The organism is Bacteroidota bacterium (assembly GCA_016715945.1).
In the GTDB taxonomy this organism is placed as follows: Bacteria; Bacteroidota; Bacteroidia; order Bacteroidales; family F082; genus JALNZU01.
Window position 1 is genome coordinate 1,730,142 of record JADJXJ010000001.1, and the last position, 115,343, is coordinate 1,845,484.

The 115,343-nt window shown below is 52.0% G+C and carries 86 protein-coding genes and 1 tRNA gene (1 of these 87 only partly in view); 45 read left to right on the forward strand and 42 right to left on the reverse strand.

Going from position 1 to position 115,343, the window contains the following annotated elements; translation table 11 throughout:
• Positions 1-50 precede the first annotated feature (50 nt).
• Together IPM52_06665 and IPM52_06670 are read left to right on the forward strand one after the other, a co-directional pair.
• Positions 51-770, forward strand: coding sequence for a queuosine precursor transporter (locus IPM52_06665; GenBank protein MBK9291290.1), 720 nt, complete (start codon positions 51-53; stop codon positions 768-770).
• A gap of 150 nt (positions 771-920) precedes the next feature.
• Positions 921-1,727: an alpha/beta fold hydrolase gene (locus tag IPM52_06670; protein ID MBK9291291.1), complete on the forward strand. Its 807-nt coding sequence runs from the start codon at positions 921-923 to the stop codon at positions 1,725-1,727.
• 34 nt (positions 1,728-1,761) lie between these two features.
• Here the strand turns inward: IPM52_06670 and IPM52_06675 are convergent, their stop codons facing one another.
• Positions 1,762-4,179, reverse strand: coding sequence for a Smr/MutS family protein (locus IPM52_06675; protein ID MBK9291292.1), 2,418 nt, complete (start codon positions 4,177-4,179; stop codon positions 1,762-1,764).
• A 141-nt stretch (positions 4,180-4,320) separates the two neighbouring features.
• On the opposite strand from IPM52_06675, the gene IPM52_06680 reads away from it, so the two are divergent.
• The 3 genes from IPM52_06680 to rlmH are packed head-to-tail and all read left to right on the forward strand — an operon-like array spanning position 4,321 to position 8,097.
• Positions 4,321-5,079 (forward strand): copper homeostasis protein CutC, encoded by a 759-nt coding sequence (locus IPM52_06680; protein MBK9291293.1) that lies wholly within the window; start codon positions 4,321-4,323, stop codon positions 5,077-5,079.
• Entirely contained in the window at positions 5,080-7,617 is a 2,538-nt protein-coding gene (locus IPM52_06685; protein ID MBK9291294.1) for a glycoside hydrolase family 2 protein, read from the forward strand. It begins immediately after the preceding gene.
• 6 nt (positions 7,618-7,623) lie between these two features.
• Entirely contained in the window at positions 7,624-8,097 is a 474-nt protein-coding gene (rlmH, locus tag IPM52_06690) for a 23S rRNA (pseudouridine(1915)-N(3))-methyltransferase RlmH (protein ID MBK9291295.1), read from the forward strand.
• A 22-nt stretch (positions 8,098-8,119) separates the two neighbouring features.
• Here the strand turns inward: rlmH and IPM52_06695 are convergent, their stop codons facing one another.
• A complete protein-coding gene (locus IPM52_06695; protein MBK9291296.1) occupies positions 8,120-10,321 on the reverse strand; it encodes a T9SS type A sorting domain-containing protein in 2,202 nt (733 codons plus the stop codon).
• Positions 10,322-10,500: 179 nt separating this feature from the next.
• Here IPM52_06695 and IPM52_06700 point away from each other — a divergent pair, with 179 nt between their 5' ends.
• Positions 10,501-11,904 (forward strand): MBL fold metallo-hydrolase, encoded by a 1,404-nt coding sequence (locus IPM52_06700; protein MBK9291297.1) that lies wholly within the window; start codon positions 10,501-10,503, stop codon positions 11,902-11,904.
• Between the two features lie 7 nt (positions 11,905-11,911).
• Here the strand turns inward: IPM52_06700 and IPM52_06705 are convergent, their stop codons facing one another.
• Genes IPM52_06705 through ruvX form a run of 3 tightly spaced genes read right to left on the reverse strand, consistent with a single transcriptional unit; the run spans position 11,912 to position 13,457 of the window.
• Complete coding sequence (locus IPM52_06705; protein MBK9291298.1) at positions 11,912-12,439, reverse strand: hypothetical protein; 528 nt, start codon at positions 12,437-12,439, stop codon at positions 11,912-11,914.
• An 11-nt stretch (positions 12,440-12,450) separates the two neighbouring features.
• On the reverse strand, positions 12,451-13,026 hold the full coding sequence (gene def, locus IPM52_06710) for a peptide deformylase (GenBank protein MBK9291299.1): 576 nt from the start codon (positions 13,024-13,026) through the stop codon (positions 12,451-12,453).
• An 8-nt stretch (positions 13,027-13,034) separates the two neighbouring features.
• On the reverse strand, positions 13,035-13,457 hold the full coding sequence (ruvX, locus tag IPM52_06715; GenBank protein MBK9291300.1) for a Holliday junction resolvase RuvX: 423 nt from the start codon (positions 13,455-13,457) through the stop codon (positions 13,035-13,037).
• Positions 13,458-13,580: 123 nt separating this feature from the next.
• Here ruvX and IPM52_06720 point away from each other — a divergent pair, with 123 nt between their 5' ends.
• Positions 13,581-14,396: a 2,3,4,5-tetrahydropyridine-2,6-dicarboxylate N-succinyltransferase gene (locus IPM52_06720; protein MBK9291301.1), complete on the forward strand. Its 816-nt coding sequence runs from the start codon at positions 13,581-13,583 to the stop codon at positions 14,394-14,396.
• Positions 14,397-14,490: 94 nt separating this feature from the next.
• Positions 14,491-17,700 carry a CotH kinase family protein gene (locus IPM52_06725; GenBank protein MBK9291302.1) on the forward strand — a complete coding sequence of 1,070 codons (3,210 nt, stop codon included), beginning with the start codon at positions 14,491-14,493 and terminating at the stop codon, positions 17,698-17,700.
• A gap of 101 nt (positions 17,701-17,801) precedes the next feature.
• On the opposite strand, the gene IPM52_06730 is transcribed toward IPM52_06725, so the two are convergent.
• Positions 17,802-18,467, reverse strand: a complete 666-nt coding sequence (locus IPM52_06730; protein MBK9291303.1) for a SagB/ThcOx family dehydrogenase — start codon at positions 18,465-18,467, stop codon at positions 17,802-17,804.
• Between the two features lie 190 nt (positions 18,468-18,657).
• On the opposite strand from IPM52_06730, the gene IPM52_06735 reads away from it, so the two are divergent.
• From IPM52_06735 to IPM52_06750, 4 genes are all read left to right on the forward strand, one after another.
• Positions 18,658-19,662 (forward strand): glycosyltransferase family 9 protein, encoded by a 1,005-nt coding sequence (locus IPM52_06735; protein MBK9291304.1) that lies wholly within the window; start codon positions 18,658-18,660, stop codon positions 19,660-19,662.
• Complete coding sequence (locus IPM52_06740; GenBank protein MBK9291305.1) at positions 19,659-20,231, forward strand: threonylcarbamoyl-AMP synthase; 573 nt, start codon at positions 19,659-19,661, stop codon at positions 20,229-20,231. The genes IPM52_06735 and IPM52_06740 overlap by 4 nt, the downstream gene beginning before the upstream one ends.
• 170 nt (positions 20,232-20,401) lie before the next feature.
• Entirely contained in the window at positions 20,402-22,444 is a 2,043-nt protein-coding gene (locus IPM52_06745; GenBank protein ID MBK9291306.1) for a 2-oxoisovalerate dehydrogenase, read from the forward strand.
• Positions 22,445-22,618: 174 nt separating this feature from the next.
• Positions 22,619-24,220, forward strand: a complete 1,602-nt coding sequence (locus tag IPM52_06750) for a S41 family peptidase (protein ID MBK9291307.1) — start codon at positions 22,619-22,621, stop codon at positions 24,218-24,220.
• Between the two features lie 4 nt (positions 24,221-24,224).
• Here the strand turns inward: IPM52_06750 and IPM52_06755 are convergent, their stop codons facing one another.
• From IPM52_06755 to IPM52_06765, 3 genes are read right to left on the reverse strand one after another with little or no spacing between them, the layout of a single operon-like run.
• Positions 24,225-25,130, reverse strand: a complete 906-nt coding sequence (locus IPM52_06755) for a PorP/SprF family type IX secretion system membrane protein (GenBank protein MBK9291308.1) — start codon at positions 25,128-25,130, stop codon at positions 24,225-24,227.
• Positions 25,127-27,616, reverse strand: a complete 2,490-nt coding sequence (locus tag IPM52_06760) for an OmpA family protein (GenBank protein MBK9291309.1) — start codon at positions 27,614-27,616, stop codon at positions 25,127-25,129. The genes IPM52_06755 and IPM52_06760 overlap by 4 nt, the downstream gene beginning before the upstream one ends.
• Positions 27,613-34,344, reverse strand: coding sequence for a gliding motility-associated C-terminal domain-containing protein (locus tag IPM52_06765; protein MBK9291310.1), 6,732 nt, complete (start codon positions 34,342-34,344; stop codon positions 27,613-27,615). Before IPM52_06765 ends, IPM52_06760 begins: the two co-directional genes overlap by 4 nt.
• A 484-nt stretch (positions 34,345-34,828) precedes the next feature.
• On the opposite strand from IPM52_06765, the gene IPM52_06770 reads away from it, so the two are divergent.
• Positions 34,829-35,815 carry a dihydroorotate dehydrogenase-like protein gene (locus IPM52_06770; protein MBK9291311.1) on the forward strand — a complete coding sequence of 329 codons (987 nt, stop codon included), beginning with the start codon at positions 34,829-34,831 and terminating at the stop codon, positions 35,813-35,815.
• A 10-nt stretch (positions 35,816-35,825) separates the two neighbouring features.
• On the opposite strand, the gene IPM52_06775 is transcribed toward IPM52_06770, so the two are convergent.
• A complete protein-coding gene (locus tag IPM52_06775; protein MBK9291312.1) occupies positions 35,826-36,572 on the reverse strand; it encodes a hypothetical protein in 747 nt (248 codons plus the stop codon).
• Between the two features lie 4 nt (positions 36,573-36,576).
• Complete coding sequence (locus IPM52_06780; protein MBK9291313.1) at positions 36,577-37,656, reverse strand: alkene reductase; 1,080 nt, start codon at positions 37,654-37,656, stop codon at positions 36,577-36,579.
• A gap of 105 nt (positions 37,657-37,761) precedes the next feature.
• Between IPM52_06780 and IPM52_06785 the strand changes: the two genes are divergently transcribed.
• The 6 genes from IPM52_06785 (at position 37,762) to IPM52_06810 (ending at position 51,485) form a co-directional block, all read left to right on the forward strand.
• Positions 37,762-38,916: a homogentisate 1,2-dioxygenase gene (locus IPM52_06785; protein ID MBK9291314.1), complete on the forward strand. Its 1,155-nt coding sequence runs from the start codon at positions 37,762-37,764 to the stop codon at positions 38,914-38,916.
• A gap of 25 nt (positions 38,917-38,941) precedes the next feature.
• Positions 38,942-40,039, forward strand: coding sequence for a 4-hydroxyphenylpyruvate dioxygenase (hppD, locus tag IPM52_06790; GenBank protein MBK9291315.1), 1,098 nt, complete (start codon positions 38,942-38,944; stop codon positions 40,037-40,039).
• A 10-nt stretch (positions 40,040-40,049) separates the two neighbouring features.
• Positions 40,050-41,312 (forward strand): fumarylacetoacetase, encoded by a 1,263-nt coding sequence (fahA, locus tag IPM52_06795; protein ID MBK9291316.1) that lies wholly within the window; start codon positions 40,050-40,052, stop codon positions 41,310-41,312.
• Complete coding sequence (locus IPM52_06800) at positions 41,309-42,190, forward strand: flavin reductase family protein (GenBank protein ID MBK9291317.1); 882 nt, start codon at positions 41,309-41,311, stop codon at positions 42,188-42,190. Before fahA ends, IPM52_06800 begins: the two co-directional genes overlap by 4 nt.
• Positions 42,191-42,421: 231 nt before the next feature.
• Positions 42,422-46,981, forward strand: a complete 4,560-nt coding sequence (locus IPM52_06805; protein MBK9291318.1) for a T9SS type A sorting domain-containing protein — start codon at positions 42,422-42,424, stop codon at positions 46,979-46,981.
• A 79-nt stretch (positions 46,982-47,060) separates the two neighbouring features.
• Positions 47,061-51,485 (forward strand): T9SS type A sorting domain-containing protein, encoded by a 4,425-nt coding sequence (locus tag IPM52_06810; GenBank protein MBK9291319.1) that lies wholly within the window; start codon positions 47,061-47,063, stop codon positions 51,483-51,485.
• Positions 51,486-51,533: 48 nt separating this feature from the next.
• Here IPM52_06810 and IPM52_06815 read toward each other — a convergent pair whose 3' ends face one another.
• Entirely contained in the window at positions 51,534-53,264 is a 1,731-nt protein-coding gene (locus IPM52_06815; protein ID MBK9291320.1) for an aromatic amino acid hydroxylase, read from the reverse strand.
• 132 nt (positions 53,265-53,396) lie between these two features.
• Positions 53,397-54,044 (reverse strand): protein-L-isoaspartate(D-aspartate) O-methyltransferase, encoded by a 648-nt coding sequence (locus IPM52_06820; protein MBK9291321.1) that lies wholly within the window; start codon positions 54,042-54,044, stop codon positions 53,397-53,399.
• 107 nt (positions 54,045-54,151) lie between these two features.
• On the opposite strand from IPM52_06820, the gene IPM52_06825 reads away from it, so the two are divergent.
• From IPM52_06825 to IPM52_06835, 3 genes are all read left to right on the forward strand, one after another.
• Positions 54,152-55,138, forward strand: a complete 987-nt coding sequence (locus tag IPM52_06825; protein MBK9291322.1) for a Gfo/Idh/MocA family oxidoreductase — start codon at positions 54,152-54,154, stop codon at positions 55,136-55,138.
• 74 nt (positions 55,139-55,212) lie between these two features.
• The gene (locus IPM52_06830; GenBank protein ID MBK9291323.1) at positions 55,213-56,118 is read left to right on the forward strand and encodes a hypothetical protein; all 906 of its coding nucleotides are present in this window, start codon (positions 55,213-55,215) and stop codon (positions 56,116-56,118) included.
• Entirely contained in the window at positions 56,115-57,530 is a 1,416-nt protein-coding gene (locus tag IPM52_06835; protein ID MBK9291324.1) for a sugar transferase, read from the forward strand. Before IPM52_06830 ends, IPM52_06835 begins: the two co-directional genes overlap by 4 nt.
• Position 57,531: 1 nt before the next feature.
• On the opposite strand, the gene IPM52_06840 is transcribed toward IPM52_06835, so the two are convergent.
• The 8 genes from IPM52_06840 to IPM52_06875 all read right to left on the reverse strand — a co-directional run bounded on the left by IPM52_06840 (position 57,532) and on the right by IPM52_06875 (position 68,129).
• Positions 57,532-58,161, reverse strand: a complete 630-nt coding sequence (locus tag IPM52_06840; protein MBK9291325.1) for a DUF4294 domain-containing protein — start codon at positions 58,159-58,161, stop codon at positions 57,532-57,534.
• 39 nt (positions 58,162-58,200) lie between these two features.
• The gene (gene clpX, locus IPM52_06845) at positions 58,201-59,430 is read right to left on the reverse strand and encodes an ATP-dependent Clp protease ATP-binding subunit ClpX (protein ID MBK9291326.1); all 1,230 of its coding nucleotides are present in this window, start codon (positions 59,428-59,430) and stop codon (positions 58,201-58,203) included.
• A gap of 5 nt (positions 59,431-59,435) precedes the next feature.
• Positions 59,436-60,107, reverse strand: a complete 672-nt coding sequence (gene clpP / locus IPM52_06850; GenBank protein ID MBK9291327.1) for an ATP-dependent Clp endopeptidase proteolytic subunit ClpP — start codon at positions 60,105-60,107, stop codon at positions 59,436-59,438.
• A gap of 7 nt (positions 60,108-60,114) precedes the next feature.
• The gene (locus IPM52_06855; GenBank protein MBK9291328.1) at positions 60,115-61,485 is read right to left on the reverse strand and encodes a hypothetical protein; all 1,371 of its coding nucleotides are present in this window, start codon (positions 61,483-61,485) and stop codon (positions 60,115-60,117) included.
• Between the two features lie 47 nt (positions 61,486-61,532).
• Positions 61,533-61,614 (reverse strand) — tRNA-Leu (locus IPM52_06860).
• A gap of 142 nt (positions 61,615-61,756) precedes the next feature.
• Entirely contained in the window at positions 61,757-63,607 is a 1,851-nt protein-coding gene (locus IPM52_06865; protein MBK9291329.1) for a SusF/SusE family outer membrane protein, read from the reverse strand.
• Positions 63,608-63,661: 54 nt separating this feature from the next.
• Entirely contained in the window at positions 63,662-65,155 is a 1,494-nt protein-coding gene (locus IPM52_06870; protein MBK9291330.1) for a RagB/SusD family nutrient uptake outer membrane protein, read from the reverse strand.
• A 13-nt stretch (positions 65,156-65,168) separates the two neighbouring features.
• Positions 65,169-68,129 carry a SusC/RagA family TonB-linked outer membrane protein gene (locus tag IPM52_06875; GenBank protein ID MBK9291331.1) on the reverse strand — a complete coding sequence of 987 codons (2,961 nt, stop codon included), beginning with the start codon at positions 68,127-68,129 and terminating at the stop codon, positions 65,169-65,171.
• Positions 68,130-68,411: 282 nt separating this feature from the next.
• On the opposite strand from IPM52_06875, the gene IPM52_06880 reads away from it, so the two are divergent.
• Entirely contained in the window at positions 68,412-69,425 is a 1,014-nt protein-coding gene (locus IPM52_06880; GenBank protein ID MBK9291332.1) for a LacI family DNA-binding transcriptional regulator, read from the forward strand.
• Here the strand turns inward: IPM52_06880 and IPM52_06885 are convergent.
• The 8 genes from IPM52_06885 to tgt all read right to left on the reverse strand — a co-directional run bounded on the left by IPM52_06885 (position 69,422) and on the right by tgt (position 76,996).
• Positions 69,422-69,772: an MGMT family protein gene (locus tag IPM52_06885; GenBank protein ID MBK9291333.1), complete on the reverse strand. Its 351-nt coding sequence runs from the start codon at positions 69,770-69,772 to the stop codon at positions 69,422-69,424. The genes IPM52_06880 and IPM52_06885 overlap by 4 nt on opposite strands.
• A complete protein-coding gene (trmB, locus tag IPM52_06890; protein ID MBK9291334.1) occupies positions 69,756-70,442 on the reverse strand; it encodes a tRNA (guanosine(46)-N7)-methyltransferase TrmB in 687 nt (228 codons plus the stop codon). Before trmB ends, IPM52_06885 begins: the two co-directional genes overlap by 17 nt.
• 21 nt (positions 70,443-70,463) lie before the next feature.
• The gene (locus IPM52_06895; GenBank protein ID MBK9291335.1) at positions 70,464-71,765 is read right to left on the reverse strand and encodes an SPOR domain-containing protein; all 1,302 of its coding nucleotides are present in this window, start codon (positions 71,763-71,765) and stop codon (positions 70,464-70,466) included.
• Positions 71,766-71,850: 85 nt separating this feature from the next.
• Entirely contained in the window at positions 71,851-72,588 is a 738-nt protein-coding gene (gene kdsB, locus IPM52_06900) for a 3-deoxy-manno-octulosonate cytidylyltransferase (GenBank protein MBK9291336.1), read from the reverse strand.
• 6 nt (positions 72,589-72,594) lie between these two features.
• Complete coding sequence (locus tag IPM52_06905) at positions 72,595-73,212, reverse strand: deoxynucleoside kinase (GenBank protein ID MBK9291337.1); 618 nt, start codon at positions 73,210-73,212, stop codon at positions 72,595-72,597.
• Positions 73,213-73,232: 20 nt separating this feature from the next.
• The gene (locus IPM52_06910; GenBank protein ID MBK9291338.1) at positions 73,233-74,768 is read right to left on the reverse strand and encodes a GH3 auxin-responsive promoter family protein; all 1,536 of its coding nucleotides are present in this window, start codon (positions 74,766-74,768) and stop codon (positions 73,233-73,235) included.
• Between the two features lie 16 nt (positions 74,769-74,784).
• The gene (locus IPM52_06915; GenBank protein MBK9291339.1) at positions 74,785-75,861 is read right to left on the reverse strand and encodes an LptF/LptG family permease; all 1,077 of its coding nucleotides are present in this window, start codon (positions 75,859-75,861) and stop codon (positions 74,785-74,787) included.
• 4 nt (positions 75,862-75,865) lie between these two features.
• A complete protein-coding gene (gene tgt / locus IPM52_06920) occupies positions 75,866-76,996 on the reverse strand; it encodes a tRNA guanosine(34) transglycosylase Tgt (protein ID MBK9291340.1) in 1,131 nt (376 codons plus the stop codon).
• A gap of 72 nt (positions 76,997-77,068) precedes the next feature.
• On the opposite strand from tgt, the gene IPM52_06925 reads away from it, so the two are divergent.
• From IPM52_06925 to IPM52_06950, 6 genes are all read left to right on the forward strand, one after another.
• The gene (locus IPM52_06925; GenBank protein MBK9291341.1) at positions 77,069-78,205 is read left to right on the forward strand and encodes a glycosyltransferase; all 1,137 of its coding nucleotides are present in this window, start codon (positions 77,069-77,071) and stop codon (positions 78,203-78,205) included.
• Positions 78,196-78,798 (forward strand): sigma-70 family RNA polymerase sigma factor, encoded by a 603-nt coding sequence (locus tag IPM52_06930; protein ID MBK9291342.1) that lies wholly within the window; start codon positions 78,196-78,198, stop codon positions 78,796-78,798. The genes IPM52_06925 and IPM52_06930 overlap by 10 nt, the downstream gene beginning before the upstream one ends.
• A gap of 91 nt (positions 78,799-78,889) precedes the next feature.
• The gene (locus IPM52_06935) at positions 78,890-80,902 is read left to right on the forward strand and encodes a urocanate hydratase (protein ID MBK9291343.1); all 2,013 of its coding nucleotides are present in this window, start codon (positions 78,890-78,892) and stop codon (positions 80,900-80,902) included.
• 88 nt (positions 80,903-80,990) lie between these two features.
• Positions 80,991-81,728: a T9SS type A sorting domain-containing protein gene (locus IPM52_06940; GenBank protein ID MBK9291344.1), complete on the forward strand. Its 738-nt coding sequence runs from the start codon at positions 80,991-80,993 to the stop codon at positions 81,726-81,728.
• Positions 81,729-81,941: 213 nt separating this feature from the next.
• Positions 81,942-83,489, forward strand: a complete 1,548-nt coding sequence (locus tag IPM52_06945; GenBank protein ID MBK9291345.1) for an acyl-CoA carboxylase subunit beta — start codon at positions 81,942-81,944, stop codon at positions 83,487-83,489.
• A 116-nt stretch (positions 83,490-83,605) separates the two neighbouring features.
• On the forward strand, positions 83,606-83,920 hold the full coding sequence (locus tag IPM52_06950; GenBank protein ID MBK9291346.1) for an acetyl-CoA carboxylase biotin carboxyl carrier protein subunit: 315 nt from the start codon (positions 83,606-83,608) through the stop codon (positions 83,918-83,920).
• Here the strand turns inward: IPM52_06950 and IPM52_06955 are convergent.
• From IPM52_06955 to IPM52_06965, 3 genes are read right to left on the reverse strand one after another with little or no spacing between them, the layout of a single operon-like run.
• Positions 83,881-84,504, reverse strand: coding sequence for a YihA family ribosome biogenesis GTP-binding protein (locus tag IPM52_06955; protein MBK9291347.1), 624 nt, complete (start codon positions 84,502-84,504; stop codon positions 83,881-83,883). The genes IPM52_06950 and IPM52_06955 overlap by 40 nt on opposite strands.
• Positions 84,501-85,460 (reverse strand): GNAT family N-acetyltransferase, encoded by a 960-nt coding sequence (locus tag IPM52_06960; GenBank protein MBK9291348.1) that lies wholly within the window; start codon positions 85,458-85,460, stop codon positions 84,501-84,503. The genes IPM52_06955 and IPM52_06960 overlap by 4 nt, the downstream gene beginning before the upstream one ends.
• A 10-nt stretch (positions 85,461-85,470) precedes the next feature.
• Positions 85,471-86,358, reverse strand: coding sequence for a glycerol acyltransferase (locus IPM52_06965; GenBank protein ID MBK9291349.1), 888 nt, complete (start codon positions 86,356-86,358; stop codon positions 85,471-85,473).
• A 321-nt stretch (positions 86,359-86,679) separates the two neighbouring features.
• Here IPM52_06965 and IPM52_06970 point away from each other — a divergent pair, with 321 nt between their 5' ends.
• From IPM52_06970 to IPM52_07035, 14 genes are all read left to right on the forward strand, one after another.
• Complete coding sequence (locus tag IPM52_06970; protein MBK9291350.1) at positions 86,680-87,132, forward strand: division/cell wall cluster transcriptional repressor MraZ; 453 nt, start codon at positions 86,680-86,682, stop codon at positions 87,130-87,132.
• Positions 87,133-87,146: 14 nt separating this feature from the next.
• Positions 87,147-88,037, forward strand: coding sequence for a 16S rRNA (cytosine(1402)-N(4))-methyltransferase RsmH (rsmH, locus tag IPM52_06975; GenBank protein MBK9291351.1), 891 nt, complete (start codon positions 87,147-87,149; stop codon positions 88,035-88,037).
• Entirely contained in the window at positions 88,034-88,423 is a 390-nt protein-coding gene (locus IPM52_06980; GenBank protein MBK9291352.1) for a hypothetical protein, read from the forward strand. Before rsmH ends, IPM52_06980 begins: the two co-directional genes overlap by 4 nt.
• Positions 88,420-90,552 carry a penicillin-binding protein 2 gene (locus tag IPM52_06985; GenBank protein ID MBK9291353.1) on the forward strand — a complete coding sequence of 711 codons (2,133 nt, stop codon included), beginning with the start codon at positions 88,420-88,422 and terminating at the stop codon, positions 90,550-90,552. The genes IPM52_06980 and IPM52_06985 overlap by 4 nt, the downstream gene beginning before the upstream one ends.
• A 5-nt stretch (positions 90,553-90,557) precedes the next feature.
• A complete protein-coding gene (locus IPM52_06990) occupies positions 90,558-92,012 on the forward strand; it encodes a UDP-N-acetylmuramoyl-L-alanyl-D-glutamate--2,6-diaminopimelate ligase (protein ID MBK9291354.1) in 1,455 nt (484 codons plus the stop codon).
• Positions 92,013-92,016: 4 nt separating this feature from the next.
• Entirely contained in the window at positions 92,017-93,255 is a 1,239-nt protein-coding gene (locus IPM52_06995) for a phospho-N-acetylmuramoyl-pentapeptide-transferase (GenBank protein MBK9291355.1), read from the forward strand.
• Positions 93,256-93,257: 2 nt separating this feature from the next.
• Complete coding sequence (murD, locus tag IPM52_07000; GenBank protein ID MBK9291356.1) at positions 93,258-94,613, forward strand: UDP-N-acetylmuramoyl-L-alanine--D-glutamate ligase; 1,356 nt, start codon at positions 93,258-93,260, stop codon at positions 94,611-94,613.
• Between the two features lie 12 nt (positions 94,614-94,625).
• Entirely contained in the window at positions 94,626-95,822 is a 1,197-nt protein-coding gene (locus IPM52_07005; protein ID MBK9291357.1) for an FtsW/RodA/SpoVE family cell cycle protein, read from the forward strand.
• Positions 95,791-96,897 carry an undecaprenyldiphospho-muramoylpentapeptide beta-N-acetylglucosaminyltransferase gene (gene murG / locus IPM52_07010; protein MBK9291358.1) on the forward strand — a complete coding sequence of 369 codons (1,107 nt, stop codon included), beginning with the start codon at positions 95,791-95,793 and terminating at the stop codon, positions 96,895-96,897. Before IPM52_07005 ends, murG begins: the two co-directional genes overlap by 32 nt.
• Positions 96,897-98,243, forward strand: a complete 1,347-nt coding sequence (locus IPM52_07015) for a UDP-N-acetylmuramate--L-alanine ligase (protein ID MBK9291359.1) — start codon at positions 96,897-96,899, stop codon at positions 98,241-98,243. The genes murG and IPM52_07015 overlap by 1 nt, the downstream gene beginning before the upstream one ends.
• Entirely contained in the window at positions 98,240-99,040 is an 801-nt protein-coding gene (locus IPM52_07020; GenBank protein MBK9291360.1) for a hypothetical protein, read from the forward strand. Before IPM52_07015 ends, IPM52_07020 begins: the two co-directional genes overlap by 4 nt.
• Entirely contained in the window at positions 99,037-100,350 is a 1,314-nt protein-coding gene (ftsA, locus tag IPM52_07025; GenBank protein ID MBK9291361.1) for a cell division protein FtsA, read from the forward strand. The genes IPM52_07020 and ftsA overlap by 4 nt, the downstream gene beginning before the upstream one ends.
• Before the next feature lie 98 nt (positions 100,351-100,448).
• Entirely contained in the window at positions 100,449-102,101 is a 1,653-nt protein-coding gene (gene ftsZ / locus IPM52_07030) for a cell division protein FtsZ (protein ID MBK9291362.1), read from the forward strand.
• Positions 102,102-102,114: 13 nt separating this feature from the next.
• Entirely contained in the window at positions 102,115-102,567 is a 453-nt protein-coding gene (locus IPM52_07035; GenBank protein MBK9291363.1) for a GatB/YqeY domain-containing protein, read from the forward strand.
• Positions 102,568-102,743: 176 nt separating this feature from the next.
• On the opposite strand, the gene IPM52_07040 is transcribed toward IPM52_07035, so the two are convergent.
• From IPM52_07040 to IPM52_07070, 7 genes are all read right to left on the reverse strand, one after another.
• Positions 102,744-103,574, reverse strand: coding sequence for an elongation factor Ts (locus IPM52_07040; GenBank protein MBK9291364.1), 831 nt, complete (start codon positions 103,572-103,574; stop codon positions 102,744-102,746).
• A 17-nt stretch (positions 103,575-103,591) separates the two neighbouring features.
• On the reverse strand, positions 103,592-104,434 hold the full coding sequence (rpsB, locus tag IPM52_07045) for a 30S ribosomal protein S2 (GenBank protein ID MBK9291365.1): 843 nt from the start codon (positions 104,432-104,434) through the stop codon (positions 103,592-103,594).
• A gap of 104 nt (positions 104,435-104,538) precedes the next feature.
• Positions 104,539-104,925 (reverse strand): 30S ribosomal protein S9, encoded by a 387-nt coding sequence (rpsI, locus tag IPM52_07050; GenBank protein MBK9291366.1) that lies wholly within the window; start codon positions 104,923-104,925, stop codon positions 104,539-104,541.
• Between the two features lie 15 nt (positions 104,926-104,940).
• Entirely contained in the window at positions 104,941-105,384 is a 444-nt protein-coding gene (rplM, locus tag IPM52_07055; protein ID MBK9291367.1) for a 50S ribosomal protein L13, read from the reverse strand.
• Positions 105,385-105,551: 167 nt separating this feature from the next.
• Positions 105,552-106,067 (reverse strand): hypothetical protein, encoded by a 516-nt coding sequence (locus tag IPM52_07060; protein MBK9291368.1) that lies wholly within the window; start codon positions 106,065-106,067, stop codon positions 105,552-105,554.
• On the reverse strand, positions 106,057-107,634 hold the full coding sequence (locus IPM52_07065) for a hypothetical protein (GenBank protein MBK9291369.1): 1,578 nt from the start codon (positions 107,632-107,634) through the stop codon (positions 106,057-106,059). Before IPM52_07065 ends, IPM52_07060 begins: the two co-directional genes overlap by 11 nt.
• A gap of 92 nt (positions 107,635-107,726) precedes the next feature.
• On the reverse strand, positions 107,727-109,607 hold the full coding sequence (locus IPM52_07070) for an aldehyde ferredoxin oxidoreductase (GenBank protein MBK9291370.1): 1,881 nt from the start codon (positions 109,605-109,607) through the stop codon (positions 107,727-107,729).
• 232 nt (positions 109,608-109,839) lie between these two features.
• Here IPM52_07070 and arsB point away from each other — a divergent pair, with 232 nt between their 5' ends.
• Both arsB and IPM52_07080 read left to right on the forward strand, forming a co-directional pair.
• The gene (gene arsB, locus IPM52_07075; GenBank protein ID MBK9291371.1) at positions 109,840-110,877 is read left to right on the forward strand and encodes an ACR3 family arsenite efflux transporter; all 1,038 of its coding nucleotides are present in this window, start codon (positions 109,840-109,842) and stop codon (positions 110,875-110,877) included.
• The gene (locus tag IPM52_07080) at positions 110,870-111,496 is read left to right on the forward strand and encodes a protein-tyrosine-phosphatase (GenBank protein ID MBK9291372.1); all 627 of its coding nucleotides are present in this window, start codon (positions 110,870-110,872) and stop codon (positions 111,494-111,496) included. Before arsB ends, IPM52_07080 begins: the two co-directional genes overlap by 8 nt.
• Positions 111,497-111,501: 5 nt before the next feature.
• Here the strand turns inward: IPM52_07080 and IPM52_07085 are convergent, their stop codons facing one another.
• The 3 genes from IPM52_07085 to IPM52_07095 all read right to left on the reverse strand — a co-directional run.
• Positions 111,502-112,257: a response regulator transcription factor gene (locus tag IPM52_07085; protein ID MBK9291373.1), complete on the reverse strand. Its 756-nt coding sequence runs from the start codon at positions 112,255-112,257 to the stop codon at positions 111,502-111,504.
• On the reverse strand, positions 112,254-113,297 hold the full coding sequence (locus tag IPM52_07090) for a histidine kinase (protein MBK9291374.1): 1,044 nt from the start codon (positions 113,295-113,297) through the stop codon (positions 112,254-112,256). Before IPM52_07090 ends, IPM52_07085 begins: the two co-directional genes overlap by 4 nt.
• A gap of 109 nt (positions 113,298-113,406) precedes the next feature.
• A protein-coding gene (locus tag IPM52_07095; GenBank protein MBK9291375.1) for a TonB-dependent receptor crosses the window boundary here: on the reverse strand, positions 113,407-115,343 show its 3' portion. It continues 442 nt past the right edge of the window; 1,937 of the gene's 2,379 nt are visible here — the last part of the coding sequence; the start codon falls outside the window, past its right edge — the gene reads right to left on this strand; the stop codon is at positions 113,407-113,409.

The following is a 115,343-nucleotide window of genomic DNA, read 5'->3' on the forward strand; positions in this document are numbered from 1 at the left end:
CCTCCTGAACCAAGGCGTGCGGGAGGTGTTTTATGGCTTATTTCTTGAAGATGCCTCACCAATCCCCTACCCAACTAAGCCCCTGGCTGCGCGGCCGTGCCGAAATGCTGTACCTCATCCTCGGCGCGCTGTTCATTACTGCCCTGGTAACCAGCAACCTGATCTTCCAGAAATTTTTCTTCTGGAATCCAATGGGCCTGTTCAGGTTCGAGCTGAGTGTGGGCATCATCGCCTATCCGGTCACATTTCTTGTTACCGATATTGTCTCGGAAGTCTATGGCCGGCGCAGGGCGAATTTCCTGGTCATTGCCGGTATTTTTGCTTCGGCATTTGCTTTGTTCATCGTCATCGTTTCCACCCTGGCGCCTGCTACCGAATGGTCGCCATTGAGCGATGCGGAGTTCAAAAAGGCTTTTGGTTTTACCTTTCTTGCCGTGGCCGCCTCGCTGGCCGCCTACCTTGCCGCACAATTCATTGATGTGCAGGTATTTCATTTCTGGAAAAAAGTGACCAAAGGCAGGCACCTCTGGCTGCGCAACAACCTGAGCACGTTCACAAGCCAGTTTGTGGATACCTTCACCGTGCTGTTTCTGCTTTGCTCCTTTGGTGTGATCGACTGGGAGCTTTTTCCGAAACTGTTGGGCAACGGTTTCCTCTTCAAGGCTTTGGTCGCCCTCTTCGACACCCCGTTTGCTTACCTCGGCGTGTATGGCCTGCGGAGGTTCTTTGGCCTCAAAGGACACGGTGCCGAACTGAATCTGGATGATTGAACCCCGGAAACGATGTGCCGACAGCCCTTAACTTTCGCCTAATCAGCCAAATATGCTGATTTCATTCTGTGTGCGCAGCCCTAACCAGAAAATCAGGGAAGTAAAGTCTGACGGGCATTTGCCTAACTTTGCAGCCCAAAATCGTATGGAATGAAACTGTTCTTCCGTCGCTACGGAGACACTGGCGCACAACCACTTATCATTCTGCATGGCCTGTTCGGGCTGTCGGACAACTGGGTAACCTTTGGACGGCGCATAGCCGACGAAGGCTTCGATGTGGTGATTCCCGACCAGCGCAACCATGGCAACTCCCCGCACAGCGACACCTTTAACTATATCGCGCTCACCGAAGACCTCGACGAGCTGATCGAAGATCTGGGTTTTGAGCAGCCCGCTCTTCTAGGGCACAGCATGGGCGGCAAGGTAAGTATGCGCTATGCCATGGAGCGGCCTGAGAAGGTGAAAAAACTACTGGTGGCCGACATCAGTCCGCGCTCCTACGGGCACCGGCCTCAACATGCCGCCATCATCGAAGCAATGCTAGCAGTTGATTTCGAAATGGTTAAGTCGAGATCGGAAGTTGAAGCCATGCTCGGCACTAATATCAACGACCTGCGCATCCGCCAGTTTATAATGAAAAACCTGCATTGGCTCGACAAAGACCGCCTGGCCTGGAAAATGAACCTCGAAGGCATCCGCAGCAACCTGCATCAGATGTTCGACACGGTGGAAACCGACCTGGAGTTTCTCAAGCCAACCCTGTTTATTCGCGGGGGCAATTCCGACTACATCCTGCCCTCCGACTATCCACTTATCCGCAAAAACTTCCCCTTTGCCGAGATCATCACCATCGAGGGCGCTTCGCACTGGGTGCATGCCGAAGCTCCGGAGCAATTTTATCTGCTTGCTTCAGGTTTTCTCACCGGCAAACCCGACTGGTACAACGAACCGCTCTGAGGTTTTGAATCAATGCAGAATTAAAGCTTCAGGATTACCTCAACCTAACTCTGGTGATGCCGTGCCCGCCTGTTTCCAAGGTAGCATCGGCAAAGGAGGCTACGTGGGGCATTTTGCTAAGCTTTTCCCTGATCACCCTGCGCAGGATGCCGTTTCCCTTGCCATGAAGTACACTTACCTCCTTGATGCTGAGCAACATGGCTTCGTCGAGGTATTTCTCAACCATCTCCAGCGCTTCCTCGGCGCGTTTGCCGCGCACATCGATGGTGAGGTTGAACGAGGCTGCTTTTTCGTTGATGTCGTCGGCCACCACCTGGCTGGAGCGCATGCGTCGCGGCTGAGCCAGTTTGCGGGCTTCGCGGCGCGAGAGCGGGCTTAGCTTGTCGGGCGAAGTGCGCAGCTTGATGCCACCAAAAGCCACCACAGCAGTATCCTCGTCAATCTGAATCAGCTCGCCGGTCACATCCATCTCTTCAATCCGCACCATATCACCGGCTTTCAGATCCGAAAGGGCAGGCACCTGCTCGTCATGAGCAATATTGATTGACCCGGTTTTTTCCGCTGTTTCCTGCTCAATTACCGGCTTGAAAGCCTGAAGCTGCTCGCGTAGTTGTTTGGTTCTCTCCTTTTCGGCCTGGCTTTCGCGGATCTCCCTGATGGTTTGCTCAATTTTCCTGTTGGCCTTGTCAATCAGTTCACGGGCCTCGCGGCTTGCCTCGGTGAGCATGGCCTTTTTGCGGTCTTCGAGCTGCCGCAACAAGCGTTTGTATTTGGTAATCACTTCGTTAAGCATCTCATCGGCCATGCGAAGCTCTTTCTCCTTTTGTGCAATGGCCAGCTTGTCGGCTTCGAGCTGCTGCAGCTGCTGCTCAAAATCGAGCTGGCTGTGGCCGGTGATGGAGGCTGCGTGGCTGATGATAGCTTCGGGCAATCCTGTTTTGGCTGCAATCTCAAAGGCAAACGAGCTTCCCGGTTTGCCGGTCTGCAACACAAACAAAGGCTGCATGTGCTTGTTGTCGAACAGCATGGCTCCGTTGAGCATACCCTCTTCATGGTCGGCCAGCAGTTTGAGGTTGGCATAGTGGGTGGTAACCAGACCAAAAGCTTTTTTTCTATTCAACGCGCTGAGTACAGCTTCGGCAATGGCACCCCCGGCTTGTGGCTCGGTGCCTGTGCCCAGTTCGTCGATAAAAAAGATGCTTTGCTCGTCGGCATGGTCCAGAAAAGTCTTCATATGCCGCAGGTGCGAGCTGTAGGTGCTCAGGTCGTTTTCGAGCGACTGCTCGTCGCCAATGTCGATAAACATCTTTTGGAAGATACCACATTGCGAGTCGCGATGCATGGGCACAGGCAGACCGCATTGCAGCATGTATTGCAGCAGGGCTGTGGTTTTCAGGCAAACCGACTTGCCTCCCGCATTGGGGCCTGATATCACCAGGATGCGGTGCTGTTCGTCGAGTTCCAGATCGAGCGGCACGGCCTGGCGTCCTTGTTCTTTGAGGCTGAGCTGCAACAGTGGATGAACAGCCTGGCGCCATCGGATGAGCGGTGGGGCCTGCACCTGGGGAATGGTTCCCTGAATGTGGTGCATCAGCCTGGTTTTGGCGTGAACTAGATCGAGCTCACCCAGAAACTGCCAGATCTGATGCATCATGGGCAGCTCGGGCCGAAGCAACTGGGTAAAGGCAGACAGGATGCGATGGATCTCGCGCCTTTCGGCATACTCCAGTTCGCGGATCTCGTTGTTGGTATCAAAAACCTCGGTCGGCTCGATGAAAACGGTTTGACCTGTGGCTGAGGCATCGTGCACAAAGCCTTTGATTTTTCTTTTGTCGGCAGCTCTTACGGGTATGACCATCCGGCCATTGCGGATGGTGATTTCGGCATCGCTGTCGGTATAGCCCGATTGCTTGGCTTCGCCCAGCAACTGCCTGATTTTCCGCTCCATAGCCCCTTGTTTGCGGCGGATGTCGGCCCTGATCTCGGCAAGCGCAGGCGAGGCATGGTCGGGAATATCGCCACGGTCGTCCATCAGCCGGCTGAGTTCGGCTACCAGTTTTGGATTAATGTAGAGATGGGCAACCATAGCGCGCAGCAGCGGATAAGCCGCTGATTGGTCGGATTGCAGGAACTTTACGGCTTCGCGGGCCTGCATCAGTCCCAGCCTCAGGGCAAACATGGCCTCAAGCTCAATCACAGTGCCCTCCGGCCTGAGTCGGTGAAATTCAGGCCGCACATCCAGGTAATCCTTCACCGAAAATGGCAACCCGGCCTGCATCAGGCGGTTGAGCTCTTCCACCCGGCCGAGGTGCATTAGAATATCTTCCAGACCGGTCATGAAACCCAGCGCATCGGCCAGCTCCAATCCCATATTGCTGACGCAGTGGCTGCGAAGCATCCGCCGGATGTGCACAAAACCGGATTTTTCCTCAAAGGTATCGGGGTATATCACTGAGTTGAATTAGGCTGCAAAGGTAATCAGCCTTCACGACATGGAAGCCTGATCCATCCTATGAACAACCCGACTGCTCCAGCCTGTGATATTATTTCCATCTAAAGCTTAACTTCGCCAGAACTATCTATAACAATCACGATGTATCTGCTCGAGATATGTGCCGACGGGCTTGCCAATGCATTGCTGGCCTCGAAGCATGGCGCCCATCGCATCGAATTGTGCGAAAATCTTGAATCCGGCGGATTGACGCCATCTTTTGGCACCCTCAGCCTTGCCGCAAACAGCCTCGATGTGCCGGTGCATGTGCTTATCCGTCCGCGACGCGGCAACTACACCTACGACAGTTTGGAAAAGCAAATCATCCTGAACGACATTGCCCGGGTTGTCAGGCTTGGCTTTCAGGGTGTTGTGGTGGGCGCACTGAGGGCCGACGGCACCCTGGACGAGCATGCCATGAAACTTTTTGTGGAGGCCGCCGATGGCCTGAACATCACCTTTCACAGGGCCTTGGATGTGTGCAAGGAACCTGAAAAGACCATCGAACAATTAATCAGGCTGGGGGTCGAAAGGGTGCTCACTTCTGGCGGCGCATCTTCTGCCATGCACGGAATGGAAAACCTCACCCGTTGGCAACAGCTGTTGGGTGACCAGATCAAAATCATGGCCGGAGGAGGCATACGTGCATCCAACGCCGCCCACATCATCCGGCAAAGCGGTGTCAGCGAAATCCATATGTCGGCAAAAATGGTGGTCAGCAGCCCGGTTGGCACCAACAGCCCTTTGGCTGTGGCTTCGGCTGATGAGTGGTGGCAGTATGCACTTGACATCGAAGAAGTGGCAGCAACCAGACACCTGCTGGATGAACTGAACAACTATACGCTCAATAAAAAATTGTAAATGAGAACCTTAACCTTATACACCATCGGGTTCATCACAGCTTTGACCCTCAGCTTTGCAGGTTGCAAAAGCGCAGATGCTCCCGTAGAGCTGCCTCTGAATGATGGATGGAAACTCACACTTCGGGACGGAAGAATGATAGATGTGGCCGTGCCAGGACTGGTGCACACCGACCTGCACGCAGCCAGACTGATCCCCGACCCCTTTTATGGTTTCAACGAAGATTCGCTTCAATGGATAGGAACCAAAGAATGGACCTATACACTTGATTTTGAGGTTGATAATTCCATTCTTGCCTACACGAACGTGCAGCTTGTGTTCGAAGGGCTGGACACCTATGCCCGTGTAAGCCTCAACGGCAGAGAAGTGTTGAATGCCGACAATATGTTCAGGCTGTGGGAAATAGATGTAAAAAAACATCTGCGGCCCGGAGCCAACCGGCTTGAGGTAAGGTTTTTCCCACCCGACAGCATTAGTTTGGCCAAGGCCAGCGCCTATAACATACAACTCCCTGAGCATCGCGCATTTACCAGAAAGGCTCCGTTTCAGGCTGGTTGGGACTGGGGACCGGTGTTTCACACCATGGGAATCTGGAAGCCGGTATATCTGGCAGCCTGGAACCATGCCCGCATGAAGTATCCTGCCATACTCACCCAGGATGCCGACAGCCTGAAGGCCGGACTTGTTGCTGCAGCCACAATTGTCTCGGGCAATGACGGCCATGGCTACCTGCGCCTGCGCATGAACGACAAAGAAATTCTAAACCAGAAGGTTACACTCAGCAAGGGCACCAATCAACTCAGCATACCCTTTCAGATTGCCCATCCTGAACTTTGGTGGCCCAATGGGATCGGCAAGGCCAACCTCAGCCGTTTTGACTTCGAGTTTACCGACCAGGCAGGCAATAAAATCAGCCAAACCGTCATCAGCGGTATTCGAAAAGCAGTACTGATACGCGAAGCCGACAGCATAGGCGAGAGCTTTCTGTTTCGGATCAACGGAAAAGACATTTTTGTCAAAGGCGCCAACTATATCCCTGAAGATCATTTTGTTACCCGCATGTCCCGGGAACGTACACGTAAGCTCTTGAGCGATGCTTCAGCTGTGGGCATGAACATGATCCGGGTTTGGGGAGGCGGCATTTATCCCAACAACGAGTTCTTTGCCATGTGCGACAGCCTGGGTTTGATGGTGTGGCAGGATTTCATGTTTGCCTGCACCATGTATCCCTGGGACACCGCCTTTGTCGGTAATGTACGCCACGAAGCTGCACATCAGGTGCAGAGGCTGCGGGGTCATCCATCGCTGGTGCTCTGGTGCGGCAACAACGAGGTGAGCGAAGGTTTCCACAACTGGGGCTGGCAAAAGAGTCTGAGCTGGACAGCCGGCGACAGCATAGAGATCTGGCAAGGGTATCTCGCTGTGTTTGAGACACTTTTACCAGAAATTGTAAATCAACATGACCCCTTCACCCCCTATTGGCCGAGCTCGCCATCGCTGGGATGGGGACGCAGCGAATCGTACAAACGCGGCGATGTGCATTACTGGGGTGTATGGTGGGGCGAAGAACCCTTCGAGGCTTACAGACAGAAAGTCGGCAGGTTTCACTCCGAATATGGCTTTCAGGCCATGCCGCCTATCGAAAGTGTGCGGCAGTTCCTGCCCGAAAACGAACGTTTTGTGGGCTCGGCTGGCTTCGAAGCCCATCAGAAACATCCCAGAGGCACGCGGCTGATCAACGACTATATGAAACGCTATTTCCCTGTGCCCAAAAACCTTGAGGATTACATCTACACCAGCCAGCTCACACAATCCTATGGAATTGGCATGGCCATCGAAACCCATCGCATTCACAAGCCACGCAACATGGGCACACTCTTCTGGCAACTCAACGACAGCTGGCCCGTCACCAGCTGGTCGTCCATCGACTACTACGGACGTTGGAAAGCCCTGCACTATCACCTGCAAACCTTTTACCACCCGACCCAGGTGTTTTTCTCCCGGGATCGCGACACGCTCAGTTTGTTTGTGGTGCACGACGGGCTGTATAAACCAGGCCTGCAACTGCATGTTGACATACTGAACACGAAAGGTCAGAAACTTTTCAGCGATATCGTGAGCTTCACGGCCGATTCCGCTTCATCGCAAAACGTGTGCCGGCTTTCCCTCAGTAAAGTCAAAAGCCTGGGAGAACTTTCGGAACTGGTTGTGCAGGGAAGCTTGTTCAACAATAACACACTGATATCCAAAAACAATCATTTTCTTGTACCACCAAAAATGCTCAGGCTTCACCCCAGGCCAGTCGAATTGCATGTGCGCGACAGCGCAGATGTGGTTGTGGTTGGCCTGCAATCTGATGTTTTCCACTATGCAGTTCAGTTGCAGAGCAACGATGAGGATGGCCGCTTTTCGGACAACTTTTTTCACCTGATGCCGGGAACGAAAAAGACAGTCATATTCCATCCCTCAGGAAAGGTGCACAACGGAATACTGAGCTTCAGCTACCGGTCGCTCAACCGGATTATTTCAAACAACTAATTGTATATGAAGACCTTACTTCTACTCATCGGCAAAACCGACGAACCCTGGCTCAATCAGGGGATGGAAGCTTATGCCGGCCGCATCCGGAAATACTTTCCTTTTGAAGTCAAAATTATTCCCGATATCAAAAACCGGAAAAACCTGAGCGAGGAGGAACAAAAACGACAGGAAGCCCAGCTTTTGCTGCAGCAGCTGCAAGCGGGCGACGAACTGGTGCTACTCGACGAAAATGGCCAGCAGCTGCGATCGCGCGAGTTTGCTGCATTGATTGCAAAGATTCAGCTTCAATCAGCCAAACGGCTGGTTTTTGTGGTCGGCGGTCCTTATGGATTTGCCCGTGAGCTCTACGAAAAAGCCAACTTCAAACTCTCGCTGTCGCTTATGACCTTCCCCCACCAGCTCGTCAGACTGATCTTTCTCGAGCAGCTCTACCGCGCATGCACCATCATGCGCAACGAGCCTTACCACCACGATTGAAAAATTAATTGCGGCAGAGGCCTCAGCGTATCACTATTGTCCTGGTCAGAACCTGCCCATCAATAACCAATCGCAAAACATAAGTTCCTCCCGGCAATCCTTTCACTGACAAGCAATTGCTGCTGGCATCAGGCACCCTTTCGGCAATCAGGTTTCCTTTCAGGTCGAGCAGCCCGGCTTTCGCAACACGACTATTAAGTCCTTGAATACAAATGGTTTCAATGGCCGGATTGGGAAATATCGTCAGCAGGCTTGCAAGCTCTGAATTGCCGGTGAGCACCATCGAAACCGGAACTATGAGCGGCGACTGATCGTCGATGGTGATTGTTCCTTCCACCAAAAAGTACATAGGATGTGCGACGCTATAGCTGTAGGTGCCGAAAGGCAAACCGGCCACAACCGCTATACCCAGCTCGTTTGTTAACACAGCTGGCTGTCCATTCACGGCCACCAGCGCCCCCTGGAGCGGAAGTCCTCCATCACCGGTAACTTCAAACGTAACGTCCAGCAAAACAGGCATCATGACCACATCCACATTTACAGCAGCATCCACAACGGTTACAGTACCGTAATACGTGATGTAGCCATATCTGGTTAACGAAAACCCATAGGTGCCGGGCAACACATTTTCAACCACATACACCCCGGCCGGGTAGGTATTTCCGTCGAATTGGAGCACCGCGTCGGGGATAGGCTGCCCATCCTGACCAGTCACATTGAAGCTCACTGTATAGCTATTGGGCTCGATAAGCACGGTCACGGTGTAGGCTGCAATGTCGCCATGAGGCGTCAGAACTTCGAATACGACAGGTGCGCTGAAATCGTACAGTTCACCTCCGGGAGGATTGGTCAGTGTGCCGAAGGGGATGCCAATCTGTGGAACAAGGTTCAGTGGCGAGCCCTCGGGCAGGACCACTTCTATAGTTTTGGCCGATTGGTCTATCGTCCCGAAATAGTCCGAACCCAGGGCAGGGTTATCGGCCTGTAAAAAGGCGAACGATTCGATTACCGGATGCAGCTCCATGAGAGGCAGATAAGTTACCAGACCCAGCGAAGCCTGATCGGGTTGATGGAAGATAAAGTCCTCGGCCTGAGCCGGATCGTTGGTGCCCCAATAGTTCCCAATGGCCTGCACCGGAAGTGCGGTATTGTTGTACAGGGCATAGGTCTGACCCTCGTTGCCATTGCCGTAGATCACATTACCTCCGGGCGAAAGCGCCGTGCCAATCACCGGATTGGCTTGCCCCTGAATGGTGATGCCCCAAAGGTTTCCTCTGATCAGGTTGCGCCTGATGATGGCTGTGTTGCCGCTGCCGGAGGCCTGAAAGTTGATTCCACTTCCTCCTGAGGCCGGAAGCCCTTGTATGTTGTTGTCAATAAAATAGTTATCTTCGATAATGCTGCTGATGTTATTGCCAATCTGGGCATAACCGTAACGGTTGTTTACCACAAAATTGTCGCGCACCACTACTTTGGCGCTGCCCGAACCCAGCAGGTTGCTGATGCCAATGCCACCGGCCATGGTGTAGAAACCTTCGATATAGTTGCCCACAATGTAGATGGTGTCGGCAGCGCCGGGGCCAATGTTGATCTGGGGCCGGTTGGAGTTGTCGGTGGTGTTGCGGATCATCACGTTGTACATGATTTGAGGCGAGCCTGTCACGTTTGCGCCCGAGTTGATGGCCGAGCGGGCATTCTCCTCAAACACGCAGTAGCGAATCACCGGACTGCAGCTGCTGTAGGTGATGGCACCCGACACATTGGACGAACCATTGCGCCTGAACGTACAATATTCGAACACAGCCCCCGAGCTGATGAGCTGGATGCCGCCACCGTAACTCACCACGGTATTACGAAACAGGTTGCCCTGAGAATTGTCGAACCTGAATCCACGGAAATTGGTGGCGCTGGTTGTGGTGTCCTGAGCCGTAAATACCACCTTGCCCTGCGCAGGATCGCTCTTGATGGTGCCGCTCACTTCGATGCGGATATTCTGCGCTACCCTGAAAACAACAGGATTTCCGATTTTTAAAGTATCGGTGGCTGAGATGGTCAGGGTATTGTTGATAAAGTAAGTGTTTCCAATCTGTGTAACCACCCCGCCCGACATGGCCACGAGATCAGCCGGAGTGAGGATGAGGTTGGCCCCAGGAGTGGCATATTGGGCAATGGAACTATTGAAAATCAATGCAGTAAAGACAAAAAACAGTAATAGTCTTTTCATTTCGTCTAAAGCTTGAGGTGATACATTCTTTACCTGAAAGGATAAAACTGAATCTTGTACAAAGGTAAGCCGAATGCAGGCCGGTGTGGGTCAGATTTTGCAGGTGCCGGAAAAAAGTCGGATTGCATGGGCCTGAGGGCAATATATCAGCTAACTTTGATAGGGTAAAACCTGAACCGATGAAAATCACATTTCTGGGTGCAGCCCGTGAAGTAACCGGCAGCAAGCACCTGATCGAAACCCGCCACGGCAAGCGTATCCTGCTGGATTGTGGCTTATATCAGGGTAAAGGCCTCGAAACCGATGCCCTGAACCGCGACCCCGGTGTGGACCCTGCCACCATCGATCACATCATCCTCACCCACGCCCATATTGACCATTCCGGCCTTATCCCCTACTTTTACAAAAACGGTTTCCGTGGCTCTGTCATCTGCACCCATGCCACACGCGACCTGTGCAGCATCATGTTGCCCGACAGCGCGCACATCCAGGAACAGGATATCTATTGGTTCAACAAAAAGCGGGCACGCCAGGGGCTACGACCTGTGCCACCCCTTTACACCCAGAACGATGCCCGCCAATGCCTCGAGCTGTTTATCAGCACGGCATACAACCGCAAGTTTTATATCGACAACAACATCCGGGTGAAGTTTACCAACAGCGGCCATATGCTTGGCAGCGCCGTGGCTACCATCGAGATTGATGAATACGGCAGCATGACCCGCATTGGCTATACCGGCGACATTGGCCGGCCGGGCAACTACCTCCTGCAATCGCCCCATCCCTTTCCGCATTGCGACATCCTCATCACCGAAAGCACCTATGGCGACCGCCTGCACGAAGAACGCGACATCGCCGAAAAAAGGCTGCTCGAAGTGGTTGAGCACACCTGCAACAACAAAAAGGGCAAACTCATCATCCCCTCTTTTGCCATCGGCCGCGCTCAGGAAATCGTCTTTCTGCTCAACAACTTCCACAACCAGGGATTGTTGCCCAAAATCCCCGTGTTTGTCGACAGTCCGCTGGCCCTCAATGCCACCAATATTTTTCGGATGCACCTCGATGAGATGAACAGCCATGTGGCCGAAGTGCTCGAATCCGACCCCGACCCCTTTGGTTTCAACACCCTGCACTATGTGAACAATGTGGAAGAATCGAAACAGCTCAACAGCCTCGAAGGACCGGCCATCATCATCTCGGCTTCAGGCATGGCCGAAGCTGGGCGCGTTAAACATCACCTGGCCAACAACATCGACAATCCGCGAAACAGCATCCTTTTCGTAGGCTATTGTGCGCCAAGCACTTTGGGCGCACGCATTCAGCAAAAACCCGACGAAATATCCATCTTTGGCATGCCACACAAGCTCAGGGCCGAAATTTACAGCATTGACGCCTTCAGTGGTCATGCCGACTATCGCGAAATGGGCGAGTATCTCGAATGTCAGGACAGGGAGCGGCTTCAACGCATTTTTCTGGTGCATGGCGAAGCACAAGCTGCAGCACACTACGCCCAATGGCTTGAAGGACTGAACTTCAGGCAGATAACTGTGCCTGCAAAAGGAGATTCGGTCGAACCGGTCTGAAACTTGTTCAGTTGCTGTTCAGCTCAAATTCCCGGATGAGTTCCTCCGGACTTTTGCCAAGATTGCGGATGGCTGCTTCGGCCTCCCCGGCGAATTCATGAGTGGGATACAGCTCAATAAATTGCGAATAAAAGTGCCGTGCCGAGGCAGTGTCGTCGAGGCGCGTGTCGTAAACAAAAGCCTTGAGGAACAGACTCATAGCAGCTTTCTCATGTTCAGGATATCGGGCCATGAGCCGGTCGAGCAACCAGATGGTGCGGCCGGGATCGGCAAAATACATGCTCAGGTCGGCAGCCTTGAAGAGGTATTCCGGCGAACGCCCGTCGTTTGGCAGCGAGTCGGCATAGCGCACGTAAAGATCCATCAGCATGCGGGCGGTATCCTGGCTATACACCCCATCTTCAGTAAACAATGCTGCCTCGAGCTCAGCAATCTTGTCGCCCGTGCCGGCCTGTTTTTGCCCCGACCGTCCGCAGGACATCGTTACCGAAATAAACATCAACACAAGAATCGCTAAACTGATCCGACTTCTCATAACTCTGAATATTAACGCTTTACACTTTTATACCTGCCGGGAAAGATCATTCGGTAATCCACATCCACCCGGCCTTCGGATATATCTTTGAGCTTATTGCGGAGCAGCATTTTGCGCATCGGACTGAGCCTGTCCACATACAACACCCCGTCGATATGGTCATATTCGTGCTGGATCACCCTGGCAATGAATCCCGCATAGGTCTCGGTGTGGGGCACAAAGTTTTCGTCCACATAGGTAATGGTGATTTCAGGCTTGCGGCTCACTTCTTCGCTTAGTCCCGGAATGCTCAGGCAGCCCTCGCTCATGCGTACTTCTTCCCCATTTTCGCTGGTGATGTGCGCATTGATAAAAACTTTTTTAAAATCCTTAAGTTCAGGATATTCGTCGGCATACGGGCTGGCATCAATCACAAACAGGCGGATGGATTTGTTCACCTGGGGCGCAGCAAGGCCCAGCCCGTGCGCTGCGTACATGGTTTCCCACATATCGCTGATCAGCTGTTGCAATCCGGGATAATCGGGTTGGATGTCCAGTGCCACTTTCTTCAGGGTGGGATGTCCGTATGCTACAATGGGTAAAATCATGATGGGGTTCAACTTTGGTTTTTGCTGTGCTCGAGGTAGCTCTGTAGAATAAGCGTGGCCGAAATGGTATCCACCAGCGCCTTATCCTGCCTTTTCTTTTTGCCAAGGCCGGCATCTATCATCGTCTGGAATGCCATGCGCGAGGTGAAACGCTCGTCGTATCTGACCACCGGGATATCCGGAAAAGCCTGCCTGAGGCGCCTGGCAAAAGGCTCCGTAAAGCGCGAGGCATCCGACGGCCGGTTCATCATATCGCGTGGTTCGCCCACCACAAAGAGGTCAACCTGTTCGGTGGCAAGATAGTCTTTCACAAATTGAATGACTTCATTGCTGGGCACGGTGGCCAGGCCACTGGCAATGATGCGCAGAGGATCGGTTACGGCTATACCCGTACGTTTTTGACCGAAATCGATGGCCATGATGCGTCCCATTGCGTGAATCTGGTTTTCAGGCCACAAAATTAGCAAGATTAGCAATGCAAGCTTGATGTGGATCAAAGGCTTATACCGCAGGATGAAGTAACTTTGCGCACAGCAAAGCCCGGAATTATGGACTTGATCCATCTGAAGAGAATCATCGAACAGGCCTGGGACAACCGGAGCCTGTTGCAGCAGGAAGAAGTTAAAACAGCTATCAATCAGACTATTGCACTTATCGACAGTGGAAATCTCCGCGTAGCCGAACCCGATGGCGAGGGCTGGAAGGTGAACGAATGGGTGAAAAAAGCTGTCATCCTTTACTTTCCTGTGCGCCAGATGGAGACCATTGAGGTTGGCCCGTTCGAGTTTCACGACAAGATACCGCTGAAAAGGAATTTTGCTGCCCAGGGCGTACGTGTGGTGCCCCATGCCATAGCCCGCTACGGAAGTTTTCTCGAAAAAGGCGTCATCATGATGCCCTCGTATGTGAACATTGGGGCCTGGGTGGGCAGCGGCACCATGGTGGATACCTGGGCCACGGTAGGTTCCTGCGCACAGATTGGGCGCAATGTGCACCTGAGTGGCGGGGTAGGCATTGGCGGGGTGCTCGAACCCGTGCAGGCTGCTCCCGTGATCATCGAAGACGACTGTTTCATCGGGTCGCGCTGCATCGTGGTCGAAGGCGTTCGCGTGGGACGCGAAGCCGTGCTGGGCGCCAATGTGGTGCTCACCCAAAGCACCCGAATCATTGACGTCAGCCAGGAGCAGCCGGTCGAATACAAAGGCTATGTGCCCGAACGCTCGGTGGTGATCCCCGGCGCGGTCACAAAAAAATTTCCTGCCGGAGAATTCCAGGTAGCCTGCGCACTCATCATCGGCAAACGCAAACAAAGCACCGACCTTAAAACCTCGCTCAACGACGCCCTGCGCGACTACAACCTGAGCGTCTGATCGAATCCCCTAATTCAAATCGCTCTGCAACCTTTAAGGGCATATCAGCTTCTTGTTATTTAATTGTTAAATTTGAAGTGACAATTCAGCTGAGATGCCAGTATTCAAAGGTGCGTCGACCCTTTGTCCGGGAAAGCTATTCATCGTTCTGCTTTGTCTGGTAATAACCCTGAAAGCTGAACGGCTGCAAGGGCAGGTGCTGATCAACGAGATGATGGCCTCCAATGCGTCCACACTGGCCGATGAAGACGGGGATTATCCTGACTGGATAGAGCTTTACAACAGCAGCTCAGAGCCTTTCCCACTCCAGGGATTTGGGATGAGCGACAATCCTTCCAACCCTTTCAAATGGACTTTTCCGCAGGCCATTTTGCCACCCAACGGATATCTGGTGGTGTTCGCTTCGGGTAAAAACCGCACCTCGCCTTTTGGACCACTACATACCAACTTCAGCATCAGCGCCCAGGGCGAAACTTTGCTGCTCACCTCTCCCGATGGCATTCGCATGGATTTGTTGCCTCCGGTAACCCTTGCAGCCGACATATCGTTTGGCCGCCTGCCCGGCACCCCCGACAGTCTGCGTTATTTTGAAACAGCTACCCCTGGCGGACCCAACAACACCCCCGCTTTTCTGGGTTACCTCGTAGCGCCGCACATCAGCTTTACCCCCTTGTCCGACAGCACCTTCCACCTCGAAATCACCCTCACCGATCCACAGGCAGCCATCTACTACACTACCAATGGTGCTGCGCCCGACATCAACGCCCCGCAATACCAAAACCCACTTGTGCTGAGCTTTCCTCAATCGGAAAGCCTGATGTACATCCGCACCAATCCACCGGAAACCGACACCCTGGGCTTCGGCTGGAAAAGTCCGGAAGCCATTTTTCCGAAGGCAATTGTCGTTCGCGCCAAAGCATACCGCGAGGGCTTCATCAGTTCGCCCGTAAACACCCGCACCTACACCAACCGCAGCTGGGACTTCCCTTTGGTTTCGATAGCCACCGATGCACAGCATTTATTTTCCGATTCCACCGGCATTTATGTTCCCGGCATCATATATCAGCAAAACGGCTACGGACCCGACATGTATGGCTATCCGAATGCCAATTATTTTCAGGAAGGCCCGGAATGGGAACGCCCGGCCAATGTGGAATTTATTTTCCCCGGCAAACCAGGTTTGAGCCAGCCTGCCGGAATGCGTATTCACGGCGAGCGCACCCGCGCCCTGCCGATGAAATCGATCCGGTTGTATTCCCGAAGCGAATACGGCCCATCCACTTTCGATGCCGATATTTTCGACAACGGCAAGACCAACTACAAAAGGTTGATACTGCGCAACAGCGGTCAGGACTTTTTCATTTACACCACCATGCTGCGCGATGCAGCCATCCAGCGCATCAACGAAGGGCTGAATTTCGGGCGGCAAGCCTGCAAGCCTGCCATCGTTTTCATCAATGGCGAATTCTGGGGTTTGCATAACATCCGCGAGCGCCAGGATAAATACTACCTGCAGATGCACTATGGCATCAATCCCGACAATATCGACCTGCTCGAACAATACTGGGCCGAAGTGGATGAGGGTGATAACCTGTTCTATTGGGAAACCTTTGATTACCTGACGGCAAATTCTCCGCAATTGCCCGAAGTTTACGACTCGGTCAGCAAGCGCATCGATATCGAAAGCTTCATTGACTACCAGATTGCCAACATCTTTGCCAACAACACCGACTGGCCGGGCAACAATATCCGCATATGGCGCAGCCGGAATCCTTTCGATCCCTCAGCCCCGTATGGTCACGATGGCCGGCTGCGCTGGCTTATGTACGACACCGATTTTGGTTTTGGGCTGTTCGGTGGTGCAGAAGCTGCGACTTTCAACACCCTGGCTTTTGCGACAAACGAAACTGACACCAGCTATGCCAATCCGCCGGATGCCACATTGTTTCTCAGGCGTCTGCTCGAGAACGAAGTTTTTCGCACGAGGTTTATCAACCGCTATGCCGACTTGTTAAACAGCTGGTACAAGCCCCACCGCACTGCAGGCATCCTGGCGCAGATGGCCGGAAACATTGCTCCGTTCATGCCCCTGCACATCCAGCGCTGGGGCTATCCGCAGGATCTGGCGCAATGGCACGACAACCTCCTGCTGATGCACGATTTTGCCGCCCAACGACCGGCCTATGCGTGGCAGCATCTGCGCGAAAAGTTCGATCTGGGACAGGATGCCGAGATAGTGCTGGATGTAAACGACCCCCAGATGGGCTGGATTCGCATCAACACCCTGCCTTTGCTTGGCGATACGCCCGGCTTGGATGATGCGCCTTATCCCTGGAGCGGCATGTATTTCGAAGGGGTGCCTGTCGCGCTAAAAGCCATTCCTTACGATGGTTACACCTTTGTGGGATGGGAAGGTTTGCCGGAACTGGCCGATTCGGTGGTCTATGTGCCGGTTGCCGGCACGCAGTGCATCAAAGCCCTCTTCGCTCCTGAACAATCCGAACCCCGGCAAATCATCCACTACTGGCATTTCAACCAATTGGCATCCGGACAGCTCGGGCAAATTACCTCCGACTACTCCGCCGTTGGCAGCGCTTCCATCAGCTACGCAGGTACCGGTGCAGGGTATATGGACAGGGTGTCTGATGGCACCACGTTGAACGGACAACAGGGCGCGGTTCCCGGCTACGCGCTGAGGGTGCGAAATCCGTCAAACAACCGACTTCTTGTATTTACCTTCAGCACAACAGGTTATACCGATCTCAGGCTGAGCTATGCCGTCCGCCGCACACCCAATGGCCAGCAAAGCCAACAGCTCTTCTACCGCACCTCGCCTGATGGATCATGGAACAGCCTCGGGGCACCCCGACAGATAAAAGAGGATTATCAACTCGCGGAATACGTGCTCGACAGCCTGAGCGAGCTTAACAACCGGCCGGAAGTTCAGCTGGCAATAGGGTTTCCCGGCCCTGAGGCCGCCGGCAACGAAGGCAACAACCGGTTTGACAATGTGCTGATCGAAGGACGATTAATAACACTTGCAAAGCCGGATAAAAAGATGAGTGCCGGTGTTTTTCCAAACCCGGTGCATCGGAGTGATGGCCATATCAACATCCGACTCGAAAAAAACTATCCACTGAATATCAGGCTTCTGGATTTGCAAGGCAGAATTGTGCTTGATCAAAAATTTGAAGCAACAAACAATGTGCGTCTGAAGTTGCCCGATGGCCTTTCGGGAATCTACCTGCTAAGGCTTGAAAGCGGTCAGGAAAGCAGTACTTTGCGTTTAGTTGTAGTTAATTGAAATGCAACCTGTTATGCTGGCCCGGCCTGTCGGTAACTAAAGCGCTGGATGGTTTCCGCATTTCGCAGGTTTCACGCGCAAAACAACAAGAAAAATCACCATCAATCGGACACCCCTGCCACCGGAATATTGAGCAACAATATTTGATCTTCTGTTAGTTGCAATATTTTCTGAAGATTTTCCTTCTCCATCCATGAGCGCGGGCGGCAAGCGAGTTTTTCGGATGCGCAAAACAACAAAACATTCTGCGCAACCATTCCGGCATCCAGGGCTGCCCATTCCAACCGCTGATCGCGTTCGCCCATCCGGAAGCGGCTGATATCCGACACCAGCAACAGAAATACAGGGGCTGCAGCAAAGTCGGCCTGGCTGCCGGCCACAAGCAAGCGGTGATCACCTTCAGCAACAAGCCGTATCTGATGTTCCTTTGGTTCGTACAACCAAACTCCCTGATCATCTGCCAGATAAATATCAACATCCTGTGCATTCAGGGCCGATGGCGCAGTTCGCCGCTCTGATTCGGGCCTGTTGATGCCATTGGCAGCCCAGAGGAGGGCCGAAACCACTTCGCTTCGCAGTGTTGCGGACTCAAACTGCCGGGCCGACATGCGCTTTTCGAAAACCTCCTTCATCCTCATATTGTGGGTGAAACCTTCAGCAGGCTCTGCAAGCCGCTTCACTTCCTGTGCTTCGAGCGAATATAGTACTGAAGCACAACACAATGCGATAAAAGCTTTACTGCAAAACACCATCAACTTCCTTTTCATTTGTCAGGCTTTTTGCTATAAAGCTAATCAAAAAAACACCAGGGAAAGTGACCACAATCGTGAAGCGCATTTCAGATCGTCAGCCACTGAAACTGATATTTTAAAAATACTGAAGCAAAAAACTTCCTTCAATTAGGCTGCTTTCACAGTATCGTGTCAGGATGCTGATTACTTTTGTTGTGCGCATCCTATGCCATCCGAACCAAGCAAAATACTCATCATCCAAACCGCCTCGATTGGCGACGTGGTGCTTTCGACTGCCTTGGCCGAAAGCCTCCATCGTCATTATCCACAGGCACAATTGCACTATCTGGTCAGGAAGGGTTACGAAAGTCTTTTTGCAGGCCATCCACTTGTGAGCAAAATATGGACCTGGGACAAGACCCGGCGAAAATACCGCTCGCTACTCAGATTGGCACTGGAAATCAGAAAAATGCGATATGACCTCGTTGTCAATGTACAACGTTTTTTCAGTAGCGGACTGCTTACCGTACTTAGCGGAGCAGCAGTTACCTCAGGTTTTTCGAAGAATCCGTTAAGCAGGTTTTTCACCCATGCTGCAGCCCACCACATCGGGCAGGCCTCAGGAGCACCCCACGAAACAGAGCGCAACCACGCGCTGATCGCATTTGTCGAAGGAATCCGTCCTGCCCGGCCTGCTTTGTATCCTACAGCGGATGATTTTGCAGAAATTCAGCCCTACCTGGACAAGCCATTTTTCACCATCTCTCCCGCATCGCTCTGGTTTACAAAGCAATATCCCGAAGAGAAGTGGATAGAGCTGATGGGCAGGCTGCCCGATGATCACAATATTTACCTGTTGGGTTCGAAGGCGGATGAAGCCTTGTGCAGCCGGATTGCCCATGCATCGGGACATCCCCTGGCACAAAATCTGGCCGGCAGACTAAGTTTGCTGCAATCGGCTGCCCTGATGAAACATGCCCGCATGAACTACACCAACGACTCGGCGCCCATGCATCTGGCCGGCGCGGTAAATGCCCCGGTGGCTGCGGTGTTTTGCTCCACCGTGCCCGAATTTGGCTTCGGTCCGCTGTCGGATGTGGCCCACGTAGTGCAGTATAACGGCAAGCTAACCTGCCGGCCCTGCGGACTGCACGGGCACAAAAGCTGTCCTGAAGGACATTTCCGCTGCGCCCGCGATATCAATGTCTCTCAGTTAATTTCGGTGGCATGAATCACTTTCAGGAAGAAGTCGAAAAAGCTGCCAGCGCACTCAAAAAAGGCCTGGTCATTCTCTATCCCACCGATACTATCTGGGGGCTTGGCTGCGATGCCACCAACCGTAAGGCCATCAACAGGCTACTGAAGATCAAGCGACGCAACGACAGCAAAAGCCTGATCACGCTGATCGACGACGTGTCGAACCTGCACAAATATGTCAAAGACGTGCCACCCATAGCTTACGACCTGCTTGAAAATGCGGCCAATCCTTTGAGTATCATTTACCCTGCCGGACAAAACCTGGCCCGCAATGCCCTCGGCTCCGACGGCTCGGTTTGCATCAGGGTAACCAATAGCAGCTTTTGCAAATCGCTGGTTCAGGCTTTCGGAGCTCCCATCGCTTCCACTTCGGCCAACTTTGCAGGTGAACCTACACCACTATATTACAGACAAATCTCTCAGGAACTGATCCGCAGTGTGGACCACGTGGTCAACCTGTATCAGGATGTGATCAGCATGCCCAAAGCCAGCACCATCATCCGCCTGGAGCACGATGGCAATTTCACTATCGTCCGGCCCTGATCGGCCAAAATAATTTCAGGCCAACAAATCAAAGAATCGTTTGTTCCTCCATCAGGTAAAGTTCCGCAACCGCTTGCGGTGCTTCAGTTATTTAGAATTAGTTTAAACTAAGGGATTTTTCACTAATTTTGCCGTCCGAAAAGAGGATCCCCTCCAACAAAGGAAAAAGCATGACACACAAGAAATTTTCGCTCGAGAACACCGACAAGGAAACCCTGAAAAAATGGTACAGCCTGATGACGCTGGGCCGCCAGATTGACGATAAGGCACCCAATTACCTCAAACAGGCCCTTGGCTGGTCGTATCACGCCCCTTATGCAGGTCACGATGGCATTCAGCTGGCAATCGGCCAGGTATTCGACCGCAACCACGACCACCTGTTTCCGTATTACCGCGACATGCTCACCGCCATCTCGGCCGGGCTGACCGCTGAAGAAATCATCCTTAACGGACTATCCAAAGCCACCGACATTGCCAGTGGCGGCCGCCATATGTCGAACCACTTTGCCAAGCCCGAGTGGAACATCCACAATGTTTCGTCGGCCACCGGAAACCATACCCTGCATGCCGTTGGTGTGGCCAGGGGAATGAAAAGGTACGGATCGAAAGGCGTTGCCATCAGCTCGCAGGGCGAATCGTCCACCAGCGAGGGTTATGTGTTCGAAGCAATCAACGGCGCCAGCAACGAAAAACTGCCGGTGATCTTTGTGTTTCAGGACAATGGCTACGGCATCTCGGTGCCCCAGCGCGACCAGAGCGCCAACCGCCGAGCGGCCGCCAATTACTCCGGCATAAAGAACCTGAAAATAATGTATTGCGACGGCAAGAATGTGTTCGACAGCATGAACACCATGTTTGCCGCCAAAGCGCATATCGAAAAATATGGCGAGCCGGTGATCGTACACGCCAACTGTGTGCGCATCCATTCGCATTCCAACTCCGACCGCCACGAGCTTTACCGCGACGACAACGAACGCCACTGCGTGAGGCTGAGCGACCCGCTCGAGCGCTTCCGCATCCAGCTCATCCACTCGGGTAAGTTTACCAAGGAAGAATTGGACGCACTGGACGAGGAAGCCAAAAAAATCATCTCGGCAGCCCACAAAAAAGCCATCATGGCCCCCGATCCCGATCCGGCCAGCATCCACAACTTCGTGTTTGCCGAAGCCTATCAGCCCACAAAATACCCCGATGGCACCCACGATGGCACCAAGGGCACAAAAATGAAGTTTATCCAGGCGCTGAACGAAACGCTCAAGGCCGAGTTCCGGCTGAATCCGGACACTTTTATCTGGGGTCAGGACGTAGCCAACAAAGACAAAGGCGGCATCTTCAACGTGACCAAGGGGATGCAGCAGGAGTTTGGCAAGGAGCGCGTGTTCAATGCCCCCATCGCCGAAGATTTTATCACAGGTACGGCCAACGGCATGAGCCGCTTCAGCGATAAAATCCGCATCGTGATCGAAGGCGCTGAGTTTGCCGACTACTTCTGGCCGGCTATGGAGCAATACCTCGAAACTTCGCACGACTACTGGCGCAGCAACGGTGCCTTTGCACCCAACGTGACCATCAGGCTGGCTTCGGGTGGCTACATCGGGGGCGGACTCTACCACTCCCAGACCATCGAAGGTGCGCTGGTGAGCCTGCCCGGCGTGAGGATAGTTTATCCCTCATTTGCCGACGATGCTGCCGGCCTGCTGCGCACTGCCATGCGCTCCAAAGGCCCGACCCTCTTCCTCGAACCCAAAGCGCTCTACAACGACCCGCTGGCCGAGACCATCGTACCCGACGACTTTGAAGTGCCATTCGGAAAAGCGCGCATTCGCCGCGAAGGCAAACACCTGAGCATCATCACCTACGGCAACACCACACATATGGCCCTTCAGGTGGCCGAGCGCCTGTGGCAGGAACGCAAAGCAGAAGTGGAAGTGATTGACCTGAGGTCGCTTATCCCGCTCGACGAGGAAGCTATTCTGGCCAGCGTAAAGAAAACCTCGCGCGTGCTCGTGGTGCATGAAGACAAAGTGTTCGGTGGCTTTGGCGGCGAAGTTGCATCCATCATCACCGAAAAAGCCTTCCAGTGGCTCGATGCCCCCATCAAGCGTGTGGGATCTACCTTCACCCCGGTCGGCTTCAACAGAATACTCGAAAAAGCCATCCTGCCCAATGCGGAAAAAATCTATGCCGCTGCAGTTGAAACGCTTGATTTTTAATGAGATAATTTTCTTTGCTAAAAACAGCCGGGCAGATAACCCGGCTGTTTTTTTTATTCGGACTTTTTGACCGGTTGGTGCATCCCGGGCAGCCAAAACTGAATAATGCTACATTTGCCAGCCTGGTACAACATTTGTGGAACAACGACTGTTATTATCAAAAATGCTCATATCATGCCCAAAAACTTGATCATCATCATCGCAGCAGCCCTTGTGCTGTGGACCGGCAGCCTCCCTGCCCAGCAAACAAGCCGCTCCGACCCGCGCGAAACCTCACAAAAAATAGCCGCCACCCTATTCTTTATCGAAAATTTCTACCTCGATACGGTGAACACCCCGAAGCTTACTGAGCAGGCCATCATCGGCATGCTCAAGGAGCTCGACCCGCATTCGTCGTATCTATCAAAAAAAGAGGTGGATGCCGCCAACGAACCCCTTGAAGGCAGTTTCGAGGGCATAGGCGTTACTTTTCAGTTGTTCAACGATACCATTCTCATCGTATCTCCTGTGCCGGGCGGGCCGTCCGACAAGCTTGGGATTCAGGCCGGAGACAAGATCATCCGCATCAACGGCGAGGATGCTTTCGGACCGAAGGTGAACAACAATTATGTGATGGAACGCCTCAGGGGCAAGCGTGGCACCACGGTAACAGTGAGCATCCTCAGGCAGGGCCGCAAAGAGCTGATCGACTACACCATCACCCGCGACAAAATACCCATCAACAGCATCGACGCCACCTTTATGCTTCCGGGCAATACAGGTTTTATCAAGCTCAACAGGTTTTCGAAGACCACCATGGAAGAGTTCAGGGCTTCGATGCAGCAGCTCAGGGAGCAGGGCATGGAAAACCTCATCCTCGACCTGCGCAACAATTCCGGCGGCTTTTTGAACACAGCCGTTGAGCTTTCGGACGAATTTTTGCCGGCCGGCAGCCTGGTGGTGTACACCGAGGGACGCAACAGCCCGCGTCAGGATTTCTTTGCCACCGGAACCGGCAGTTTCGAAAAGGGTCGCCTGGTGGTGCTGATCAACGAAGCCTCAGCTTCGGCCAGCGAGATTGTTTCGGGTGCCGTGCAGGACTCCGACCGTGGGCTGGTCATTGGCAGGCGTTCATTCGGCAAAGGGCTTGTCCAGCGCCCGTTTCAGCTTCCTGATGGCTCGGTCATCAGGCTCACCACTGCACGCTACCACACGCCGACCGGACGAAGTATCCAACGTCCGTACAACGACGGCACCGAAAGCTATTTTCGCGACATGCAGGAGCGGGTGCGCAGGGGCGAACATATGCACGCCGACAGCATTCATTTCCCCGATTCGCTGAAATATTACACCCCGGCCGGTCGCCTGGTCTATGGCGGAGGCGGCATCATGCCCGATATCTTTGTGCCTTTCGACTCTACACAATATACAGACTATTACTCCAACCTCATCCGCAGGGGCGTGTTCAACCGGTACACCCTGGAATACACCAACCGCGAGCGCAACCGAATCAAAAAGAACTTCCCCACTTTTGCGCAGTTCAGAAAAGAGTTCGAGGTAAACGAGGTGATGATGAAAGAATTCCTGGCAATGGCCGGCAACGAAAAAGTGGAATGGAACGAAGCCCAGTACAAGCTTTCGGAGAGCCTCATCCGTCAACAAATCAAGGCATTGATAGCCAGAAATATATGGGATATGAACGCTTACTGGGAGATCATCAGCGAAACCGACGAAACGGTGTTGAAAGCGCTTGAGGTATTGCGTTCGGACGGTTTCTTCTCTTACCTGCGCAAATAGGCGCTCAGTTGCCAAAATCCATAAAGCGGGGCGAAAGATAGGCTCCGCTTTTTTTGTCGAACGAAAGCCTGAGCGATACTTCGTGGGTGCCACTGCTTAGCCGGGCCGTAGTTCCGGCAGCGAAGTCGTAGGTGTACGAAATCCGGGCCTTGTCGCTTATCCTCAGCCCGGCAATCAGGATAAGCGCATCCGTGTGCCTCCAGCCCAGCCCGGCCTGGAGCATACCGATTTCAGCAAGGGCCGAAGCCTGGAGAAATGAAACCTTGCCCTGGCGGTGAAACGAAAGCATACTGTGCAAACCCATGTGTCCGGAAGGCCTGAAGAAGTAAGCTGCATAGCCATGGTGATGAATAGCCACCCGCGAAAGCGAGGCATCCCGTGCCGGGGTACTCAGGTGGTTGGCTGCATAGCCAAAATTCAGGTCGCGATGCCGCAGGTGCAGACCAAACTCAAAATCCGGGCGGACGTATTGCTCATCGGGACGAACAAGTGGTTCGTTGTTTTCGAGGAAAACCAGCTGGCTGAAACGGATCACCCGTTGGTAAAAGCCTGCGCCAAGCCCGAAGCTCAGTGTGGAAGCATCGCCCAGCCTGACGCGGTAGGAATATGCCACACTGAACCGCCTGAACGACTCCTTTCCAAAGCCTTGGTTGAACGCAGTCAGCTTGAGCCCCATCTGGTAATCTTCGATGAAATGTTCCAAAGCAAAGAACTGAGCCTCAGGCGCATCCGGGAAGCCTATCCATTGCTGACGCGTGCCCAGACCCAGGTGAATATGGCCGTCGTCGTCAACAATCGCCGGATTGAAATTGTGCACACTCAGGCCATGGCTGCTGAATAGCAAGTCGGTTTGTGCCCGAACGACCAGATGAGCCAGCAAAATAGCAATGGTCAGAATGATGTTCCTCATGGCTTGAATTGTCGTGCTTGTTGCATTGTTACTCTTTTGTTGTCGATGTAAGGCACCACGAAACTGTCGGGAAAACCGGCTGCCCTGATCTGGTTGCGCAAGGCTTCGGCTTCGGGCAAGGTGTAGCGTTCACCGGCCTCGTAGCGGTAAAGCAAGCCGTCTTCTTCTTCAAAGATGCGCAGCCCGGATGCCAGGGCCGCGATGGCAGCAAAATCAACCTCCGGATTGCGCCTGACCGAGGTGATTAGAAACTGTACCCTGTAAACCAGCCTCGTACTTTTGGGCTGCGTCGAAACACGCTGACTTACAGGCACCTGGATGGGCGCATTGAGATCGAGCACCTGAAATGTGGTGCGGCGGTTTTGCTGATGCTCCTCTTCGGTGCGTGCGTTTTTGATTACCGGGAAACGCTTACCGTAGCCTTGTGCGGTTAAACGTGAAGGAGATATCCCGCTCTGAATCAGGTAGTCCACAACCGCCTGGGCACGCATGGCCGAGAGGCGTTCGTTATAATCAGCCCGTCCGCGCTCGTCGGTATGCGAGCTGATCTGGATGCGCATGGCAGGATTGTCGCGCATCAGGCTGACCAGCTTTCCAAGTTCCATCTTCGACGATTCGCGCAGCGTGGCCTTGTCGAAATCGTAGTAAATGTTGTTGATCACGATTTCCTTTTTCAGCACCACAGGGGTAAGCTCAAAGTCGAGGTCGTAGCCGTTCTGGCGATTGAGCATTAGTTTCTGGCCGGTTTCAGGCACATTGACTACCCGCGACTCATTGAAGAATCCCTGTCGTTCGACCTTGAGGGTATAAATCCGGTTTACCGGAACTGTATCAAACACATAATAACCTTGTGCGTCGGTGATGGCTGTGCGCTCCGGCATGCCCGGCCTAACAAGCCTGACAGGCTGAGCTGCAATGGGCCGGCGTGTTTCCCGATGCACGACAGTGCCCGAGAGGCTTGCATGAGCAGCCACAGGATTAAGCCTGATCATAACTTCCTCTGTGCGTCCGGGCACGTTCAGTTGCAGCCCAACCTCAGCCTGACGGTAGCCTGCAGCCTGTGCTTTGAGGTTCAGCCGGGCAGGGCTGCAATGGTAAAGTTGAAAAATGCCCTGGTCATCCGATATCAGCTGCATACCGGAAGTTTGTGATTGTATCATTACCTCGGCTCCGGCCAACGGCTTGCCGCTTACAGCATCTGCTACCCTGCCCTTGACAAGCACCGGCAAAAGGCAGCCATGAAAGAAAAAGATATCATCGGCGCCCTGACCTGCGCGGTTCGAGCTGAAAGCACCTGTCTTTCCGCCAGGGCCAAAGCTGAGCGCAAGATCGTCGGCCGTGGTGTTCAGGGGTGGCGGCAACAGTTGGGCTCTGCCATGTCCGGCACCGCTGATCGCACTGGCATAAAGATCCAGTCCGCCATAGCCAGGATGACCGTTGCTGGTGAATACGAGCAGGCTGTCGCCCATCATGGCCGGAAAAAGTTCTTCACCCGAAGTATTCACATTGGGTCCGGCATTCACAGGGAGACCAAAACTTCCGTCGGGTTTTATGCTCACACTGTAGATATCGTTCCCGCCGTAGCCTCCGGGAAGTTTTGCCGCGAAATACAGCACCTTGCCATCTTCCGCTACAAAGGGATGACCGTAAAGAAATTTTTTGTTGACAAATTCGGGTTGACGCGGGCGCGAAAAAATGAATGTCACAGGGTCAAAGTCCGACTGCAGGATGGTGCATCGCTGCCTGCGGTTGTTGCAAGAGGTAAAGAAGACCCTTTTTCGACCGGGATCCCAGGCAAAGGTTGCCACATTTCTGTTTTGCTGAACCGGTAGAGTAATGGCCTCACCATAGCTGCCATCGGCCCGGGAGATGAAAAGGTAGAGGCGGGAGTAATCCTGCATGGTGCGGCCATCGTAGGATGGCACTAAAGATTGGGCAGGCCGCATGGAACTGATAACCAGTTCATTGCCCAGCCATCGAGGGGCATAATCCGAAAAACTGCTGTTGATGCCTTCGGGCGCCTCCCTGAGCTCAAGACCGGCATGGGGGATGCCCGCATGCGCGGTATATTTGGCTAAAGCCTCCTTGAGCTGCCCGGCGCGCTGATGCAAAGGGTTGATTTCGAGCGCCCTGTCGAGAAAAGCCTGCGCTTTGGCCGATTGTCCCATCCGCATGGCAGCATCGGCCGCCCAAATAAGCACCTCCACATCTTTACGTTCCTCGCCCAGGGCATCTTCGTACCATTGCAGGGCTTTCGAAAACTGATTCATCCGGTGATAAGAGGAAGCTACTTTCATTGCCAGTTCCATGCGCTTCGTTGTCGCATCGGTCTTGCGAAACGCGGCCTCGTAAAGCCTGCCGGCACGTGCAAAATTATGCACGGCATACGCCTTATCTCCCTGACGTTCAAGGCTTACCTGTGCCAGAACCGACGGCCCCATGACCATCAGAAAACATGCAACGACCAAAATCACCTGCTTCTTCATTCTCTCACAAGGGTTACTGATCCTTTGACAATGCGCACCACGGCCCCACTCAGATCCCTGATCTCATGCACATAATAATAGGTGCCCGGCGAAACCAGACTGCCATTGTACCGGCCGTCCCATCCGTCGCTTCCGGAATAGATTTCGACACCCCAACGATTGAACACCCTGATCTGACTTCCCGCCATAAATCTGTCATTAATCTGGTCGCCATTGGGCGAAAAGGCGTTCAATCTGAACTCCTGTGCTTCGGGACGCAGCACAGCGTAGTCGCTCCACACACATCCCTTTGCCGACACAGCCTGCACATGAATGGTATCGTTGGGAAACGAGAGTCCACCATAATTATATGTTGCTGAGAAGCCTTGCTGCAGCACCTGGCCTGCATTGCGGAAAGTGATGGTTGAACCGGCTTCCACCTGCAACAGCCTGAGCACCCTGGCATACACATCGTCCTGCAATTCAAAGACCGGTAGAGGATTCACGAGCACGGAGGCTGTAGCCTCGGCCACACACCCGAATCCATTGGCAACCCGCACGGTGTAATTGTCGCTTTGCACAGGTGTGAGCTGAAGCACAGGTCCTGAAACCGGAGGATAAGTAAGCCATTGATAATCAAGTCCCCCGCTGGCGGTGAGTGTAACTGTCCCGCCCTGGCAGACCTCTTCCGGACCATTGATCATTGGAAGCGGCACCGGATAGCGCAACACCTGGGCTGTACCAGGCATCACAGCAACACATTGAGCTCCGGCGCTTTGCGCCTCAACGATGTAGGTTCCGCTTATCACAGGCGTAATAAAAGTAACGGGCAAACCCGTTCCGGTCTTTTCCTGCACAAGGTCTGTCCCATTGCGCAGTAACCGGTAGTTGACACCGGTTTCCGAACCGGTCAGGAATATTGCAATGTTGTCTTCGTTGGCGCAAGCAGCTCCGCCACCAAACAGGTGATATGCTGCCGGTGGGCTGGCCAACTCAACCACGGCAGAACCGTTCATCAAGCTGATGCAGCCGCTCTGGTTTGTTGCTCTGACGGTGTAGGTTCCTGCAGCCTGAATGTTATTAAAGACAAGTGCTGCCCCGGTGCCTGTCAGCACGCGCCCTGTGGCAAAACCATCGCGCAGGAGGCTGTAGTTTGTTCCGGTCTGCGAGCCGGAAAGGGTAACCGCCAGGCCGGGACCTCCGGCACAACCTGCGCCACCTCCGCCGATCGTAAAAGCAGTGGGCTGGGGAAATACCAGCACGCGCAGCGAGTCGGTACGTTGCTGGGTGCCGTCGCTCACCCTCAGGTAATACCAGCTTGTAACCGCAGGATACACCTCGATGCTCGCCTGTGTACTTTGCAGGCCAGGAGGAACCGACCACCACTCGAAAGCATATTGGCCGCTACCACCCTGCGGCATGGCTGTAAGCCTGACTCCCTGACCGGGACATACCTGTACGGCATTTGAAAAGATAAGTGCATTCAGCGGGCCGCCTGACACATAGACTACCGTCTGAGCAATTGAAGCACAGCCACTTACTACATCCGTTACGGTTAAAGTGAACACCTGCGTGGCTTCCAGCGCCACAGTCATGGTTTGTAGCTGAGAGGGATTGACCACCTTCGATGCGGGCTGCCACTGATAAGCATAGTTGCCTGAGCCTGCGCTGACAGCTGCCGTGAGCAATACCGCTCCGCCATAAGGAACAGAGAAGGATGGATTGCTTTGAACTTGCGGGGGCGAAAACTGATTAACCACCACGGAACCAGCCATTAACGACACACAAGCCGTGCCCAACCGCTGTCCGGAGACAGTGTAAACCCCTTGCAGGTTAAACTCCCCGAAAACCAACGGCCCGCCCGTGCCGGGAACTTGCATCAGAATCTGGGTGTGGTTGCGATACAAGGTGTAAATGACCCCGGTTTCAGAGCCACTTAGCTGAATGGGTGCAGGCGAACCTGAAGCACAATAGCTGCCTCCGCCGGAAATTTCAAAAACCTGCGGATGTGGATTGACCTCTATGGTTTGCAGGGCTGTGGCCTGTTGTTGTCCGTCGTTGATAGTGAGGGTGAGCTGATCCGTTTGCGTGGGAGCATAGACCAGTTGGGCTCCGTTGCCCAGCAATTGCCCAGAACTATTGTGCCAGGTGTAAGAATAGGTGCCTGTCCCGCCCTCGGGCAAAGCCGTTAACACGAGTGTATCCCCCTGACAAACAGCAGCTGAAGATGCACTGATTGCGGCTGTGAGCGGTAAACCCGTTACCACCACGAGGCTTTGGGCAGGATAGCTCACACAGCCTGTCTGGGTATCTGTGGCTGTGAACAGGAACATGGTGGTTTGCTGCATCGGAACGGACGTTGTGATGAGGCTTGTCGGCGAAGATACCAGGTTGGCGGGCGTCCATTGATAAAGCAGGTATTGCTGGTTTCCGGCCACACTGGCTGCGAGCTGGGCATGCTCACCCGGCTGGATTTGCTGCAGGGGATTTACCAGGGCGAGTGGCCGCAGGGCGGATTGTATTGCAACCTGCCCTTGCATGAGCCGGCTGCAGCCGGATTGGCTGGTAGCCCTGATGGTGTATTCGCCGGGCAAGGTAATGTCGGCAAACGTAATGGGCAGTCCCGTTCCCGGCAACGACTGGCCGGTAGGGATGCCATAACGCCGCAGCTCATACATCGTGCCGCTTTCCGAACCCGACAAGTTTATTGCCAGGCCGGACCCTCCTTCGCACAGGTAACCGCCTCCACTAAGTGCATAAACCTGCGGGGCTGCACGGACGGTCACTTCCACCGAGTCGGAAACCTGAGTCTGACCATCGTTCACGGTAACAACATAGCGCGTGGTCTGATCAGGCGAAACCATGAGCTGGTTTCCGAAAAAAGTCAAGCCTTCCGGCACCGAACGCCAAACGTAGGTGTAGGCTCCGGTACCACCCGAAGCCAGGGCGAAGAGGCTGACTTCGCTTCCGGGACAAATGGCCTGTTGACTGGAAACCACATTAAGCTGCAGAGTTGTTGCTGTGTTCTCCACGAACACCACCACATAATCTTCTGCCACACCGCAACCGCCGGCCTGTGCCGCAGCTGTCATCCTGAAAAGGCTGGTCTCGTCAAGCGCCAAAGTGGTTGGCTGAACAGCCTGCGGATTGATAAGCTTCCCGGCTGGTTCCCACAACACCTGAAATTGCACTCCGCCTGCTATCACCTGTCCTTCGAGGGTAACCTGCGTTCCTGCCGGAATAACTTTGTCCGGACCGGCATTTACCAGAATGGTATTTCCTGCTGCGACAGTCACAGCCCCCGACATATTGATTTCGCAACCGGCCGGCAAGGTCCGGGCATAGGCGGTGTAATTTCCGGGCTGGCTGAACTGACCGAACACTATTGCTGAACCATTACCCGTGAGGCTGGCCACTTCACTGCCATCGCGCACAAGGGTGTAACGAACAGCAGATTGTGAGCCGCTTAGGCGGATTTCGGGCAGATTGCTTCCCGGACACACCAATCCTCCACCCTGCAATGCAAACACCTGTGGCACAGGCAATACCTGAATGGCTATGGTATCTTGGGCCGTGTTCACCCCGTCGGATACCGTCAAAACATAGGTTGAGGACTGATATGCCAGCAGCTGCACCTGCTGTTCCCATGAGTAAAATCCTGAGGGGATGGACGACCAGTGGTAGGTATAATTGCCATTGCCACCGGTGGCATAACCGTTGAGCTGCACCATATTGCCCTGGCAGACCTGGTTTTGTGAGGCGGAGGCTGTTGCTGTTAGCGGATTGCCTGTGACCACCACGGTAACAGCGACGGGCAGGCTGGCGCAGCCGGTTGTCTGGTCGGTAACGTTAAGGCTGAAAGTGGTGGTTTGTGTGAGCGGCAGCGTAGGAGTCTGTGCAGCAGTTGGTTGCGCCACCAACTGCTGGGGCGACCAGGCATAGGCATAGACACCAGAGCCGGAAGTAGCCGTACCCTGTAGAATGGTACTTGTGCCAAAAGGAATCGTCTTGTCGTTCCCGGCATCAGCCACCGGACGTTGCAATATCCCCACCGAAACTTGTCCGGGAAAAGTGCGTGCACAAAGCTGCTGCAGGTCAAATGCCTGCACACTGTACACCCCGTTCTGTGCCTGTGCCCCGAAACTGATGGCTGTACCCGTACCCTGCCTCACAAGTCCTGTAGCTTCGCCATTGCGGAACAGGCTGTAAATGACGTTGCCCTGCGAACCCGACAACCCAAGCTCAGGCGCTGGTGCACCCTGGCAGTAAGTGCCACCACCTGTAAGCTGAAAAATCTGCGGAGCCGGGCGCACTACGATGGTCAGCGAGTCGGTGAAGGTGGCAAAACCATCTATGATCACAACCTTGTATGTCGTTGTCTGTGAGGGGCCTACCGAGGGGTTGAACTGCTGTGACGCAAACCCTGGAGGATTTGATGTCCAGCTGTAGGTATAATTTCCTGAACCGCCTGAAGCCAGTGCAGTGAGTTGCACGCTTTCGCCGGGGCAAATGGAATAGGACGAAGCGCTTAATTGCGCACTAAGGCTTACGCCACCTGTAACAAAAACGACGGTTTCGCTTTCGGCGCTCGAACAGCTGGTTTGCTGGTCAGTTACCCGCAGTTTAAAAAGACGGGTGCCCGTCAGCGGCACTGTGGCAGCCTGGGCCGAGTTGGGATTGATCAGAAAACTCTCAGGCGACCAGCTGAACAGGTAGCTGCCTGATCCTCCGCTGGCTGAGCCGTTGAGCAAAGCCGATTGTCCGCTCTGAATGCTTTGATTCGGGCCAGCATTGGCCACCGGAAGCGGAATGACTGTCACCTCGGCCTGTCCGCCCATCATGCGCTGGCACTGTGTAGCTACATAGACTGCTTTTGCGGTATATATGCCCGAAAGCGCCTGAGGCCCAAAATTTAGCGGACTTTCATCGCCCTGAAACGAGCTAACTACCTGGCCGTCGCGCAACAAATCATACCTTGTGCCGTATTGCGAACCTGTCAGTCCCACCAGCCTGCCTTCGCCCCCCTGACAATATCCGCCACCTCCCGTCAGGCTGAACAGGATGGGCAAGGGATGCACGGTAACAGTCACACTGCTTGAGATGCTCTGCGAACCATCACTTACCTGAAGATGGTAAGTTGTTGTCGATTGGGGACTTACACTGACATTAGGCCCGGTAGCTGTAAATCCTGCAGGAGTTGAAGTCCAGACGTAAGTGTAGGTGCCATTGCCTCCGCCAGCGGTGGCCTGAAGCTGCACTTGCTCGCCGGCACAAATCGCACTGGATGAGGCTGTTATGCTTACGGTGAGCGGCCCTCCTGCCACAACCACCAACAAGCTGTCGGGCGGACTCACGCATTGCGAGGTCAGATCGCGCGCAACCACCGTAAACAACCTGGTCTGGTAGAGCGGAATGGTGGAAGTGGTTGCTTGAGTTGGATTTACCACATAAGAAGCTGGTTGCCATTGAAATACATATGCCCCCGAGCCCCCGGTTGCCGCCGCCGATAGCATTGCAGATTCGCCCACGCCAATGGTCAGATCATTGGCTGCGAGCACCTGAGGAACGGGCTGCTGTATAATCTGTGCATTACCGCTCATCTGCCTTGAGCAAAAGGTGCTTGCATTGGTAGCAACAATGGTGTAAAAACCTGACTCGTTCAGGCTGCCAAACGAGAGGGTGAAGCCTGTACCATTGCGTATAATCCCTGTGGCCAGCCCGTTGCGAAACAACTCATAACTCACCCCCAGCTCCGAGCTGCTCAGAAAAACTTCGGGAGCCTGTCCGCCACTGCAGTAACTGCCTCCGCCCAACACACTATACTGCTGCGGCAGAGGATCAACCCTCACTTCCACCTCGTTGAGCATAAATATCTCACAACCTGTTCCACCATTGATGGCTTTCACCGAATAAAACCCGGCCTGACTGAATTGCCCAAAAGTGATGGCGGCACCCGTGCCAGGAACCACAACCCCGGTGCCCGTTCCGTTGCGATACAAATGGTAAGAGATTCCGACTTCGGAGCCATTCAACCCGACGACCACACCCTGACCATCCGCACAGAACGAACCACCTCCCGTAACCTGAAAAAGTACGGGCGTGGGATTGACAAAAAGAAAAGCTACATTGCTGATTTCCGGGCAGTTACCATTGAGTATCCTGCACCTGTAGCGAAATCCGTTCATGCCGGTGGTGGTGTAAATACTTAACTGCGGACTTCTGGTTCCCTGGTAAAAGGCATTGTCTTCCAGATCAATCCAGCCCTGGCCCACGCTTTCCTGCCATTGATATGTCTGCCCATAGATGCTCGACACGGCAAACTGTGCAATATCACCTTTACAGACCACCTTGTCCTGAGGCTGGAGGGTGATGAGCGGAGGGTTATTCACACCAAAATTTGCGGCCTGGCTGACATCGCTCTGACCTTGCCCGTCGGCCACCACACATCGGTATTTGTAGCCATTGAGTCCCAGGTTGGCATCGCTGATTGTCAACAGCGGACTGTTGTACCCGCTGGCATAGGTCATGGCCTGGGTGATGTTGTACCAACCCACACCGTCGTTTTCCTGCCACTGGTAGGAGATGGCATTGACCGCAATCACGCGGAAACTGGCCTGACCGCCCACACAAACAGCCGTATCTGCCGGGTGACCAATCACAACAGCCTGAGCCTCAGCCTTGCCGCTTACGACTAAAATCAACAAAAGCAGAAAAAACGGCAGCAAATAATGCACTATCCGGGACAACATTTCAACATCTTTATTGAGTGGCTCCTCTTTTTGATTTAAGCAAAGCGATTGAAAGTAATTTTCACTTACGGTTTATGACCGCTCCTTTTTACTTGTTTTGGTTGAATCCCAAGAATTGGTTGATCCCAGACACTACTTCCTGAATCAAAGGTAAAACCCGTTCTGAAAGTTTAAGATTCGTGAATGTCTAACTTATTAACATCGGTATGTTGAGAAATCCCTGTCGGAGAAAAGTTGGCGCGGCTTGAGTATTGTGTTTTTCTCATGTCTGATGAGGGTCATCAAAATCACCTTTGTCTTTTGCAAAAGGTCTATCATACTGATTATCATTACTTTGATACGATTGCAGCTTAAGCTATAACACTGCTGCAGGTTATGAGTTCATTATTTAGAATCCGTTTGAATAAGCATGAGCAGGCGCGGACAGTGGCAAATTATCTTACTTTAGCAATGCATTTGAAATCATTACAAAACCCTGACAATCATGGCCAACCTCAGCACAAGCTATATGGGGCTGAAGCTCAGAAATCCCATCATTGTGGGCAGTTCCGGGCTCACCAATTCGGTTGAGAACATCAAGGAAGCCGCTGCCAACGGTGCCGCTGCTGTAGTGCTCAAATCGTTGTTCGAAGAGCAGATTGTGCATCATGCGCACCACACCATAGCTCAGGACAGCACAGTAAACATGTATCCCGAAGCAGAGGATTACATCAAAAACTACACCCGCGCCAACGATGTGGACAACTACCTGAAGCTTATCCGCGAAGCCAAAAAAGCAGTTGACATTCCCATCATTGGCAGCATCAATTGCGTGAGTGCTTCCGAATGGACCGAGTTTGCCGTCAGGATTGCCGAGGCCGGGGCCGACGCACTGGAGCTCAACATTTTTGTGCTTCCTTCTGACCCCTTGCGCTCCGGAGAGCAAAACGAGGCAGTTTACTTTGAGATTCTGGATAAGATCACTCGCACGGTACAAATACCTGTTTCGGCCAAGATCAGCTATTATTTCTCGAGCTTGTCGAAGATGGCCCTGAAACTATCGTGGACAGGCATCAAGGGGCTGGTGATGTTCAACAGGTTTTTCTCGCCCGACATTGATATCGAGCGCATGGAAGTGCGTGCTTCCAACGTATTCAGCAGCCCGGCCGAACTGGCTGTTTCGCTGCGCTGGGTGGCCATGCTGAGCAACAAAGTGCAATGCGACATTGCCGCCTCCACCGGTATCCACGACGGTAAAGCGGTGATCAAACAACTGCTCGCAGGCGCCAAAGCAGTGCAGATCGCCTCGGTGCTATACAAAAAAGGATTCCGCGAAATCCAGGTCATGCTCGACGAGCTAAACCAGTGGATGGATCAACACAATTATGCCACTACCGATCAGTTTATCGGGAAAATGAGCGTAAAACAGATCGAAAACCCCGCCGCCTGGGAAAGGGTTCAGTTCATGAGGCACTTCAGCGGAATCGAATAAGCCCGGCAGGCTAAACCTTCGCCTTTGCTATCTCCTCGGCTGGCCTGTTGGTGCCGAGGTAGTGGAGATAACTCAGCACAAACCAAGACCCGACAGAGGTAAACAGGTGCCATAAAAAATGGGTGCCTTGCGGAAGCCAGGGTATCGGATGCACATCCAATTGCCTGAAAAGCAAGGCTATGCCAAATGAAGCAATCATGGCAGCCACCCAAAACCAATGCCTGAATGCTGTTTGATAGAGCACCATGAGCAAAGGCACAATAACCAGAAGGCCTGAGATGGCATAGGATAAATTGATGCTCAGGTGCTGAGGCAACTCACGAAACAAAACAACGCGAAGCGAAAATACCGGCACAAAAACCAGCAATACCATCCATTTTTTGGGCAACACCCTGAGCCATAAGTAAATGGCAATGGCAAGCGTGAGAAAAGCCGAGGGGATCACATCGAGCATCAGAAATACCGGACTCATGCGGAAGGCGTGAAAAAGCGTGCTTCCCAGCCCACCCAGAAAAACCATGGCAATGGCAAAAGCCAGGAAGCGAAGGGTGTTCAATTGCCGCCGGTACCGGATAAAAAAGAGCACGGCAGGCAGCATCATAAACATTGAGCTCACTGCATTCCAGGGTTCCACAATGATGAGGTCAGGGTGATACTCTGCATAACGTGGTCCGCCATCGGCCAGGCGCTGGTTGAACCAGCTTTCGGCCATACGGAAAATTGTCGTAAAACTGTCCTCGTGGTGATGATGATGCATATTTTCAGTCGGTAAGAAAAGGATAATCTGTGTAACCTGTCTTGTTGCCTCCGTAAAAAGTGGAGGCATCCCAGGGATTGAGCGGTGCATTTCGCCGGTAACGTTCCACCAGGTCGGGATTGGAGATAAACAACTTGCCGAAAGCTACCAGGTCGGCCTGGTTTTGCCGCAGCACTTCTTCGGCCGAGGCAAAATGGTAACCAGCGCTGGTGATAAGGGTGCCACGGATGATTGGCCGGAAATAGGGCGTAACCTTTCTGAGGTAATGTGGCAAACCCTCGAGACGCGCCGGATCGGGTTCGATCAGGTGGATATAAGCCAGGCCAAACGCATTCAGCTCATTCAGCAGGTGTGTAAAAGTTTCAGCCGGTTGATGGTTGAACACCCCGAAATTGGTTCCGCTGGGCGACAGCCTGATGCCGGTCCGGCAGGGGCCGATGGCAGCCACCACAGCCTGAACTACCTCGAGGGCAAAACGGCATTTGGCTGCGATGCTGCCCCCATATTCGTCGGTTCGCTGGTTGCTCGAATCGTTCAGAAACTGATCTATCAGATAACCATTGGCAGCATGAATCTCTACCCCGTCGAAACCGGCATCCATGGCCAGCAGCGCAGCCTTGCGGTAATCTGCTATGGTTGAGGCAATTTCTTCGCGTGTCATGGCGTGGGGCACCACCGGTTCCATCTTGCCCCGAGGGGTGGTGATTGGCACATTTTCGGCCACAGCCGAGGGCGCAAAAGGCAAGCCGCCATCCTGCTGAAGCAAAGGATGGGAATGCCTGCCCACGTGCCACAACTGGATGAAGATGCGCCCGCCATTGTCGTGCACTGCCTGAGTAACCTTGCGCCAGCCTTCAACCTGTGCATGATTGTAGATGCCCGGCGTATTTGCATATCCCAAACCTTTGGGTGAGATCTGGCTCGCCTCGCTGATTATCAGTCCGGCCGATGCCCTCTGTGCATAATACAGGGAATTCATTTCGGTGGGTACCCAGCCGGCCGCAGCACGCTGTCGCGTGAGTGGAGCCATCACAAACCTGTTGGGCAGGCTTAAACAGCCTGAGCGATAGGGCTTAAGGAGCATCTTATTGTTTTCCAAGACTTTAAAATAATGATGTGATATCTTTTAAGCAGGAACAAAAATCTGTTTATTTTTGTTTATTCGCTGTTTAAAACGATTCCAAATAAGATGCCTCACTACCAGCTCAGAGGAACAGTTCCTCCAAAACGCCACACCATTTTCCGCAAGCCCGACGGCGGGCTTTATGCCGAAGAACTGGTTTCGACCGAGGGTTTTTCGGATGTGTACTCCTTAATATATCATGTGTACCCTCCGACTATGGTCAGGCAGATTGGCGAACCATTGGACGTGGCTCCGCAAATTGCAGTGCCGAAAAACATGCAGCACAGGGCTTTCAAAGGTTTCGCCATTGAGCCGGCCGACGACTATCTGGAAAGCCGAAAGCCCGTGCTTGTCAACAACGATGTGTATATTGTGCTGGCTGCTCCCCGCAAGTCGATGACCGACTATTTCTATAAAAACAGTCAGGCCGATGAAATGATTTTCGTACATCGGGGAAGCGGTCGCCTCAAAACCATTTACGGAAAGCTCGAATTTTCGTATGGCGACCACCTGATCATTCCGAGGGGCACCATCTACCAGATTGAGTTCGACAGCGAGGACAACCGCCTTTTTATCCTGGAGTCGTTTCATCCGCTGCGCTATCCCAAACGTTATGTCAATAAGTTCGGCCAGTTGCTCGAACATGCGCCTTATCACGAACGCGACATTCGCGCCCCACAACAGCTTGAGACCCACGATGAGCAAGGTGATTTTCTGGTGAAAATCAAGCGCAGCGACACATTGTTCCCCTACATTTATGCCACCCATCCGTTCGATGCTGTGGGTTGGGACGGCAACCACTATCCTTTCTCATTTTCCATTCACGAATTCGAGCCCATCACAGGTAGAATACATCAGCCACCGCCGGTGCATCAGACTTTCGAAACCGCTGCATTTGTCACCTGTGCCTTTGTGCCGAGGCTATACGATTATCATCCACAGTCGATACCGGCGCCATACAACCACAGCAATGTGGATTCCGACGAGGTGCTTTATTACGTGGATGGCGACTTTATGAGCCGCAACCACATTGAGCATGGCATGATTACCCTCCATCCCATCGGCATCCCGCATGGTCCGCATCCCGGGGCTGTGGAACGCAGCATCGGGCAGACCAAAACCGAAGAGCTTGCCGTGATGGTAGATACCTTCAGACCACTGATGCTCACCCGGGAGGCCATGCAGATAGAAAGCCCCGATTACCACAAAAGCTGGCTTTAGAAATTAACCGAAACCTACAAGCGATATGCAGCAGAACGATTTTTTGCCCATCAACGGCACCGATTATGTAGAATTTTACGTAGGCAATGCCAAACAAGCCGCCCATTTTTACCAGACAGCTTTTGGTTTTCAGCCCGTTGCTTATGCCGGACTCGAAACCGGCCTGAAAGACCGCGCCTCTTACGTGCTCAGGCAAGGCAAAATAACTTTTGTACTCACCACAGCCCTGACACCAGATTCGCCCATAGCCGAGCACCATCGCATGCATGGCGACGGCATCAAGGTGATTGCCCTATGGGTGGACGACGCCCGCAAAGCCTGGAAAGAAACCACCGGCAGGGGCGCCCGCTCCTACATGGAACCCAACGTATTGATTGACGAATGGGGCGAAGTGGTGCTGAGTGGCATCCACACTTACGGCGAAACGGTTCACATCTTTGTGGAACGTAAAAACTATTTCGGGCCGTTTATGCCCGGTTTCAGAAAATGGGAACCTTCCTACAGGCCTCCGGAAGTGGGGCTGAAATATGTTGACCACATCGTTGGCAATGTGGGCTGGGGCGAGATGAACCGCTGGGTAAAGTTTTATCAGGAAGTGATGGGATTCGAACAGCTCGTCTCGTTCGACGACAAAGATATCTCGACCGAATATACAGCCCTGATGAGCAAGGTGATGGCCAACGACAACATGCGCATCAAATTCCCCATCAACGAACCAGCAGAAGGAAAAAAGAAATCACAAATTGAAGAATACATAGAGTTTTACCGGGGGCCGGGCGCGCAACACGTGGCCATGGCCACCGACAACATTATTGAGACCATCAGCCAGCTGCGCAGTCGCGGGGTTGAGTTTTTGCATGTGCCTGATGCATACTACGATACGGTGATCGAACGGGTAAAAGCCATTGACGAAGACCTTGAAACCCTCAAAAAACTCCGCATACTGGTTGATCGCGATGAAGACGGATACCTGCTTCAGCTTTTCACCAAACCTGTGGAAGACCGCCCCACGGTATTCTTCGAAATCATTCAGCGCAAAGGGGCAAAGTCGTTCGGGAAAGGCAATTTCAAAGCTTTGTTCGAAGCTATTGAACTCGAGCAGGCAAATCGCGGAACCCTTTAATGACCAAGGCATGAACCCTGTTTCGTGGATAGAAATCCCCGGCGGAAGCGACTTCACGCTGGACAACATCCCCTTTGGCATCATCCGTCAGGGCGAGCACGTGGCACCTGCCACACGCATTGGCAACACCATAGCCGATTTGTCGGTGCTGGCCGACTTTGGTTTTTTCGACGACCTCGACATCCCCGACCTCAGTGTGTTCTATCAGCCCGTGCTCAACGACTTCATTGCCCTTGGCCGGCAGAAAACCTCACAGGTGCGCAACCGGCTGATCGAACTTTTTTCTGCTGATTGTCCGCACCTGCGCGACCAGGCGGATGTGTGCAGGCTGGCACTCCATCCTGCCGAAAGCTGCGAAAACCTGCTGCCGGTGCACATAGGCGATTACACCGATTTCTACTCCAGCATTGACCATGCCACCAATGTAGGCAAAATGTTTCGCGACCCGGCCAACGCCCTGCTCCCCAACTGGAAACATCTGCCGGTAGGATACCATGGCCGCAGCTCATCCATAGTGGTATCGGGCACAAACATCCACCGCCCGAAAGGACAAACCCGACCCGACGATTCCCAGCCCCCCGTTTTCGGGCCTACAAAACAACTTGATTTTGAGCTCGAAACGGCCTTTGTGGTGTGTAGCGACACCGGACTGGGCGACACGGTGAACGTGCGCCAGGCCGAAGACTACATATTCGGGCTTGTGCTGTTTAACGACCTATCGGCACGCGACATCCAGAAGTGGGAATATGTGCCACTCGGCCCTTTTCTGTCAAAAAGCTTTGGTTCGGTGATTTCGCCCTGGATCGTGACCCTCGATGCCCTGGAGCCATTCCGGATAGACTCGCCTGCGCAGGATCCGGTTCCCCTGCCCTACCTGCAACACACCGGCCGCAATCATTTCGATGTGCAACTGGAGGTTTACCTCCAGCCCGAGGGCTTGCCAGCCACACGCATCTGCCGTTCGAACATGAAACACCTCTACTGGAGCATGGCCCAACAATTGGCCCATCAGACCATCAACGGGTGCAACATCCGCACCGGCGACCTTTACGCTTCGGGCACCATCAGTGGTCCGGAGCCCGACTCTTTCGGCTCGATGCTCGAACTCTGCTGGAAAGGCACCAAACCCCTCATCCTCCCTGATGGCAGCAGACGCATTTTTATCCACGACAACGACACCATCATTTTAAAAGGTTTTGCCGAGAAAGACGGCAAACGCATCGGATTCGGCGAATGCAAGACCACCATACTGCCCGCAAAAGACCAGGCATGAAAACACTCGACGCATCGGCCATCGCACAGAATTACCTGCACCGCATCATGCTGGGCACCATCGCCCCACGGCCAATAGCTTTTGCCAGCACAGTTGATGCTGCCGGAAACGAGAACCTTGCACCGTTCAGCTTTTTCAACGCTTTCGGGGTCAATCCGGGGACGCTGATTTTTTCGCCTTCACGCCGCGGTCGCGACAATACCACAAAACACACCTATGAAAACCTGCTGGAAGTACCCGAAGTGGTCATCAACATCGTCACATATGAGATGGTTCAGCAAATGAGCCTGGCCAGTTGCGAGTTTCCCAAAGGCATCAGCGAATTTGTCAAAGCAGGTTTTACCCCACTCCCTTCGGAACGCATCAGGCCGCCAAGGGTCAAAGAATCCCCGGTGCAATATGAGTGCAAGGTGCGTCAGATCATCGAAACAGGCACCGGGCCGGGAGCAGGCAACCTGGTAATTTGCGATATCCTGCTTGTGCACCTCGATGAAGATATCCTCAGCCCGGAAGGCGAGATCGACCCCACCAAAATCAACCAGGTGGGGCGGTTGGGTGGAGACTATTATGTGAAAGTGGACGATTATTCCCGCTTTGTTGTGCCAAAACCCAATGTGCACAACGGCATCGGTATTGACGCGCTTCCCGAATACATCCGCTACAGCCCCCTGCTTACCGGAAATGAACTAGGTATGCTGGGCAACCTCAGCCGTTTCCCTTCGAACGAAGAACTCGAAGCCGTGCAGCAAAACCCGGTATCAACAAGCGGGCTGCCCCTGCGGACCGAAGATATTTTTGCACATGCCAAAAAGCTGCTTGCGCAAGGCAATGCCCCACAGGCCCTGGCATGGCTCATTGCCTGTATGCCAAAGCCTTAAGCCGGTCTTCAGCATTCGTTAGCGCCTGATCTGATGATCAATGCGGCGCAAAAGCCTATCGGTTTTCCCGCAAAAGAAACACCCTTCCGGGTAATACAATTACACAAGCCAGATATTTTGGCTTTGTGGAATGAACCTCAGGTTTTGCGTGTTAAAAAAATATAAATTTGGCGCCTGTTTCGTGTTATCTTAACCGAGCCAATAAGCGTGTTTTTTCTTAATCTACTCAAAATGAAAAATTTATTACGAATCTATCCGGTACGGTTGCGACTGGGCTGGATATTGGTTGTGTTGGCAACCTTCGCATTTGGTCACACTTATGCACAAAACCTGGCCATTGATTTCGGTCGTTCCGAAAACAAGGCACAGGTGATTGAGGACAATACCTCAAAAACCCGTATTTCCATTACTTACTCCGGTGCGGCAAGTTTTGATGTGCAAACCGAGAAAGGCAACTTTTCGGAACTTGTTATCCCGGGTGCTTACTGGACCGGTGCCCTTGGCACGCCAAAGCTTCCGGCATCCAAATACCTCATTGAGGTGCCGTTCGGAGCTGAGGTGGATGTGAAAGTTATCAACTATACTGTGAGTGAGTACAAACTGTCCGATTATGGCATCACCAATATGCTGATGCCCAACCAGCCTTCGCTGCGCAAGGACCAGTCGCCCGAAGATGTTCCTTTCGAATACGATGCCACCACTTACAAAAAGGATGCCTTTGTAACCCCCGAACTGGCTACGGTAGAGGTGCTGGGTGTGTTGCGCAGCTATCGGATTGCCCGCCTGACAGTTTCGCCGGTGAGCTACAATCCTGTGCTGGGAACCATCCGGGTGATCAACGACATTGAACTCGAGCTCATTTACACCGGTGCCGACGAAGCCCTGACCGAGTATGTCAAGGCTTCCACCTGGTCGCCTTATTTCGAACCGATCAGGCAAAGCCTGCTCAATGGGCAGTCGCGTCAGAATTATCCCAACCATCCCGACCTGACCAAGTATCCCGTGAAATACCTTATCGTTTCCGACCGTATGTTCGAAAACGATTTGCAGCCTTTCATTGCATGGAAAAAGAAAAAAGGGTTCAATGTGATTGTTGCCTACACAGATGTGATTGGCACCACCTATGCCCAGATTCAAAGCTACGTGCATGCCCAATACAATGCCGGCACCCCAACCGATCCGGCACCCTCTTTCGTGCTTTTCGTCGGCGACACCCCGCAGATACCTGCAACTACAGGCTCGGCTTCGCAAAAAATGACCGACCTCTATTATGCCAGCGTGGACGGAGACATGTTCCCTGAAATGTATTACGGCCGTTTCTCTGCCCGCAACTCTGCACACCTGATTCCGCAGATTGAAAAAACCCTGTATTACGAACAATACCAGTTCAGCGACCCGACCTATCTGAACAAAACCACCCTGATTGCCGGAGCCGATGGCACCTGGAACCCGCGTGTGGGCCAGCCCACCATCCATTATGCCACTCAGAATTACTACAACGCAGCTCATGGATTTACTGACGTTTACACTTATCTGACCAGCTATGCCGGCTGCTATGATCCATCGCGTATTGCTGTAGGATTTATCAACTATACTGCCCACTGTTCCGAAACTTCTTGGGGCGACCCTCAGCTTACTCAGACCATGGTGAACAATTTCACCAACCAGGATAAATATCCGCTGGCCATTGGCAACTGCTGCCTGGCCGCTGACTTTGGTTATGCAGAATGTATAGGCGAGACCTGGATGCGTGCACCCAACAAAGGCTCGGTAGTTTACATCGGTTCATCGCCCAGCTCGTATTGGTTCGAAGACTTTTACTGGGCTGTAGGCGCCTTCCCCATCGTGGGCACAAACAATGGTTATGTACCCACTTATGCCGAAACCACCTGGGGAGCCTACGATGCCCCCTTTGTGAGCGATTATGTGAGCGCCGGTGGTACAGTGATGGTCGGCAACCTGGCTGTGACCGAAGTACATGTCCAGGGTTATCCCAGCCACTCAAGCCCGTTGTATTACTGGCAGGCTTACAACGTGTTGGGCGACCCGTCGGTAGTGATTTACCAGACCGAGGGGGACGACAACGTAGTTTCTCATCTACCTATCCTTCCGATTGGACTGACTACCTATGAAGTAACTGCCCTCCCCGGATCTTACGTAGCCATCAGCAAAGACGGCGTGCTTCATGGTTCGGCGCTTGTAGGACCATCGGGCGTAATTGAAGTCCCGATCGAACCCGTACTTTCGGGTGGCGATGTGGACATTGTCGTTACAAAACCTCAGTATAAGCCCTACATGGTTCAGGTGCCCGCTGCAGCCCTTGTTGGCCCTTATGTAGTGCTCGATTCGTATGTGATCAACGATGCAGCAGGAAACAACAACGGCCTGGCCGATTATGGCGAAAACATCTCGCTCCACATGACCGTTAAGAATGTGGGTGCAGATCCTTCAGGCCCGCTCACCGTTACAGTTACCGGCACCAACCAATATGTTACACTCACAAGCGCTGCCACACAGAATTTCCCTGCTACACCCAGTGGTTCAACCACCACAGTGGATAATGCTTTCAGCTTCAGCATTGCCGATTTTGTACCCGACCAGCATGTAGCTGCTTTCCAGCTGCAAATTACCGATGGTTCGGCCACCTGGACATCCAACCTGCGCATTACCCTGCAGGCTCCGGTACTGGCCATCAATCAGGCTATTGAAGTTCTTGACACTGGCGGAAACGGAAACGGCATCCTCGACCCGGGCGAGTCGGGCATTCTTAAAGTTACTGTAAAAAACAACGGCAACAGCGCCATCCAGAATGTCAGCCTGACCATGGTTTCGGCCAATCCGATGCTCGTGATCAACACCCCGACCGTGACACAGCCCGCCATTGCAGCGCAGTCGCAGGCCGTGCTCGAATTCGCTGTGAGCACGGATCCCACATCACCGATCGGAAATCCTGCAAACCTGACACTCACCGCTCAGGGTGGCCCGCAAAATCTCTACACAGCCACACAAAACAGCGTGGTAGTGATTGGATTAATACCCGAATACAATATGACCAACGGTTCGGCCAGCACCTGCGTGGGCAAATTCTACGATTCCGGCGGGCCGAATGGTCAGTATGGCAACAACGAAAACTTCACCTTTACTTTCAATCCATTCACCCCCGGCTCCATGATCAGGGCCACATTCAACAGCTTTGATGTTGAAAATAACTACGATAAGCTTTACATCTACAACGGTCCTGATGACAATTCCCCTCAGCTTCCCGGAAGTCCTTTCACCGGTACCACGAGCCCGGGCATTGTTACCGCACAGAACGCCAGCGGTGCGCTTACCTTTAAGTTTACATCCGATGGGTCGGTAACCAAAGCCGGATGGTATGCTGATATCAGTTGCTACGTACCCAACAGCCCGCCAAACTGCGCCACCAACCCGGTGCCTGCTGAAAACGCCACCAATGTGAGTGTGGCTACCGTGTTGAGCTGGACTGCTGCAGATGCTACTTCGTTCGATGTGTATTTTGGTATCACCCCCAACCCACCTTTTGTGGCCAATGTAACAGTTAATCAATACCAGACCAACCTGCAGACCAATACCACCTATTTCTGGAAAGTGGTACCCAAGAACCAAATCGGGCCGGCCACAGGCTGCCAGGAATGGACATTTACAACAGGCGGACCCGAATACCTGATGGCCAACACCACAGTCACTGTTTCGAACGGTTCGTTTTATGACACTGGTGGCCCCAATGGTCAGTATCAGAATAACGAGAACCTGACCATGACTTTTATGCCATCCCAGGCTGGGGCTCCGCTCAAATTTACCTTCACGGCTTTCGATACGGAAAACAACTACGACAAGCTTTGGATCTATAACGGTCCGGACGTCAACGCTCCTCAATTCCCCGGAAGCCCGTTCATGGGCACTGTAAGTCCGGGCACGATTACCTCGTCACACCCCAGCGGTGCGGTCACTTTCAGGTTTGTTTCGGACAACTCTATCACCCGTGCCGGCTGGGTTGCCAACTTTGTGACGATGGGACCACTTGGCGCCAACCCCGCAGCCTATCCGCCGGAAATCTGTGAGGGCAGCGCTGCGATTCTCAACGCTCATGCCTCGGGCGGCAGTGGCAACTACACATACAGCTGGACACCCACCACAGGCCTCAGCAACCCCAACATCGCTAACCCTGTAGCTACGCCTACTGAAACTACGACCTACACCGTTACCGTATCGGATGGCACCACACAAAGCTCCGGACAAGTGACACTTGCCGTGCACAATATCCAACCCGTCGAGCTGGGTCAGGACACCACCCTCTGCATCTGGGAATCCATTACTTTCGATGCTACCACTTCAAATGCCGTATCCTATTTGTGGATGCCCGGCGGTGTAACCACGCCAACCATGACATGTGTGGGCAGCGAAATGGGTGCCGGATCGCATACCATAAGCGTTACAGTGACTGACGTCAATGGATGTACAACAACCGATCAGGTGGTTGTTACTTTCGACATCTGCTCCTTCATCGGTGAAAACGACCAGGCGCTCAAAGTGCTGATTCACCCCAACCCTGCTGTGAATGTGCTCAACATTCAACTTAGTGGTAATGCTGCCAATGTTTCTTACTACCTGCTCAACTATCAGGGACAGAAAGTCTTTGCCAAAGAACAGATCACAGTAAACGGCATTTACAACAACCAGATTGACCTCCAGCACCTGGCCAAAGGCGTTTATTACATCCGCCTGCAATCAGGTACCGCAACCACTGTTAAAAAAGTAGTCGTTCAATAATTTAACAAGCTGTTTAGCTGCCTCAAGAGTAAAATGTTATTACTTTTGAGGCAGCTTCTTCTTTTATAAATCATTCATTATGAGAAAAATTTACATTTTGTTGCTGGCCGCGATTATCTCGCTGCCTGCTTTTGCATCCGACTGGACTGCCATACAGTCCGAAAGGCCTGCGCCTATTGGTTACAGGCTCATCCATTCCGATCAGGAACAGATCGTTGTTCAATTCAGCATCGATGGATTCTTCACTAAATACGTCGAAACTCCCAAAGGCAAAGCAGCAATCATCAGTGTACCCAAGATGGTTTCGCTGGCCGAGAAAGGCGCGCCTGATGTGCCAAAATATGCCGTTTCGGCTATCATAGGCGACGATGTCAAGATGGACGTGCGTGTGGTGGCCTCGCGCTTTGTGGATATTCCGAATATGGAGATAGCTCCTTCGAAAGGCGACTTTTCGCGTAAGATCGACCCTGCCACCGTGCCTTACACCTATGGCAGCATGTATCAGCAGGACGCTTTCTTTCCGGCCACGAACACCGAGCTGCAGGAACCTTACATCCTGCGCAATTTCAGGGGACAGGCTGTGACCATTATGCCATTTGTTTACAATCCTGTAAGTAAGACCCTCAGGGTTTATTATGACCTAACAATCCAGCTTTTCCGCAATGGCACCGGTGGTGCAAACCAATTTACCCGCAGCCGGATGCTCACCGAAGATCCGGAATTTGAGCAGGTATATGCCAACCATTTTATCAATTTCAAGCAGGCGCGCCAACGTTATCCTGTGCTTCAGGAACAAGGCAAACTGCTGATCATCAGCCACGGTGCTTATATGGAAGCCATGCAACCTTTTGTCGCATGGAAAAAAACCATCGGCCGTCCCACCGAAATGGTTAACGTCAGCACCATTGGTTCAACACCCGAGGCGATAAAAACTTTCATACAGAACTACTACAATACGAATGGGCTCACTCATGTGCTTCTGGTGGGCGACCATCAGCATGTGCCCAGCTACAACAATACCACAGCCGGAGGGTATTCCGACAATTTTTATGGCTATCTTGCAGGTAACGACTCGTATAATGAGCTTTTTGTTGGGCGTTTCTCAGCCGAATCGGCCGACCATGTTACCAATATGGTCACAAAGATTATTACTTATGAACGCGATCTGAATCAAAATGCTACATGGCTGAATACGGGCATCGGAGTTGCGCGCAACGAGGGTGCGGGTAATGGACACAACGGGGGCGAAGCTGACTACGTGCACATGGACTACATCCGCGATACCCTGCTCAATTTTACCTATCAAACCGTTTACCGTGAGTACGACGGAAACGTTCCAGGGCTTCCAAACACCACCGCAGCTCAAATATCTTCCAGAATCAATGCCGGTGCAAGCATTATTAATTACTGTAACCACGGATCACAAACCGGATGGAGTGTTGCTGGCTATTCCACTTCGCATGTCGAAGCTTTGAACAACACCGACCGATGGCCCATCGTCTGGGCAGTAGCCTGCGACAACGGACGGTTTACCAATGGCACCTGCTTTGCCGAGACCTGGATGCGCGCCTCGAAAAACGGCCAGCCAACCGGTGCCATTGGCACGATGATGTCGTGGATCTCGCAGCCCTGGCAACCCCCTATGACTGGTCAGGACGAAATGGTTACCATTCTGGCCGAAGGCTACCAAAACAACATCAAACGCACATTTGGCGGCACCTCCATCAATGGCAGCATGAAGATGATCGACCTGCACGGCTCGTCGGGTCGCAGCACTCACGACACCTGGATACTCTTTGGCGACCCCACCCTCACCTTGCGTACCGCTGTGCCCCAACCCATGAACGTGCAGCACATGCCGGCCATCTTCCTTGGAATGTCCGAATTCACTGTCATGGCTGATGCCGAAGGCGCAATGGTTTCGCTCACCATCGACGGCGAAATCATTGGCACGGGAACCATTACCGGTGGACAAGCCACTGTCAGCTTCCCTGCGCTGAACAACGTAGGTACACTCAAGGTGGCCGTATTCGGATTTAACAAGGAGACTTACATCAGCGAAATTGACATCATCCCAGCCTCCGGCCCGTTTGTAGCTTACATGTCGAACATGGTAAACGGTGTGGCTGGCGGACAGGTGCACTACGGCCAGGATGTGCAACTGGGCATTCAGCTTAAAAATCTGGGTGTTGAGCCAGCCACAAACATTGTGGCAACCCTCACCACCAATTCGCCTCATGTGACCATTCTTGATGGCACACAGGAATTTGGTACCCTTCAACCCAACGAGGCCGTGACCATTGCAGATGCATTCAGCTTTGCCGTAAGCAACAGTGTTCCCAACAACACCCCGATGCAATTTACCATCACCATGACAAGCCCCGATGGTAACTGGTCGAGCCAGTTCAACCTCAATGCCCTCGCACCGGCATTCTCTGTGGGCAACTTTACGATAACCGAGCTGCAGGGCAATGGCAACGGCCGCCTCGATCCCGGTGAAACCGCACTGATTCGCATCAGTTACACCAACAGTGGACAAAGTGCTGCCGCCCAAACCACCGGAACCATCAGTTTCGACAGCCCCTTTGTTATTGTCAATTCGGGTACCCACACCGTCGAATCTGTTGAGGCAGGCGCTACTGCAATGTCCGAATTTAATGTTACTGTCACAGGAGCTGCACCTGTCGGACAGGCTGTAGGATTCAATTTCGATGTGGCCTCTGGCGCTTATACTGCAAGCAAGTCGTTTACAACCAAGGTGGGCCTGATCCTCGAAGACTTCGAAACCGGCAACTTTAATGCGTTCCCATGGACATTTGCCGGAAATCTTCCATGGACCATCACACTGGTCAATCCTTACGAAGGCAGCTTCTCGGCCAAATCCGGAGGCATTACGCATAGCCAGTCCACGCAGATGATTCTGCAATACACTGTAAGCGCGAACGACTCGATCTCATTCTTCAGGAAGGTTTCTTCAGAGTCGGGCTACGACTTCCTGCGCTTCTACATCGACAATGTGAAAGTTGGAGAGTGGGCCGGCAACATTCCCTGGGGCAGGGTCAGCTTCCCCGTACAGGCAGGCAACCGCACCTTTAAATGGGAATATATGAAGGATTACATTGTGTCGAGCGGCGAAGACTGCGCCTGGATCGACTATATCACCTTCCCGCCAACTCCTGTAACAAGCTCATGGGCCGGTTTGGATGCCACCATCTGCGCAGGCGAGACCCACCAGCTCGAAGGCACAGCCACGCACTACAACAGCCTGCTCTGGACAACAAGTGGCACCGGTACCTTCAGCGATGCCACAATTCTCAATCCAGTTTATACACCCAGTGAAGCGGATATCGCTGCCGGAAGTGTTGTGCTTACCCTCTCCGCAACCGGACCTAACAGTACGGTTCAGAGCAACAAAACATTGAACATCAATCCGCTGGCTGAAGCAAATGCTGGTATCGAAGCCGCTATCTGCCATGGCGCCGAACTGGAAATCACCGATGCCGTCGCTGCCAATTACAGCAGCTTGCTATGGACCACTTCCGGTACAGGCATGTTCAGCGACAGCACGTCCCTTGCACCGGTTTACACACCAAGCGTCGAAGACTATGCTGCAGGTCAGGTTGTGCTTACCTTGCATGCCATGGGCCTTGGCAATTGCGCCAGTGCATCGAGCCAGAAGACACTGGCCTTCCATGCGCTTCCAACTGCTACAATTGCTGCATCGGGTGCCGTTTGCCAGGGAACTGCCGCAACCCTCACCCTCGAGCTCACCGGGGCTGCACCCTGGGTCATCGAAATGGCTAACGGCATGGGAAGCCACACCGTTCCCGCTTCACCCTGGACCTTGGAAGTTTCCCCGAACGAAACCACCACTTACCTCCTGCTATCGCTCACCGATGCCAACAGCTGCGCAAAAGAAGTTAATGCCGAAGCTCAGGTGGTCGTTAATCACGTTCCTGCCGCTCCTGCTGCACCCACTGCTCCTACCGAAGTTGACCATGCTTTCGTAACCAGCAGCAACGTCGGTGCCACAGGCGTAGCCACTGCCACAGACTACGTTTGGAAACTTGAACCAGCTGCTGCCGGTACACTGACTGCCAATGGCCTGAACGCTACAGTGACCTGGAATTCTCAGTTTATTGGCACAGCAACCATTTCGGTGGCCGGCACGAACGATTGCGGTCAGGGTGCATGGTCCGAAGCTGCAAGTGTGATAGTGAAAAGCACCATCGGCCTGGGCGAACAAAACAGACCCAGCCTGACCATTTATCCTAACCCCAGCAATGGAAATGTGAACCTGACCTTTGGTGGCTTTGCACAAGGAAACCTCCGCGTCAGGGTTATCAACCTGGTGGGTGAGGTCGTGTACACCGAATCAGTTACACTCGAAGGCAAACACAACCTTGTTCAGCTTAAGCTCGGTCACCTGACGGCAGGTCTTTACTTCGTTCAGGTCGAAAACGGAACAAGCACCGTAAGCCAGCGAATGAATATCCAGAGGTAATCTCGGGGTATTTCCGTCCATAAAAAAAGCGCCTGACCGGCGCTTTTTTTATTGGATCAGATTCAACCCCCGGTGAATCACATTCCGGAGGCTTTCATCACTTTGGGCAAGATCTTCCAGGTAAATGCGGATATCTCCCAGAAGTTCGGGATTGGTGTTTGTCTGGCTGCAATACTCGGCCATTTCGAGCGGCAAAAGCCATTCCCCCGTCCATCGCGTCCGCACCTGCTGCCAGATATTCCGGAGCCTGGAAGCATCTCCCCCATGCTCACGCAGGTCGCGCACCTGTTTGTACAGCTCAAACAGCGCCCTTTGATCATCTGTATGTTCAATCCGGTGTGTCTTTTCCTTGGGCACGGGGAACTCAAGCCCGAAAGCATCCGGATCGGCAGGTCCGCTGAACACCGACACATTTTGCTCGCCCACAGCCATATTGTAGGTTCCCCACTCAGGTTCAAACAGTATCTCGTCCTGATACCTTACCAGGCAATGGTCGAAGTGCATCAACACCAGCTTGCCCTCGCAGCGTGTGGCCCCACGGTAAGTGCCCGTGATGGTGATTCCGGATTCAAATTCAAGCTCGACTTTGTTGCCGGCAACGACGCCTATCTCAGCCAGGTCGGCATCCTCCAGGTAACGTGGGGGCTTAAATGTGTTCCTGATGCGTCCGATGGGCGAACCAAAACCGTGTGTGTGGACGGCTTTACCATGGCCTTCGAGCTGTTTGTTGTTGTAGCACAGCATGGTAGGTCCGGTCGTGCGCACGTACACCGGTTGATTTTGATGTAAAATATATTCCGTGAAGGTTCCGGACACCTGCAAACCTGAGCTGTACACACATGTGGCTGCCGAACCCGACTCAATCGCCTTGAGGATTCCTTCGATGCCACCTTTACGCAAGGCCATGCGCGAAGCAAATTCATCGAGCACCCTGGTAAGATGCGCAAAATCGGGCGTCACAAACAACTGGGGTTGTGGCTTGGTAATGTCGAAGTTATAATAAACTGCATCCACAGTATATGGCAGTTTCAGCACTTTGTCGCTAAGTGCACCTGCGCTTTCGCCTATGGACGAGAGCAAACCGGCACCGTAAATTTTGGGATCATTGATGCTGCCAATCAAACCATATTCCACAGTCCACCAGTGCAGGTTGCGGATCAGGGCCATCTCGGAAGGGATGCCCAGACTTTTCTCCCTTTGCGCCAGCTCGTATTCGGCTTTGGCAATGGCATCGGCAGGTGTAAAAGGGTCGGCTTTGAGAATGGATAAATGCCTGATGGCCTCATACAGCTCGTAATCTGCAGCCGAGGAGAAGGCTTTTGCACCAACCTCACCGAAATATTTCAGGTAAGCAGCGTAATCAGGATCAGCAATGATGGGCGCATGCCCGGCCGCTTCGTGAATGATATCAGGGGCAGGTGTATATTCCACCTGGTCGATGGGACGGATATCGGCCGCAATAACCAGCACATTGTAGGCCTGAAATTCCATAAAAGCAGCGGGCGGAATAAATCCATCCACTGTCACCGCAGCCCAGCCAATGCGCGAAAGGATACGGTTCATCTCGTGTATGTCGGGAATATGTTCAAGCGAGATTCCTGTGCGTGCAAGTCCGTCGAGATAGGAATGGTGTGCCTTGTCTTTGAGAAAAGCCAGGTTTTGCCGCATGACATATCTCCAGATCGAGTGATCCTGCCACGAATACCTGTCGTAGTGCTGATCGATTACCAATTGCATCAGATGGCGCGGAAGCTTTGAAAGCACCTCGTTTTCAAACATTGTCGGGAAGTTTGAGGTTATTTTAAGCAATGACCTGCCGAAAATAACCTATTTCACGCAATCGTTTGTTATAAAAAAGCTAAAAAACTTATATGTCTGATAATTAGAGTGTTAGAAACGAAGTGGCTTTGGTCAGTCGTCGCCGAGGTCACCAAGCAGTGGCACAAACCTGAAATACCCATGTTGTTCGCGGTCGAGGCTTCCGTCTGTGTTTTTGATGATGCGTAGCATCACCTGGTCATCGCCCGATCCAAGCGGCAAAACGATGATTCCCCCTGGTTTTAGCTGATCAACAAGCGCCCGGGGTATTTCGGGGGCTGCCGCCGTAATCAGAATGCGGTCGAATGGGGCAAAAGTGGGCAATCCGAGGTTTCCGTCCCCAAGAAACGTTTTTACCTTCCAGTTGTGTTCTTCGAGAAAGGCCTTCGTCTTGAGGTAGAGCTTTCGCTGTCGCTCTATGGTAAACACCTTGGCTCCCATCTGGGCCAGCACGCAGGCCTGGTAACCACTCCCGGTGCCAATCTCGAGCACCTTGTGGCCGGGCGAGACCTGCAGAAGCTGCGACTGAAAAGCCACTGTGTAAGGCTGCGAAATGGTTTGTCCCGACCCGATGGGGAATGGTTTGTCCTGATAGGCAAACTCCACAAAAGATGAATCCATGAAAAAATGCCTCGGCACAGCTTCGAGTGCCTGAAGCACGCGCTTATCGGTGATGCCTTTTTCGCGGATCGAATCCACGAGTTTTTTTCTCAACCCCTTATGCCTGAACGTATCAATCATCATGCGCCTGAGCAGGAAACTATACAGCCTGTTGTTTTTGTTTTGGTGCGCGAAGTTAGTAATTCTAAGCCGTGCGAAATTGGTACCTTTGCCCAAACAAACCTGATATGCTCCGAATTGGCGTGCTGGGTGCAGGTCACCTGGGAAAGATACATCTACGTTGCATCCGGCAAATACCTCAATATCACCTCGTTGGCTTTTACGACCCTGATCTGGACACCGCTTCCCGGGTTTCGGCCGAGTTTGGACTCACCAGCTTCGACAGCATCGACAGTCTGGTGGAGGCATGCGATGTGGTGGACATTGTGACCCCTACGGTGGCCCATTTCAGCTGCGCGAGTCTTGCACTGAACCGCAAAAGACATGTGTTTATCGAGAAACCCATCGTAGCTACTCCCGAAGAAGCCAGCGAGCTGATGCAGTTGGCCAAAGAAGCAGGTGTAAAGGTGCAGGTAGGGCACGTGGAGCGTTTCAATCCGGCTTTCCTGGCAGTGAAGGAGGTGATCAGCAATCCCATGTTTATCGAGACGCATCGTCTGGCACAGTTCAACCCCAGAGGAACTGATGTGCCTGTGGTGCTCGACCTGATGGTGCACGACATCGACATCCTGCTCAGTGTGGTCAAATCGCCGGTTGCATCCATCAGCGCCAGCGGGGTGCCTGTGGTGAGCGGCAGTCCCGACATTGCCAACGCGCGCATAGCTTTCGAAAATGGGTGTGTAGCCAACCTCACTGCAAGCCGCATCTCGCTCAAAAACATGCGCAAATCGAGGTTCTTTCAGAAAGATGCTTACATAGCCGTGGATTTTTTGGAGAAAAAAGCCGAGATCGTGCGCATGCAAAGTCTGGAAAAAGAACCCGACGATCCCATGGCCATGGTTATCGACCTGGGCAACGGAAAAGGCTATCGCCAGATCAGCTTCGAACGCCCCGATATAGCGCCCCTGAATGCCATACAGGCCGAACTCGAAAGTTTTTACGATGCAGTGGTCCACAACAAAACACCTATGGTGACCATTGAGGATGGGTATCAGGTGCTGCTGGTAGCCCACCAAATACTTGAGGCAGTGAATGATAACCAAAAAACCAAATAATTCAGCCCTCCTCTGCAATATGCAATCGTTTACGAACGTTTTCACTCACTGAAACCTTAACCAACGCAAGCTGCATGAGGGTACGTTTACGTGCTGCCTTACGTATTCTGATTTTTGTTTTTATAGCATCCCTGTTTCACACGGCCTGCTATAAATTCGAAGGCGACCAAACCGTACCTGCCTATCTCCGTATCGACAGCATCAGGTTCTCCACGGATTATGCCACACAGGGCAGCAATACCCACAACATTTCGGATGCCTGGGTTTATGTGAACGGCCAGCTCATTGGCGCATTCGAACTGCCTGCCACCTTTCCCGTGCTGGCACGTGGCAAACAAAGGCTGGAGATTCGCCCGGGTATCAAACTCAATGGAATCGCTGCAACGCGCGTGCCTTATCCGTTTATGAAACCCATAGTGGTCGAAAACTTTGAGTTTTTTGAAGATTCTGTTGTTCGGTTCAATCCGCAAACCACCTATTACGAAAATCTGAGATTCCTCTGGAAAGAAGACTTTGAGCGCATCAGCTTTACCCTCGAGAAAACCAATCAGAGCGATACCACCATCAACAGGACAGAGCCTGCAAATCATCCCGAAGCCTGGCTATCCCCTTATTCGGCATACTCGGGCAAGATACATCTGACAGGCAACCGGAAGTTTTTCCGCATCATGTCGCACCAGGGGTTTAATTTGCCCGGCAACGGATCTCCTGTTTTTCTTGAGCTTGATTATAAGTGCGACCGCCCTTTTGGCGTCGGCCTGCTCATCCGCATCGACAACAACATCGAGGCATTTCCGCTCGTTGTGGTCAACAAAAGCAACTCCTGGAACAAAATTTACATCAACCTTACCCCTCTGGCTTCAACCTACAGCTATGCCGAATGGTTCAAGGTCTATTTTGAATCGGAACTGGCCAGCGAAACGGAAGCCCGGTTTTATTTCGACAACATCAAACTGATCCATAGGATACAAACCCAATGAACCGACGTTTACAGGTAGCAAAGTATGTCATACTCGACTGGCTCTCAGCCCTGATGGCCTGGACGTTGTTTTACTTCTACCGTAAACAAACCGAAAACCCCTCGTTCCATGAACAGTTTGAGCTTGTTTTCAGGGATCCTAACTTCTGGTATGGCATCACCCTCATTCCTCTTGGCTGGCTCACACTCTATGCCATGGTGGGCGCCTACCGCCAGATTTACCGCAAAGCCAGGCTCCGCGAACTCGGACAAACGCTTGTCATCACCCTCATCGGGGTGACAATCATCTTCTTTGTGGCCATACTCGACGATATTATCCTCACCTACAAGTCTTATTATCAGTCGTTTATCGTCCTGTTTACCCTACATTTCAGCCTAACCTATGCCGGCAGGCTGGCACTCACCACGGCCACTGTCAAAAAAATTCACAACAAAATCATCGGGTTCAACACCATCATTGTGGGCTCGAACGGAAATGCAACAAAAATTTACAAAGACATTGAAAACCAAAAGGTTTCGTCGGGCAACATTTTCCTGGGTTTTGTGAGTGTGTATGATACAGAAGATTTTAAAATTGGTCAGTATCTGCCCCACCTCGGGCATTACAGCGATCTGAAAAAGCTTGTGGATGAACTGAAGATCGAAGAGGTGATTATTGCCATTGAGCGCAAGGAAACGGATACCATTGAGAACATTATTGCCCTGCTCGAAGACACCACGGTGGTGATCAAGATCATCCCCATCATGCAGGATTTCCTCTTCGGAACGGTGAAGATGAGCGCCATCTGGCATGCACCGCTCATTCAGATATCGCCCGATCTGATGCCTGCATGGCAGCAATCGATCAAGCGCCTCATGGACATCGTCATTTCCATTGTTGCCATGATTGTGCTTATTCCGCTCTATATCTTCACCGCTGTTGGCGTCAAACTCTCCTCCCGTGGCCCCATCCTATATTCGCAGGAACGCATCGGCCGGTATGGAAAGCCCTTTAAGATGCACAAATTCAGGAGCATGTATGTTGATGCCGAATCGAACGGACCGCAGCTAAGCTCCGAGAACGATCCCCGTATCACACCTTTCGGGCGATTTATCCGAAAGGTCCGACTCGACGAAATACCTCAATTCTACACCGTCCTCAAAGGCGACATGTCGTTGGTCGGGCCGCGCCCCGAGCGGCAGTATTACATTGATCAGATCGTAAAGCGGGCACCCCATTACCGGTTGCTGCTGCGCGTAAAACCTGGTATCACCAGCTGGGGCCAGGTGAAATTCGGCTATGCTTCCACGGTGGACGAAATGATCGAGCGCTTGCAGTACGACATCCTCTACATTGAGAATATGAGTATTGCCATGGATATCAAGATCCTCATCTATACCGCGCTCATCGTGTTGCAAGGAAGGGGAAAATAGGTCAGAGCTGACCATTCTCGATCATTCTGACAATCATCTCGATAGCCGCATCCTCGCCTTCAGGCTCGTACCTCGACTTTAGGTTGTAACCCCAGATACGGGCAAATCCCTGATAAAAAAAGGCCACCACATTGCCCCGCAGTTCCTGGAGCAATGCGTAAGATGTTTCGCTGGTTTCGCGGTCAATCAGCTTGATCAGTATCTTCCCCTGGGTAAAGGTAAGCTCGCTCAGCTCCGCACTATATTGCGCCTTAATTTCCTCTTCAGCCTGGCGCATGATCCTGCGCCGCTCACGGTCGGTGCGCGCAGCAGCCAGCTGCTCTTCGTATTCCCTGAGCTTGATGCCGGCCAGGCGTGCATAAGGATATACCTTCTTTACGTTGTAGATAAGCCGTTGAAAACGCCGCAGATCGCGCTCACTTTGGAAACCCCAGATGATGACTTCCGGAAGTTGAATGAGTGGTACGGTATCGTGCTGAATGATGGTTGCATGCACAACTATCTGATCTTCCTGTTGCTGAGCATGGATCCGAACCGGGAAAAACAGTACCAGGGCAAGAACGAAAATTCCTGAGAAAAACTTGCCTGTTGTGGGGCACGCCTGCCGGCCGGTGTTTGCATGCTTTGCCATGACGCACTGTCATTCAATAAACATGCCAGAATGCGGGCATCAGGCTACTTTGAGCTTGGCAAGACCTGATTTGCGGAATTTGGATTCGGCATACTCGCGCGTGATGCGAAGCTCTTTCACCCCTTTGCGCGACGGAAGTTCGAACATATCGTCGGTAAGTATGGCTTCAAATATCGACCGTAGCCCACGCGCACCCAGCTTGAGGTCGATGGACTTTTCGACAATGAAATCGAACACCTCGTCTTCGAAAGTCAGCTTGATGCCATCGAGCTCGAACAACCTGATGAACTGCCTGGCAAGGGCATTCTTTGGTTCGACAATGATGCGCTTGAGGGTTTCGTGCGTGAGGGGATGCAGGTAGGTAACAATTGGCAATCGTCCGACAATCTCCGGAATCATCCCGAACTTTTTCAGGTCGGCCGGCGAGATATATTGCAGCAGGTTGTCCTTGTCGATAAATTCATCCTTATCGCGCCCATAGCCAACCACATTGGTATGATAGCGGGCCGCGATGATGCGCTCGATGCCGTCGAAAGCGCCACCGGCAATGAAAAGGATGTTTCGGGTGTCCACCTGGATCATCTTTTGCTCGGGGTGTTTGCGTCCACCCTGAGGGGGCACATTCACAATACTTCCTTCGAGCAGCTTGAGCAAGGCCTGCTGCACACCCTCGCCCGACACATCGCGTGTGATGCTGGGATTGTCGCTCTTTCGGGCAATCTTGTCGATTTCGTCAATGAATACAATGCCTCTTTCGGCAGCTTCCACATCATAATCGGCAGCCTGGAGCAGACGCGTCAGGATACTTTCGACGTCCTCGCCCACATATCCGGCTTCGGTGAGCACGGTAGCATCTGCAATGGCAAAGGGCACATGCAGCATTTTGGCTATTGTGCGCGCCAGCAGGGTCTTTCCCGTACCTGTTTCGCCCACCAGGATAATATTCGATTTTTCAATTTCCACCTCGTCCTTTGCAGGTGGTTGGTCGATGCGTTTGTAGTGGTTGTAAACAGCCACCGAAAGAATGCGCTTGGCCTCGTCCTGACCTATGACGTATTGGTCGAGAAAGTTCTTGATTTCGGCAGGCCGGAGCACCTTGAAGCCCGATTTGGCCGAGCGGGGCTTGCGCACCGAAAGCTCCTCAGCCAGAATCATATTGGCCTGCTCCACGCAACGCTCACAAATCTGGGCATCAAAGCCGCTGATCAGCAGCTTAACCTCGGAGCGCGGACTGCCACAAAACGAACATTCGTCTTTCTTACGGGCCATCTTTATCAGGCATTACGTACCAAAACTTCGTCAATCATGCCGTATTCCTTGGCTTCCTGCGAAGTCATCCAGTAGTCGCGGTCGGAATCTTTCCAGATCTTTTTGAAAGGCTGGCCGGTGTGTGCCGAGATGATCTCGTACAGTTCTTTTTTCAGCTTTTGAATTTCACGGGCAGTAATTTCGATATCGGAGGCCTGACCCTGTGCACCCCCCATGGGTTGGTGAATCAGAATGCGCGAATGCTTGAGGGCAGTGCGCTTGCCTTTGGCACCGGCACACAGCAATACGGCGCCCATCGAAGCCGCCATCCCGGTGCATATCGTGGCCACATCAGGACGGATGTATTGCATGGTATCGTAGATTCCCAGGCCGGCATAGACCGAGCCTCCCGGGGTATTCAGGTAGATCTGGATATCCCGCTTGGCATCCACCGACTCCAGAAACAGCAGCTGTGCCTGAATGATGTTGGCCACATAATCGTCGATGGGCACACCCAAAAAGATGATGCGGTCCATCATCAGACGCGAGAACACGTCCATGGTGGCAATGTTCAGCTGACGCTCTTCGATAATAGTGGGCGAAATGTAGCCACTTGTCAGCTTGCTGTACCTGTCGAGGGTGAGGCTGCTGATGCCCAGGTGACCTGTGGCAAATTTTCTGAATTCCTGACTGTCCATAGTTGTTTTATTGTGCTGTAGTTTCAAAGGATTTTGCCATCTGGTTGAATTCGTCCAAAGTTACAGGCTTTTCAACCAGCTTCGCATTTTCCCTGATAAGTTTAATGAGTTTATTTTCTTCGATCAGATTATGAAGGCGTTCACGGTCTTTGTTTTTTGCAATCATCTGGTCGATGTTCCCCATGAGCTGGTTCATGAGGGCTTCGTCCTGTGCAATCAGCCCAAGGTACTGGCCGTAATACTGATTGAATGCATACTGACGGATTTCCTCATCACGCACTTCAAGCTCAGGGTAGTCATTGCGCAGGTGGTCGACCAACACCTGATAACGGAAAGTGCGTTTGTATGATTCAAATTCCTTATCGATATCTTCTTTGGCGTTGGCATCCATGACATTCTCAGCCAGCCAGCGCCTGAGAAAATTGTCCGGCAACGGGATGAACTCCTCGGTCAGATTTTGCTTCAGGAAAGTCAGATAGGCCAGGTAGTCCGACTGGCTGTTGTATTGTTTCTGTACCTCTTCAGCCACAGCTGCCCTGAACTCCTCTTCAGTTTGAATTTCCCTGTCGGGAAACACTCTTTTGAAAAATTCCTCATCCAGCACCGCAGGCTCTTCGCGGAAGATCTGATCGATGACCACATTAAACGGTTTTTCCGTCAGTTCCTGCTGTTCCTCCGTCAGACGAAGGATACGGGCCACTTCCTCCGAAGGCAAATGATCGGCAAACTTCAGCACAAATTCGTCGCCCTCGGGCCGTCCTTCGAAAACAGCTTTCAGGCCGGAAAACTTTTCATCCGACAAGTCAATGGTGATGGTAGTCTGAAAACCTCCCTCAACCTCTCTTCCGTTTTCATCAGCCAGATTCACCTTGAGCCTCAAACGGTCATTCTGTCCCACCTCCTCGGGATTGGTAATCTTGGGCAGGTCTTTCATGATGCGTTCGATGGTATTATTCACCATCGCCTCGTCTACGTTCACCTTTGGGTATTCGATGCTGATCTGACTGAGGTTGAGATCGAGCACGGGTTTCATCCCCATGGTGAAGTAGAAGCTGAATTCGTCCTGCGCATCGAAATCAATCCGGCCGGTGCGTTCGTGATCTGCCACGGGATAACCCAGGAATTGTATTTTATTTTCTTCAAGATATTGGTTTAACCCGTCCGATACTTTCTTATTGATCTGTTCGGCAGTAAGGGCAGTGCCGTACATCTTTTTCACCATGCCAAAAGGCACTTTACCAGCCCTGAAACCGGGCATGGCAGCTTTGCGCTGATAGTCTTTAAGCTGCTTATTGACCTCTGCTTCAACTTCACTTTTTGTCAGTCGCACTTCGAGGGTGGCTTCGAGCGCACCCTGTTGTTCCATTTGAACCTGCATTTGCTAAGATTTGATTTTGCTGAATACTGTTTGCTTGACGCGTAAAGTGCGGATGAAGGGACTCGAACCCCCACGCCTTTCGGCACCAGATCCTAAGTCTGGCGCGGCTACCAATTACGCCACATCCGCTTTGACTTTAATAATCAGGCTGCAAATATACGGCATTTGGCCGAACTGAGCGTGCTGATACAGAAAGCCCTTTTAGCTTATTGAAAAGACAAAAGCCGCCCCGGCTTTACGGGACGGCTTTTATCAATTCTGTCTGTTCTGATTATTTCTTTGCCGGAGCAATCGTATAATTCAGATCAGTGGTGTTTGCGGTAATCAGATACGAACCGGCAGTTGCAGGTGTGGGAATAGCAGCCGGGTCGGGAGCGCTTTCATCAGGACGAAGCACGAGCGGGCCACCGGTGCTGGTGCCGGTTGCATCGGTGCCATACTGAGGTGCCCACTGTCCGAGCACGCGGATAAACTTGATGTATTTATTGGCATCAAGGTTGGTTTTGAGGAAGTAAACCCCATTGGCAGCAGCAAACATCGGGATGGCTTCCTGGTTGTTCCAGCCGGCAGCCGAACCGTCGCCCAGCAGGTAGAGCGGAGCAGCAATCACATAGGTCATGGTGTTGGTGTTCACGGTAACGGTGTAGATGCCGTCGTTTGCTGGTGTTGGGATTGCGGCGGGGTCAGGAGTGTTTTCATCCGGACGGTAAACAAGTGGTCCACCGGTGCTGGTTCCGGTAGCATCGGTTCCGTATTGAGGAGCCCATTGGCCGGGAGTGGTGATGAATTTGATATTTTTACCACCGGTGAGTGGCAGGGTGATGCTGTACACGCCGCCTGTTCCAACCATCGGAAGCGGGTTGGCATTGTTCCAGCCAGCCGATGTTCCATCGCCGAGGATGAAGAGCTCAGGAGCGGCACCAGCCGGATTTACAGTGAAGGTGTAAGCTTCGGTTACTGCATTGATCTGAAGCTTCATATCGTAAGTACCGGCAACGGTGGGCACAAAGTTGCCATCGTTGTTTGTGGTAAAGTTGCCAGCTGCAGCACCGGCCATGGTAACCTGCGGATAACCAATTACCTTACCGCTCCAGGTCTGACCTTCACGAATCTTGAAGCCACCACCGTCGGTAACTACTTCCACATTGTTCCAGGTCCAGGTGTAGTTGGTTTCGTTGGTAACAACAGGCTTGTGTAACAGGATGGTCTCATCCCAGTTGCCGGTGGCTACGAGGCTTGCTCCCACCAAACCAAGTTCGGTGTTGGTGTAGTCGAACAGATCGAGGTCTCCGGTACGGGTCAAAGTAGCGGTGTAGCCCTGACCGAGTTTCCAGACCATCTTGGCAGTGTATTTACCACCCTGCTCATTGTTGATGTTGGCACCACCGGGAACAAGGTTAGCAACAGCGCCACCAAAGTTGGTGTTTACGCGCACGCCTTTTTGTCCTCCACCGAGGTCAACTTCGTCGTCAATAACAACTTTCCAACCACCGCTGTAGCGGAATTTGAAGTCGGCACGGGTCATGGGGACATTCGTTACCTCAAAAGTCATTTCCTCAAGGTTGAAGCCTACGGCAGGGATCTGGGTGTCGTTGCTCCATCCACCGGGGGTGGCTGCACCAATCAGGCCCCAGTATTGCACCGGGATAATGGCGACTTTCTTGAGCGTAGTTTCGATGACCACATGATAGAGACCATCTGCGGGAACAGTGAATTTGTTGTTGTTCTCGGCATACGAGCCACGCCAGAAGTCAACTTTTGGTTCATCGCCAATACGGGCCGATTCCGGAACTACTGCAAAGTCAGCACCAGGTCCGTAAGTTTTGCGGGTAGCGCCGGCAACTTCCACAATCTGAAAACCATCCTGGCCAGCTTTCACAGCCACAAAGATTTCCATCAAAGTGGCACGTTCCTCCTGGTTGACTTCGTTGCGGGTTGACTTAAACAAGCCCTTGATGTCGAAATTGGTCAGGGCCGTACCGGCACCTTTGATGTAGAAGCCATCCTCTACCTGCGGTTCCGGATCAGGCTTTTCATCTTTTTTACATGAGGTAAACACCACTCCTGCAAGCAACATGATGCTCAGCAGTTGAAGCATTTTTGAAACACTGATTTTTTTCATAGCGTTTAATTTAGGATTAGTGATTAAGGTTAACTGTTTGTTTTACGGTGAATTTCAAGGTGCAATGGCTACAGGGGGTTCGGCCAGTTTCGGGTTGGCATCGATGGCCCACTGCGGGATGGGGAAGGTATTGCGGTCGGGCGATGATACACTTTTTTCCCACCAGGCCTGGTTAAACTTACCAAAGCGAATCAGGTCGCTGCGGCGATGGGCTTCCCAGAAAAATTCGCGTCCACGCTCAGCCAGGAAATCATCCAGGGTGGCATTGGTAAGCGGAGCCAGACCGGCACGCTGACGGATGGGGTTGATGTAAGCATCCCCGTTCTGACCCAGACGAACCAAGGCTTCACCCTTCATCATCAGCACATCGGCATAGCGGAACAACGGAAAGTCGTTGCTGAGGTTGTCCTTAGCCCCCATTTTGATTTCGAACTTTTTGACGCGGGCACCCGACATTCTGATCTGAACTGCTGTGAACGAGGCATCCATGTTCAAGGCTGGGATAAATGGATCGAATATGAGGTTGGCCCCACCTGCACCCTGGTCCTTAATAGGCTGTCCATCAGCAGTATATTGCTGGCCCACAAGGAAGTAACCTTGTTTGCGCTTGTCGTTGTCGGCATAGCTGTTGTAATGATCATGCATGGCAGCAAAACCGTTCCAGGGACCAGCTGTCATATTGAATGTCAGGTTGCTGTTGTAGTGCAGGGTGCGCATGTGCAGGTTGAAACCGGTGTATTTATCTTCATCGTAAGGAATCACGAAGATCAGTTCCGGCGAGTTGGAGTTGTTGGTCACGAAGGGTTTCAGCGGATCTTCCTCAAGGCTGTACTGGCCAAGGCTGATCACACTGTCGGTATATTGCACAACTTTTTGCCATTGGGGTGTGCCGGTGTAAACCTCTGCATTAAGGTACAGCCTTGCCAGCAGGGAGTATGCAAAACCTTTGGTTACACCGGTCTTGGTATTGCTTTGTGGAATGATGGGAGCTTCATTCTCAATGTCGGCAGTGATACGGGCAAAGATGTCCTGACGGAAGTTGCGGCTCGGGTTGAGCGGTGCATCAAGGTATTTGGTTATGTAAGGCACATCTTTGTAGTTGTCGATGAGCAGGTAGTAATAATAGGCCCGGAGTACCTTGGCTTTTGCAATGGCAACTTTGATGGGCTGGGCGTCGCCGAGGGCCTGCATCTCTTCGATGAATTTGTTGGCCTCGATTACACCATTATAATACCGGCTCCACATGCTGTTGATGGCTTCGGTATTGTTGTCCCAGGTGTGCTGATGCAGCACCCTCCATTTGCCTCCGTCGTCCCAGTCGCTGGCACGGGTCGGACATACGGTACCATCTCCGGTAACTTCGTTGGCGAAGAACCAGCCGCCCCAGTCGAGAAAATCGCGCATGGGGGCATAGATGGGACTCATTTTCAATACAGGGTCAGCCACATATTCGCTCGGTGGCACCCTGTCGTAGAGCACATCGTCCAGCTTGGTGCAGCCCAGCTGAACAGCGGCCAAAATCAATAAGACGAAAAATATCTTTTTCATGTTTCAGACTGGTTTAAAGGTTTACGTTAACTCCAAACGTGAAGGTTCTTGTTTTGGGGTAGATGTTGTACTGATCGAGACCAAAGGAGGTACCTGAGAAGGTAATCTCGGGATCAATACCTGAATAGTTGGTGAGTGTGAGCAGGTTGTTTGAAGCAAAATAAACGCGGATGTTTTTGAACTGACCCACATTTTTGAGGTTGTAACCCAGGGTAAGGTTATCCAGGCGGAGGAAGGAGCCATCTTCGAGGTAATAGCTGCTGAGTTTGGGGTTGTCGTTCAGACCTCTTGCTTTTTCGTCGAGGGCCGAACGCAACACATTGATATCCGGCAGCCAGATCGGGTTGCCGAAGATCAGCCTGGTGGTGTTGAAGATCTGATAACCATAGACGCCACGGAGCGAGAAGCTGAAATCAAAGTTTTTGGCAAACGTGAAATAGTTCGACCAGCCGATTTCGAAGTCGGGTTGTGCATCGCCCACCACACGGCGTTCGGCCAGTGCGAGATCGCGCGTTACGCCACCGGCTGCCGTGTAGAAGAGGAATTTGCCATCCTGCGATAAACCCGCATACTCGGGCATGTACCAGGTGCCGAGCGGTTTCCCGGGTTCAACAATCTGTGTCCAGTTCAGATCGCCAACCAGACCACGGCCCGATAGCCAACCTTCGCGAAGCTCCGACCAGTTAAATTCGTCGTTCGAAAGCGACTTAACCATCTGCTTGTATGTGGTGAATACCATCGTAGTCTTCCAGTCGAAATTTTTCTTGCGTACCGGATAATACTGCACAAAAGCTTCGAAGCCGGTCACCTGGAAATTACCTACGTTGGCCCAGATACGGTCAACCGGGTATGGGGGCACCGGCACAGAGTAGTTGCCAAGCAGGTCGTAGGTGTTTTTGCGGAAAAAGTCGAAAGTACCTGATACTTTGTCGTTATAAAGACCCCAGTCGAGACCAATGTTGAGTTCGGCATTTTCTTCCCATTTCAGGTTGGGGTTGGCGTTGTGGGCGTAGCGGAAAAGGATAGCCTCTTCACCGGTTTCGAAGTTAATGGTGTTGCCTGCTGCAATGTAATATGCGATTGCATTGTAGTTGCCAAATTCCTGGTTACCGGTGATGCCGTAACCTACACGCAGACGCAGGTTGTTCACAAAATCAAGATTGCTCATGAAATCCTCTGAAGTGATGTTCCACATGGCAGAAGCCGATGGAAACCAGCCCCATTTGTTATTTGCACCAAACTTTGACGAGCCGTCGCGACGCAGGGTTGCAGTGAAGAAATATTTAGAATCGAAATTATAGATGGCACGTCCGAAAAGCGAAATCAGCCTGTTGGTGCTCTTGTAGGAGCGGATGTCGCCCGGGTTGACGGTTTGCAACATCGACAGGTCATGCGAGCGGGTGTAATTGATAAAGGGTTTGTTGCCTTGTGCAGAGAAACCGGTGAAAGTTTCCTGTTGCCATGAGTGGCCACCTACCAGGTTGAGGTCGTGCTTGCCAAACTCCTTCTTATACCGCAGGGTGGTTTCAAGCACCTTCGATTCGAAGTTGTTGTATCCGCGGCGACCATAGCCTGTGGTTGTTCCGAGGCGCATGGTGGAAGGCTCGAAATAGAACGACTCATCGTCGTTACGCGTATAGCCAAGGTTGGCGCCCAGAAGCAGACCCTTGTACAAGTCAAGCTCAGCTTTCATGAAACCAAAGAAACGCTTGGCATCGCGCTCGTTTTGAATATTTTCGATTACTCCAAGCGGATTCCAGTAATTGAAGCTGCGCTGGGTGTCATAAAGTTTACCTGTGTTGTCGCGTACAGGGTCGGTGGGGTTGCGCTGGAAAGTCTGATAGAACACATCGTTCGGGCCATTGCCTTCGTAGCTGATGTAGTCGTTGCGTTCGAAGGTGCCCGAGAGGCCAGCCGAAACCGTCAGCTTGTCATTAAGCCCTTTCTGGTCAATATTGATGCGGCCGGTGGTACGTATTTTCTGTGTTCCTTTAACCACACCGGTAAAGTCCTGATGCGAGAGGGAGGTGCGGAAGGCGCTGTTTTTTGTACCTCCTGCAAAGCTCAGGTTGTAGTTCTGTGAGAGGCCTGTGCGGTAGATCTGGTCCTGCCAGTCCACGTCGGCCCCGCCATCCTGGAAATTGAGGTTGTTGTCTTTCACATACTGCCTGATTTCGTCGGCAGTGAGCAGGTCGAGCCTGCGAGCCACCTGGTCGGCCGAAACGTAGGTGTTGAAGTCGATGCTGGTGGATTCAGCGCCTTTTTGTCCGCGCTTGGTAGTGATGATGATGACCCCGTTGGCACCGCGCGAACCATAGATTGCGGCAGCAGAAGCATCCTTGAGAACGTTCCACGATTCGATATCCTCAGGTGCAATGGTTGTGGGATCCACACCCGGTATTCCGTCAACGACATAAAGTGGCGATGTGCCGGTGGCCAAAGCCGAAGCTCCCCTGATCTTGACGTCGAAACCGGCGTTAGGGTCGCCCCCACGTTTGGTAACGGTTACCCCGGCAATCTTGCCCTGGATACCTTGCACCGGGTCCTGAAGCACACCGGCATTCATTTCAGAAGCACTGATGCTGGCCACGGCTCCTGTGCGGTCGCTCTTCTTTTGCACACCATAACCAATAACCACAAATTCCTCAAGGCTGAGGGCATCGGGCGTAAGTTCGAAGTTGACCGTGATGGTCTGGTTTGCGGCGAGCCTCACCTGACGCGAGCTGACCACATAACCCACGAAGCTTGCTTCGACGGTTATGTCGCCGGCCGGCACATTGCTGAGAGTGAAAGCTCCGTCAAAATCCGTTGAAGCGCCAATCAGGGTACCTTTGACAATGACATTGGCGCCCGGCATTGTTTCGCCGGTCGACTTGTCTCTCACAGTACCCTTCACGCTTCCTGTTTGCCCGAATACTGCCGCCGAGATAAACATACCCAGCAGCATTGGCAGGAATCGTTTGGAGTTAATCATAAATTTACTTTTTGTGTTAGTGAATTGAAGTTTAAAAAAAATGACCCTTTAATTGTTTTGCTTTTAACAACTGATGGGTTGTAGATGAGCAATACAAAAATAATGAATCTTTAATGCATTTTTGATTTCGCCTTGATACGCATTTGTAAATTCAATGCAAACGATTGAGATTTTAAAGATTATGAATAAGCCGGCAGGAAAGAACGCAGAAATGTACTAACTTTATGGCCTGAAATAAAAAGGGTTCAGAGTCTATCACCTTTTAAATCAAACGTTTGCACCATGAAGCGCCAAATCACCATCAAAGATATTGCCCAAAAGCTCAGCCTTTCCACCTCCACAGTATCCAGGGCGCTTAAGGATCATCCGGACATCAGTCCGAAAACGCGCACTGCCGTCAAAGAGCTGGCGGCCCTGCTGGGCTACAGGCCAAACCGCATCGCCCTGAACCTGCGAAACAACTCCACGCGCACAATCGGCCTAATCATCCCTGAGATTGAACACTATTTTTTCTCGGCCATCATCAATGGCATCGAGGAGGTGGCCTACAAAAACGACTACAGCGTGATGGTGTTTCAGTCGAACGAGTCGTACAAACGGGAAGTACTCAATACACAGGCCGTGCTGACCAATAGGGTAGATGGTGTTCTGGTATCCTACAGCAAAGAAACCAGCGATTTCTCTCACTTCCAGAAGCTGGTGGACAACGAAATCCCGGTGGTGTTTTTCGACCGCGTGACCGATCAGGTGGAAGCCGACCAGGTGCTTGCCGATGATTACCAGGGTGCTTTTCTGGCTGTGAACCACCTTATTGAAAAGGGTTGCAGGAAGGTTGCACATTTTGCCGCTCCGCAGAACCTCCAGATTGGCAAACAGCGTCTGGCCGGCTACCACGATGCCTTGCTAAAACACAATATTCCTTTCGATCACAACCTGGTTTTGCTTGCCGACACCTACGAAACGGCGCGCAAAGCCGCCCATGATATCCTGCGCAAACCCAATGCTCCGGATGGTTTCTTTGCTGTGAACGATATGTCGGCCATTGCCATCATCAAAGCCGCAAAAGATCTGGGCAAACGTGTGCCTGAGGATGTGAAGGTGGTAGGCTTCGAAAACAGCAAATCGGCCATGTTCAGCGATCCGGAGCTCACCACAGTTGACCAGTTCGGTTTTGAGCTCGGACGCGAAGCCTGCCAGGTATTGCTGCGCAGGCTAAAAGACCAGGACAAAAATGAACCTTTCCGCCCTGTCAAAAAAGTCATCAAGACAAAACTTGTGGTGCGCAGTTCAACCTAACCGGCTGCATCAAGCTCAAGCGCAGGGTCCCAAAACAGCTCCCTGAAGCGCACCACCCTGTCGTCCACCACTTCCACACCTTCCTGCTCAAGCAGCTGCTGCATCAAACCGGGCCAGCCGAAATGATGTTTTCCGGTTAACATTCCATTGCGATTGACCACCCGGTGTGCAGGTATTCCCCGATTGCTCCGGTGGCTTTGATTCATGGCCCAGCCAACCATACGTGCAGCCGATTTTGCACCAAGATAAGCCGCTATGGCCCCGTACGATGTCACCCTGCCGTAAGGTACAAGCGCCACCACCGCATACACGGCCTCGAAAAAAGAATCGTCAGCTTTTTGCGACATCGCCCAGCGAAAACATGATATACTTGATGCTCAAACCCTGCGAAAGCCACATCTGTTCGTAAAATGTGCGTATGCGTTTCACATCCATATCTTCCGGAGTGGCATACAGGTCATCGGTGGCATAATGCAATTTGTGTCCGCCTTCCGAAATCACCTCAAGCGTGTATTCATACAATACTGGACTGTCGGTCTTGAGGTGTATCAACCCGCCCGGGGCAAGAAACTCAGCATATTGCCTGAGAAAACGCGGCGAAGTAAGGCGCTTCATCCTTCGGGAATTTCGTGGATGGGGGTCGGGAAAGGTGATCCAGATTTCCGAAACCTCGGCCTCACTGAAAAAATGATTGATCATCTCGATGCGGGAGCGCACAAATGCCACATTCTTCATTCCCCGTTCGAAAGAGGTTTTCAGCCCCCGCCACATCCGGGCTCCCTTGATGTCCATCCCGATGAAGTTTTTCTGTGGGTAATATTCGGCCAGACCCACAGTGTATTCGCCTTTGCCGCAGCCCAGCTCAAGCACAATCGGGTTTTGATTTCTGAAAAAACTTTCGTGCCACCTGCCCTTAAGCGGGAATTGCATTTGCTGCAACTCCTCGAAACTATGCTGAAACAGATGCGGAAAAGTGGCGTTTTCGGCAAAACGCTGAAGCTTGTTTTTGGAACTCACAGTGCAACAGATTGAATGAAATCAGATAACCAGGAGCCATGCCTGATTGTCAACAGTTTGCTTGATCTGGCTCAGGCGGTTCAAAGCTGCCTGGCGGTTGTTGTGCCTTTCGTAGGTTACCCGCCAGAGTCCCCCTCCGGTGCGGCCGGTGATGGAAGCTTCAAAACCACGTGCACGCAATTCGCTCACAAGTTTCTCTGCATTTACCTTTTCGCGGAAAGCACCGGCAACGATGAAAAAACCGCGCAGTTCATTGTCCTCAATGCCTGCAACTTGTGTCGGAACGACCTGTGCTACCTCGGATTCAGGCTGTGCGACAGCTTGTGAAATGATTTCCTGAACAGGCTCAGGAGCGGCAGCTTCTTTGATGCCGGTCACGGCATCCACCGGCAGTGTGTAGCCCATCTTAACCGTAAAATCAGATCCGGTGTCTGCATTGTCATCGGGCTTATCCGCAGGATGGGAAACTTCGGGGCTCATCTCAGGACGGTATGGCTGCGCCGGAAGCAGGTTGTCGGAAGCTTTTCTGAGCTTGTCATGTTCCTCATCCGGTTTAGGCATCTCATTGGTAATCAAAAGCATATCTTTCGGAAGCCTGTCGATGTGCATGAGCAGGTACTCGCCGGGACTGGCATAGAAAAGGGGCAGCATCGAAGCCTGGCCGACATATTGCTGATAGTATCCTGCCACGAGGTTTTTGTTCATATATGCGGCGCCTGCCAGCATGGCTGCTGTCGTTGCTCCGAGGATCAGGAGCTGCCGGCGCAAAGCCGAGGGGCGACGCGATGCCACCATTGGTTTCCTGGGTGCGTTTTTGATTTTGGGGGAAGCAGGTGGGGGTGGCGCTTCGGGCGTCCGGCGTGCAGGCCGGGCAAAAACGGGTTCGTTCGCAAAGCTTTCGTCGCGGCGTACAGGTGGTGAAACAAAACCCGACAACCCAAACGCATCCGGAAGGTAATTCTGGTGCGTATCCGGCTCAAAAACAATCTGCTGGTCCTTGTCGTAGTAAATGGTACCTACATTGCGGAAATTGATCCGCTTTCCTTCGGCCAGGGCAGACAAACATTTTAGCACAAACCTGTCGAGCCTCGACTTGGCTTCGTGGTACGGCAGCTTTTCGTGAAGTGCAATGTGATTGAGCAGCAAGCCGTCGTTGGCTCTGAGCCAGGGGTTGAACACAATTTCGCGATGCGGGGGCGAAAAATAGTGCTTCACGGGGTGAATGGAGGCAGGATAATCGCGGCTGAGGAAACCACCCAGCCCGGGTATCACAACACATTCGTATTCGTAAAGCAAATCACCTATGTAAACTGCTATCTTCATCTCCTTCAATCAATATCGCTTCTGCATCACATGGCTGCTGCACCCAGTGAAAGGAACGCGAATTTATAGCTTTTACGGCCTTTTGTCAAAAAATGTTCCGGAGTTTATCAACATCTTCGGGCGTATCCACGCCAGGCATGGCCTTTTCGACCAGGGCCACTGCAATGCGAAAGCCATTTTCCAGCCATCTGAGCTGCTCGAGCGACTCGGCGCGTTCCAATGGGGAGACAGGCAAATGTGTGATCTTCCTAAGCACATCGGCCGCATAGGCATACATACCAATATGACGGTAGAATGTATGGATGTTCAGCCAATCTGCCGCTTCGGTGCCACGCAGATATGGAATTGGCTGACGACTGAAATACAGCGCATTACCATCCTGACCAACAACGACTTTTACAACATTGGGATTAAACAGTTCCTCATTGTTTGCTACCGGACTCACCAGGGTAGCAATCTGCACGCCCGGTCGGGAAATGGTTTCGGCGAGCAAGGCAATATGATCAGGATTGACGTATGGCTCATCGCCCTGGATGTTGATTACCGCATCGAACGGCCTGACACATTGATCAAGGGCCTCGAGGCAGCGGTCGGTACCGCTGGTGTGGTGGGTGCCGGTCATCACAACCTGTCCGCCAAAGCTTTCTACCTCGTGCACAATCCGTTCATCATCGGTAGCCACCAGCACCATATCGAGTTTTGGGCAGCGTGAGGCTTGCTCAAACACCCTCCGGATCATGGTTTTGCCATTGATGTTGGTCAGGGGTTTTCCGGGAAAACGCGTCGAAGCCCAGCGTGCCGGGATGATGCCAATTATCTTCATGCTATGCTATACCTGAAACAAGCCGTGCAGCGAGGCATTGATTTTCTCGATTACGATGGCCAGGTCTTCCGGCTTTTCGAGATCAATGTGGTCCACATCCACAATGAGCAGCTTGCCAAGGGTGTAACCTCCAATCCAGGCTTCATACCTGTCGTTGAGGTGTTTAAGATAATCCAGGCGGATAGATGCCTCATATTCGCGGCCGCGCTTCTGAATCTGACTGACCAGTGTACTCACCGAAGCCCGGAGATAAATCAGCAAATCAGGAGGCTGGATAAACTTGCTCATGAGCTCGAAGAGTGAGCTGTAGTTTTCGAAATCGCGTGTCGACATCAGGTTCATGGCGTGCAGGTTCGGCGCAAAGATGTGGGCATCTTCATAGATTGTACGGTCCTGCACCACCGTTTTCCCGCTGTTGCGTATTTCGATCACCTGCCGGAACCTGCTGTTGAGAAAATAAACCTGCAGATTGAACGACCAACGCTGCATGTCTTCATAAAAACTATGAAGATAGGGGTTGTTTTCGACGTCTTCATAATGTGGTGTCCAGCCGAAATGTTTGGCCAGAAGCCTGGTGAGCGTGGTCTTGCCCGAACCGATGTTGCCTGCGATAGCGATGTGCATAAATGGCGTTTTGCGCAAAGTTAAAAGTTTGATGAGCCATTTTGCGATACCAGCTGCATGATTTCATCAACAATCTGGCGGTTGTTCGACAGGCGTGGCACTTTGTGCTGTCCGCCGAGCTTGCCTTTCGTCTTGAGCCATCGATAGAATGTGCCGGGTTGCATCTGATGGATTACGGGCGGATGAAGTATCATGTTTTTATAGCGTTTGGCCTCATAATCCGAATTCAGGCTCTTGAGGGCGTTGTCGAAAGTCTCGGCAAAGAAGCTCATATCCTCGGGCGGACGGTCGAACTCGATGAGCCACTCATGCGCGGCCGATTGGCCATCCTCCGCAAAGCGTGGAGCTGCTGTATAGTCAGTAATCAGGGCATTGCATTTGCTGCAGGCAATGGAAAGTGCACGGTCGGCATTGTTAACCATAAGCTCCTCACCAAAGGCATTGATGAAACTTCGTGTCCGCCCGGTGATGCGGATGCGGTAGGGCTGCAAGCTGGTAAACTGCACCGTATCGCCAATCAGGTATCGCCAGAGCCCGGCATTGGTCGAAATCACCATGGCATAGTTGCGGCCGGTTTCTACCTGACTGATATCCAGTGTCCTGGGATGCTCCGAATCAAGTTCATCCATGGGCACAAACTCGTAATATACCCCGTAGTCGAGCATCAGCAGCAGGTCGTTGGAGCTTTTGCTGTCCTGAATTCCGAAGAATCCCTCCGAGGCATTGTAAGTTTCCATATAGTGCATACCCACCTTGGGGATGAGTTGTGAAAACTTGGCCCGATATGGCTCAAAACTTACTCCTCCATGAAAAAACACCTCCAGATTTGGCCATACCTCGGCGATGTTGTTTTTTCCTGTAATCTCAAGAATTTTTTGCAACAGCACCATGGTCCAGGAAGGAACGCCGGAAATGCTGCGCACATCGTGCTGGAGGGTCTCCCTGGCCATCAGATCAATTTTGGCCTCCCATTCCCCCATCAGGGCTACCGACATGCCCGGGGTTTTGAGCAACTGAACCCAAAACGGAAGGTTTTGTATCAGGATGGCCGACAGGTCGCCCACATAATACGAGTCGTTGTTCACTTCAATAAGGTTGTGGCTGCCGCCCATTACCAGCCCCCTGCCTTCGAAAATCTCGGTTTCAGGATAATTGTTCACATACAGTGCCAGCATATCTTTCCCACCCTTGATGTGACATTCCTCGAGCGACGACTGGCTCACGGGGATAAACTTGCTTTTGCTTGCCGTTGTGCCCGACGATTTTGCGAACCACCTGATTTCTTCGGGCCAGAGCAGATTTTTCTCTCCCTGCTTCATCCGCTCGATATAGGGCTGCAAGTGTTCGTAAGGGCTGATAGGCACGCGCTCAGCAAACTGCTCGCGGGTTTTGATGCTCCGGTAATCATATTTCCGACCCCACTCGGTATCGGCGGCCGTCTCAATCAGGCGTCTGAACCATTCTTCCTGAACCTCAACAGGATACCTGATAAAAAGCTCAATCTGGTGCATGCGCTTTTTCATCAACCAGGTGAGCAGATTATTGATTATTGCCATAGCTTAAACCTTATTATTATTTGGGTGCTTTGATATAAAGTACAATACCGAGCAACGCAAACACTATGTTCGGAATCCATGCGGCGAGCCAGGGCGCCAGGTTGCCATAGGTTGCGAATACCGTGGAAATCTGCATAAGCAGAATGTGGGCAAATGCGATGGCAATTCCTGCCCCAAGATGCATGCCGGTTCCACCACGAACTTTCCTGCTCGAGAGCGAGACCCCAATAAATGTGAGGATGAGAATGGCAAGTGGCGAAGCCATGCGCTTGTTCATCTCCACCTCGTAGTAAATAACCGATGGATTTCCTTTTAAACGCTCAGCCCGAATATGATCGCGCAGCTCCCAGAAATTCATTTCTTCAAAGTCTTCTTTTACCTGATACAAATCGGTGGGCAAAAGGTTGATGGCTGTATCCATCTTTTCCCCCCTTCTGAAATACTCATTCAGGCTGTCGATCCGGCGTTCGGCAAAGCCATAGAGGACCCATCTTCCTGCCACCGAGTCGTACTCTGCCCTGTCGGCCATCAGCTTGTATGTCATCACCGGGCCATCGAACTGTTCCAACGAAAACCTGTAGCCAATCCCCAGTCCGGAATTAAAACTCTCCACATAAGCAAAAGTGCCCTTTTCAATCTGAAGGTGTATGTTCCTGTCGCGGTCGCGGTACAAATCCTCCATATATTTGTTTTTGAACTCCCTGCGCCCGACATTGGTGTGTGGAATAAGAATGTTGCCCAGATAAAGCGACATCAATCCGAGGAACACCGAAGCAAGAATATAGGGGCGCATCATCCTCCAGAAGCTGATACCACTGCTCAGGATGGCAATGATCTCGGTGTTTCCGGCCATCTTGCTGGTGAAGAAAACGACCGAAATGAACGTAAAAAGGTAGATGAACAGGTTGATGAAAAAGGGAATGAAGTTGAGGTAATAATCGAAGATTATCTCGTTGATCGGGGCATTCTTTTTCAGGAAGTTGTCGATGTTTTCGCTGATGTCGAAGACGATCACAATCACAATTAGCAGGCTGATGGCATAGAAGAACGTGCCGATATACTTGTTGAAGATGTACCAGTCGATCTTCTTCATAATATCAGAGGCGCTGCATGATTTGGGTTGTCATGGAATTTTTCCAGCTCAGAAAATCCCCGGCAATGATGTGCCTGCGGGCCTCGCCGACCAGCCAAAGATAAAAAGCCAGGTTGTGCAGGCTGGCAATCATGGCGCCAAGCATTTCGCCGGCTACGAAAAGATGACGCAGAAAAGCCCTGGAATATTGGTGATCGGCAAAGATGGTACCATCCGGGTCGATCGGACTGAAATCGTTTTTCCACTTTTCGTTGCGGATGTTGATGATGCCTTTTGAGGTGAACAACATGCCATTGCGTCCGTTGCGGGTAGGCATCACGCAATCGAACATATCCACCCCGAGCGCAATGCTCTCGAGGATGTTGGCCGGAGTGCCCACCCCCATCAGGTAACGTGGCTTGTCGTGTGGAAGTATTCCACAAACCAGTTCGGTCATTTCGTACATTAGCTCGTGGGGTTCGCCAACCGATAATCCGCCAATGGCATTGCCCTCGGCCCCGGCTTCAGCTATAGTTTCGGCCGAAACGCGCCTCAGCTCGGCGTAGGTGCTGCCCTGAACTATGGGAAACAAGGTTTGTTCATAACCATACAAAGGTTCCGTTTCATCCAGCCGGGATATACACCTTTTGAGCCATTGATGCGTAAGTTCCATCGACTCTCGGGCATAGCGGTATTCGCACGGCCAGGGCGTGCATTCGTCGAAGGCCATGATGATGTCGGCTCCAATGGCACGTTGAATGTCCATCACACCCTCAGGCGAAAAAAAGTGACGGCTGCCGTCAATATGCGACTGAAATGTGACGCCCTCGGGTTTGAGCTTGCGTCGGTGTGTGAGCGAATATACCTGATAACCACCACTATCGGTTAGTATCGGCCCCTCCCATCCGTTGAAGCGGTGCAGTCCGCCGGCAGCTTTCAGTACCTCTGTGCCAGGCCGCAGGTATAAATGATAGGTGTTGCCCAAAATAATCTGTGCCCCTACATCCTGCTTCAAATCTCTGAAATGCACAGCTTTTACGGTGCCTGCAGTGCCAACCGGCATGAAGATGGGGGTTTCTATTTGCCCGTGTGCCGTTGTGATGACTCCGGCACGGGCCGAACTTGCATGATCCTTCGCCTCAATGACAAACTTCATCCGCCAAATTTTGGCAAAGATAACGGGTTCTGTGCTGCATTTGGGTAATTTTGCGCGTTCAAAAAGTGTGCCGTGCTTCGCATACCAGAATTTAATCCATTAGAAATCAGCATAATATCTGCACTAGGGCTGACATTCCTCATCCAGCTTTACTACTATTTCGTGGTTTTCGGCAGGCTGGCCCTGCGCAGGCATAAGCCCAAAATCAACAACAACCCTGAGCTTCCGCCTGTTTCGGTGGTCATTTGCGCCCACAACGAATACCTCAACCTCGAAAAAAACCTGCCTGAAATACTGGCACAGGACTACACTGATTTTGAGGTTGTGGTGGTGGATGATTGCAGCGACGACGGCAGCGATGAGCTGCTGATGGATATGGCCAGAGCCGACAACCGGCTTAAAGTGATCAGACTGACCCAGCACCTGAACTTCTTTCAGGGCAAGAAATTTCCGCTGAGTGTTGGCATCAAATCCGCACATCACGAGCATCTGTTGCTCACCGATGCCGACTGCCGTCCGGCCAGCAACCAATGGATCAAAACCATAATGCGCAGGTATGTGCCTGGTGTTGAAGTGGTTATCGGATACTCGCCCTACGAACGCCGTAAAGGACTGCTCAACCTGCTCATCAGGTTCGAAACCCTGCAAACCGGCATGCTTTATTTATCCAGGGCACTTGCCGGAAAACCCTATATGGGTGTAGGACGCAACATTTCCTACCTCCGTCAGGTGTTTATGCGAAACAAAGGCTTTACGGCACACTACACCGTGCCTTCGGGCGACGACGACCTGTTTATCAGCCAGGTAGCCCACAAAAAAAATACCGTTGCCGAGTTTGGATCCGATGCCCAGACCATCTCGCGCCCCAAGATTACCTTCGGCCACTGGATCAGACAAAAGAAACGTCACCTGAGTGCAAGCTCACATTACAAAACCGGAGTAAAATTTTTCCTCGGCACCTACACCGCCTCAATCCTGTTGTTTTATCTGGCCGTGGCTGCTGCCTTCTGGTTCCTGCCCTTCTATTATGCCACCGCTGCATTGTCCATTCGGCTTATCGTGCAGATGATTATCTTTTGGAAATCAGGCAAAAAACTCAACGACCCCTACCCATTGTTGATGGTACCCCTGGCTGAATTGTTTTTTACTATTTTTACACCATTGCTGCTTTTGCACAACAGCTTCGCGAAGCCGGAAAAATGGATGTAAGCCGAAACCTAACTTCAAAAGGTCAGCGCGACTATGCATATATTCAAAGGGCACTGCAACACAACGACCAGCAGGCCTATGAGTTTTTGCTGAAAACCTATCGCGACACGATCTATTTTCTGATGCTTCGCATGACAGGCAACCACGAAGATGCCGAGGACCTTACCATCGAAGCCTTCGGAAAAGCATTCAGCAAGCTGCATCAGTATTCGCCTGAATACGGATTCAGCACCTGGCTTTTTCGAATTGCCGCCAACAATGCCATCGATTTTAAGCGCCGCCTGCGCATCAGGCAGGTGAGCATGGAAAGTGCACAGGAAGTTTCGGCAGCCGAAATCAGGCAGATGGCCGATCAGGAACCTGACCCGGAATACAAACTGATTCTGCAGCAACAAGTCAGGCTGATGCGCGAACTGGTGAACAAACTGCCTAAACGGTACCGCAACCTGGTCGAATTGCGGTATTTTGAAGAACTGAGCTACGAGGAAATATCGCAGAAACTCAACCTGCCACTGGGCACGGTCAAAGCTCAGCTGTTCAGGGCCAGAGAGTTTCTCACCCAAATCATCCGGAACAACAACCTGAGCTACTGATTGCCTCCACACAGGCCGTCCGCATCATCCCGAGTCGTTATAATGTGGCAAAGCAAATACCTAACTTTGCCGTATCAATAATAATTCCGTCATGAGTGCGACACTTCATGCTTTTAAGCAAGCCATACTGCAGGGCATACCCGATGAGCTTCCAAACCCCAAACCCTACGATCCGGGCATCAACCATGCGCCTATCAGAAAAGATATCCTCAGCAGGGAGGAAAAACGGCTGGCGCTGAAAAATGCGCTGAGGTATTTTCCCAAAAAGCATCATGCTGTGCTCGCCGAAGAATTTGCCGAAGAACTGCGTACCTACGGCAGAATTTACATGTACCGCTACCGCCCCGACTATAAAATCCATGCCAGGTCGATTGACGCATTTCCGCACCGTTCGAAGCAAGCTGCAGCCATCATGCTGATGCTCAGCAACAACCTGGATGATGCCGTGGCCCAGCATCCCCATGAATTAATCACCTATGGCGGAAATGGCGCCGTATTTCAAAACTGGGCACAATACCTGCTCACCATGAAATACCTGGCCACAATGACCGACGAACAGACCCTGGTGCTCTATTCCGGACATCCGCTCGGGCTTTTTCCCTCGCACAAAGATGCACCCAGGGTGGTGGTTACCAATGGCATGGTGATTCCAAACTACTCAAAGCCAGATGATTGGGAGCGTTTCAATGCACTTGGCGTCTCGCAATACGGCCAGATGACAGCAGGCTCCTTTATGTATATTGGTCCGCAGGGCATCGTACACGGCACCACCATCACCGTGCTCAACGCCGCCCGCATGAAAACCCATCCAGGCAACCCCGGCGGAATGAAGTTGTTTGTAACCTCGGGCCTCGGCGGAATGAGCGGCGCCCAACCCAAAGCAGGCAACATTGCCGGTGTGGTGAGCATCACAGCTGAAGTCAACCCCAAGGCAGCCTACAAACGCCACAGCCAGGGATGGGTGGACGAAGTGATCGCAGACGTTGACCTGGCTATCGACACCGCACTGCAATGGCAAGCCCGACGGGAGGCCCACAGCATAGCCTATCTGGGCAACATCGTTGACCTTTGGGAACGCCTGGTAGAGCGCAATGTGGTTGTAGATCTGGGTTCGGACCAGACCTCGCTGCACAACCCCTGGGCAGGCGGCTACTATCCTGCCGGCCTCAGCTTCGACGAATCGAACCACATGATGGCCCACGAACCCGAACAATTCCGGCTGAAAGTGCAGGAATCGCTCCGCAGGCAGGTGGCAGCCATCAACAAACTGACAGCCAGGGGCATGTATTTCTTCGATTACGGAAACGCCTTCCTGCTCGAAAGCGGCCGGGCCGGCGCCGAGGTGTTCAAGGAAGACGGCAACTTTATCTACCCTTCCTATGTTCAGGACATTATGGGGCCATTGTGTTTCGATTACGGCTTCGGCCCTTTCCGCTGGGTTTGCACTTCATCCCTTCCCGAAGACCTCGAAACCACCGACCAGATCGCACTCGACATCCTTCTGGAGCTCGAAAAGCAAGCCCCTGACGAAATCAGGCAACAGCTTGCCGACAACATCCTGTGGATCAGGCAGGCAGGACCAAACAAACTTGTGGTAGGCTCGCAGGCACGCATCCTCTACGCCGATGCCGAAGGCCGCATCCGCATTGCCGAAGCTTTTAACAAAGCCATCCGCGAAGGCATCATCAAAGGGCCGGTGGTTTTGGGCCGCGACCACCACGATGTGAGCGGAACGGACTCGCCATGGCGCGAAACCTCCAACATCTACGATGGCTCCCGATTTACTGCCGATATGGCCATACACAATGTGATCGGGGATGCATTCCGCGGAGCTACATGGGTCTCGATACACAATGGCGGAGGCGTTGGCTGGGGCGAGGTGATCAATGGTGGCTTCGGCATGTTGCTCGATGGCAGCCCCGATGCCGACCGCCGGCTGAAAAGTATGCTCCACTGGGATGTAAACAACGGCATTGCCCGTCGTAGCTGGGCCAGAAACCCCGAAGCCATCTTTGCCATCCGGCGCGCCATGGAAAAAGAACCCCTGCTGAAAGTGACCCTGCCCGAAATTGCCGACGATCAGCTCTTGTCAAAATATTTTTAGAAGTAAACCAGCCTGTAAAATATTATGCCCTGGCAGGCTTAACTATAGCATGATTTTTGTGACTTTTGTAAAACAAAAAATTATGGTCATGAAACGACTTTTACTCTTCATAGCACTGTCTGGCCTGGCCGCTTACAACTCTTTTGGCCAAAGCCTGGCAATCATATACAATAATGAGCGCATCAACAACGGCACAGTTGTCACCCTCACAGGCGAAATCAACAGCGACCCGTTTTACGAAATGGTTGCACATGCCCGCATCCTCAACCTGACCAACAGGCCGGTTGAAGTACGCGCAAAACGTATTATCGTGGATACCATTCCCGGCACCGAAAACTATCTGTGCTGGGTGCAATGCTTCCCGCCTAATGTGGACGTTTCGTTGCAAGTGCACACCATTGGCGCCAACGACACCACCGCCAATGATATTTTTGGCGGTCACTATGTGCCAAAATCCAAGCCTGGAAAGACTACCATCGGCTACGAGTTTTGGGTGGAAGGTTCGCCCGAAGACAAAGCCTTTTTCACTGTCGAGTTTTTTGTGCAACCCTCCTCGATTATTGAGCAAACCAACCGCCTGGGCAACGCAGCTCCCAACCCAGCCAGGGAATCGGTGAAAATCGATTATCAGATTCAGCCACAGTCGGGAAGCGCCAGCATCAGGCTTTCCAATCTGCTGGGTCAAACCGTGATGGAACAACCCCTGAACAATTTCCAGGGCAGTGTGCAGCTCAACCTCAGCGGATTGCAGGAAGGCGTCTATTTCTACAGCCTGGTGATCAACAATCAGGTGAGCAGCACGCGCAAACTCATCATCCGGAGGTAACACCCCACACCTTTCTCTATGATATTCACCCTGTGGACTTTAAGTTCCCAGGGTGTTTTTTTGGTCGAAATAAAAGATTGTGATGAAAAACAATTCGCTTATTTTTGCACCAAGGGGGATAGCTTGCAATATATGTGTATTGCACATAAAATGTTTATTACCAGTAGATTAAAAACAAGCTATCGAATTGCTTAACCAACAAGAAACCGGCATATGAGTATCAAACAAAAGACTTCTGACCTTCAGCGTCGAATGCGTGAAGCATTGATGGGCGGGGGCCAGCAAGCCATCGAACGCCAGAAAGCCACCGGAAAGCTTACCGCACGCGAGCGCATCATTGCGCTGCTCGATCCCAAATCGTTTCATGAATATGACCTGTTTGTGGAGCATGCGGCCAAGGACTTCGACATGGACAAGAAGTACCTGCCCGGCGACGGAGTAATTACAGGCACAGGCACATTGGCCGGACACCCTGTCTGCATCTATGCGCAGGACTTCACGGTTGCCGGCGGATCGCTCGGCTGGATGCATGCCAAGAAGATCACCAAGATCATGGATCATGCCATGAAGCTCAAGGTGCCCATCATCGGCATCAACGACTCGGGAGGAGCGCGCATTCAGGAAGGTGTGAACTCACTTGCCGGTTATGGTGAAATTTTCTACCGCAACACTCAGGCTTCGGGAGTTATTCCGCAAATTTCCGTCATCCTCGGTCCTTGCGCCGGTGGTGCAGTATATTCCCCTGCCCTCACCGACTTTGTGTTTGTGGTCGAAAACATCTCAAAGATGTTCATCACCGGCCCCGAGGTGATCAAAACCGTGCTGGGCGAAGAAATTTCCATGGAAGAGCTCGGGGGCGCAAAGGTGCATGCCGAAATCACAGGCAATGCCCATTTCTACGCCAAAAGCGAAGAAGAATGTTTCGAACAGATCAAACAACTCTGCTCGTACATTCCGTGGAACAACATGAAAAAAGCCGAGCGCTTTCCCAAAAAAGCCCCCAAAACCAAAGAATACAAAATTGAAAATATCTTGCCGGCCGACCCGCGCATGCCCTACGACGTACGCCATGTGATCAAGGCCATAGCCGACAATTCAGAATTTCTTGAAGTTCAGGAACTCTTTGCCGCAAACATCGTCATCGGTTTCGGTCGAATCAACGGGGATACGGTTGGATTTGTGGCCAACCAGCCGCTGGTGCTGGCCGGTGTGCTCGACGTGGACTCGTCGGACAAAGCAGCAAGATTTATCCGCTACTGCGATGCCTTCAACATCCCCCTGGTCACATTGGTTGACCTGCCCGGATACCTGCCGGGCATCGACCAGGAACATGCCGGTGTGATCAGGCATGGCGCCAAGGTGTTGTATGCCTATTCGGAAGCCACGGTGCCAAAGATCACCGTGATCATGCGCAAGGCCTACGGCGGAGGATACATCGCCATGTGCTCGCACCACCTCAGGGCCGACTTTGTTTTTGCCTGGCCCACTGCCGAAATTGCAGTTATGGGTCCCGAAGGTGCAGCCAACATCATCTTCCGCAAGGAAATCATGTCGGCCGAAAATCCTGAAGAGATGCGCCGCCAAAAGGTTGAAGAATATAAAGCCAAATTTGCAAACCCCTATGTAGCAGCAGCTTATGGGTATATCGACGCGGTGATCGAACCGGGAGAAACCAGGCGCATGCTCATGCACTCGCTCGAAATTTCGAAAGACAAGATTGTGGAAGTGCCCATGAAAAAGCATGGCATTCCCCCATTCTGATGCGAAAAAGCACAGGCCAATAGCCAACACATCCTGCTGTGTTGTAGAACCAATTACGCCAGAACACCATGCCCAGCAAAAACAGCAAAGAAAAAAAGGGGGGCAGTAGTCCCGAAATGAACGAGCTGAATATTGATAGCTTTGCCTATAAAACCCTGCACACCAGGAAGTTTTTGATGCGTAAGCCGTATGCTCCGCCCGCACCCGGGCTGGTGGCAGCCTTTATTCCGGGCGTCATCACCGAAGTATTTGTTTCGGAAGGCCAGACAGTGAAAAAAGGCGATAAGCTTGTCATCCTCGAAGCCATGAAGATGCTCAACGAGATCATGGCACCGATTGATGGTACTGTGAAGTCTGTCTCGGTAAAGAGCGGAGATAAAGTAACTAAGAATCAACCGCTTATCGAGCTCGAGCCGGCACCGGCCGACTGAGCATCTGCAACAATAAAGGCCAGCAATTCATCCATACCTCGCCTTGTTTCAGCCGAGGTGATCATCATCATTGGCAGCTCGTCCCACCACTCAGTCAGTGCCTTGCGGTAATCCGCTATCTGGCTGCGCAATTGGTTTTCGCTGAGCTTATCCGACTTGGTAAACAGGATGACGAAGGGAATGCCGGAAGCCCCCATCCAATTGATCATCTCAATGTCGCTTTGCTGGGGTGGTATTCTGCTGTCCACCAGGATGAAAGTATAGCGCAGATTGTTTCGCTTGCTCAGGTATTCGTGCATCAGCTCGCGCCATTTCTGACGATCGGCCTGCGAACGGCGGGCGTATCCATAGCCCGGGAGGTCAACCAGGTACCACTGGTTGTCAATCAGAAAATGGTTGATCGTGATGGTCTTTCCCGGCCTTGAGGAAGTCTTGGCCAACCCTTTGACCCTGGTGAGCGAGTTGATGAGCGACGATTTTCCTACATTCGACCTGCCGACAAAAGCGTACTCTGGTTTGCGTGTTTTGGGCATCTTGTCGAGGCTCACCACGCTCGAGATAAATTCAGCTTTGCGGATGCTCATTGCTGGAGATGATAGGGCGTTTGGTCCTTCACATAACTGTTGGTGTGCCTGTCCTTTTTCTCCGGGAAAATGTCGTTGATGGTGACGAGTATGCCGGTCTCCTCCACCTGCCCGAACCCGGCATTGAGGGCGGTGCCAAAAGTGCGCATACTCGGCGATAGGTTCATGTAAGCATTCACCAATGGCGGTATGTTTTCGCCCTGCTGACGCACAATCTGCACCAGAGTTTTGTAATCTTCGGCATAATTGTGCCCCTTGATATACTCTGCGAACCGTTGCGGATCGGTTTTAAACTTGAGCGGCTGGTGCGGATACACCAGCTTGTCTGGATCGGGGAAGTAGGTATGCATGAAGTGGAGGATCAGGTCGCGGGCAAGCGGGTCGAAATGGTCATACATGGTTACTTTCCCGAAGAAATACCGGATGTGCGGGTAGTCGATGATGAGCGCTCCAAGCCCGTCCCAGAGGTTGTCGAGGGAGTACATGCCTTTCCGCAGGTTTTTTGATGGTTGATAGGCCGGCTGCACAAAAGAGCGGCCAAGTTCGATGGTGTAGGGCAAAAAATCGCGGATAAAGGTTTCGGAATATTCGAAGAGGTGCGCTGTCGGGGTGTGAATTTTTCCGTCGGCCCCTGGTTTCAGCCTGCTGCAATCGAGAAAGCGGTATCCGCCGACAATCTCACGGTCTTCCGGACTCCATACGATCAGTTGCATGAAGCCATCTTCGATCAGGTCGAACTCATCAACGTCTATCTCCTCTCCAGTGCCACCGCCTGAGTCGCGAAACGACAGTTCCCTCAGCCTGCCAATCTCGCGCATAACCGATGGGGCCTCGGTAGCATGAATGACATAGAGCTCATTGTTGCCAAAATTCGTCTTCCGCATAAAACGGTCTTTCGTCAGCTCATCGAGCAGCGCTTCGCGTGGCACAGCATCTATTACCGGCTTGGTATGCATGGCTTTATTGTTATATCATTGAAAAATAATCCTTGTCCGCATCAAATTCCGCATCCGGATGATTGGCAAGGTAATACACAAAACCGCGCAGCTTCTCGGCCCATTGGTTTTCGTTGAACCTCCGGTCAAAATACTGCCAGGGAATTGGCTTGCCAAATGTGATGCAAATGTCCTGATCCTGCTGTTTGAAGAATTCATCAACAAGGTAAAGCATTTCGATATTGGCCTTGATTCCCAGGGCTTTGCGAAGGTTAGCAAGCCGATAGAAGAAATCGGAATTGTGTCCGCTGATGTGGGTTGGGATGATGTCGCGCTTATAGCGTCGGGCCTTTGAGAGGAAAGTTTTTTTCCAGTCGAGATCGCGGATGATGCCCTTGCGCTTGCGCGACACCAGGCCAAACGGAAAATAACAGACGATGGCATTGCCTTCGAAAGTTTCGTTCAGGATGCGGATGTTGTCGGCATTGCTTCCGTGCTTGTTGATTGGCACGAATAGAGGCTCCAGATTCTTGATATTCAGCAGAATATCATTGACAGGAAACTGAATGTCACGCCTCACCTTTCCGATGGCCTGCATGAGTACAATGCCATCGAGCCCACCCAGCGGATGGTTGCTGGCCACCACAAAGCGTCCTTCGGGCAGGATGTATTCCAATCCACGCAGGGCAACCCTTGGCCGGAACATATTAACCACCTCATCCACAAACTCAAGCCCCTGAAGATGTCCATGTTGCAACAGGAAGGCGTTAATCTCGTCCTGGTGAATAATCCGCTGAAGGTAGCGGATCACAAACGATGGGATCATCCTGGCCAGTGACGGATTTTTATCCGCGAAAACTTTCCTGACGTCAATGAGCTTTACAGCATTCGTTGCTTCTGCCTGCGCAGGAACGTCCATATTAATCTCCTTTTCCAAAACAAAGTTAACCAATTTTTAAACTTTTGCACAAATCCTTAGGATTCTTGGCAATTGCAACTCATTCCCCTGACATTGTGGCCATTGCATCCTACCCCAAATGCGCAGGTGTGGCGAAGGACGTATTGTTGATAACTTTTCTTCACTTACAATAGCCTGTTATTCAGTTATTTATACCCTTTAGACAAACATTTTTCACCTGCAAACGCAACTAAATTGCCTCAAAAGTGGGGAAAAGTGGGGAAAAGTGGTAAAATTTGCAGTAATTTTACGAAAGTAAAACAAACTACTCTGGAACCAAAAGTGCCATTTCCGGTTGGTGATTACCAATGCAAGCTCGACGGCAAGGGCCGCCTGATGTTTCCTGCTGATTTTCAGCAGCAGCTGGGCGATTTGCTCGACGAAGGGTTTGTATTGCGCCCGGGTTTGTACCACAAGTGCATCGAGATGTACACCCTCAAAGACTGGCAGGTGAAGCAGGAAAAGCTGAAACAGCTCAGCCCGTTTGTCAAGGTGAATATTGATCTGATGCGCAGGTACAATGCGGGGGCCAGGATGGTGAAGCTCGACAGTTCGGGCAGGTTGCTGATTCCCAAGCCCTTGCTCGACCAAAGCGAGCTGAAGAAAGAAGTGGTGATTGTGGCTTTGCCCGAATACATGGAAATCTGGGACAAGGACAGCTATCAGGCCGTGAACGAGGAAATGGATCAGGAAACACTGGAGCAGTTGATGCAACAAAAATTCGGGGACAAATAAACAACCTGGGTTGGATGTACCACAAGCCTGTGTTATTGAACGAAAGTGTTGAGGCACTCAACATAAAGGCCGGAGGCGTTTATGTGGATGCTACTTTTGGCGGGGGCGGGCACAGCCGAGCGATACTCGAAAGGCTGGGCAATGGCCGGCTGATTGGTTTTGACCAGGATGCAGATGCGGCCGCCAATGTGCCACAGGACGAACGTTTCACCTTTGTTCAAAACAATTTCAGGTATCTCCGGAATTTTTTACGGTACTATGGTTTCGAGAAGGTGGATGGCATTCTGGCCGATCTAGGCGTGTCGTCGTTTCAGATTGATGAGCCTGGCCGGGGATTCTCAACCCGTTTTGATGGTCGGCTCGATATGCGCATGGACAGGCTTTCGCCATTGGATGCTGCTACAGTGGTGAATACCTACAGCCCGGAAGAGCTCACGCGCATTCTCTCGCAATATGGCGAATTGCCTCAGGCAAAGCGGTTTGCAGAGATGGTGGTGCAAGCCAGACCCATACACACCACAGCAGAGCTTCGCAAGGCAGTTGAGCGCCTGTTGCCGCGCGGCAAGGAGCACAAGCCACTTGCGCAGCTGTTTCAGGCATTGCGCATCGAGGTGAATCAGGAACTTGAGGCACTCGAGTTGTTTTTGCAGCAAAGCATCGAAATGCTGCGCGAAGGCGGCCGGCTTGTGGTGATTTCATACCACTCGCTCGAAGACCGGCTGGTTAAGAACTATATGAAGGCCGGTAATGCAAGTGGCGAGCCTCAAAAAGACTTTTTCGGAAATCAGCTGAACAGCATGAGGCTGATCAGCCGGAAAGCCATTGTGCCATCGGCCGAAGAGCTGGAGTTGAACAACCGTGCACGCAGCGCCAGAATGCGTGTAGCCGAAAAGTTGAAGCCATGACAAGCAAGGGCGCGGCACATACTCCGAAATCAGAAAAGAAGCGCAAGGGGGGCTTTAATCCTTTCCGCCGTTTCTTCCATGAAATCCTGGGGGGCGGATTCCTGGCCAGATATTTCAGTTGGGAACAAACCAAGTTCCTGCTCTTCCTGGCCCTTATCGGCTTCTATTACATCGCCAATAGCTATTACATCGAAAAACTTGCGAGGGAAATAGACAAACTGAATCGCGAAATGAAAGAGCTTCATTTTGAGTACGTTTCGGTTAAATCGCAGGTCATGTTCGAAAGCCGCCAGACGGAACTGGTGCGCAAACTCAAAAAAACCGGCATCACCGAATCGGTTGAGCCGGTTCAGAAGATTGTTGTCAAAAGCACTGCAGAGCCATGAACGATCCCAAGAAAGGCATCTTATTGAGGGTTTATCTGGTGTATGCTTCGGTGCTTTTGTTTGCCACCGTGGTGATTTACAACATCGGCCGCATTCAGTTTGTGCATGGCGAAGAGCTGCGTGCCAAAGCAGAACAGCAGGAGATCAGGGTGTTCAGAATTGAAGCCCTTCGCGGTAATATTCTGGCCACCGATGGCACACTGCTGGCAACCACCGTGCCGGTGTTCGAAGTACGCATGGACGTGGCCAACCCGCACATCACCGATCAGCGGTTTTATTCTGCACTCGACTCGCTGGCCACCGGACTGGCTGCCGTATTGAAGAACAAATCCAGGCTGCAGTATTACAACGAGCTGAAAGAAGCACGAGCCAAAGGAAACCGTTATCTGCTGCTCAAAAGACGGGTTACCTATGCCGAAGTAAAGGAATTGCGCAAGCTCCCAGTGCTGAACATGGGCAAGTTTAGGGGTGGATTGATTCTGGTGCCTGAAACAAGGCGTGAGCGACCATATAAAGATCTGGCATTAAGAACTATAGGCTACGAGATAGAGCGGGAAAACCTGTTCGTGGGCATCGAAGGAGCTTACCATGAGTACCTCAAAGGCCATGATGGGAAGCAGGTGAAGCGCCGCATCAACCATGGCGACTGGATGCCAATGTTCGACGAAAACATGGTTGAGCCCCAGAACGGGAAAGACGTAGTAAGTACCATCGATGTCAATATCCAGGATGTGGCCCAGCAGGCACTGCGCCGAAATCTTGAAGAAAACCAGGCCTACCAGGGCTGTGCCATCCTCATGGAAGCCGAAACAGGCCATATCCTGGCCATAGCCAACCTCACCTACGACGAAAAAACCAAAAAATATACCGAGAGCTACAACTACGCCATACGCGAAAGCGTGGAACCAGGTTCGACCTTCAAGCTGGCCTCAATGCTGGTATTGCTCGAGGACAAGAAAGTCAAACCTTCCGACCCGATGTTTATCGGCAACGGGCAGATGCAGTTTCACACCCGCGTCATGAAAGATGTCCATCCTATCCGGGATGGCCATACCACCGTGCGCGAGATTTTCGAGAAATCTTCAAATGTGGGTGTGGCCAAGCTCGTGTGGAACAACTACATCAACAAGCCTGAACAATTTATCGATAAGCTATACGAAATCGGACTCAACAAACCCCTCGATATTGAAATCAAAGGCGAATCGCGCCCGGTGATCAAACACCCCTCAAACAAGCAGTACTGGTACGGCACATCGCTGGCCTGGATGTCGATCGGATACGAACTGCAGATGACACCCCTGCAGATGCTTACGTTTTACAACGCTGTGGCCAACAACGGCAAGATGGTTAAACCCTTGTTTGTGAAAGAGATACGTCAAGGCAACAGCATCCTGGAAAAGCGCGAGCCAGTGGTTCTCAACGAACGAATTGCTTCCCAGGCTACCATCGACACCCTGCGGAAACTGCTGGAAAGCGTGGTGGAAAACGGAACCGGTAAAGCACTGAAAAACGATGCCTATAAAGTGGCCGGCAAAACAGGTACAGCGCAGATAGCTGCAGGCAAGAAAGGTTACGACAAGCAAAACTACAATGCCTCCTTTGTGGGCTATTTTCCGGCCGATAACCCAAAATATACCTGCATCGTAGTGGTAAGTCGCCCAAAGGCAGGAAAAATATACGGCGGTGCTGTAGCCGCACCTGTGTTCAGGGAAATAGCCGACAAAGTGTATGCCACCAGGCCAGATCTGCATGATGGCAGCCGCAGGCAGGAAGAGCAGACCCATTACGCAGCCCTCACACCGCAGTTCAAAAAATACTATAAGCCGGAGGCGTCGAGGCTGCTCGAAATGCTCAGAATTCCTGTGGCTGGCTCCAACGCTCCTTCCAACTGGGTGAGCGTAAAACCCAATGGCTCGCTGGTGGAACTTGTAGCCGTAAAAGACACCCTTGCACCCAACCAGATGCCCGACCTCTCGGGATTGCAGCTGCGCGATGCCTTGTACGTTACCGCAAGCAAAGGCCTGAAAACCAAGGTAAAAGGAAAAGGGAAAGTGGCCGCCCAGTCCATCATGGCCGGGGATACCATTCGCGAGGGACAATTTGTCGAACTTCAACTCTCAGGGCTATGAAAAGAATGATACTCTCCGAACTGCTGCACGAATGCCCTGTAAAACAAGTGATTGGCAACCCAAAAGCGGAAGTCGCTGCACTTGTGTTCGACTCCCGCAAAGTAGAGTCAGGCACGGTATTTTTTGCCCTGAGCGGCACACAGACCGACGGACACCAGTTCATCGAACAAGCAATCAGGCAGGGCGCAGTAGCCGTAGTTTGCGAACGCCTTCCCGCCAAGCCAGATGAAAATATCACCTGGATTGAGGCCGAGAGCAGTGCCTATTGCCTGGCTTTTGCCGCTTCGGCCTTTTATGGGCATCCCTCGCGACAGCTGAAGCTGGTGGGTGTGACGGGCACCAACGGGAAAACCACCGTGGCCACCCTGCTACACTCCCTGTTCACTCAGGCAGGTTATCCCTCAGGACTGATCTCCACCATCAGGTATCTGGTTGACCATCGCATTTATCCCGCTTCGCACACCACCCCTGATCCATTGACTATCAATATGTTGTTGGCAGAAATGGTAAACAGCGGCTGCTCTCACGCTTTCATGGAGGTGAGCTCGCATGCCATGGCACAGATGCGCACCTTTGGGCTGCATTTCTCGGGAGGCATATTTACCAACCTCACGCACGACCACCTGGACTACCACGGCAGTTTTGCAGCCTATCGCGATGCAAAAAAACTCTTCTTCGACCTCTTGCCGGGCGAAGCCTTTGCCCTGGTAAATCTTGACGACCGCAACGGCCGCTTTATGACACAGAATACGCGGGCACGCATTTTTAGTTATGCCCTCAAATCGGATGCCGATTTCAGGGCGCGTGTGCTCGAAAATCAGTTCGAGGGACTGCTGTTGCATATTGATGGCCGGGAAGTGATGACCCGTCTGATTGGCCGCTTCAACGCCTACAACCTGCTTGCCATTTATGCTGCAGCCCGTTTGCTGGGCATGCCGGAGGAGGAGGCGCTCACCGGACTGAGCAGACTCGAAAGCGCTTCGGGCAGATTTGAGTTTATCAAGTCGCCACGGGGCATTATTGGCATTGTGGACTATGCACATACGCCGGATGCCCTGGAAAATGTGCTGACCACCATCAACGAAATCCGCACGCGCAACGAAAAGGTGATCACCATTGCCGGTGCCGGAGGCAACCGCGACAAAGCCAAAAGGCCCGAAATGGCACGCATTGCCTGCATGCTCAGCGACGTGGTGATCCTCACTTCCGACAACCCGCGCTGGGAAGACCCGCAGGCCATTCTGAACGACATGCGGGCCGGGGTTCCGGGCGAACATTACCGCAAAACCGTGGTGATTCCCGACCGGCGCGAAGCCATTCAGGCAGCAGTCAATATGGCCGCCAAAGGCGACATCATCCTGCTTGCAGGCAAAGGACATGAAAACTACCAGGAGATAGCCGGCGAACGGCACCATTTCGACGACAAGGAAGAACTGTTCGGACGATTGCTAAATACTTGAAAACATGCTATATTATCTGTTTGGTTATTTGGACAAAACGTTTGATTTTCCAGGAGCACAGGTGTTTCAGTACATCTCGTTCAGGGCTGCTGCGGCTGTGCTCACCTCCCTTTTTATCAGTCTGATTATTGGAAAACGCTGGATAAACTACCTCAACCGCAAACAGGTTGGCGAAACCATACGCGATCTGGGACTGGAAGGACAGATCGAAAAGCAGGGCACCCCCACCATGGGCGGGCTTATCATACTTGCTTCCATTTTGGTTCCCACCCTGCTTTTTACCGACCTGGCCAACACCTACATCCTGCTGATGATTTTCACCACTGTATGGCTGGGCGCACTCGGATTTGCCGATGATTACATCAAAGTGTTCAAAAAGAACAAAAAGGGATTACCCGGGAAAACAAAAATCATCGGACAGGTGGTGCTGGGCATTGTGGTGGCCCTGACCATGTATCTGGATCCCTCGGTTCAGGTGCGCGAAAAAACCATTCCCGCAAGCCAGGTTGTAAAAACACTCGATGCCACCGGACCTGCAAGCCGCTTCAGCACAACCGAAACACGAAGCACCAAAACCACCATCCCGTTTGTAAAAAACAATGAATTCGACTATGCGGTTTTGCTCAAATGGATAGGCCCGGGTTACCGCAACTGGGCATTTCTGATTTTCATCCCGGCGGTCATCTTCATCATCACGGCCGTTTCAAACGGCGCCAACCTAACCGACGGCATGGATGGGCTTGCGGTGGGCACTTCGGCCATCATCGGGGCAACGCTGGGCATACTGGCCTGGGTGTCGGGCAACATCATCTTTGCCGACTACCTGAATATTATGTACCTCCCCGATACCGGAGAGCTCACCATATTTATCAGCGCATTTGTGGGGGCCAACATCGGCTTTTTGTGGTACAACTCCTATCCGGCCCAGGTGTTCATGGGCGACACAGGCAGCCTTGCCCTTGGAGGCATCATAGCCGTGTTTGCCATACTTATCCGCAAAGAGCTGCTCATTCCTATCCTGTGTGGCATCTTTCTGGCCGAAAGCCTGTCGGTGATGATTCAGGTTTCTTGGTTCAAATACACCAAACGCAAATATGGCGAAGGCAGGCGCATTTTTAAGATGTCGCCCCTGCATCACCATTTTCAGAAACTCGGTTATCCCGAACCCAAGATTGTACTCCGGTTTCAGATCGTAGGGATATTTCTGGCGGTGCTCTCAATTATAACATTGAAGCTGAGATAATTATGAAGTTCAACACCAATACATACAAGCGTCTGGTTGTGCTTGGTGCAGGCGAAAGCGGCACCGGTGCTGCGCTGCTGGCTCAAAAAGCCGGACTGGATGTATTGGTTTCGGATGCCGGAGCCATCAAGCCCCGTTTCAAAGAGGAGCTAGTTAAGGCAGGCATCCGCTTTGAAGAAAAGGGACACCAGCTGCCCGAACTGCTTCGTGCCGACCTTGCAGTGAAGAGTCCGGGGATACCCGACGAATCAGCGGTGGTCAGGACCCTGTCGGAGCATATGCCGGTGGTGTCGGAGATTGAATTTGCCAGCTGGTTTACCGATGCGCAGATCACCGCCATCACCGGCAGCAATGGCAAAACCACCACCACCCTGCTCACAGGTCACATCCTGCGTTCGGCAGGACTGGATGTGGCTGTGGGTGGAAACGTAGGCAAAAGTTTTGCCCGGATTATCTCGGAGGGCAATCATACACATTACGTGCTCGAAATCAGCAGCTTTCAGCTGGATGGCATACGCACTTTCAAGCCTGATATTGCCATCCTGCTCAATATTACGCCAGACCACCTCGATCGCTACGGTTACAGTTTTGAGCGCTATGCCGATTCGAAGCTGCGCATTGCCATGAATCAGCAAGCCCACGACTACTTCATTTACAACCTCGACGACCCTGCAACACAGCAAAGCGTAAGTCGCCAGGATGTCAAGGCGAAAAAAATTGGCTTTACCACCCAGGGCGGTATCCTGGAAGAGGGAGGCTATTTAAATGGAAATCAACTTAATATCAATATCAATCAAGATCTGTTTACCATGACCATCGAAGAACTTGCACTCCAGGGCAAACACAATGTCGCCAATTCGCTGGCAGCGGGAATTGCCTCAAGGCTTATACAGATCAGGAAAGAAAGCCTGAAACAAAGCCTGGCCAATTACGAAAACGTGCCCCACCGCCTTGAATTTGTTGCCAATGTGCATGGGGTGACCTACATCAACGACTCCAAGGCCACCAACGTGAACTCCACCTGGTATGCACTTGAGAGTTTTCAACGACCGGTGGTATGGATAGCTGGCGGTCAGGACAAGGGAAACGACTACAGCCAGTTGATCGCCCTAGTGCGGCAAAGGGTGAAAGCGCTCATCTGCATAGGCACCGACAACAGCAAGCTGATCAGGACTTTTGGCGAGCTTGTGCCCAGGGTGTTCGAGGCCGAAAGCATTGAGCAGGCTGTGGCTATGGCCTCGCTGGTGGCCACAAAAGACGATGTGGTATTGCTTTCGCCCGCCTGTGCCAGTTTCGACAGGTTCGAAAATTACGAAGAACGGGGAAACAGGTTTAAATCAGCAGTTAAATCATTATAGAACAACACTTTAATGTTAGCCAGAAGTATCAAAGGCGATAAGGTTATCTGGGCTATTGTGGTGCTGTTGTCGGTGCTTTCGCTGCTCACCGTGTACAGCTCCACCGGTACGCTTGCCTATAAAAATCAGGGAGGCAACACCGAATATTATATGCTCAAGCACCTGATTATCATGTTGGTTGGTTGGGTATTGATTTATCTGGCGCACAAGATTAAATATGTTTACTACTCTCCCATTTTTGCTGCAGCATTGTGGATAAGTATTCCTTTGCTGGTAATTACCCTGCTTTTTGGCCTCGATCTCAACGATGCCAAACGTGTATTGCCTTTGCCTTTTAATCTGACATTTCAAACCAGCGACCTGGCCAAGCTGACCCTGATAATTTATCTGGCAAGGCTGCTCACCAAAAAACAAGACCAGATCAAAGACTTTCGCACGGCCTTCGTGCCGCTCATACTCCCGGTGCTCACCGTGGTATTTCTCATCCTGCCGGCCAATCTCTCCACAGCCCTGATGCTTTTTACCACCAGCCTTGTGTTGCTTTTCATTGGCGGGGTTGCTTTTAGGTATATCGCAGCGCTTATTGGTTCGGGCATCTTTGTTTTTGCAATCTTCATTCTGGTTGTAATGCAAATGCCTGAAGACCAACAAGGCAGGATGCAAACCTGGAAAAACCGCATCGAAAATCACCTCAAAGACGAAGGCGACAGCTACCAGGTGGAGCAAGCCAAGATTGCAGTGGCCACCGGCGGATTGCTTGGCAAAGGGCCTGGAAACAGCACACAACGCAACTTTTTACCTCACCCCTACTCCGATTTTATTTATGCCATCATCATCGAAGAATATGGTTATGTCGGAGGGGTGTTTGTGCTTTTGCTCTATATCATATTGCTGCACAGGGCAGTAGTGATCGTCACCAAGATACCCCAGACCTTCGGAGCTTTTCTGACCATAGGGGTGGTGTTCAGCATGGTGCTGCAGGCCATGATCAATATGGCGGTGAATGTGGATGTGCTGCCTGTAACGGGGCAACCCCTGCCCATGGTCAGCATGGGAGGCACCTCTATGTGGTTTACCAGCCTATCGATTGGTATTGTGCTGAGTGTAAGCAAAGAAGTTGAGCGCAGGGACCAGGAAACCAGGCAGAAAGAAACATCTCAAATTTCAGAATCAGAAGATGAACAAACGGCCGAAGCACATATTGATTAGCGGTGGTGGCACCGGAGGGCATATCTTCCCTGCCATAGCTATTGCTGATGGCCTGAAAAATCGTTTGCCCGATGCCCGGATTCTGTTTGTGGGCGCGCAGGGCCGCATGGAAATGCAACGCGTACCCGAAGCCGGCTATCCCATCGAAGGGCTGTGGATCAGCGGGATACAACGATCGTTGAGCGCAAGCAACCTGTCGTTTCCGATAAAACTTGCATCGAGCCTGCTCAAAGCAAGAAAGATCGTCCGACAGTTCAGGCCCGACCTGGCTGTTGGCGTTGGAGGCTATGCCAGCGGACCACTTCTCTGGGCTGCCACCAGTGCTGGTGTTCCGGCGCTGATACAGGAGCAGAACGCCTTTCCGGGCATCACCAACCGCCTGCTGGCCTCCAGGGTAGAGCGGATTTGTGTGGCGTTCGAGGGCATGGAAAAGTGGTTCCCGGCAGAAAAGCTTATCCTGACAGGCAACCCCTTGCGTCCTGCTGCCATTGATATTGCCGGAAAAAGAGGTGAAGCCCTCAGATTTTTCCAGCTTGGTGAGGAGCAACCGGTGGTGCTGGTTACAGGCGGAAGCCAGGGGGCTCGTTCGATCAACGAATCCATACTCGAAGGCCTGGATGCCCTCCGCAATGCGGGTATTCAGCTCCTGTGGCAGTGTGGCGAAGCCTTTTATCCCAAGGCTAAGGCCTTGCTGGAAAACAGAAACATGAACGGCATCAGCCTCCAGCCTTTTATCAGGCGGATGGATCTGGCCTATGCGGCTGCCACGCTGGTGGTGGCCCGTGCAGGCGCCATGACGGTGGCCGAACTTGCTGCCACAGGCAAAGCCGCAATCTTTGTGCCCCTGCCCACAGCTGCCGAAGACCACCAAACCCGCAATGCTATGCAACTGGCAGAGGCAGGAGCCGCGATAGTTCAACCCGACAGCACAGCAAGAGCAAATCTGGTTAATGAAATCATCGCGCTTGCACAAAACGAAGACAAACAAAACCTGATGGCGAAAAACATCAGGAAGTTTGCCCGAACCGATGCTACAGACCGCATTGTGGAAGAAGCCATTAAACTCATGTCGTGATGCAGATCGAAAAAGGTGACAAGTTGTATTTTCTCGGAATCGGCGGCATCGGCATGAGCGCCCTGGCGAGGTATTTTCACGCTGCAGGCGCTGAGATACATGGTTACGACAAAACCCGGAGCATCATCACCGAAAGCCTCGAAAACGAAGGCATGGTGATACATTATACCGACAGCCCTGAACTCATTCCCGAAGATCTGCGTCTTGCCGTTTATACCCCGGCCATTCCCAAAGACCTGACTGAATATCAGACCCTTCTGCAATCAGGAAAACCCCTGATGAAACGAGCTGAAGTACTTGGGACCATCAGCCGGAATATCCCCACCATTGCTGTGGCCGGCACACATGGCAAAACCACGGTATCGTCAATGATTGCCCATCTGCTGGCACAGGCAGGCAAACCATTTACAGCTTTCATCGGAGGCATAGCCAACAACTTCAGGAGCAATCTGGTGATCCAGCCCAACAGCCAGTGGCTGGTTGTGGAAGCCGATGAATACGACCGCAGCTTTTTGCAGCTCAAACCACATATTGCCATCGTTAACTCGATGGACGCCGACCACCTGGACATCTACGGAAGTCCTGAAGAAATGCAGGAAACATACCGGCTATTTGCCTCATCTGCCGGTCAAGGTGGCAAACTGATTTATCGCCGCGGGCTGCCGCTCAGCAGCATCAGTGAAAACAGTCAGGTTTTTGCGCTCGATGAACCTGCAGATTTCAGCGCACAGAATATCCGTGTGGAAAAAGAGCTTTTCAGGTTCACGATCAAGACCCCGGCCGGAGATTTTGAAACTGCCCTCGGGATGCCGGGCCACCACAACGTGCTCAATGCACTGGCGGCCACAGCTGCATGCATGACAGCAGGGATAAGTCCCGAAACTATTGCTGCTGCATTGCCTGCATACAAAGGTGTATGGCGCAGGTTCGATATAATCATCAACAGACCTGATTTTCTTTATGTGGATGATTATGCCCATCACCCCGAAGAACTCCGGGCAGCCATCGAAACAGCTCGTAACCTGAGGCCGTGCAGGCACCTGACGGGAATTTTTCAGCCACATCTGTTCAGCCGCACCCGCGACTTTATGGATGGATTTGCCCGGAGCCTGGCGCTGCTCGACCGGCTGATTCTGCTCGACATTTACCCTGCCCGCGAACTCCCGATCGAAGGCATAAGCTCGGAAGTACTGCTTCGAAAAGTGCCCATGAAAGACAAGATACTGTTGAGTCCGAACGAGGCCATTGCTTTTGTAAAAACACATCCGACGGACGTGTTGATGACGCTCGGAGCCGGCGATATCGACCGCATGGTGGAACCACTCAGAAAACTTTTTACAGAATGAAGAAGCTGGTTCTCAACATATTGATTTACACACTGTGGACACTTACTGCCGCAGGCATACCGCTATTGTTTGGTTTTGCGCGACATGTGCACTATCAACAACCCCTCAGGGAAATCGAGGTGCGGCCTCTAAACAAACACCAGGCCGATTTTGTACCAGCTGCCGAAGTAAAACGAGAAATCAAAAAGCTCGGCAATGCCTCATTAAGCCTTATATCGTTCAACAACAGGCAAATAGAACAATATCTTCTGGGCAATCCTTACATCAGGCAGGCAAAGGCATACACCACCCTAGATCGCATTCTGGTGGTGAGCTACAGCGAGCGTGTACCCATGATGCGTGCACTCGACCTCAGCGGAGAATGGCACTACATCGACACCGCCGGCGTCATCTTTCCGGAGCACCCGGAAAGGTTATTCAGGCTGTTGCCGGCCATAGGTCACATACCTGCACCCGTTGAGCCTGACGGCAGCCAGATTGCTTATGCCACCGACACCACACGCAACCGCGTTTATTTTACTTTGTTCAATCTGGGCAAAATCATCACCGCCGATGAGTTTCTGAATCTGCTCATCGACCAGGTGTATATCGATGAGCATGAACAGGTTGAGCTCATTCCCGCACTTGGAACTGCGGCTGTTTTTCTTGGTAAAGGTGGCAATCCGGCAGACAAACTGGCCAATGTGGCAGCCTTTTACAAGGCCAAAAGCACAAGCCGTGAATTTGGCAGATACGCCCTGATCAACGCAAGTTTTGAAAACCAGATAGTTTGTACAATCAAAAGGGACAGCATATGAAAGCATCAGAAATTGTCGTCGGCCTCGACATAGGAACCACAAAAATTGCCTGCATCGTCGGCAGACGAAACGCGCATGGCAAGATAGAAATCATGGGATATGGGCGTACGGATTCGCTGGGGGTAAAAAGAGGTATGGTAGCGAACATTGAGGAAACTGTGCGTTCGATCTCCCATGCGGTGGAAGAAGCCCGCCAGCGTTCGAAGGTAGATATCCGGAATGTGATTGTGGGCATAGCCGGACAACATATCAAGAGCCTGCAGCACCGCGGCAGCCTGATTCGCGAAAAACCTGAGGAAGAGATCAGCAGGGCTGAGGTGGACAAGCTCATCAACGATATGTACCGGCTCAACATGGCCGCCGGCGAGGAAATCATTGATGTGATTCCTCAGGAATTCATCATTGATGGCGAACAGGGCATCAAGCAGCCAGTAGGCATGCTGGGCGCAAAACTTGAAGCCAACTTTCATGTGATCATCGGGCAAACTGCGGCTGCAAAAAACATTCTCAAATGCGTTGAGCGAGCCGGCCTGCACATGACCGACCTCGTGCTCGAACCTATAGCCTCGGCCGAAGCCGTGCTCAGCAACGAAGAAAAAGAAGCCGGGGTGGTTCTTGTGGATATCGGTGGCGGCACTACCGACATCGCCATTTTTCACGACAACATCATCAGGCACACCGCAGTCATTCCTTTCGGAGGCGACATCATCACCGAAGACATCCGCGAGGGTTGCTCAATCATTAAAAAGCATGCCGAAGAAGTAAAAGTGAAGTTTGGCTCAGCCATGGCCAGCTTTACACGCGACGACGAAGTGGTATCCATCCCTGGTATCCGGGGCCGGGCACCTCGCGAAATATCCTTCCGCAACCTGGCATCCATTATCCAGGCCAGAATGGAGGAAATATTTGAACTCGTTTATTATGAAATAAAAAACTCCGGTCTCGAACGCAAACTCATCGCAGGCATCGTACTTACCGGAGGTGGCGCGCAACTCAAACATATCGACCAGCTTGCATCATTTATCACAGGAATGGAAGTGAAAATAGGTTATCCCAACGAACACCTTGCTTCAACCACCTTCGAAGAGCTGGCCAGTCCGATGTATTCCACAGGTATAGGCCTTGTGATTGAGGGCATTAAGCGTTTCGATTATGAAGAAGATATGAGAAACCTTACGAAAAATACACAACTACCTCAGCCAGCCGCCGATCCTGATTTAAAACCGGATGAAAACCAGGACCCACCGAAACAACGTGAAAATTTTCTCGAAAAAATCATCCGCCTTTTTGAGCGGGAAGCTCAGGAGTAATACAGTTATTAACCATAAACTGTTAGCAACTCATCAATTGAATTATTCACAGGAAATCAACCAAGCACATAATTTTAAAAACTGAAATCATGCCTGAAATGTTAAAATTTGAGCACCCAAAGGAACAGTCGAATATCATCAAAGTTATTGGTGTGGGAGGAGGTGGCTCCAATGCCGTGACGCATATGTACCGCCAGGGGATCAAGGGAGTGGACTTTGTGTTGTGCAACACCGATGCCCAGGCACTCGATGTGAGTCCGGTGCCCAACAAGATACACCTCGGAAAACGGCAACTTGGCGCAGGCAACGTCCCCTCGGTTGGCAGGGAAGCTGCGCTCGAGACCATTGATGAAATTCGTGATCTGCTTGAGCCGCACACCAAAATGCTGTTTATCACCGCCGGTATGGGTGGCGGAACAGGTACTGGTGCGGCACCTGTGGTAGCCTCCGTGGCCCGCGAACTCGACATTCTGACGGTGGGCATCGTCACCCTGCCCTTCAGCTTCGAAGGCCGGCGCCGCCGCCAGCAAGCCCTCGAAGGCATCGACGAGCTGCGCAAATATGTAGATACCCTGCTCATCATCAGCAACGATAAACTGCGTGAGGAATATGGCGACATGAAACTCACCGATGCATTTAAGAAAGCTGACGATGTGCTCACCATCGCCTCCAAAAGTATTGCCGAAATCATCACCGTGACCGGCTACATCAACGTGGACTTTGAAGACGTGAAAACGGTGATGAAGAACAGCGGCAAGGCCATCATGGGATCGGCCAGGGCCGAGGGCGAAAACCGTGCCATCAAGGCCATAGAGGAAGCCATGCGCTCACCTTTGCTCAACGATTCGAACATCGCAGGCGCCAAAAACATCCTCCTCTACATTACTTCGGGCAGCGAAGAGGTTACCCTGGACGAGGTACACGAAATTACCGACTACATCCAGAGCATCTGCGGTGATTCGGCCGAAGTTATCTGGGGCAATGGTGAAGACGACAGCCTGGGCAACAGCATTTCCATCACCATCATCGCCACCGGCTTCGACAGTGGTGAGCCCATTATCCCGGAAAAACGGCAAGCTACCAAGGTGTTCGATATCAACGGCAAGGAAATCACCAACACCCAGAAGCCACAGAACACACCAATAGCAACTGCTCCAGCCGAAACCCCTCAGCCCATCAGGCACGTGCTCATGCCGGAAAGCAGCAAGGCTGAAGCACCCACTCATGAAACCAAAAAAACCATTGAAACTCCGAAGCCGAACAACCCGGAAGTAATTATCCACAAACTCTTTGACGAGTTAGAACCGACCATTCCCAGCGCAGTTCAGGCCCCGGAGGCAACGAGTGCCACAGAACCCGAAACAGAGTCCGAAACTGAGGAACCTATCACCGTAAAAATCAAAGATGCCAGCGAACTTCCATTGGAAGTAACCAATATGGATCCGCAGGTAAAGATTCGCGACAACAGCCCTCAGGAGTTACCTACACTCCGATTCAGTAACCCGGAAACCGAGTTCAGCCATATAGAGCGCAATTCGACCGACCGTAAGGCCAGACTTAAAGCCCGTTCGAGATTTCTCCTTTCCGACGAGGGTATAGAACAGCTTGAAAAACAGCCTGCCTACCTGCGCAAGGGGATCAACCTGAGCGAAAATGAGGAAGAAGAGCTTTCGAGATACAGCGTTAACAAAGAAACAGGCAAATTCTCCCTCCGCCCCGACAACCCTTACCTTCACGACAATGTAGATTAAACAGGGGAAGCTCATGGAATTGGAAAAGAAAATCAACGACGACATCAAACAGGCCATGCTGACCAAGGACAGCCGCAAGCTGGCTGCCCTGCGTGCAATCAAAGCGGCCTTGCTGCTCGAAAAAACGGGCAAAGACGTATCGTCGGGCATCATCCCTGATTCGGTGGAGCTTAAGATGCTTCAGAAGCTCGTAAAACAGCGCCGCGAGGCTGCCGCAATCTACACCCAGCAAAATCGTCCCGACCTGGCCGAGGAAGAAAATTATCAGGCAAGCATCATCGAAGCCTATCTGCCCGCCAGATTATCAGACGAAGAGCTACGGGCTTTGATCGCACGGACCATCGAAGCTACCGGCGCTCAGAACATTAAAGATATGGGCAAGGTGATGGGCATCGTAAGCAAAGAAATCGCCGGACGTGCCGACAACAGCCTTGTTGCAACCATTATCAAAGAAATGCTGTCTTAAAAGCAAGACTTTCGGGTCTGGAACGAATATCCGGGGTGGATATTCCTTTTGCCGGGACCAAATGGTTCCGGCATTTTTACTTTACGATTTCGGCAATGAACAAAAGTGGCTGCTTATCGGATAAAAAAAAGACCCGGACAAAATATCCGGGCCTCTATTTTTGTGCTGCTTGGTTTTTATGCGCCAAGCATTACGCGTTTGAAAGCAACAACGGTGAGTTCCTTGTCGGTTTCGCTCAGATACTGGCGAACTGACTTTTTGTTGTCGCGGATAAACTCCTGGTTGAGCAGGGTGTTTTCGCGATAGAACTTACCAAGTTTTCCGCGGGCGATTTTTTCGAGCATGGCTTCGGGTTTGCCTTCGTTGCGGGCCTGTTCCATACCGATTTCAATCTCGCGGTTGATCACTTCCTGGGGTACGTCGGCTTCGTCGATAGCCACAGGATCCATAGCAGCAACCTGCATGGCAATCTCGCGACCAATCTGGTCGAGGCCATCGGCCTTTTTATTGAAACCAACGATGGTAGCCAGACGGTTTCCGGGATGGATGTAGGCTGCAGTGAACGGTGCTTCGATTTTGAAGAAGGCGCCCATATCAATTTTTTCGCCAATCACGCCGGTTTGGTCGGTGAGGGTGTCGGCTACTTTACGGCCGTTCAGCTCGAGGTTCTTCACAGCTTCGGCATCCTGGCTTTTGCTGGCAATGGCCAGATCGAGGATGCTGTGGGCATATTTGATAAAGTCCTGGTTCTTTGCAACGAAGTCAGTTTCGCAGTTAATCATAACAACAGCGGCATAGCTGTGGTCGTCGGAGGTTTTGGCCAGCACAACGCCTTCGTTGGCTTCGCGGTCGGCACGTTTGGCAGCTACTTTCTGACCTTTTTTGCGCAGGATATCAATGGCCTGTTCCATGTCGCCATTGCTTTCTACAAGGGCGTTTTTGCAGTCCATCATACCAGCGCCGGTGATTTTGCGCAGTTCGTTTACTTGTGCAGCAGTGATGCTCATTGTATAATAAGTTTTAATTATTTCTTGGCTACAGGGCGGCGCGGACGTTTTGGCTTGTCGGTCTTGGCTTCGCCATCTTCTTTGTTTTCCTCGTCTCCTCCGTGCTGCATGAATGATGTTTCTTCAGCCTCTTCTTCATCGCCATGGTCGTCGGCACCCTTGTCCTTGCTGAGCTTGCGCTCGTTGAGACCCTCTTCGATGGCCTGAACCATGGTTTTCACGATAAGTGAAATCGACTTGGTGGCATCGTCGTTGCCCGGGATGGGGAAGTCGATGAGGTTGGGGTTGCAGTTGGTATCCACGATGGCGAAGGTGGGGATACCCAGCCTGCGGGCTTCAGCAACGGCAATATGTTCTTTGAGGATGTCCACAATGAACAGGGCCGAAGGAAGGCGGCTCATGTCGGCAATCGAACCCAGGTTCTTCTCGAGTTTGGCGCGCTCGCGTTCGAGTTGTAGGCGTTCGCGTTTGGAGAGGTTCTGATACGCGTCGCTTGCAATGAGCTTGTCGATATTGGCCATTTTGCGCACTGCCTTGCGGATGGTTGCAAAGTTGGTGAGCATACCGCCGGGCCAGCGCTCGGTTACGTATGGCATGCCAATCTTGCTCACTTCTTCAGCCACAATGGCTTTGGCCTGTTTCTTGGTGGCTACAAAAAGCACTTTTTTGCCCGAACGTGCCAGTTGGCGGAGGGCATTTGCAGCTTCTTCAATCTTAGCCTGGGTTTTGTAAAGGTCGATGATGTGGATGCCATTGCGCTCCATGAAGATGTAAGGAGCCATGTTGGGATTCCACTTGCGGCGCAGGTGACCAAAATGTACGCCTGCATCCAATAATTCGTCGAAGGTAACTCGTGACATAATTTGTTTGTTGATGTTTACATTCACTAAAAGCAATTGGTGAGTAGATCTTTCGCAGACATCTCACCAATTTGGATACTAAACACTTTTCAGAAGCTGCAGGATTAGCGTTTGCTGAACTGGAACCTCTTACGAGCTTTGGGGCGACCGGGCTTTTTACGCTCAACCATACGCGGGTCGCGGCGCAGCAGCCCTTTGGCTTTGAGCACAGGACGAAACTCGGGGTTGATGGCACAGAGTGCACGGCTGATTCCCAGGCTGAGGGCTTCGGCCTGTCCGTTGAATCCGCCACCGTCGAGGTTCACCTTGATATCGTATTTGCCAAGGTTGTCGGTGAGTGCCAGGGGCTGCTCCACTTTGTAGTGCAGCATGGGGGTTGGAAAATATTCCTTGAAGTCTCTTTTGTTGATTGTGATTGTACCGTTTCCGGGCTTCACATATACGCGTGCTACGGCTGTCTTTCTACGGCCTAAAGCGTTCACTACTTCCATGCGATGTATGCTTTTTTAAAAGGTAATGGTCTTAGGTTGCTGGGCCTCATGTTTATGTGTGGGGCCAGTGTACACGTGCAGGTTGCGGAATAGCTCTGCTCCCAGCCTGTTTTTGGGGAGCATACCTTTGACGGCGTGCTCAACCACGGCAACAGGTTTGTGCTTCAGCTGCTCGCGGACAGTGCGGAAACGCTGACCCCCCGGATAACCGGTATGCCAGACATACACCTTTTCGTCGAGCTTCTTTCCGGTGAGCTTCACCTTCTCGGCGTTTACCACAATCACGTTATCGCCACAATCGCTGTGGGGAGTGTAGGACGGTTTGTGCTTTCCGCGGAGGATCTTGGCTACTTCCGATGCCAGGCGACCCAGCACCATGCCCTCAGCGTCAACCACCACCCACTCTTTGTTGGCCTGCTCTTTATTCACGCTGACCGTTCTGTAACTCAGAGTATTCATCTAATTTCGTGTTTCAACCTTATGTATGCACCTATTTCTCCCAAAAGGGGGTGCAAAGATAGAAAGTATTTTTTATTCCAACAATTTTGCTGACAACATTTTGTTGAAAAACAGTTGTCAACAAGTCGCAACCAAACTCCCGGCCGGCAATCGGCCCCGGCACAAACTTATTTGATGTCGCTGAGGGCAATGCCATCAGGTAGGCCTTGCGGATAACGGGCAAACTTCCACAAATCAGCCTTGCGGATGTCCTGATTCGTATAGCTGGTGGCCTGATAACTTCCTGCAGTGACCGAACCGGTTACGATGAGGTTCATCGGTATGGTGAAAATGGAAAGAAAACCCGAAGTGACCGGAGCTACAAACAAGCCATAAATGGGAATTGACCAGCCATACCGGCCGGGGGCGGCGTAGCGGAGTTTGAAGGTGGTGACCCGCTGCAGGGGCACGGCTTCGCAGCGCGACTGGTTATGAAATGCCTTGTCGGTAAGCACGTAGATGCTGGCCGAATCAACTGCTAATAGCTCGCCGTAAACGGTCGGACCTGCCTGCTGGCTGAGCCTGACAAACGCACCATTCGGACTGTTGCCAAGGTTGTCGAGTTTAGGCAGATAGGCCGGCACGTGGGCACACGACCAAAGCAAAAGAATGGCTGCAATGGCAATGATATGGTTAATTTTCATAGTAATGCACTGTTTTTGTGTCGATTCGTGAACCCCAGAACGCATCTTCCATGGCTGCTTCATACGTTTTGTAGGCTTTGGCCTCTTCGCGCAGGTATTGGCCCGGACGGGTAATCATGGTCCGAAGCCTGGCCATATTTTTCATCCCCAGCCAGTTGTCGCGCATCCACTGAATATAGTAACCCCGGCTGCTCAGGAAAAGTGCATAATCGGAATTGTCGGGCAACTCATAAATCAGGCGAAACTCATCGCCGGGCATCGACAGCAACACCTGATCCGAGCTTTTGAGTTTTTGCAGGGCTGTTTGATCCGGCACTCCCTTATATAATATTTCGGCAGGTTCTACCACTATCGGTTGAACCTCTTCCAGGCCGTAAGCCAGACTTAGATGGTCGATGCGCCAAAGTCCGTGGTTGAGACGCAATTTAACCCTGACCTTTCCCGAAACATCGCTGCCAAAAGGTACCACCTGCTTGTTGATGGCAACGGGGCCGGTTTCGTACACACTGCCCTGAAGCTCCCATTTTTCGGTGGCCTTGTTCCACAGCCAGACTTCAATTTCGCCCAGTTCGCCATGTATGCCGCTGTTGAGCTGTGAACGCAGCCCAGGTTCAGATTCAATTTTGGCAAAAACATCGCTTATTTCATCTCCCATATATTGCAACGCATTGTAGATGAGATAGGTGGTCATTAAGGTTTGGCGAAAATGAATGTAAAGACCAGCATTGGCCATGCCCGGCTGCGCCTCAAATTCTGCGATGAGCTCCTGTTTGCTGCTCAGGTTGTGTTCGTCGGCCAGCGAAAACCATTCCTCCCCATCAGGTTTTGCGAGTTTTTGGGTGATGTTGATTTCACCTTCGCTTGCAAGCAGGGGTGGAACCAGGCTTTTTGCACGGTAAAACTTATCGTTGCGGGCATGCAGGATGTGCTGGCCGGGCATTCGGGCAATGGCAAGCAAACTGGCCTTGCGGACTACATGGGTTTCGAGCGCCTCGTTTTTCATGGTGAGGGCAAACCGGCCTTCAACCCGAGGGTTGTTGAGTGCGTCGATGTCGGTATATTCGAGCGAGGGGCTGATGGCATTGGAAAACCCTTCGGCATCTGCCTGATGTATGTTTTGGTGACCGTCCATGTAGAAGGTGGGACAAGATCCAAAGCAGGCTTTCGGATTGGTCCAGCAGATGACCCCTAGGGCAAGATTGACCCCAGTGAGTATGGCCATTGCCGTGATGCGCTGCGATTCGGGATTGACCAGCTTACGGTTTGTCTCGAATATCAGGATGCTGTCGATCGCAAATTCCTGAGCTCCACGTCTCAGCATATTGCGGTTGAAGTCGTACAGGGTGCCGTATCCCCGCACGAGGCCAGCCATGGTGTCGATTTGCCATTCCTGCGTCAGCACGTACACGTTACCCGAGACGTGATGGGCTTTCAGGAATGGTTGACCGTCTGACTTTTTCATGTCGTGAAGCAAGGCATTCGCCGAACGGTAGGACGACCTGAACTGATAATTGGAACATCCTGTCAGTAAAGCAATTAAAACGAGGGTTGGTAGGAGTTGTCGCATCCAGTGGCGATATGAATCTGGCCAAAAGTAGTGTTTTGCAAAAACCATAGCAAAGCCATTGCATTTAATAACAAATAATTATGATTGTGGCATCAATGAAACTCGCGAAACATCTCGTGAATGCCTTTGTGCACCTCGTACCAGAAACTGAGGGCGGCTTCTTTGCTGTTGGCTTCAAACTGCTTTAGCCAATATTCGATGTCGCTGTTTCTGACACCATCTTCGTTGTACTTCTTGAGGAGGAAATTATGCACAAACTGGGCATTGCGTTTCGATTCCCAGAAGATGGCCGAGTTGCGGCTGTTGATGCGTGTGGCTGTGAGCCTGAGGTTGTGCAGATAAGCATCCTTGAGGCCAAACAATTTATCCACAAGATCGGGGATGATGTCTTCGGCCCAGCCACGGTGGAAGCGGCAGAAGCCCATATTGTCCATCATGAGTTCGTGGATGGTACGTCGGGCATTTTCGCGGCCGAGTTCGCGGGGCGAAAGGTAATCCTTGCCGTAGTTCATATAATATTTCCCCATGATGGCCATGGGTGAGAGTACACCAGGGCTCCAGTACTGGTTGGGTACAATCCAGCCCTGGCGCGCAAATCCCACATGGACAAAACGGTCCATCACCTCATGACCATAAATACGGGCCAGCCTTCGGGCAAACTTTCTGGCTCCAAGCGACAGGTCGATATGCCCGCCCGGTGTTACCATCGCGTCGAGCAGGGCTGCCCCGATTTGTGCGTTGTGCATGGAATGCTGCACGACATCGAAACCATCAGGCGTAAAATATGGCACATCCTCAAGGCCAAACACCTCCGGTTTTATCAGACCATCGTGCATGCAATCCATCAGCCATGCCAGCACCCCGCCAACCGAAATGGCGTCGAAGCCGTAAGTATCTGCTTTCTGGTTGAGCAGCTCAGCCGCGCGCTGGTCGAACACCCCGCTAAGCGGCCCCATGGTCTGATAAGGTTCGTAATCCTTTTTAAAGTGATTGTGCATTTTTTTACAAACTGCCACACATGGCTCACCACAGTTTTTCTGTTGTTTGGTGGCAATGGTTTCCTCGTTGAACTGCTTCAGATAGTGATCGAGAATAAATTTCTTGTGGATTTCGAGCCGCTGCTCCCTGGTCATGTAAATGGTCCGGTAATTGAAAGCTATGATGCGCTCGTCGATGGTGGCAAAATTTACCCCAAATGTGCCTCCGGTGTTGAAGTTGGGATCGAAGCGATATTTTGTGGTTGCTTCCAGGTCTTTGGCAGCTAGTTTCTGGTTATACTTGGCCTGAAACCACTCATCGGCCACCTTGCGGTCGCGGAAGTCTTCGTCCATCACCGTACCTCCGTAAATAATGCCAACAATACCGTGTTGCTGGAGCAGTTTGGTGCCAAAACCACCGCGGCCGGCCCAGCAATCCACATACGTGAGTTCACCTCCTTTTTTGACAGGGGCCGAGGCAATGCCGCCAAAATCGGTGTACAGTGAAGCCTGTCCGGTTGCGAGCACACGAGGTTCTGTCTCGTATCGCTCACCAAATTTCTCGAGCGCATACTGCATTACCCCGTAAACCCCTCCCCTGCCGTGCGACCAGACCGCATGAAGATCTACCGGGTACAGTTCAACCTCAACTTCCTCGCCATGGTTTCGGTTCAGATACAAAATACTCGGCGAAAGGGCCTTTCCGATGATGCTCATCATATTGATTCCCAGATTGTCGAACACCAGCGCAGCTCCGCCCATTGAAGAGATAAAGAATCCATGCCAACAAGGCGATATGCCTGTGAAAATGAGGCGGTTGGAGCCTGGAAAGATGCTTCCGGCAAGCAAACCGGCACCAATATTCAGACTGTTGTACTTGTGCGACAGGTGTATGCCCAGGTCAACCGGACCAAAAAAATCGCCCAATTTATAACGATTTACCCGGTAGAAACCATTGGAGGCATCCACCATCAACGACTTAATGTATTGAATCATTATTATTTAAATAAAATATTCACGCTTTAGCTATCATATTGTAAGCTAAAACTTTTTCCTGGTGCCATGCCCATGACCATCGAAAAATCTTGAAAAAACTACCCGGTTTAGCGACCTGATGAATGATCTTTAATGATACCTTAAGGTTGCTGTAGGAACCCAAAGGCGGACAATTCACCGAAAAACAGCAACTTTGCAACATCAGGATATTCTGACAGACAAATAAGGCAACATGAAAGTAAGGCTAAAGCTGCTTGACCGGTTTTTGACTTTGTGGATCTTTCTGGCGATGGCTGCCGGGGTGCTGCTTGGGAAGCTTTTCCCGGAAATTGCCAAATTTACGGACGCGCTCTCGGTAGGCGCCACCAACATCCCTCTGGCCATTGGCCTGATCCTGATGATGTATCCACCGCTCGCCAAGGTTGATTATTCGCTGTTGCCCATGGCATTCAGGAACATAAAGGTTATGTCGTTTTCGTTGTTTTTGAACTGGGTAGCCGGACCAATTCTGATGTTTTTGCTGGCGGTGTTGTTCCTTCGCGACCATCCGGGCTACATGAGCGGACTCATATTGATTGGTCTGGCGCGATGCATTGCCATGGTCATCGTGTGGAACGATCTGGCCGGAGGCAGCAGGGAATATGGCGCCATGCTGGTGGCATTGAACAGTGTATTTCAGGTGGTTACGTACAGTTTTTATGCCTGGCTGTTTATCAACGTTTTGCCTAGAGCTCTGGGCATTGGTGAGTTCGACATTCATGTGCCCATGAACGAAGTGGCAAAAAGTGTGGCCATATATCTTGGGATACCGTTTGCAGCAGGTTTCCTCAGCCGGCATTACCTGGTCAAATATAAGGGCATAGAATGGTTCAACCGGAAATATGTGCCGTTCATCTCGCCCATCACACTTTATGCCCTGCTTTTCACCATTGTGGTGATGTTCAGCCTGAAAGGCGATAAAATTGTGGAGCTGCCCTTTGATGTGCTCAGGGTTGCCGTTCCCCTGGTACTGTACTTCCTGTTAATGTTTTTCATCAGCTTCTTTGCGGGCAAGGCCATGAAAATCCCTTACGATACCAATACCTCCGTAGCCTTCACAGCCACAGGAAACAATTTTGAGCTGGCTATTGCAGTTGCTATTGCAGTATTTGGCATCTATTCGCCCCAGGCCTTTGCCGGCGTCATTGGTCCCCTGGTTGAGGTTCCGGTGCTCATCCTGCTGGTCAAAGCCAGCATTTATCTGAAAAAGAAATACTACCGCAATGTTTGACCAGATCCGTGAGTTGATTGTCGGGCTCGATACTTCCGGCATACCCGACGAACGCAAGCTATTGCTTGATAATCTTGCCGGGCATGTGCGGGCAAAACTCGCACATGGAAGGGTGGCCCTCAGTTTCATCTGCACCCACAATTCGCGGCGCAGCCACCTGGGGCAGATCTGGGCGCAAACCATGGCAGCTTTCCACGGTTTGACGGCCGTTGATTGTTACAGCGGTGGCACCGAAGCCACTGCTTTGTTTCCTAAGGTTGCCGAAACACTCGAAAACCAGGGTTTTCAGCTTATCCAGCTGAGCAAAGCACCCAACCCGGTGTATGCCATTAGGTACAGCAATGATTTTCAGCCTGTTATTGCTTTTTCAAAAACTTACGATCACCCTTTTAATCCCCGCTCCGGATTCATTGCCGTTATGACCTGCGACTCGGCCAATGAGGCTTGCCCGGTAGTTTTTGGCGCCGACATGAGGGTCCCCATCCTGTATCTCGACCCCAAAGTGTCGGATGGCAGCCCGCAAATGGATAGTGTGTATGCCGGGCGCAGTTTGCAGATTGCCAGAGAGATGAAATATTTGTTTGAATCGGTGGCGAATCCGGCAGATCGCCTCTCTTAATCCGGTCACATATCCAACCACTTACGGAATTCAGCTGTGCGGGCTGAGCTCACCCATTGCAGTTCGGGGGTTGGAGGCTGAAGGCTGATCGCAATACGGCTTTTAGGCATCAGGTGTAGCCGGCCGATGGCGCCAAAAGCAATGATATACTGCCTGTTGATCCGAAAAAATTGCCGGGGATTCAGCACATTCTCAAGCTGATCGAGCGACAAATCCAGGGGATAGCTCATGCCGTCGGAAGTGCACATGAAGACGTTTTTTTCCAGGGCATAAAAATAGGATGCCTGATCGATGCCGATGCTTTTTATCTTGTCGCCAACATTCACAAGAAAACGTTCCTTGTAGGCACGTTGCCTCAACTGCATCTGCTCGAGCAGCAGATCAAAATTGATAGTGCCGGGTTTGCGGATCTTATCAAATTTGGCCAGAGCTGCTTCAAGGCGCTGTGGCTGAATGGGTTTGAGCAGGTATTCTATGCTGTTGAGTTCGAATGCCCTGAGGGCATATTCGTCGTATGCGGTAGTGAAGATGATGAAACTTTCGGGCTGAACCTGCCTGAAGATGTCGAAACTTATGCCATCGCCGAGCTGAATATCGAGAAAGATGAGGTCGGGAGCCTGATGTTGCCTGAACCATTCAATGGCTCCGGCCACACTGTCGATCGTACCCTGGATGCGTATATCGGGCTTTAGCTGCATCAGCATGGCCTCAAGGCGCTGGGCGGCAAGGGGTTCGTCTTCGATGATGAGCGCCCGGATCATAATTCAACTTCAAGCAATGGCAAACTTACTCGAAAAATCCCACTATCTTTTTCAACCACAACTTCTTTGGTAGTGTAAAGCGCATAACGGCCGCTGATGTTGTTCAGCCCTTTGCCTGTGGAAGCTACCCCTTGCCTGGGCTGCAGGTTGTTTTGAACCACAAGCCGTCCTTCGTCAATAAACACACTGATATACAACGGCTTGTCGGCTGTGATTACATTGTGCTTGATGGCATTCTCTGCAAGCATCTGGAGGCTTAGGGGTGGGAGTGCAAGGTGAAAGGCCGATTCAGGTATCCTGACATCCACGAGCAGGTTTTGCCCGAAACGGAGTTTTTGCAATGCGAGGTAGCTGTTGAGCACCTTCAGTTCGTCGCGCAACAGGCTGAATTCCTTTTCGCTGCTGCTGAGCATATAGCGCAGGAGGTCGGACATATGGCCGATGTATTCCACGGCCTTCGGGTTGTTTTCCACCAGGCTCGACAGGCTGTTGAGGCTGTTGAACAAAAAATGGGGATTGACCTGGGTGCGCAGCGCTTCGTAACGTGCCGAAATGTTGTCGCGCTCAAGCCGGGTGGAGCGACCGAAATGAAATTTCCACTGGCGGTAGAAAAACACCGATTCGTGAATGGCAGTGATGAGGTAAGTGATAAGCAGGGTGGTAAAAATGGCCATAATAAAGGTTTGCCCATCCTGTGTCGCAAAAAGGTCTTTCTGGGTGAAAAAAATAATGCCGCTTACAATTAACGTGTGCAGGGTGATCAGGATCACTTCGAGCACAAGGTGCCTGACAGGCTTTTCCTGCCAGGGATACTTTTTCCATAGATAGGACACGATAAACACGCAACCAATCCAGATTGCAGCTGTGTTAAGTATCCCGGATCCTATACCAACAATTGCGGATGAGGCATCAGCATATTCATTGCTGATCAGGTAGATAAGCGAGATAAAGAGGCCAACGCCCAAAATTAGCAGCAAATAGTTCCTGGTGAACCAGTTGAAGTCGTGCTCCTCCGCATCAAAATCAGATTTCCTTTTCATTCTTGGTCTTTTACCTTGTAAAAATACAGTCTGAAACCCCACTAAACTATTTGCTGTCGTATTGGATTATTCAGGCAATTGTGATGGTGCATTTGCCGGATGCTGGCCGCTAAAATCTGACCCTGTAGAGAAACATTGGGACAAAACCCTGCTGGTACACATAATAAAGCTCATTTTTCCTGGGATCATAAGCTTCCATAAAGATACTCCGGTTGCCGGTGATATTCTGTAAATCGATGGCCCATTCCTGCCACAATTTTTTTCCGTTGCTTTTGAGCCCGATACGAAAATCGGAACGGATATAGTCATCATACTTTTCTTCGTAAGCCCGTGACCAATCGCGTACTTCCTCGCCTTTTTGCGCAGATGCAACGAAGTCGACCGGCACAGTGCGCCTGCCCCCTGCCCAAACGAACTTCCCGTCGAGGGTGAGTGTTAGCTTTTCGTTCAGCTTAAGTTCGTAACCTCCGAGGAGATTGAACACGTAATTGCCATTGAATGCCGTATTGCGCCAGATGCCGTCGTAACCGGTGTATTTTGAGTCGAAAACCGAGGCGGTGAACAACATATACCATCCTTTGCTCAAAAACTTTTCCACAGTAAGCTCAAGGCCATAGTTCTGGCCTTTGCCTTTATTTACCAGGCTGTCTATCCTGGGAGTACCAAACTGGTCGCCAAAGTTGAGCATCGAGAACTCCGGGAAATCAGGCTTTACGGGTGCATCAAAAAGGTATTGGTAATAAGCTTCGGTCTTGAACCTGAATCCTTCGCCAAGCAGTTGCTGAAATCCGATCACCTGATGCAGGCTTCGGGTGAGCTTCAGGTCTTCGTTGGTGCGGATGTAGGTGCCCGATTGTGGCAGATAAGCCTGAGAAAAATATACCGACCTGGGCTGCAACTGGCTATGCAGTCCGGCTCCTGCTGTGAGCACGGCTGTTTCGTTGAGCCTGTAATTCAGTCCGATGCGTGGCTCAGCCACGAGCTGCTGATTAATTGCGGCATACTGAAAGTTCATCCCGGCATTTGCACTCAGGCGCTGTCCGAAGTTTTGGTGCAGCTGGCCATATGCCCTGTAGAGCATCATCCGGCCCTGCACATCCGACCTTGTGATAAATTGCTGGTAGCGTTTCGAGAATACACTGTCCACATAATCGAGTCCGAACACATCCACATTCAATCCGGCCAGGTAACTGGCATTTGCACCAAGCTTGCCACGCAGCTGGGTGTTGAACGACAGTTTGGACTCCTTTTCGTAGCCCCTGTAGAATGGCTTGAATGCATCGGTAACCACCGAATCGAGTATGGCCTCGGAATAGGTGCGTTGCCACGAAAGGGTGGAGCGCAGCCTTGTTTTGGCAGAAGGAAACCATGTGTGGGTGAGCCCGACCACCCCCAGCCCCGATCCGAAATCAGTGGCAGTTCCGCGGAAGTTGTACTGATTGGCAGCGGTATCGCTCAGATCGCGGCCAAGACGGATCAGGCTCTGCCCCCACAATCCGATAACTTTGAATCGGCCGTACTTTGTTCCGGGCACATCCATCACGAATGTCAGGTCTTTGTAGCGCGGCACTGCCGATCCTGTACCTACGTCGAAGCCCAGCTCGTTCATCAGCTCAAGGGTGGAATAACGGAAGTTGGCAAGGTAGGATGCCTTCTGTCCATTGCCTGTGCCAAAGACCGGTCCTTCGGCCCCCAGCTCGAAACCGTTGAAACCGATCTGGCCAAGAAATTCGTTTTTTGCCGGATTGCCGCTGCGCAAATTGAGGTCGAACACCCCTGCCAGTGCATTTCCGTATTCAGCCGGAAAGGCTCCTGTCAGAAAGTCGCTGTTCATCAGCAGGTTATTGTTCACCATGCTCACCGGACCTCCGGTTGTACCAAGTGAGCCAAAGTGGTTAGGGTTTGGTATTTCGATGCCTTCCATCCTCCAAAGCACCCCGGATGGCGAATTGCCGCGGATAATGATGTCGTTGCGCGAGTCGTTCTGGGTCATCACACCGGCATAATTGGCCACCATGCGTGCCGGATCGCCAAGGCTGCCGGCAA

Bases quoted from the DNA above. Each gene is read 5' to 3' on its own strand.
- IPM52_06680 (MBK9291293.1), top strand. From the start codon at position 4,321: ATGTATCTGCTCGAGATATGTGCCGACGGGCTTGCCAATGCATTGCTG.
- clpP (MBK9291327.1), bottom strand. From the start codon at position 60,107: ATGGACAGTCAGGAATTCAGAAAATTTGCCACAGGTCACCTGGGCATC.
- IPM52_06930 (MBK9291342.1), top strand. From the start codon at position 78,196: ATGGATGTAAGCCGAAACCTAACTTCAAAAGGTCAGCGCGACTATGCA.
- arsB (MBK9291371.1), top strand. From the start codon at position 109,840: ATGAAAGTAAGGCTAAAGCTGCTTGACCGGTTTTTGACTTTGTGGATC.
- fahA (MBK9291316.1), top strand. From the start codon at position 40,050: ATGAACCCTGTTTCGTGGATAGAAATCCCCGGCGGAAGCGACTTCACG.
- rplM (MBK9291367.1), bottom strand. From the start codon at position 105,384: ATGAATACTCTGAGTTACAGAACGGTCAGCGTGAATAAAGAGCAGGCC.
- IPM52_06855 (MBK9291328.1), bottom strand. From the start codon at position 61,485: ATGCAGGTTCAAATGGAACAACAGGGTGCGCTCGAAGCCACCCTCGAA.
- IPM52_06730 (MBK9291303.1), bottom strand. From the start codon at position 18,467: ATGAAAAGGAAGTTGATGGTGTTTTGCAGTAAAGCTTTTATCGCATTG.
- ftsA (MBK9291361.1), top strand. From the start codon at position 99,037: ATGAAAGCATCAGAAATTGTCGTCGGCCTCGACATAGGAACCACAAAA.
- IPM52_06950 (MBK9291346.1), top strand. From the start codon at position 83,606: ATGAACGAGCTGAATATTGATAGCTTTGCCTATAAAACCCTGCACACC.
- murD (MBK9291356.1), top strand. From the start codon at position 93,258: ATGAAGTTCAACACCAATACATACAAGCGTCTGGTTGTGCTTGGTGCA.
- def (MBK9291299.1), bottom strand. From the start codon at position 13,026: ATGATTTTACCCATTGTAGCATACGGACATCCCACCCTGAAGAAAGTG.
- IPM52_06670 (MBK9291291.1), top strand. From the start codon at position 921: ATGAAACTGTTCTTCCGTCGCTACGGAGACACTGGCGCACAACCACTT.
- IPM52_06895 (MBK9291335.1), bottom strand. From the start codon at position 71,765: ATGAAGATAGCAGTTTACATAGGTGATTTGCTTTACGAATACGAATGT.
- IPM52_07090 (MBK9291374.1), bottom strand. From the start codon at position 113,297: ATGAAAAGGAAATCTGATTTTGATGCGGAGGAGCACGACTTCAACTGG.
- IPM52_07020 (MBK9291360.1), top strand. From the start codon at position 98,240: ATGAAGAAGCTGGTTCTCAACATATTGATTTACACACTGTGGACACTT.
- rpsB (MBK9291365.1), bottom strand. From the start codon at position 104,434: ATGTCACGAGTTACCTTCGACGAATTATTGGATGCAGGCGTACATTTT.
- IPM52_06815 (MBK9291320.1), bottom strand. From the start codon at position 53,264: ATGTTTGAAAACGAGGTGCTTTCAAAGCTTCCGCGCCATCTGATGCAA.
- IPM52_06935 (MBK9291343.1), top strand. From the start codon at position 78,890: ATGAGTGCGACACTTCATGCTTTTAAGCAAGCCATACTGCAGGGCATA.
- IPM52_06800 (MBK9291317.1), top strand. From the start codon at position 41,309: ATGAAAACACTCGACGCATCGGCCATCGCACAGAATTACCTGCACCGC.
- IPM52_06840 (MBK9291325.1), bottom strand. From the start codon at position 58,161: ATGGCAAAGCATGCAAACACCGGCCGGCAGGCGTGCCCCACAACAGGC.
- IPM52_07065 (MBK9291369.1), bottom strand. From the start codon at position 107,634: ATGCGACAACTCCTACCAACCCTCGTTTTAATTGCTTTACTGACAGGA.
- IPM52_06830 (MBK9291323.1), top strand. From the start codon at position 55,213: ATGAGGGTACGTTTACGTGCTGCCTTACGTATTCTGATTTTTGTTTTT.
- IPM52_07060 (MBK9291368.1), bottom strand. From the start codon at position 106,067: ATGAAAATTAACCATATCATTGCCATTGCAGCCATTCTTTTGCTTTGG.
- IPM52_06750 (MBK9291307.1), top strand. From the start codon at position 22,619: ATGCCCAAAAACTTGATCATCATCATCGCAGCAGCCCTTGTGCTGTGG.
- murG (MBK9291358.1), top strand. From the start codon at position 95,791: ATGAACAAACGGCCGAAGCACATATTGATTAGCGGTGGTGGCACCGGA.
- IPM52_06760 (MBK9291309.1), bottom strand. From the start codon at position 27,616: ATGAAGAAGCAGGTGATTTTGGTCGTTGCATGTTTTCTGATGGTCATG.
- IPM52_07015 (MBK9291359.1), top strand. From the start codon at position 96,897: ATGCAGATCGAAAAAGGTGACAAGTTGTATTTTCTCGGAATCGGCGGC.
- rpsI (MBK9291366.1), bottom strand. From the start codon at position 104,925: ATGGAAGTAGTGAACGCTTTAGGCCGTAGAAAGACAGCCGTAGCACGC.
- IPM52_06755 (MBK9291308.1), bottom strand. From the start codon at position 25,130: ATGAGGAACATCATTCTGACCATTGCTATTTTGCTGGCTCATCTGGTC.
- IPM52_06985 (MBK9291353.1), top strand. From the start codon at position 88,420: ATGAACGATCCCAAGAAAGGCATCTTATTGAGGGTTTATCTGGTGTAT.
- IPM52_06695 (MBK9291296.1), bottom strand. From the start codon at position 10,321: ATGAAAAGACTATTACTGTTTTTTGTCTTTACTGCATTGATTTTCAAT.
- IPM52_06870 (MBK9291330.1), bottom strand. From the start codon at position 65,155: ATGAAAAAGATATTTTTCGTCTTATTGATTTTGGCCGCTGTTCAGCTG.
- IPM52_06885 (MBK9291333.1), bottom strand. From the start codon at position 69,772: ATGTCGCAAAAAGCTGACGATTCTTTTTTCGAGGCCGTGTATGCGGTG.
- IPM52_06810 (MBK9291319.1), top strand. From the start codon at position 47,061: ATGAGAAAAATTTACATTTTGTTGCTGGCCGCGATTATCTCGCTGCCT.
- IPM52_06835 (MBK9291324.1), top strand. From the start codon at position 56,115: ATGAACCGACGTTTACAGGTAGCAAAGTATGTCATACTCGACTGGCTC.
- IPM52_07040 (MBK9291364.1), bottom strand. From the start codon at position 103,574: ATGAGCATCACTGCTGCACAAGTAAACGAACTGCGCAAAATCACCGGC.
- IPM52_07035 (MBK9291363.1), top strand. From the start codon at position 102,115: ATGGAATTGGAAAAGAAAATCAACGACGACATCAAACAGGCCATGCTG.
- IPM52_06775 (MBK9291312.1), bottom strand. From the start codon at position 36,572: ATGCATCATCATCACCACGAGGACAGTTTTACGACAATTTTCCGTATG.
- IPM52_07085 (MBK9291373.1), bottom strand. From the start codon at position 112,257: ATGATCCGGGCGCTCATCATCGAAGACGAACCCCTTGCCGCCCAGCGC.
- IPM52_06740 (MBK9291305.1), top strand. From the start codon at position 19,659: ATGAATCACTTTCAGGAAGAAGTCGAAAAAGCTGCCAGCGCACTCAAA.
- IPM52_06705 (MBK9291298.1), bottom strand. From the start codon at position 12,439: ATGAGAAGTCGGATCAGTTTAGCGATTCTTGTGTTGATGTTTATTTCG.
- IPM52_06940 (MBK9291344.1), top strand. From the start codon at position 80,991: ATGAAACGACTTTTACTCTTCATAGCACTGTCTGGCCTGGCCGCTTAC.
- ftsZ (MBK9291362.1), top strand. From the start codon at position 100,449: ATGTTAAAATTTGAGCACCCAAAGGAACAGTCGAATATCATCAAAGTT.
- IPM52_07080 (MBK9291372.1), top strand. From the start codon at position 110,870: ATGTTTGACCAGATCCGTGAGTTGATTGTCGGGCTCGATACTTCCGGC.
- IPM52_06735 (MBK9291304.1), top strand. From the start codon at position 18,658: ATGCCATCCGAACCAAGCAAAATACTCATCATCCAAACCGCCTCGATT.
- IPM52_06990 (MBK9291354.1), top strand. From the start codon at position 90,558: ATGATACTCTCCGAACTGCTGCACGAATGCCCTGTAAAACAAGTGATT.
- IPM52_06665 (MBK9291290.1), top strand. From the start codon at position 51: ATGCCTCACCAATCCCCTACCCAACTAAGCCCCTGGCTGCGCGGCCGT.
- IPM52_06995 (MBK9291355.1), top strand. From the start codon at position 92,017: ATGCTATATTATCTGTTTGGTTATTTGGACAAAACGTTTGATTTTCCA.
- IPM52_06825 (MBK9291322.1), top strand. From the start codon at position 54,152: ATGCTCCGAATTGGCGTGCTGGGTGCAGGTCACCTGGGAAAGATACAT.
- IPM52_06865 (MBK9291329.1), bottom strand. From the start codon at position 63,607: ATGAAAAAAATCAGTGTTTCAAAAATGCTTCAACTGCTGAGCATCATG.
- IPM52_06685 (MBK9291294.1), top strand. From the start codon at position 5,080: ATGAGAACCTTAACCTTATACACCATCGGGTTCATCACAGCTTTGACC.
- IPM52_06980 (MBK9291352.1), top strand. From the start codon at position 88,034: ATGACAAGCAAGGGCGCGGCACATACTCCGAAATCAGAAAAGAAGCGC.
- tgt (MBK9291340.1), bottom strand. From the start codon at position 76,996: ATGAAGTTTGTCATTGAGGCGAAGGATCATGCAAGTTCGGCCCGTGCC.
- IPM52_06700 (MBK9291297.1), top strand. From the start codon at position 10,501: ATGAAAATCACATTTCTGGGTGCAGCCCGTGAAGTAACCGGCAGCAAG.
- IPM52_06965 (MBK9291349.1), bottom strand. From the start codon at position 86,358: ATGGACGTTCCTGCGCAGGCAGAAGCAACGAATGCTGTAAAGCTCATT.
- IPM52_06955 (MBK9291347.1), bottom strand. From the start codon at position 84,504: ATGAGCATCCGCAAAGCTGAATTTATCTCGAGCGTGGTGAGCCTCGAC.
- IPM52_06820 (MBK9291321.1), bottom strand. From the start codon at position 54,044: ATGATTGATACGTTCAGGCATAAGGGGTTGAGAAAAAAACTCGTGGAT.
- kdsB (MBK9291336.1), bottom strand. From the start codon at position 72,588: ATGAAGATAATTGGCATCATCCCGGCACGCTGGGCTTCGACGCGTTTT.
- IPM52_06905 (MBK9291337.1), bottom strand. From the start codon at position 73,212: ATGCACATCGCTATCGCAGGCAACATCGGTTCGGGCAAGACCACGCTC.
- IPM52_06765 (MBK9291310.1), bottom strand. From the start codon at position 34,344: ATGTTGTCCCGGATAGTGCATTATTTGCTGCCGTTTTTTCTGCTTTTG.
- IPM52_06880 (MBK9291332.1), top strand. From the start codon at position 68,412: ATGAAGCGCCAAATCACCATCAAAGATATTGCCCAAAAGCTCAGCCTT.
- IPM52_07005 (MBK9291357.1), top strand. From the start codon at position 94,626: ATGTTAGCCAGAAGTATCAAAGGCGATAAGGTTATCTGGGCTATTGTG.
- IPM52_06915 (MBK9291339.1), bottom strand. From the start codon at position 75,861: ATGAAGAAGATCGACTGGTACATCTTCAACAAGTATATCGGCACGTTC.
- IPM52_06805 (MBK9291318.1), top strand. From the start codon at position 42,422: ATGAAAAATTTATTACGAATCTATCCGGTACGGTTGCGACTGGGCTGG.
- rlmH (MBK9291295.1), top strand. From the start codon at position 7,624: ATGAAGACCTTACTTCTACTCATCGGCAAAACCGACGAACCCTGGCTC.
- IPM52_06745 (MBK9291306.1), top strand. From the start codon at position 20,402: ATGACACACAAGAAATTTTCGCTCGAGAACACCGACAAGGAAACCCTG.
- hppD (MBK9291315.1), top strand. From the start codon at position 38,942: ATGCAGCAGAACGATTTTTTGCCCATCAACGGCACCGATTATGTAGAA.
- IPM52_06770 (MBK9291311.1), top strand. From the start codon at position 34,829: ATGGCCAACCTCAGCACAAGCTATATGGGGCTGAAGCTCAGAAATCCC.
- IPM52_06785 (MBK9291314.1), top strand. From the start codon at position 37,762: ATGCCTCACTACCAGCTCAGAGGAACAGTTCCTCCAAAACGCCACACC.
- IPM52_06780 (MBK9291313.1), bottom strand. From the start codon at position 37,656: ATGCTCCTTAAGCCCTATCGCTCAGGCTGTTTAAGCCTGCCCAACAGG.
- IPM52_06875 (MBK9291331.1), bottom strand. From the start codon at position 68,129: ATGATTAACTCCAAACGATTCCTGCCAATGCTGCTGGGTATGTTTATC.
- IPM52_06960 (MBK9291348.1), bottom strand. From the start codon at position 85,460: ATGCATACCAAGCCGGTAATAGATGCTGTGCCACGCGAAGCGCTGCTC.
- IPM52_07070 (MBK9291370.1), bottom strand. From the start codon at position 109,607: ATGATTCAATACATTAAGTCGTTGATGGTGGATGCCTCCAATGGTTTC.
- rsmH (MBK9291351.1), top strand. From the start codon at position 87,147: ATGTACCACAAGCCTGTGTTATTGAACGAAAGTGTTGAGGCACTCAAC.
- clpX (MBK9291326.1), bottom strand. From the start codon at position 59,430: ATGGCCCGTAAGAAAGACGAATGTTCGTTTTGTGGCAGTCCGCGCTCC.
- ruvX (MBK9291300.1), bottom strand. From the start codon at position 13,457: ATGGGACGCATCATGGCCATCGATTTCGGTCAAAAACGTACGGGTATA.
- IPM52_06945 (MBK9291345.1), top strand. From the start codon at position 81,942: ATGAGTATCAAACAAAAGACTTCTGACCTTCAGCGTCGAATGCGTGAA.
- IPM52_06725 (MBK9291302.1), top strand. From the start codon at position 14,491: ATGCCAGTATTCAAAGGTGCGTCGACCCTTTGTCCGGGAAAGCTATTC.
- IPM52_06910 (MBK9291338.1), bottom strand. From the start codon at position 74,768: ATGGCAATAATCAATAATCTGCTCACCTGGTTGATGAAAAAGCGCATG.